This is a genomic window from Geodermatophilus sp. SYSU D00684, from assembly GCF_054050455.1.
The window spans coordinates 1-111417 of record NZ_JBJGZI010000018.1; the positions used below are offsets into that span (position 1 = coordinate 1).

General features: G+C 75.6%; 105 protein-coding genes and 1 pseudogene. 53 read left to right on the forward strand and 53 right to left on the reverse strand.

Annotated elements, in window-relative coordinates; genetic code table 11:
- Nucleotides 1–84: 84 nt before the first annotated feature.
- Nucleotides 85–591 (reverse strand): single-stranded DNA-binding protein, encoded by a 507-nt coding sequence (locus ACI79L_RS14255; protein WP_456937427.1) that lies wholly within the window; start codon nucleotides 589–591, stop codon nucleotides 85–87.
- Nucleotides 592–740: 149 nt separating this feature from the next.
- Here ACI79L_RS14255 and recD2 point away from each other — a divergent pair, with 149 nt between their 5' ends.
- The 4 genes from recD2 to ACI79L_RS14275 all read left to right on the forward strand — a co-directional run bounded on the left by recD2 (nucleotide 741) and on the right by ACI79L_RS14275 (nucleotide 6011).
- Nucleotides 741–2978, forward strand: a complete 2238-nt coding sequence (recD2, locus tag ACI79L_RS14260) for an SF1B family DNA helicase RecD2 (protein WP_456937428.1) — start codon at nucleotides 741–743, stop codon at nucleotides 2976–2978.
- A gap of 101 nt (nucleotides 2979–3079) precedes the next feature.
- Nucleotides 3080–4555, forward strand: coding sequence for a hypothetical protein (locus ACI79L_RS14265; RefSeq protein ID WP_456937429.1), 1476 nt, complete (start codon nucleotides 3080–3082; stop codon nucleotides 4553–4555).
- 66 nt (nucleotides 4556–4621) lie between these two features.
- Nucleotides 4622–5671: a PD-(D/E)XK nuclease family protein gene (locus ACI79L_RS14270; RefSeq protein ID WP_456937430.1), complete on the forward strand. Its 1050-nt coding sequence runs from the start codon at nucleotides 4622–4624 to the stop codon at nucleotides 5669–5671.
- Between the two features lie 73 nt (nucleotides 5672–5744).
- On the forward strand, nucleotides 5745–6011 hold the full coding sequence (locus ACI79L_RS14275; protein WP_456937431.1) for a hypothetical protein: 267 nt from the start codon (nucleotides 5745–5747) through the stop codon (nucleotides 6009–6011).
- A gap of 3 nt (nucleotides 6012–6014) precedes the next feature.
- On the opposite strand, the gene ACI79L_RS14280 is transcribed toward ACI79L_RS14275, so the two are convergent.
- The 5 genes from ACI79L_RS14280 to ACI79L_RS14300 all read right to left on the reverse strand — a co-directional run bounded on the left by ACI79L_RS14280 (nucleotide 6015) and on the right by ACI79L_RS14300 (nucleotide 10954).
- Nucleotides 6015–7295 (reverse strand): class I SAM-dependent methyltransferase, encoded by a 1281-nt coding sequence (locus tag ACI79L_RS14280; protein ID WP_456937432.1) that lies wholly within the window; start codon nucleotides 7293–7295, stop codon nucleotides 6015–6017.
- 120 nt (nucleotides 7296–7415) lie between these two features.
- Nucleotides 7416–8981: an adenylate/guanylate cyclase domain-containing protein gene (locus ACI79L_RS14285; RefSeq protein WP_456937433.1), complete on the reverse strand. Its 1566-nt coding sequence runs from the start codon at nucleotides 8979–8981 to the stop codon at nucleotides 7416–7418.
- 199 nt (nucleotides 8982–9180) lie between these two features.
- Entirely contained in the window at nucleotides 9181–9672 is a 492-nt protein-coding gene (locus ACI79L_RS14290; protein ID WP_456937434.1) for a DUF5313 family protein, read from the reverse strand.
- A 78-nt stretch (nucleotides 9673–9750) separates the two neighbouring features.
- The gene (locus ACI79L_RS14295; RefSeq protein ID WP_456937435.1) at nucleotides 9751–10263 is read right to left on the reverse strand and encodes a MarR family winged helix-turn-helix transcriptional regulator; all 513 of its coding nucleotides are present in this window, start codon (nucleotides 10261–10263) and stop codon (nucleotides 9751–9753) included.
- A 103-nt stretch (nucleotides 10264–10366) separates the two neighbouring features.
- Nucleotides 10367–10954: a hypothetical protein gene (locus ACI79L_RS14300; RefSeq protein WP_456937436.1), complete on the reverse strand. Its 588-nt coding sequence runs from the start codon at nucleotides 10952–10954 to the stop codon at nucleotides 10367–10369.
- A gap of 321 nt (nucleotides 10955–11275) precedes the next feature.
- Here ACI79L_RS14300 and ACI79L_RS14305 point away from each other — a divergent pair, with 321 nt between their 5' ends.
- Entirely contained in the window at nucleotides 11276–11668 is a 393-nt protein-coding gene (locus ACI79L_RS14305; RefSeq protein ID WP_456937437.1) for a nuclear transport factor 2 family protein, read from the forward strand.
- Nucleotides 11669–11733: 65 nt separating this feature from the next.
- On the forward strand, nucleotides 11734–13413 hold the full coding sequence (locus ACI79L_RS14310; protein ID WP_456937438.1) for a LuxR C-terminal-related transcriptional regulator: 1680 nt from the start codon (nucleotides 11734–11736) through the stop codon (nucleotides 13411–13413).
- A gap of 27 nt (nucleotides 13414–13440) precedes the next feature.
- Here ACI79L_RS14310 and ACI79L_RS14315 read toward each other — a convergent pair whose 3' ends face one another.
- Together ACI79L_RS14315 and ACI79L_RS14320 are read right to left on the reverse strand one after the other, a co-directional pair.
- On the reverse strand, nucleotides 13441–14451 hold the full coding sequence (locus ACI79L_RS14315) for an amidohydrolase family protein (protein ID WP_456937439.1): 1011 nt from the start codon (nucleotides 14449–14451) through the stop codon (nucleotides 13441–13443).
- A complete protein-coding gene (locus ACI79L_RS14320) occupies nucleotides 14448–14855 on the reverse strand; it encodes a metal-sulfur cluster assembly factor (protein WP_456937440.1) in 408 nt (135 codons plus the stop codon). The genes ACI79L_RS14315 and ACI79L_RS14320 overlap by 4 nt, the downstream gene beginning before the upstream one ends.
- Before the next feature lie 326 nt (nucleotides 14856–15181).
- Between ACI79L_RS14320 and ACI79L_RS14325 the strand changes: the two genes are divergently transcribed.
- The 3 genes from ACI79L_RS14325 (at nucleotide 15182) to ACI79L_RS14335 (ending at nucleotide 21578) form a co-directional block, all read left to right on the forward strand.
- Nucleotides 15182–17329, forward strand: coding sequence for a DEAD/DEAH box helicase (locus ACI79L_RS14325; RefSeq protein WP_456937441.1), 2148 nt, complete (start codon nucleotides 15182–15184; stop codon nucleotides 17327–17329).
- A 67-nt stretch (nucleotides 17330–17396) separates the two neighbouring features.
- Nucleotides 17397–19313 (forward strand): acyl-CoA dehydrogenase family protein, encoded by a 1917-nt coding sequence (locus ACI79L_RS14330; protein ID WP_456937442.1) that lies wholly within the window; start codon nucleotides 17397–17399, stop codon nucleotides 19311–19313.
- 60 nt (nucleotides 19314–19373) lie between these two features.
- The gene (locus tag ACI79L_RS14335) at nucleotides 19374–21578 is read left to right on the forward strand and encodes an FUSC family protein (RefSeq protein ID WP_456937443.1); all 2205 of its coding nucleotides are present in this window, start codon (nucleotides 19374–19376) and stop codon (nucleotides 21576–21578) included.
- Here ACI79L_RS14335 and ACI79L_RS14340 read toward each other — a convergent pair.
- A complete protein-coding gene (locus ACI79L_RS14340) occupies nucleotides 21560–22387 on the reverse strand; it encodes a class I SAM-dependent methyltransferase (protein ID WP_456937444.1) in 828 nt (275 codons plus the stop codon). The two genes, ACI79L_RS14335 and ACI79L_RS14340, sit on opposite strands and share 19 nt — an antisense overlap.
- A gap of 207 nt (nucleotides 22388–22594) precedes the next feature.
- Between ACI79L_RS14340 and ACI79L_RS14345 the strand changes: the two genes are divergently transcribed.
- Entirely contained in the window at nucleotides 22595–23638 is a 1044-nt protein-coding gene (locus tag ACI79L_RS14345) for a TolB family protein (RefSeq protein ID WP_456937445.1), read from the forward strand.
- Between the two features lie 463 nt (nucleotides 23639–24101).
- On the opposite strand, the gene ACI79L_RS14350 is transcribed toward ACI79L_RS14345, so the two are convergent.
- The 5 genes and pseudogenes from ACI79L_RS14350 to ACI79L_RS14370 all read right to left on the reverse strand — a co-directional run bounded on the left by ACI79L_RS14350 (nucleotide 24102) and on the right by ACI79L_RS14370 (nucleotide 27035).
- A complete protein-coding gene (locus tag ACI79L_RS14350) occupies nucleotides 24102–24299 on the reverse strand; it encodes a DUF6186 family protein (protein WP_456937446.1) in 198 nt (65 codons plus the stop codon).
- Nucleotides 24296–24685: a hypothetical protein gene (locus tag ACI79L_RS14355; RefSeq protein WP_456937447.1), complete on the reverse strand. Its 390-nt coding sequence runs from the start codon at nucleotides 24683–24685 to the stop codon at nucleotides 24296–24298. The genes ACI79L_RS14350 and ACI79L_RS14355 overlap by 4 nt, the downstream gene beginning before the upstream one ends.
- Nucleotides 24686–24850: 165 nt before the next feature.
- Nucleotides 24851–25015, reverse strand: a complete 165-nt coding sequence (locus ACI79L_RS14360; RefSeq protein ID WP_456937448.1) for a circularly permuted type 2 ATP-grasp protein — start codon at nucleotides 25013–25015, stop codon at nucleotides 24851–24853.
- A gap of 20 nt (nucleotides 25016–25035) precedes the next feature.
- A pseudogene (locus ACI79L_RS14365) lies at nucleotides 25036–25704 on the reverse strand (circularly permuted type 2 ATP-grasp protein); the annotation flags it as partial.
- 389 nt (nucleotides 25705–26093) lie between these two features.
- Complete coding sequence (locus ACI79L_RS14370) at nucleotides 26094–27035, reverse strand: PAS domain S-box protein (RefSeq protein ID WP_456937449.1); 942 nt, start codon at nucleotides 27033–27035, stop codon at nucleotides 26094–26096.
- A 275-nt stretch (nucleotides 27036–27310) separates the two neighbouring features.
- Here ACI79L_RS14370 and ACI79L_RS14375 point away from each other — a divergent pair, with 275 nt between their 5' ends.
- The 5 genes from ACI79L_RS14375 to ACI79L_RS14395 all read left to right on the forward strand — a co-directional run bounded on the left by ACI79L_RS14375 (nucleotide 27311) and on the right by ACI79L_RS14395 (nucleotide 31450).
- Nucleotides 27311–27712: a nuclear transport factor 2 family protein gene (locus ACI79L_RS14375; RefSeq protein ID WP_456937450.1), complete on the forward strand. Its 402-nt coding sequence runs from the start codon at nucleotides 27311–27313 to the stop codon at nucleotides 27710–27712.
- Between the two features lie 13 nt (nucleotides 27713–27725).
- Nucleotides 27726–28871 carry an iron-containing alcohol dehydrogenase gene (locus tag ACI79L_RS14380; RefSeq protein ID WP_456937451.1) on the forward strand — a complete coding sequence of 382 codons (1146 nt, stop codon included), beginning with the start codon at nucleotides 27726–27728 and terminating at the stop codon, nucleotides 28869–28871.
- A 103-nt stretch (nucleotides 28872–28974) separates the two neighbouring features.
- The gene (locus tag ACI79L_RS14385; RefSeq protein ID WP_456937452.1) at nucleotides 28975–29751 is read left to right on the forward strand and encodes a hypothetical protein; all 777 of its coding nucleotides are present in this window, start codon (nucleotides 28975–28977) and stop codon (nucleotides 29749–29751) included.
- Nucleotides 29748–30689 (forward strand): NAD(P)H-binding protein, encoded by a 942-nt coding sequence (locus ACI79L_RS14390; RefSeq protein WP_456937453.1) that lies wholly within the window; start codon nucleotides 29748–29750, stop codon nucleotides 30687–30689. Before ACI79L_RS14385 ends, ACI79L_RS14390 begins: the two co-directional genes overlap by 4 nt.
- The gene (locus ACI79L_RS14395; protein ID WP_456937454.1) at nucleotides 30686–31450 is read left to right on the forward strand and encodes a CPBP family intramembrane glutamic endopeptidase; all 765 of its coding nucleotides are present in this window, start codon (nucleotides 30686–30688) and stop codon (nucleotides 31448–31450) included. The genes ACI79L_RS14390 and ACI79L_RS14395 overlap by 4 nt, the downstream gene beginning before the upstream one ends.
- 66 nt (nucleotides 31451–31516) lie before the next feature.
- Here ACI79L_RS14395 and ACI79L_RS14400 read toward each other — a convergent pair whose 3' ends face one another.
- Entirely contained in the window at nucleotides 31517–31660 is a 144-nt protein-coding gene (locus tag ACI79L_RS14400) for a hypothetical protein (RefSeq protein WP_456929094.1), read from the reverse strand.
- Between the two features lie 102 nt (nucleotides 31661–31762).
- Nucleotides 31763–32092, reverse strand: a complete 330-nt coding sequence (locus ACI79L_RS14405; protein WP_456937455.1) for a hypothetical protein — start codon at nucleotides 32090–32092, stop codon at nucleotides 31763–31765.
- Nucleotides 32093–32410: 318 nt separating this feature from the next.
- Between ACI79L_RS14405 and ACI79L_RS14410 the strand changes: the two genes are divergently transcribed.
- Entirely contained in the window at nucleotides 32411–33208 is a 798-nt protein-coding gene (locus ACI79L_RS14410) for a hypothetical protein (RefSeq protein ID WP_456937456.1), read from the forward strand.
- Between the two features lie 46 nt (nucleotides 33209–33254).
- On the opposite strand, the gene ACI79L_RS14415 is transcribed toward ACI79L_RS14410, so the two are convergent.
- Nucleotides 33255–34292 carry an NAD(P)H-dependent flavin oxidoreductase gene (locus ACI79L_RS14415; protein ID WP_456937457.1) on the reverse strand — a complete coding sequence of 346 codons (1038 nt, stop codon included), beginning with the start codon at nucleotides 34290–34292 and terminating at the stop codon, nucleotides 33255–33257.
- 156 nt (nucleotides 34293–34448) lie between these two features.
- On the opposite strand from ACI79L_RS14415, the gene ACI79L_RS14420 reads away from it, so the two are divergent.
- The 3 genes from ACI79L_RS14420 to ACI79L_RS14430 all read left to right on the forward strand — a co-directional run bounded on the left by ACI79L_RS14420 (nucleotide 34449) and on the right by ACI79L_RS14430 (nucleotide 38470).
- Nucleotides 34449–35846 (forward strand): FAD-binding oxidoreductase, encoded by a 1398-nt coding sequence (locus tag ACI79L_RS14420; protein WP_456937458.1) that lies wholly within the window; start codon nucleotides 34449–34451, stop codon nucleotides 35844–35846.
- 112 nt (nucleotides 35847–35958) lie between these two features.
- Nucleotides 35959–37122 (forward strand): MFS transporter, encoded by a 1164-nt coding sequence (locus ACI79L_RS14425; protein ID WP_456937459.1) that lies wholly within the window; start codon nucleotides 35959–35961, stop codon nucleotides 37120–37122.
- 436 nt (nucleotides 37123–37558) lie between these two features.
- On the forward strand, nucleotides 37559–38470 hold the full coding sequence (locus ACI79L_RS14430) for an NAD-dependent epimerase/dehydratase family protein (protein ID WP_456937460.1): 912 nt from the start codon (nucleotides 37559–37561) through the stop codon (nucleotides 38468–38470).
- A 3-nt stretch (nucleotides 38471–38473) separates the two neighbouring features.
- Here ACI79L_RS14430 and ACI79L_RS14435 read toward each other — a convergent pair whose 3' ends face one another.
- The gene (locus ACI79L_RS14435) at nucleotides 38474–39271 is read right to left on the reverse strand and encodes a MerR family transcriptional regulator (protein ID WP_456937461.1); all 798 of its coding nucleotides are present in this window, start codon (nucleotides 39269–39271) and stop codon (nucleotides 38474–38476) included.
- 77 nt (nucleotides 39272–39348) lie between these two features.
- Here ACI79L_RS14435 and ACI79L_RS14440 point away from each other — a divergent pair, with 77 nt between their 5' ends.
- Nucleotides 39349–39702, forward strand: a complete 354-nt coding sequence (locus ACI79L_RS14440) for a nuclear transport factor 2 family protein (RefSeq protein WP_456937462.1) — start codon at nucleotides 39349–39351, stop codon at nucleotides 39700–39702.
- A gap of 17 nt (nucleotides 39703–39719) precedes the next feature.
- On the opposite strand, the gene ACI79L_RS14445 is transcribed toward ACI79L_RS14440, so the two are convergent.
- The gene (locus ACI79L_RS14445) at nucleotides 39720–40370 is read right to left on the reverse strand and encodes a GntR family transcriptional regulator (protein WP_456937463.1); all 651 of its coding nucleotides are present in this window, start codon (nucleotides 40368–40370) and stop codon (nucleotides 39720–39722) included.
- A 191-nt stretch (nucleotides 40371–40561) separates the two neighbouring features.
- On the opposite strand from ACI79L_RS14445, the gene ACI79L_RS14450 reads away from it, so the two are divergent.
- Entirely contained in the window at nucleotides 40562–41305 is a 744-nt protein-coding gene (locus ACI79L_RS14450) for an alpha/beta fold hydrolase (RefSeq protein ID WP_456937464.1), read from the forward strand.
- 95 nt (nucleotides 41306–41400) lie between these two features.
- On the opposite strand, the gene ACI79L_RS14455 is transcribed toward ACI79L_RS14450, so the two are convergent.
- Nucleotides 41401–42171: a transglycosylase domain-containing protein gene (locus ACI79L_RS14455; protein ID WP_456937465.1), complete on the reverse strand. Its 771-nt coding sequence runs from the start codon at nucleotides 42169–42171 to the stop codon at nucleotides 41401–41403.
- 546 nt (nucleotides 42172–42717) lie between these two features.
- A complete protein-coding gene (locus ACI79L_RS14460) occupies nucleotides 42718–42870 on the reverse strand; it encodes a hypothetical protein (RefSeq protein ID WP_456937530.1) in 153 nt (50 codons plus the stop codon).
- Between ACI79L_RS14460 and ACI79L_RS14465 the strand changes: the two genes are divergently transcribed.
- Nucleotides 42850–43467, forward strand: coding sequence for an NAD(P)-dependent oxidoreductase (locus ACI79L_RS14465; protein WP_456937529.1), 618 nt, complete (start codon nucleotides 42850–42852; stop codon nucleotides 43465–43467). The two genes, ACI79L_RS14460 and ACI79L_RS14465, sit on opposite strands and share 21 nt — an antisense overlap.
- Nucleotides 43468–43505: 38 nt before the next feature.
- On the opposite strand, the gene ACI79L_RS14470 is transcribed toward ACI79L_RS14465, so the two are convergent.
- The gene (locus ACI79L_RS14470; RefSeq protein ID WP_456937466.1) at nucleotides 43506–44303 is read right to left on the reverse strand and encodes a LuxR C-terminal-related transcriptional regulator; all 798 of its coding nucleotides are present in this window, start codon (nucleotides 44301–44303) and stop codon (nucleotides 43506–43508) included.
- Nucleotides 44304–44320: 17 nt separating this feature from the next.
- A complete protein-coding gene (locus ACI79L_RS14475; RefSeq protein ID WP_456937467.1) occupies nucleotides 44321–46549 on the reverse strand; it encodes a SpoIIE family protein phosphatase in 2229 nt (742 codons plus the stop codon).
- A 535-nt stretch (nucleotides 46550–47084) separates the two neighbouring features.
- Here ACI79L_RS14475 and ACI79L_RS14480 point away from each other — a divergent pair.
- From ACI79L_RS14480 to ACI79L_RS14515, 8 genes are all read left to right on the forward strand, one after another.
- Nucleotides 47085–50057 (forward strand): SpoIIE family protein phosphatase, encoded by a 2973-nt coding sequence (locus ACI79L_RS14480; protein WP_456937468.1) that lies wholly within the window; start codon nucleotides 47085–47087, stop codon nucleotides 50055–50057.
- 130 nt (nucleotides 50058–50187) lie between these two features.
- The gene (locus tag ACI79L_RS14485; RefSeq protein WP_456937469.1) at nucleotides 50188–51744 is read left to right on the forward strand and encodes a PP2C family protein-serine/threonine phosphatase; all 1557 of its coding nucleotides are present in this window, start codon (nucleotides 50188–50190) and stop codon (nucleotides 51742–51744) included.
- On the forward strand, nucleotides 51732–52061 hold the full coding sequence (locus ACI79L_RS14490; RefSeq protein WP_456937470.1) for an STAS domain-containing protein: 330 nt from the start codon (nucleotides 51732–51734) through the stop codon (nucleotides 52059–52061). Before ACI79L_RS14485 ends, ACI79L_RS14490 begins: the two co-directional genes overlap by 13 nt.
- Before the next feature lies 1 nt (nucleotide 52062).
- The gene (locus ACI79L_RS14495) at nucleotides 52063–52482 is read left to right on the forward strand and encodes an ATP-binding protein (RefSeq protein WP_456937471.1); all 420 of its coding nucleotides are present in this window, start codon (nucleotides 52063–52065) and stop codon (nucleotides 52480–52482) included.
- A 178-nt stretch (nucleotides 52483–52660) separates the two neighbouring features.
- Nucleotides 52661–53212, forward strand: coding sequence for a hypothetical protein (locus tag ACI79L_RS14500; protein WP_456937472.1), 552 nt, complete (start codon nucleotides 52661–52663; stop codon nucleotides 53210–53212).
- Nucleotides 53213–53359: 147 nt separating this feature from the next.
- On the forward strand, nucleotides 53360–54469 hold the full coding sequence (locus ACI79L_RS14505) for a PP2C family protein-serine/threonine phosphatase (protein ID WP_456937473.1): 1110 nt from the start codon (nucleotides 53360–53362) through the stop codon (nucleotides 54467–54469).
- A gap of 870 nt (nucleotides 54470–55339) precedes the next feature.
- On the forward strand, nucleotides 55340–56782 hold the full coding sequence (locus tag ACI79L_RS14510) for a hemolysin family protein (RefSeq protein ID WP_456937474.1): 1443 nt from the start codon (nucleotides 55340–55342) through the stop codon (nucleotides 56780–56782).
- On the forward strand, nucleotides 56779–57798 hold the full coding sequence (locus ACI79L_RS14515; protein ID WP_456937475.1) for a hemolysin family protein: 1020 nt from the start codon (nucleotides 56779–56781) through the stop codon (nucleotides 57796–57798). The genes ACI79L_RS14510 and ACI79L_RS14515 overlap by 4 nt, the downstream gene beginning before the upstream one ends.
- A 77-nt stretch (nucleotides 57799–57875) precedes the next feature.
- Here ACI79L_RS14515 and ACI79L_RS14520 read toward each other — a convergent pair whose 3' ends face one another.
- A complete protein-coding gene (locus ACI79L_RS14520) occupies nucleotides 57876–58142 on the reverse strand; it encodes a GlsB/YeaQ/YmgE family stress response membrane protein (protein ID WP_456937476.1) in 267 nt (88 codons plus the stop codon).
- Between the two features lie 92 nt (nucleotides 58143–58234).
- Between ACI79L_RS14520 and ACI79L_RS14525 the strand changes: the two genes are divergently transcribed.
- Nucleotides 58235–58405: a CsbD family protein gene (locus ACI79L_RS14525; protein ID WP_456937477.1), complete on the forward strand. Its 171-nt coding sequence runs from the start codon at nucleotides 58235–58237 to the stop codon at nucleotides 58403–58405.
- 370 nt (nucleotides 58406–58775) lie between these two features.
- Here the strand turns inward: ACI79L_RS14525 and nhaA are convergent, their stop codons facing one another.
- From nhaA to ACI79L_RS14555, 6 genes are all read right to left on the reverse strand, one after another.
- Complete coding sequence (gene nhaA, locus ACI79L_RS14530) at nucleotides 58776–60164, reverse strand: Na+/H+ antiporter NhaA (RefSeq protein WP_456937478.1); 1389 nt, start codon at nucleotides 60162–60164, stop codon at nucleotides 58776–58778.
- Nucleotides 60165–60294: 130 nt separating this feature from the next.
- Nucleotides 60295–61938, reverse strand: coding sequence for an ABC transporter permease (locus ACI79L_RS14535; RefSeq protein WP_456937479.1), 1644 nt, complete (start codon nucleotides 61936–61938; stop codon nucleotides 60295–60297).
- The gene (locus ACI79L_RS14540) at nucleotides 61935–62849 is read right to left on the reverse strand and encodes an ABC transporter ATP-binding protein (RefSeq protein ID WP_456937480.1); all 915 of its coding nucleotides are present in this window, start codon (nucleotides 62847–62849) and stop codon (nucleotides 61935–61937) included. The genes ACI79L_RS14535 and ACI79L_RS14540 overlap by 4 nt, the downstream gene beginning before the upstream one ends.
- Before the next feature lie 261 nt (nucleotides 62850–63110).
- Entirely contained in the window at nucleotides 63111–63689 is a 579-nt protein-coding gene (locus ACI79L_RS14545) for a hypothetical protein (RefSeq protein ID WP_456937481.1), read from the reverse strand.
- Between the two features lie 105 nt (nucleotides 63690–63794).
- Nucleotides 63795–64085, reverse strand: coding sequence for a GlsB/YeaQ/YmgE family stress response membrane protein (locus ACI79L_RS14550; protein ID WP_456937482.1), 291 nt, complete (start codon nucleotides 64083–64085; stop codon nucleotides 63795–63797).
- A gap of 616 nt (nucleotides 64086–64701) precedes the next feature.
- Nucleotides 64702–65952 (reverse strand): PucR family transcriptional regulator, encoded by a 1251-nt coding sequence (locus ACI79L_RS14555; RefSeq protein WP_456937483.1) that lies wholly within the window; start codon nucleotides 65950–65952, stop codon nucleotides 64702–64704.
- Nucleotides 65953–66196: 244 nt separating this feature from the next.
- Here ACI79L_RS14555 and ACI79L_RS14560 point away from each other — a divergent pair, with 244 nt between their 5' ends.
- Nucleotides 66197–66388 carry a hypothetical protein gene (locus ACI79L_RS14560; RefSeq protein ID WP_456937484.1) on the forward strand — a complete coding sequence of 64 codons (192 nt, stop codon included), beginning with the start codon at nucleotides 66197–66199 and terminating at the stop codon, nucleotides 66386–66388.
- 461 nt (nucleotides 66389–66849) lie between these two features.
- On the opposite strand, the gene ACI79L_RS14565 is transcribed toward ACI79L_RS14560, so the two are convergent.
- Nucleotides 66850–67473: a PadR family transcriptional regulator gene (locus tag ACI79L_RS14565; protein WP_456937485.1), complete on the reverse strand. Its 624-nt coding sequence runs from the start codon at nucleotides 67471–67473 to the stop codon at nucleotides 66850–66852.
- Nucleotides 67474–67534: 61 nt separating this feature from the next.
- On the opposite strand from ACI79L_RS14565, the gene ACI79L_RS14570 reads away from it, so the two are divergent.
- From ACI79L_RS14570 to ACI79L_RS14590, 5 genes are all read left to right on the forward strand, one after another.
- Nucleotides 67535–68410, forward strand: coding sequence for a class I SAM-dependent methyltransferase (locus ACI79L_RS14570; protein WP_456937486.1), 876 nt, complete (start codon nucleotides 67535–67537; stop codon nucleotides 68408–68410).
- Nucleotides 68411–68474: 64 nt separating this feature from the next.
- Nucleotides 68475–70043 carry an HD domain-containing phosphohydrolase gene (locus tag ACI79L_RS14575; protein WP_456937487.1) on the forward strand — a complete coding sequence of 523 codons (1569 nt, stop codon included), beginning with the start codon at nucleotides 68475–68477 and terminating at the stop codon, nucleotides 70041–70043.
- 51 nt (nucleotides 70044–70094) lie between these two features.
- Nucleotides 70095–71264, forward strand: a complete 1170-nt coding sequence (locus tag ACI79L_RS14580; RefSeq protein ID WP_456937488.1) for an alpha/beta fold hydrolase — start codon at nucleotides 70095–70097, stop codon at nucleotides 71262–71264.
- 100 nt (nucleotides 71265–71364) lie between these two features.
- Complete coding sequence (locus tag ACI79L_RS14585) at nucleotides 71365–74337, forward strand: ATP-binding protein (RefSeq protein ID WP_456937489.1); 2973 nt, start codon at nucleotides 71365–71367, stop codon at nucleotides 74335–74337.
- A 77-nt stretch (nucleotides 74338–74414) separates the two neighbouring features.
- On the forward strand, nucleotides 74415–75875 hold the full coding sequence (locus ACI79L_RS14590) for an FAD-binding oxidoreductase (RefSeq protein WP_456937490.1): 1461 nt from the start codon (nucleotides 74415–74417) through the stop codon (nucleotides 75873–75875).
- A gap of 23 nt (nucleotides 75876–75898) precedes the next feature.
- On the opposite strand, the gene ACI79L_RS14595 is transcribed toward ACI79L_RS14590, so the two are convergent.
- From ACI79L_RS14595 to ACI79L_RS14610, 4 genes are all read right to left on the reverse strand, one after another.
- Nucleotides 75899–76189 carry an STAS domain-containing protein gene (locus ACI79L_RS14595; protein WP_456937491.1) on the reverse strand — a complete coding sequence of 97 codons (291 nt, stop codon included), beginning with the start codon at nucleotides 76187–76189 and terminating at the stop codon, nucleotides 75899–75901.
- Nucleotides 76190–76297: 108 nt separating this feature from the next.
- The gene (locus ACI79L_RS14600) at nucleotides 76298–76912 is read right to left on the reverse strand and encodes a GerMN domain-containing protein (protein ID WP_456937492.1); all 615 of its coding nucleotides are present in this window, start codon (nucleotides 76910–76912) and stop codon (nucleotides 76298–76300) included.
- Nucleotides 76909–78285, reverse strand: coding sequence for an ATP-binding protein (locus ACI79L_RS14605; RefSeq protein ID WP_456937493.1), 1377 nt, complete (start codon nucleotides 78283–78285; stop codon nucleotides 76909–76911). The genes ACI79L_RS14600 and ACI79L_RS14605 overlap by 4 nt, the downstream gene beginning before the upstream one ends.
- The gene (locus ACI79L_RS14610) at nucleotides 78282–78983 is read right to left on the reverse strand and encodes a response regulator (protein WP_456937494.1); all 702 of its coding nucleotides are present in this window, start codon (nucleotides 78981–78983) and stop codon (nucleotides 78282–78284) included. Before ACI79L_RS14610 ends, ACI79L_RS14605 begins: the two co-directional genes overlap by 4 nt.
- Nucleotides 78984–79097: 114 nt before the next feature.
- Between ACI79L_RS14610 and ACI79L_RS14615 the strand changes: the two genes are divergently transcribed.
- On the forward strand, nucleotides 79098–79457 hold the full coding sequence (locus ACI79L_RS14615; protein ID WP_456937495.1) for an STAS domain-containing protein: 360 nt from the start codon (nucleotides 79098–79100) through the stop codon (nucleotides 79455–79457).
- Between the two features lie 712 nt (nucleotides 79458–80169).
- Here ACI79L_RS14615 and ACI79L_RS14620 read toward each other — a convergent pair.
- Nucleotides 80170–80925: a DUF2382 domain-containing protein gene (locus ACI79L_RS14620; RefSeq protein WP_456937496.1), complete on the reverse strand. Its 756-nt coding sequence runs from the start codon at nucleotides 80923–80925 to the stop codon at nucleotides 80170–80172.
- A 447-nt stretch (nucleotides 80926–81372) separates the two neighbouring features.
- Between ACI79L_RS14620 and ACI79L_RS14625 the strand changes: the two genes are divergently transcribed.
- The gene (locus ACI79L_RS14625) at nucleotides 81373–81636 is read left to right on the forward strand and encodes a hypothetical protein (RefSeq protein ID WP_456937497.1); all 264 of its coding nucleotides are present in this window, start codon (nucleotides 81373–81375) and stop codon (nucleotides 81634–81636) included.
- A 26-nt stretch (nucleotides 81637–81662) separates the two neighbouring features.
- On the opposite strand, the gene ACI79L_RS14630 is transcribed toward ACI79L_RS14625, so the two are convergent.
- Complete coding sequence (locus ACI79L_RS14630) at nucleotides 81663–82121, reverse strand: hypothetical protein (protein WP_456937498.1); 459 nt, start codon at nucleotides 82119–82121, stop codon at nucleotides 81663–81665.
- A 150-nt stretch (nucleotides 82122–82271) separates the two neighbouring features.
- On the opposite strand from ACI79L_RS14630, the gene ACI79L_RS14635 reads away from it, so the two are divergent.
- The 4 genes from ACI79L_RS14635 to ACI79L_RS14650 all read left to right on the forward strand — a co-directional run bounded on the left by ACI79L_RS14635 (nucleotide 82272) and on the right by ACI79L_RS14650 (nucleotide 87388).
- Nucleotides 82272–84536 (forward strand): MMPL family transporter, encoded by a 2265-nt coding sequence (locus tag ACI79L_RS14635; RefSeq protein ID WP_456937499.1) that lies wholly within the window; start codon nucleotides 82272–82274, stop codon nucleotides 84534–84536.
- Nucleotides 84533–85309: an LmeA family phospholipid-binding protein gene (locus ACI79L_RS14640; protein WP_456937500.1), complete on the forward strand. Its 777-nt coding sequence runs from the start codon at nucleotides 84533–84535 to the stop codon at nucleotides 85307–85309. Before ACI79L_RS14635 ends, ACI79L_RS14640 begins: the two co-directional genes overlap by 4 nt.
- A gap of 93 nt (nucleotides 85310–85402) precedes the next feature.
- Nucleotides 85403–85891 carry a hypothetical protein gene (locus tag ACI79L_RS14645; protein WP_456937501.1) on the forward strand — a complete coding sequence of 163 codons (489 nt, stop codon included), beginning with the start codon at nucleotides 85403–85405 and terminating at the stop codon, nucleotides 85889–85891.
- A 390-nt stretch (nucleotides 85892–86281) separates the two neighbouring features.
- The gene (locus ACI79L_RS14650) at nucleotides 86282–87388 is read left to right on the forward strand and encodes an MFS transporter (protein WP_456937502.1); all 1107 of its coding nucleotides are present in this window, start codon (nucleotides 86282–86284) and stop codon (nucleotides 87386–87388) included.
- Between the two features lie 50 nt (nucleotides 87389–87438).
- Here ACI79L_RS14650 and ACI79L_RS14655 read toward each other — a convergent pair whose 3' ends face one another.
- The 4 genes from ACI79L_RS14655 to ACI79L_RS14670 form a co-directional block, all read right to left on the reverse strand.
- Nucleotides 87439–87807: a hypothetical protein gene (locus tag ACI79L_RS14655; protein WP_456937503.1), complete on the reverse strand. Its 369-nt coding sequence runs from the start codon at nucleotides 87805–87807 to the stop codon at nucleotides 87439–87441.
- 104 nt (nucleotides 87808–87911) lie between these two features.
- Nucleotides 87912–88541, reverse strand: coding sequence for a hypothetical protein (locus tag ACI79L_RS14660; RefSeq protein ID WP_456937504.1), 630 nt, complete (start codon nucleotides 88539–88541; stop codon nucleotides 87912–87914).
- Between the two features lie 366 nt (nucleotides 88542–88907).
- A complete protein-coding gene (locus ACI79L_RS14665; protein WP_456937505.1) occupies nucleotides 88908–89444 on the reverse strand; it encodes a DUF4396 domain-containing protein in 537 nt (178 codons plus the stop codon).
- 165 nt (nucleotides 89445–89609) lie between these two features.
- Complete coding sequence (locus ACI79L_RS14670; protein ID WP_456937506.1) at nucleotides 89610–90044, reverse strand: hypothetical protein; 435 nt, start codon at nucleotides 90042–90044, stop codon at nucleotides 89610–89612.
- Nucleotides 90045–90438: 394 nt separating this feature from the next.
- On the opposite strand from ACI79L_RS14670, the gene ACI79L_RS14675 reads away from it, so the two are divergent.
- The gene (locus ACI79L_RS14675) at nucleotides 90439–90633 is read left to right on the forward strand and encodes a hypothetical protein (protein WP_456937507.1); all 195 of its coding nucleotides are present in this window, start codon (nucleotides 90439–90441) and stop codon (nucleotides 90631–90633) included.
- A gap of 67 nt (nucleotides 90634–90700) precedes the next feature.
- On the opposite strand, the gene ACI79L_RS14680 is transcribed toward ACI79L_RS14675, so the two are convergent.
- On the reverse strand, nucleotides 90701–91951 hold the full coding sequence (locus tag ACI79L_RS14680) for an extracellular solute-binding protein (protein WP_456937508.1): 1251 nt from the start codon (nucleotides 91949–91951) through the stop codon (nucleotides 90701–90703).
- A 565-nt stretch (nucleotides 91952–92516) separates the two neighbouring features.
- On the opposite strand from ACI79L_RS14680, the gene ACI79L_RS14685 reads away from it, so the two are divergent.
- Nucleotides 92517–93314, forward strand: a complete 798-nt coding sequence (locus ACI79L_RS14685; RefSeq protein ID WP_456937509.1) for a hypothetical protein — start codon at nucleotides 92517–92519, stop codon at nucleotides 93312–93314.
- A 73-nt stretch (nucleotides 93315–93387) separates the two neighbouring features.
- On the opposite strand, the gene ACI79L_RS14690 is transcribed toward ACI79L_RS14685, so the two are convergent.
- The 4 genes from ACI79L_RS14690 to ACI79L_RS14705 all read right to left on the reverse strand — a co-directional run bounded on the left by ACI79L_RS14690 (nucleotide 93388) and on the right by ACI79L_RS14705 (nucleotide 96982).
- A complete protein-coding gene (locus ACI79L_RS14690; RefSeq protein WP_456937510.1) occupies nucleotides 93388–93561 on the reverse strand; it encodes a hypothetical protein in 174 nt (57 codons plus the stop codon).
- A 666-nt stretch (nucleotides 93562–94227) separates the two neighbouring features.
- Nucleotides 94228–94752 (reverse strand): GerMN domain-containing protein, encoded by a 525-nt coding sequence (locus ACI79L_RS14695; protein ID WP_456937511.1) that lies wholly within the window; start codon nucleotides 94750–94752, stop codon nucleotides 94228–94230.
- A 92-nt stretch (nucleotides 94753–94844) separates the two neighbouring features.
- Complete coding sequence (locus ACI79L_RS14700) at nucleotides 94845–96308, reverse strand: ATP-binding protein (protein WP_456937512.1); 1464 nt, start codon at nucleotides 96306–96308, stop codon at nucleotides 94845–94847.
- The gene (locus tag ACI79L_RS14705) at nucleotides 96305–96982 is read right to left on the reverse strand and encodes a response regulator (RefSeq protein WP_456937513.1); all 678 of its coding nucleotides are present in this window, start codon (nucleotides 96980–96982) and stop codon (nucleotides 96305–96307) included. The genes ACI79L_RS14700 and ACI79L_RS14705 overlap by 4 nt, the downstream gene beginning before the upstream one ends.
- Nucleotides 96983–97350: 368 nt before the next feature.
- Between ACI79L_RS14705 and ACI79L_RS14710 the strand changes: the two genes are divergently transcribed.
- A complete protein-coding gene (locus tag ACI79L_RS14710; protein ID WP_456937514.1) occupies nucleotides 97351–97725 on the forward strand; it encodes a hypothetical protein in 375 nt (124 codons plus the stop codon).
- Between the two features lie 115 nt (nucleotides 97726–97840).
- Here ACI79L_RS14710 and ACI79L_RS14715 read toward each other — a convergent pair whose 3' ends face one another.
- Entirely contained in the window at nucleotides 97841–98248 is a 408-nt protein-coding gene (locus tag ACI79L_RS14715; protein WP_456937515.1) for a four-helix bundle copper-binding protein, read from the reverse strand.
- A 202-nt stretch (nucleotides 98249–98450) separates the two neighbouring features.
- Here ACI79L_RS14715 and ACI79L_RS14720 point away from each other — a divergent pair, with 202 nt between their 5' ends.
- The 6 genes from ACI79L_RS14720 to ACI79L_RS14745 are packed head-to-tail and all read left to right on the forward strand — an operon-like array spanning nucleotide 98451 to nucleotide 104855.
- Nucleotides 98451–100901, forward strand: coding sequence for a molybdopterin oxidoreductase family protein (locus tag ACI79L_RS14720; RefSeq protein WP_456937516.1), 2451 nt, complete (start codon nucleotides 98451–98453; stop codon nucleotides 100899–100901).
- Nucleotides 100898–101380 (forward strand): hypothetical protein, encoded by a 483-nt coding sequence (locus ACI79L_RS14725; protein ID WP_456937517.1) that lies wholly within the window; start codon nucleotides 100898–100900, stop codon nucleotides 101378–101380. The genes ACI79L_RS14720 and ACI79L_RS14725 overlap by 4 nt, the downstream gene beginning before the upstream one ends.
- Complete coding sequence (locus ACI79L_RS14730) at nucleotides 101380–102042, forward strand: hypothetical protein (protein WP_456937518.1); 663 nt, start codon at nucleotides 101380–101382, stop codon at nucleotides 102040–102042. Before ACI79L_RS14725 ends, ACI79L_RS14730 begins: the two co-directional genes overlap by 1 nt.
- A gap of 25 nt (nucleotides 102043–102067) precedes the next feature.
- A complete protein-coding gene (locus ACI79L_RS14735) occupies nucleotides 102068–103294 on the forward strand; it encodes a cation:proton antiporter domain-containing protein (protein WP_456937519.1) in 1227 nt (408 codons plus the stop codon).
- 13 nt (nucleotides 103295–103307) lie between these two features.
- Nucleotides 103308–103823: a DUF421 domain-containing protein gene (locus ACI79L_RS14740; protein WP_456937520.1), complete on the forward strand. Its 516-nt coding sequence runs from the start codon at nucleotides 103308–103310 to the stop codon at nucleotides 103821–103823.
- A 33-nt stretch (nucleotides 103824–103856) separates the two neighbouring features.
- Complete coding sequence (locus ACI79L_RS14745) at nucleotides 103857–104855, forward strand: hypothetical protein (protein ID WP_456937521.1); 999 nt, start codon at nucleotides 103857–103859, stop codon at nucleotides 104853–104855.
- Here the strand turns inward: ACI79L_RS14745 and ACI79L_RS14750 are convergent.
- A complete protein-coding gene (locus ACI79L_RS14750) occupies nucleotides 104850–105419 on the reverse strand; it encodes a DUF421 domain-containing protein (RefSeq protein WP_456937522.1) in 570 nt (189 codons plus the stop codon). The two genes, ACI79L_RS14745 and ACI79L_RS14750, sit on opposite strands and share 6 nt — an antisense overlap.
- A gap of 192 nt (nucleotides 105420–105611) precedes the next feature.
- Between ACI79L_RS14750 and ACI79L_RS14755 the strand changes: the two genes are divergently transcribed.
- Complete coding sequence (locus ACI79L_RS14755; protein WP_456937523.1) at nucleotides 105612–106121, forward strand: hypothetical protein; 510 nt, start codon at nucleotides 105612–105614, stop codon at nucleotides 106119–106121.
- Between the two features lie 781 nt (nucleotides 106122–106902).
- Here the strand turns inward: ACI79L_RS14755 and ACI79L_RS14760 are convergent.
- The 5 genes from ACI79L_RS14760 to ACI79L_RS14780 all read right to left on the reverse strand — a co-directional run.
- Nucleotides 106903–108255, reverse strand: coding sequence for a DUF2254 domain-containing protein (locus tag ACI79L_RS14760; RefSeq protein WP_456937524.1), 1353 nt, complete (start codon nucleotides 108253–108255; stop codon nucleotides 106903–106905).
- Nucleotides 108256–108683: 428 nt separating this feature from the next.
- On the reverse strand, nucleotides 108684–109094 hold the full coding sequence (locus ACI79L_RS14765) for a hypothetical protein (RefSeq protein ID WP_456937525.1): 411 nt from the start codon (nucleotides 109092–109094) through the stop codon (nucleotides 108684–108686).
- Between the two features lie 692 nt (nucleotides 109095–109786).
- Nucleotides 109787–110563: a sulfite exporter TauE/SafE family protein gene (locus tag ACI79L_RS14770; RefSeq protein WP_456937526.1), complete on the reverse strand. Its 777-nt coding sequence runs from the start codon at nucleotides 110561–110563 to the stop codon at nucleotides 109787–109789.
- Nucleotides 110560–111126, reverse strand: a complete 567-nt coding sequence (locus ACI79L_RS14775; protein ID WP_456937527.1) for a rhodanese-like domain-containing protein — start codon at nucleotides 111124–111126, stop codon at nucleotides 110560–110562. Before ACI79L_RS14775 ends, ACI79L_RS14770 begins: the two co-directional genes overlap by 4 nt.
- Before the next feature lie 97 nt (nucleotides 111127–111223).
- Nucleotides 111224–111417 (reverse strand): rhodanese-like domain-containing protein (locus ACI79L_RS14780; protein ID WP_456937528.1); only part of this gene is annotated, 194 nt, incomplete at its 5' end.

The following is a 111417-nucleotide window of genomic DNA, read 5'->3' on the forward strand; positions in this document are numbered from 1 at the left end:
CCGGCGCCCCCCCCGCCCCCCCCCCCCCCCCCCCCCCCCCCCCCCCCCCCCCCCCCCCCCGCCCCCCCCCCCCCCCGGTCCCGGTCAGAACGGCGGCTCCTCCTCGGCGAAGCCGCCGACCGGCGCCGCGGCCCAGGGGTCGGGCGAGCTGCCCCGGCCGGCACCGTTGCGGCCGTCGCGGGGCGTCTGTCCGCCACCGGAGCCCCCACCGGGACCGTCCCCGGAGCGGGCGACCTTGGCGACGGTCGCCGTCGCATACCGCAGGGACGGGCCGATCTCGTCGACCTCGAGCTCGATGACGGTGCGCTTCTCGCCCTCCTTGGTCTCGAAGGACCGCTGCTTGAGACGCCCCTGCGCCATGACCCGCGAGCCGCGGGTCAGCGACCCCGCGACGTTCTCGGCCATCTGGCGCCAGCAGCTGCAGCGCAGGAAGAGCGCGTCGCCGTCCTTCCACTCCTGGGTCTGGCGGTCCAGGGTGCGTGGGGTCGAGGCGATGGTGAAGTCGGCAACCGCCGCTCCCGAGGGCGTGAAACGCAGCTCGGGGTCGCTGGTCAGGTTGCCGATGACGGTGATGACAGTGTCGCCGGCCATGATCCGGTCCTCCGTGTTGTCAGTGCATCGCTCAGGTGAGCGTCCGGAGGTTACGAGCACCGTCCGACAGTTCCGTGCGCTCCGCGGATTTCGTCATCGGGCGGTGTGACGATCGAGGGGAGGACGGCGGAGCAGCGAGAGGACGGCAGGTGGCAGAGGCGCGGACGGGGGCGGTCCTGGAGGCGACGCTGGAGCGGATCACGTTCGCGAACGCCCAGACCGGCTACACCGTGGCCCGGGTCGACACCGGGCGCGGCGGGGACCTGGTCACCGTGGTGGGCTCGCTGCTCGGCGCCCAGCCGGGGGAGACGCTGCAGCTGCGCGGCCGGTGGGGCGCGCACCCCCAGTACGGCCGCCAGTTCCAGGTCGAGGACTACACGACCGTGCTGCCGGCCACGGTGCAGGGCATCCGGCGCTACCTCGGCTCGGGGCTGGTCAAGGGGATCGGCCCGCGGCTGGCCGCGCAGATCGTCGACCACTTCGGAGCCGATGCGCTGCGGGTGATCGAGGAGCAGCCGGCCCGGCTGGCCGAGGTGCCCAAGCTCGGCCCCAAGCGCACCCGGCTGATCACCGAGGCGTGGGAGGAGCAGCGGGCCATCAAGGAGGTGATGGTCTTCCTGCAGGGCGTCGGGGTCTCCACCTCGCTCGCCGTGCGCATCTACAAGCAGTACGGCGGCGCCGCGATCGGCGTCGTCCGCAGCGAGCCCTACCGCCTGGCCGCCGAGGTCTGGGGCATCGGCTTCAAGACCGCCGACACGATCGCCGTCGCCGTCGGCATCCCGCACGACAGCACCCAGCGGGTGGAGGCCGGGCTGCAGTTCGTGCTCTCCGAGGCCACCGGGCAGGGGCACTGCTTCCTGCCCGAGCACGACCTCATGGCCCGAGCGGTCGAGATGCTCCAGGTCCCCGCCGACCTGGTGCGCCACTGCCTGGCCCTGCTGGTCGCCGACCAGGGCCTGATCCGCGACGAGCTGCCCGGCGCCGGCGGCCCACCCACGGTGGCCTACTACCTCGTGCCGTTCCACCGCGCCGAGGTCTCGCTCGCCGCCGGGCTGCGGAGGCTGGCCGCCGCCGCCGAGGACCGCATGCCGGCCTTCGCCACCGTCGACTGGGACGCCGCGCTCGCCTGGCTGCACCGGCGCACCGGCGTCGAGCTCGCGCCCGGCCAGCGGGACGCCGTCCGGCTGGCGCTGACCGAGCGGCTCGCCGTCCTCACCGGCGGGCCCGGCTGCGGCAAGAGCTTCACGGTGCGCTCGATCGTCACCCTCGCCAAGGCCAAGGGCGCGCGGATCGTGCTCGCGGCGCCGACCGGCCGGGCGGCCAAGCGGCTCACCGAGCTGACCGGGGTCGAGGCGGTGACCGTGCACCGGCTGCTGGAGCTCCGCCCCGGCGGCGACGCCGCCTACGACCGGGACCGGCCGCTGGACGCCGACCTGGTCGTCGTCGACGAGTCCTCGATGCTGGACCTGCTGCTGGCGAACAAGCTGGTGCGGGCGGTCCCGCCGGGCGCGCACCTGCTCCTGGTCGGCGACGTCGACCAGCTGCCGTCGGTCGGCGCCGGCGAGGTGCTGCGCGACCTGCTCGCCGAGGGCACCCCGGTGCCGCACGTGCGCCTGACGCAGGTCTTCCGGCAGGCCAGCCGGTCGGGGGTGGTGACCAACGCCCACCGGATCAACGCCGGCACCCCGCCGCAGGTGCAGGGCCTCGACGACTTCTTCCTGTTCGCCACCGACGACGCCGAGGAGGCCGCCCGGCTCACCGTGGACGTCGTCACCCGGCGCATCCCGGCCCGGTTCGGCCTCGACCCGCGCCGCGACGTGCAGGTGCTCACCCCGGTGCACCGCGGGCCGGCCGGTGCCGCCGGGCTCAACGAGCTGCTGCAGGAGGCGCTCACCCCGGCCCGGCCCGAGCGCGCGGAGAAGCGGTTCGGCGGGCGGGTGTTCCGCGTCGGGGACAAGGTCACCCAGATCCGCAACGACTACGACAAGGGCCGCAACGGCGTCTTCAACGGCACCCAGGGCCTCGTCACCGCGATCGACCCGGTGGACCAGAAGGTCACCGTGGTCACCGACGAGGACGAGGCGATCGACTACGACTTCGCCGAGCTCGACGAGCTGGTGCACGCCTACGCGGTCACCGTGCACCGTTCCCAGGGCAGCGAGTACCCGTGCGTCGTCGTCCCGCTGACCACCAGCGCCTGGATGATGCTGCAGCGCAACCTGCTCTACACCGCGGTCACCCGGGCCAAGCAGCTCGTCGTGCTGGTCGGCTCGCCCCGGGCGCTGGCCCAGGCCGTGCGCGCCGCCGGGTCCGGGCGCCGGCACACCGCCCTGGCCCACCGGCTGCGCGGGCGGGTGTCCTCCGACGACGGGCCTGAGCAGGGCTGACGCGATCGCCGGCACGGGGTGTCAAGTCGACACGCCGTTTTGTCGGTACCCCTTCCTAGATTCGGGGTCGACATCTTCCCCGTGTCATCAAGGAGTCCGACATGGCCGTCCCTGGCCTCAAGACCCGCAAGCCCACCGGCCGCGTGCCGTGGCCGTGCATCCTCCTCGAGGGCGAGGAGAAGGCAGGCAAGAGCTGGGCGCTCGCCCAGTTCAGCAGCAGCGACCGGATCGGCGCGCTCTACTGGATCGACCTCAACGAGGGCGCCGGTGACGAGTACGGCGCGATCCCCGGCGCGAGGTACCAGCTCATCGAGCACGACGGCTCCTACGCCGCGGTGCTGGCCGCCGTCCAGGCGGTCAAGGCCGAGGCCCGCCGCGCCTCCGACGCCGGCGAGCCCCCGGTCGTGCTCGGCATCGACACCGGCTCGGCGATCTGGGACGGCCTGAAGGACTGGGCCAGCGAGCGCGCCGCGAAGTCCGCCCGCAACCGCGAGATGCTCAAGCGCGACCCCAACGCCGAGGTCACCATCAGCCAGAACCTGTGGAACGACGCGGGCGCCCGCTGGCGCAAGCTGCAGACCGAGCTGCTCACCTTCCCTGGGATCGTCGTCGTGACCGCCCGCGGCAAGGAGGTCACCGAGGTCGACTCGAACGGCCGCCCGATCGAGGGCCAGAAGACCTGGTCGGTGCAGACCCACCGGGAGTTCCCGTACGCCGCGTCCGTGTGGATGCGGCTGCGCCGCGGCCGCCGGCCGCTGATCGTCGGCGCGCGCAGCGTGCACGTGGGCATCAAGCCCAACGACGACCCGGCGCGCGAGGTCACCGACCCGAAGGCCACCGGCCGGCTGCTGGAGTGGCTGGTGTTCGACGCGCTCAAGTGCGACCCGGGCACCGCGCACGTGCGCGACCTCGTCTCCTTCCACGGCGGCGGGCTGCTCGAGCACGAGCGCACCGAGGAGGCACAGCAGCCCCGCCCGGCCGCCCGGGCCGGCGGCCGCGGCGAGCCCGACGCCGCCGACCTGGTCGCGCGGATCGACGACGCCCGCGACGACGACGAGCTGCGCGAGGTCTGGACCGTGGCCAACCGCAACGGCCTGCTGCAGGCCGACGTCCCCACCCCGGGCGGCTCGTACACGGTCGCGGAGCTGATCCGCGCCCGGCACGAGCAGCTGGTCGAGTCCTCGATGACGACCCACCCCGCCGGGCGGCGCCGGGTCGCGGCCGGCGACCCGTCGGTCCCGCAGACGCCGGCCTCGGTGCTGCAGGCAGCGCAGGCCGCGGCGGCGGCCGCGCAGGCCGCCGTCTCGGCTCCCCGGCCCGACGCCGAGGACGCCGCGCCGGCGAACCCGCTGCTGGAGTCCTCGCCGACCCCGGACGACCCGCGGGAGCGGCGCAACACCGCGGCCCGCCGCGGCGTGCTCGCCAGCCTGGAGAGCCTGGGCGTGACCGACGAGCAGATCGGCGCCCGGTTCGGCCGGTCCGTCGAGCACGTGGCGACCAAGCGGCTCACCGCGCTGGTGCGCGCGGTGATCGCCGAGCGCCGGGACGGCGACGACGGTCGTGCGGACGTCGCCTGAGCCGCGCGGCGGGGCGGGGCCGGACCTCCCGGCCCCGCCCCGCCGCCCCCGACCGGGAGCGGGACGGTGACCGCCGTCCTGCCCGCGCGGCCCAGCGCCGCCGAGCGCCGGGCCGCGCCCAGCCTGGCCGCGGCGGTCCGGGACCTCGACAGCCGCCGGGCCCGCTCCCGGCAGCGGATGATCGGCGCCTCGGAGGTCGGCGAGTGCCGGCGCCGGGCCGCCTACCGGATCGCCCGGCGCCGGCCGACCAACGCCCGCGCGGGACTGCAGGCCTTCATCGGCACCGAGTTGCACCGCGGGGTGCTGCGCGCGCTGCGCCGCCAGTACGGCGGGCTGACCGAGGTGGGCCTGCGCGGCGAGCAGGTCAAGGGCCGCTGCGACTGGTGGCACGAACCGGTGGTGGAGGACCTCAAGACGACGTCGCGGTTCGGCTTCGAGCGGGTCCTCACCCGCGGGGTGCCGGTCCGGCACTGGTTCCAGGTGGCCCTCTACGCGTGGCTGCTGCGCACCGGGCAGACCGCCGACCGGCGGCTGCCGTCGGGGGACGGGCAGGACGTCGAGGGCCTGCGGCTCCGCTACCTGTCCCGCGACTCCGGCGAGGACGTCGTCTTCGAGGCCGACCACGACCCGGCGCTGACCGCCGAGGCGCTCATGTGGCTGACCGACGTCTACGCCACCGTGGAGGAGGACGGCGTCGACGCCGTCCCGCGCGACGGGTTCGGGCCCGGCGTGGACGGGATGTGCGACTGGTGCCCGTTCCTCGACCTGTGCTGGGGCCCGCCGGTGGACCCCGGGACGGAGGGTGAGGTGTCCCGCCAGTCCCGGCTGACGGTCACCGACGCCGACTACGTCGAGGCCGTCCACGACTACGACGCCTGGCGAGCGGCGGAGAACGAGGCCCGGCGGCACAAGGAGTTCGCCCGCGAGCGGCTGCGGGGCCGGTCCGGGCCGGCCGGCGACCTGCACTGCGAGTGGACCGGCGGCGGGATGCGCACGCAGGTCGACAAGGACGCCGCGGTGGAGCGGCTGGCCGAGCTCGGCGAGGTCGTGCCCACCCGGCGGACCCGCAGCGCGTCCACGATCCGGGTCACGCGGAACGGGATCCGGCCCGACTGAGGACCCGGTGGCGCGACGTCACCCCTCGGGTGCACCATCGAACACACGTTCGAACACCCTCCCGGAGGCACTGATGACCACCGTCCCGACGTCCCACCTGTCCGCCGGGGAGCCGGTCCTGACCGGCGACGTCATCGGCACCGACTTCGGCCTCCCGCTGGTCCGGCCGGTCAAGACCGCCCGCGGGGGCCGGGTGCGGGTGGTGCGCTCGCGCTGCCGGGCGCACGGCGGCGTCGTCGTCTGGTTCACCGACGGCACCAAGACCCCGCCGCTGCACGGGCGCACCAGCTGGATCCTCGCCGAGCCGGGGCCGGGTGCGCCCGCGCAGGACGTCGCCTGACGCTCACACCCACGCGGTGCGCCGCAGCGGGGGCGGCGCGCCGCCGGGCCGCTGGACGAGCACCTGGTCCACGCCCATGGTGCCGGCCTCGAACGCGAGCGCGCACGCCGCCATGTACAGCCGCCACACCCGGGCGCGCCCCTCGCCGGCGGCGGCCACGGCCTCGTCCCAGTGCCGCTCCAGCCGGGCGACCCAGGCGCGCAGCGTGAGGCCGTAGTGCCGGCGCAGCGCCTCGACGTCGAGCACCTCCAGCCCGGCGTCCTCCAGCGCGCCGACGGTCTCCGCCAGGCCCAGCAGCTCCCCGTCGGGGAACACGTAGCGGGCGATGAACGAGTCCGGGTCCGGCCGCCACCGCCCGTCGCGCCAGGCGATGGCGTGGTTGAGCAGCCGGCCGCCGGGGCGCAGCAGGTCGCGCAGGTGCGCGGCGTACGAGGGCATCTGCTGCCGGCCGACGTGCTCGGCCATCCCGATCGAGGCGATCGCGTCGAAGGGACCGTCGGTGACCTCGCGGTAGTCCTGCACCCGGACGTCGACCCGATCGGTCAGGCCCGCCTCCGCGACCCGCTTGCGCGCCAGCGCGGCCTGCTCGGCGGAGAGCGTGACCCCGACGACGTCGACGCCGTACCGCCGGGCGGCGTGCAGCGCCAGCCCGGCCCACCCGCAGCCCACGTCGAGCAGGCGCATGCCGGGCCGGAGCCCGAGCTTGCGGCAGACCAGGTCGAGCTTGGCCTCCTGGGCGGCGTCGAGGCCGGTGCACTCGTCGGTCCAGACCGCGCACGAGTAGACCAGCGTGGGCCCGAGGACCAGGGCGTAGAAGTCGTTGCCGACGTCGTAGTGGTGGGCGATGGCGACGGCGTCCCGGCGGCGGGAGTGCCGGGGCCCGGCCCGGCCGACGCGGGCCTCCTCCGCCGGCGGGGGCGGCGGCGGGCCGACGGCGCCGAGCCGGGCGGCGGTGCGCAGCAGCGCCCAGCGCGCGGACGGGCGCAGCGGCGGGGCCGGTTCCCCCTGTCCCCACGTCGCGAGCACGCGCAGCGCGGTGAGGGTGGCGAACACGTCACCGGGGACGTCGACGTCGCCGGCGACGTAGGCGCGGGCCAGGCCGAGCTGGACCGGCGACCACAGGACCCGGCGGAACGCCCGCCGTGAGCGGAGGACGACCACCGGCCCCCCGGGCGGGCCGGTCTCGCTGCCGTCCCAGGCCCGCAGCCGGACGGGGAGCCCGCCGGTGCCGAGGACCGTCGTCAGCGCGCGCGCCGCCCGGGGCGCGACCTCCCTGGTGCCCATGTCGGCTCCTCTCGCCGCGGCCACACCTCCTGCGCCTCCCCTCGCGCAGGAGGCACCGTGCCAGGGACCGCCCGGTCCCGCACCGGGTTCGACCACGCGGGCCGGGCCCGTCCGGGCCGGTCAGCGCGGGGTCCGGGCCGAGGCGGCGCCGCGCGTGCCCCCGGACCGCGGTGTCGGGACGGGGGAGGTCCGCAGGGGGAGCTGCACGAGGTAGGCGTCGACGGCGGCGTCCCTGCCCTTGAGCCGCAGGCCGGTCACCGGCACGAGGTCGACCGCGGCCGGCAGCTGGTCGCGCGTCCCGGTGCCGATCAGTACGCCGCCGACCGGGGCGTGCTGCTGCAGCCGGGCCGCGACGTTCACGGTGTCCCCGACGGCGGGGTAGACCAGGTAGCCGCTGCCGCCCATCTCGCTGAACACGACGGGGCCGCTGTCGACGCCGATCCGCAGTCCCGGCCAGTCGGGGTGCGCGGCGCGGATCCGCGCCACCTCGGCCTGCAGCGCCGCGGCCGCCTCCACCGCGCGCAGGGCATGGTCGGGCTGGTCCCCGGCGCGGTTGAACGTCGCGAACACGCCGTCGCCGGCGAACTTCTCGACCTCGCCGCCGAACCGCCGGGAGATCAGCGGCGCGGCCCGCTCGTAGTAGGCCCGCAGCATGGCCGCGACCTCCACGGCGTCGTGCCGGGCGGTGAAGGCGGTGAAGCCCGCCAGGTCGCCGACCAGCACCGACACCTCGCCGCGGTGCTCGCGCGTCGTCGGCAGGTAGAGGGTGCGGAAGCGCTCGTCCCGCCACTCCCGCCGCGCGGCGGTGAAGACGAGGAGGTAGGCGATGACGATCAGCGCGTGCCACACCCACCAGGCGGGGTGCCACTTGCGCTCGCCGGCCAGTGCCACGCCGACCAGGGCCTCCGCGAGCAGGCCGTAGCAGGCCACGACGCTGAACAGGAGCAGCCCGAAGTGGCTCCGGTTGACCCACCAGAGGCGGACCGCGGCCAGCAGGTAGAGCAGCGCGCCGATCGCCGCGGCCACCGTGAGCGCGAGGTGCTCCCCGCCCTCGGCGGTCACCTGCTGCAGCGGTGGCCACTCGGCCACCGACCACAGCCCCCAGACGACGATCGCCCCGAACACCGCGCCCCGCAGCGCCTGCCGGTGGCGCGCCACCCACGCCTCGGTCGGCGGCCGCGCGTCCACCAGGGCCGACGCCGCGGCGAAGGGGGCGGCGACGAGCAGCCCGATCGTGATGGCGACGGTGAAGCCGGGCAGCGCGTCGTGGGTGAGCACGTGCTGGGTGCCGACGGCGTGCAGCGCCATGAAGCCACTGGTCGCGAGGAACGCCAGGGACAGGAGCAGGACGCGGGCGTCCCCGCGTCGGCGCGCCGCCTCCCCGGCGACCAGCGACAGGCTGGCCGCTACGCCCCCGACGGTCAGGAAGACGGAGAAGTGCAGCGCCGCCCCGCTCCAGTACAGCCCCTCGAAGTCGCTGCGCAGCAGGAACACCAGCCCGGCCAGGGGGACGGTCAGCGCGACCAGCACCATCGCCGCGACCGTCGGCCGGCGTCCGTGGACGGCGATCAGGTGGGTGAGGGTGCCCGGCGTGGTCCGGCCCGCCCCCGCGAGCGCCGGAGGGACGTCCTCCCGGCGGTGGCGGAGCGGCGACCCGGTCGCGGGGTCGCGGTGCCGGCCGGTCACCGTGCGTCCCCGGGACGGGCGCGCGGACGCCCGCGCCACGGGGGCTCCTCCCGGAGCCGGCGGCGTGCGCTCCCGGCCGTCATGGCCGGTGCCGGGGCCACGGAGGGCAGTCTGCTCCCGTGGAGGGGGCGGGCACCAGCACCGCACGGCACCCGCCCGCGGCCGATGCCGCTGGTCAGCGCGCCCGGCGGCCCGGCGCCTAGCGGCTCGTGCGGTCGCGGTAGCGGGCGGCGCGCCTGGCCGCAGCGGCCCGGCGGCGCTGCCGGTCGCGCTCCTCGCGCACCTCCCACCGGGCCTCGCGGTGCGCGGCGGCGGTGCCGACCGGGTAGCCGGCCTTGACCACGCGGTTCTCGGTCGCCTCCACCATGTAGGCCAGCGAGTAGACCAGCCCGAGGGCGATGCCGCCGCCGGCCACGGCGATGCGCAGCCCCCAGCCGGCCGGCAGGACCAGCATGACCACCGCGATCGGGACCGCCATCTGCACGAGGCTGCGCACGACGTGCCGCGCCCACCAGGTGCTGGTCGTCGTGTCGAACAGGACCCAGCCGCGGTTGCGCCGGGGGAGGCCGCCGCCGAGGGCGTACCAGAGCCACCGGTGCGGGGCGGGGCGGACGACGGGGTCTGCAGGGGCGCCGGACCCCGGGCTGTGCTCGGTCATGTCGGTGGTGTGCTCCTGCTCGGTGACGGCCACGTCCCCATGGTCCCCCCAAATGCATGGTGCACCAAGTATTGGAGGGCCATGTGTCGGACCGGACAGTGGGGAGGCGGGTCAGGCGGGGTCACGGGCCGCCAGCGCCTCCTGCGAGGCGGCGATCACCCGGGTGAGGGCCCCGTGGAGGCTCATCAGCTCCTCGACGGGCATCCCGAGCCGCTCGACGATGCCGGCCGGGATGGCCTCGGCCTTCGCGCGCAGGGCCAGTCCCTCCTCGGTCAGCGCGAGCGCCAGGTTGCGCTGGTCCGCGGGGTCGCGCTCGCGGCGCAGCAGGCCGGCCGCCTCGAGCCGCTTGAGCAGCGGGGAGAGGGTGCCGGGGTCGAGCTGCAGCAGTCCCGACAGCCGCTTCACCGACAGCGACCCGTGCTGCCACAGCGCGAGCATCACCAGGTACTGCGGGTGGGTCAGGCCGAGTGGCTCGAGGACGGGGCGGTAGACGGCGACGACGTTGCGCGCGGCCACCGAGAGCGCGAAGCAGACCTGGCGGTCGAGGGCGAGCACGTCCTCCGAGGCGAGGGCGAGCAGCTCCTCGGACCCGGCGGGGGCCTGCGGCGTCGGGCTCGTGGTCACCCCGCCAGGGTATGCCGTTGGGGCACCAACGGTTCGGCGGCCGACGGTCGCCCGCCGGCCCGGGGAAGCGCGTCGACCGGGTCCGGCGCGCCGCCCCACGACGTCAGTCGGCGCAGCGGGTGGTCACCTGGGCGGCTCCGACGAACGGTGCCTCCCAGCGCCTGCGGAACTCGGTGACGTGCTGCTCGGTGGGGAAGTACACGGCCACGGCGTGCTCGGCGCCGTCACGGCCGAGGGCCTCCGCCGCCCCCTCGTCGCACGCCAGCTCGGCGAGTCCGGCGCCCGGCCAGAGCTGCTGCACGTCGCCGAGCACCTGCTGGAGCGCGGGGTCGCCGGGTGCCCCCACGGCGACGTAGGCGGCCCAGTAGCGGCCGCCGTGCACCGGGGTGGACTCGATGGGCCAGCCGGGCAGACCCTCGGTCCCGTTGCCGGTGCCCCCGCCGCCGGTCCCGGCGTCGGTCGGTTCCTGGGCCCCGGGGCTGTCGTCACCGGTGCTGTTGTCATCCGTGCCGCCGGCGGTGGCGCCCTCGGCCGGGTCGGCCGGCGACGAGGGGGCGGGCGCGGAGGGCTCGGCCGAGGTGCTCGAGGGCCTGGCGGAGTCCGGAGCGGCCGATCCGGCCGGCCCGGCCGAGCAGCCGGCGAGCAGGACGGCGGTGGTGAGGAGCGACGACACGAGCGCGGAGCGGTGCACCGGGGCCTCCTGTGGTGGGGGAGGCACGAGGATCGGCAGGCGCGCCGGGAGGGCCAAGGGGTCCACCCGCCAGTTGTCGCCGAAGACGCCGACCCTCCTGCCCGACAGTTGCCGAGGAACCGGCGTGGACCGCGACGCGCGCTCGCCGGCATCACCCGGAGCAGGACGGCCCGCACGCTGTGTCGTCGGCACGGGGCGCGCCGTGCGCAGAAGTGCCGACCCGACCGACGGCCGCGCTCCGCGATCCTGCCGATGTGCCCGCGCCCCCCGTCTCCCTAGCGTGCCGGTGCACGGATGCGACGAGCAGCGCAGGAGGCGGACATGAGCCAGCACCCGCACGTTGCCACGGTCGACCGGATGACCGGCGCCGTCCTCGGGGGCGACCGGGAGGTGCTCGACGAGCTCCTCACGGACGACTTCACGTTCCACTACCGCGGGCCGTACCCGAAGCCCGGGGACTACGCCGGTGCGGCCGGGCTGATGGAGGTCATCGGCGCGGTCGTGGAGGCCACCGGCGGCGACGTCGACCTGCAGCAGCGGTTCTGCGTGCCCGCCGGCGAGTGGGTGTCCGAGTGGGAGCACGCGGTCCTGGGCCGCCGGGGCCGCCGCCTGGAGTCGGACAACGCCTTCGTCTACCGCTTCGCCGACGACCGGATCGCGGAGATGTGGATGTTCATCGGGGCGCCTCCGGGCAGTGAGGAGTTCTTCGCCTAGCGGGGCGGTGCCCGCGCCGGTCCGGGGTGCTGGTGCCGCGTCCGGGCCGGCGCGACACTGTGCCCATGCGACAGCCGGCCGGCTGGCGCACCGGTGGTCCGGCGGACTGGGAGAGCGCCTACCGCGACCTCTCGGCCGTCCTCACCGACGGCCAGCCGTCCCCCGACGACCTCGACGTGGTCGCCACGGCGGCGTACCTCACCGGCCGCGACGAGGAGGGCTTCGCCCTGTGGGCGCGGGCCCACCGCGCCTGCCTCGACGCCGGGCAGGTGCCGCGTGCCGCGCGCGTCGGGATCGGCCTGGCGCGGTGCCTGGCCTTCACGGGCGACCTCGCCCGCGCCCGCGGGTGGGTGGGCCGCGCGCGGCAGCTGCTCGACGACGCGGAGGCCGACTGCGTGGAACGGGGCCACCTGGACTACGTGGCGGCGATGTGCCGCATCGTCGAGACCGGCGACGCCGCCGGCGCCCACGCCGGCCTCGTCCGGGCCGTGGCGACGGCGGCCCGCTTCGGGGACCGGGAGCTGGACACCCTCGCCCGCATCGGGCTGGGCCGGTGCCGCATCTACCTCGGCGAGCCGGCCGAGGGCCTGCGCCTGCTGGACGAGGCGATGGTGGCGGTCGAGGGCCGCGAGATCCCGCCGGTCGCCGTCGGCGACTCCTACTGCACGGTCATCGACGCCTGCCACGAGCTGTTCGACGTGCCGCGCTTCGAGGGGTGGACCGAGTCCTTCACCCGGTGGCTCCGGTCGCAGGCCGGACTCACCGTCTACGACGGGCACTGCTCCCTCCACCGGGCCGAGCTCGCGCTCCTCCGGGGGACCTGGGCCGACGCCGCGGCCGAGGCGGACCGGGCGGTCGGCCGGCTGGGTCGGCCGCGGAACGTCCTGACCCTGGGCGGCGCCCACTACGTCCGGGCGGAGGTGTACCGCGTGCGCGGGGAGTTCGACGCCGCGGACGGGGACTACCGGAGGGCGCACGAGCTCGGGTGCGAGCCCCAGCCCGGGCTCGCGCTGCTGCGCCTGGGGCAGGGGCGCACCGACCTCGCCGAGGCGGCCGTCCGCCGGCTGGAGGCCGAGGTGACCGAGCCCGTCGCCCGGGCGCGCGTGCTCGGGGCGTTCGCCGAGATCGTGCTCGCGGCCGGGGACGGGGCCGCGGCCGGCGCGGCCGCCGACGAGCTGGCGGCGAGGGCGCGGGCCCAGGGGTCCCGCTACCTGGCCGCCGCGGCCGCCCACGCGCAGGCGGCGGTGCTGCTGGCGGCGGGGGAGGCCCGCGCGGCCCTGGTGCTCTCACGCCAGGCGTGGCGCCACTGGAGCGAGCTGCGCACGCCGTACGAGGGAGCGCGCACCCGCGTCCTGCTCGCCGGGGCCTGCCGGGCCCTGGGGGACGCGGAGTCCGCGGACCTCGAGCTGAGGGCGGCGCGGGCGACCTTCCTGGACCTGGGTGCCCGGCCGGACGCCGACCGGGTGGCACCCGCACCGGCTCCGGCCGGCGACCGGTCCGCCGGCCCGCTCTCGGCCCGGGAGGTCGAGGTCCTCGTGCGGGTCGCGTGCGGGGCCACCAACCGGGCCATCGCGCGCCAGCTCCGCATCAGCGAGCGCACGGTCGCCAGCCACGTCAGCCACATCTTCACCAAGATCGGGGTGGGCTCGCGCGCCGCGGCCACCGCCTACGCCTACGAGCACCGTCTCGTGGGGCGCGGCGCCCGGGACGCGCCCGGCAGCGACGCCGGACCGGTGCACCGGTGAGTGGTGCGCCGCCCGACCGGACCCGGATCAGTGCGCCGGGGGGCGGCCCAGCCGCGCCCTGGTCTCCTCCACGTCGAACCCGTGCAGGCGGAGCAGGTTCTCGCCGAGGATCTTCCGCTTGGCGACGTCGGTGAGCTGCGGGTAGCCGTAGCCCTCGCACAGGTCCTGCGGGATGGAGAAGTCCATGAACGCGCGCAGCGCCCACTGCGGGTGGAAGATCGGCGCCTCCGAGCCGTAGACGATCTTGTCCTCGCCGCACCAGAACAGCAGCTTGCCGAGGATCTCGGCGAACATGCGCGGCGCCCGCACGACGAAGTTGATCGTCGCCGCCAGCGAGGCGTACAGGTTGGGCCAGCGGATCAGCTGCCAGCACGTCTCGTCGAGGAACGGCAGCCCGACGTGGAAGATCACGAAGTTGATGTCGGGGAAGGCGGCCGCCGCGCCGTCCATGTCCCAGGTCTGGGTCGCCTCGACCGGCTGCGGGCCGAGCGGCACGCCCTTGTGCACGCCGATCAGGTTCACCCCGAGTTCCTGGGCCTTCTCGAACACCGGGAACGCGACCCGGGGGTCGTCCATCCGCCACGGGAACGGGGAGCCGTAGTCGTAGCGGACGTTGTAGAACTTGAACGCCCGCGCGCCGAACTCGCCGACCTGGCGCTCCATCAGGTCCAGCGCCCGGCGCCCCTCGAGCGGGTTGACCGATCCCCAGAACACCGTCCGGTCCGGGTCCCGCTGGGCGAGCTCCGCGCACGTCTCCCACGGGGAGAGCCCGTCGCGGAACAGGTCGGTCAGCGGCAGCGGCATCGCGGCCAGCATGTCGGTGTCGGACTGCTCGTAGACCATCTGCCGGATGTCGGCGGGCGTCCACTCCCGGAGGAACTCCTCCGCCGACAGCGTCGGCTCGCCGTCGGGGGTCAGCGTCGTGTGGAAGGCGTACAGGTGGTTGGCGAACATCTGTCCCGGCGACCCGAACGCGTTCTTGGCCGTGAAGTTGAAGGGGTGCGCGACCCCGTCGAACACGAAAGCGTCGCCGATCATGGTCGTCCTCCTGTGCTGGGGCCGAGCTGGGGGCGGTGGGCGGAGAGGAACGCGTCGCGGTCGGGGACCGCGACGGGGTCGGGGAGGGACCGCAGCCGGCGGGCGGCCGCGGGGGAGAGCCGGTCGGTCGTCCAGACCTCGTCCCAGACGACCTCCACCTCGCAGGTCTCGACGCCGGGCTGCCGGCGGATCGCCGTCTCGACGTCGGTGAGCACCCGGGCGGCGAACGGGCACCAGCCCGAGGTGAGCAGCAGCTCGACCCGGGCGTGGCCGTCGCGGACGTCGACCGACCGGAGCAGGCCCATGTCGACGACGGAGATGCCCTTCTCCCGGCAGCAGGGGTCGAACACCGTGGACAGCGCGCGGGCGGCCCACCCGGGCACCGCAGGGGACGGCTGCGTCATGCCGCCATGGTGTGACCTGCGCCACAGCCGGACCAGGGGTTCGGCCGCGACCGGCGCCGTCGGACCCGCGGGCGAGGGGGCGGGAACAGCGCGGCTCCCCGGGTGTTGACACCATGGAGGCCCCGCCCCCGGGACCGGAGCGGGCCGACCCACACCCGGCGTCCCGCCGGCCGGGGCGCCCGGCCGGCCGATCGTGGCCTCCGGCGACCCCGGAGGCGTCCGCCGGACCCGGGGGACCGGTCTCGTCCGGAGCGTCCCCGCTCCGGCCGCGGGTCCGTGCGCCGTGCTGCCGCGGCGACCGTGCCCGGCACTGCAGAGGAGGATCCTTGGCTCGACCAGGCCAGCGCCAGTCAGGCGCTCGCCGCAGCGCCCCGCGCGACCAGCGGCGGGGTCGCCGTGACGACGACGTCGTCGCGGTGCTCGCCCGCACCGTCCGGGACGTGGAGGCGGCCGCCCGGCGCGGGCGGGTCACGCCCGCCGTCCGCACGCGGTTCCAGGCCGTCGCGCTGCTGCTGCGCGACGAGCGCGCCCGCGTCCGCGCGGACACGGGTCTCAGCGACGGCCGCCGGACCGAGCAGCTCAAGCGCCTGGACGGCGTCGCGACCATCCTCGCGACGACGGCCGTCCGCGACGCCGCGCTGCTGGCGCTGCTCGGGGAGGACGCCGTCGTCTCCGACGCGGCCCGGTCGCTCGTGCGCGAGATGCAGAAGGCGGCCGGCATCGAGCCGGTGCTCGAGGAGGCCCCGCCGGCCGAGGAGCCGGACGCGCCCGCCGCGCCCCCGCGCCGCGCGGTGCCGCAGTCGGTGATCTCCCGGCAGCTGGCCAACCCCTTCCTGGCACCCGACTTCTCCGCCGCCCCCGTGCGCGCCCCGCGCCCGCAACGCCTGGCCGGCTGGGAGCTGCTCGGCCCGCTGCTGACCTCCTTCGAGCGCGCCGGCGGCGGCGCCCCGGCGTGCATGGACCTGCCCTTCCCGACCGACCGCTTCACCCCGCCCGGGCTGGAGCTGATGCCGCACCAGGGGCAGCTGGTCGCCGGGGCCGCGGCCGGGCACCGGACGTTCCTGCTCGCCGACGAGCCCGGCCTGGGCAAGACCGCGCAGGCGCTGCTCGCCGCGGAGGCGGCCGACGCCTACCCGCTGCTCGTCGTCGTGCCGAACGTCGTCAAGACCAACTGGGCGCGCGAGGCCGGCCGCTGGACGCCGCACCGCCCGGCCACCGTGGTCCAGGGCGACGGCGAGACGGTGGACGGCTTCGCCGACGTCGTCGTCGTCAACTACGAGGTGCTCGACCGCCACGTGGGCTGGCTCGGCGACTTCGGCTTCCGCGGGATGGTCGTCGACGAGGCGCACTTCATCAAGAACAAGACCTCGCAGCGGTCGCAGCACGTCCTCGCGCTGTCCGAGCGCATCCGGTCGCGCACCGTGCGGCCGCTGCTGATGGCCCTCACCGGCACCCCGCTGATCAACGACATCGAGGACTTCCGGGCCATCTGGCAGTTCCTCGGCTGGATCGACGACGCCAAGCCGCTGGGCGAGCTGATGGACGCCCTCGAGGACACCGGCCTGACGCCCGCCGACCGCGGCTTCTCCGCCGCCGCCCGGCAGTGCGTGATCGACCTGGGGATCGTGCGCCGCCGCAAGGTCGACGTCGCCGCCGACATCCCCGCCCGCCGCATCGCCGACCTCCCGGTCGAGCTGGACGGCGCGGCCGGCCGGTCGATCCGGGCGGCCGAGCAGGAGCTGGTCCGCCGGCTGGTGCGCCAGTACGAGACCGCGCTCGCGGCCCGGACCTCCGGCGTCGTCGAGGGGCTCGACGCCGACCTGGTGCGCCGGGTGGCCCGCTCCGAGCTCAAGGACGCGACCACCACGACCGGGGAGAACGTGTTCGGCATGATGCGGCGGATCGGCCGGGCGAAGGCCGGGCTGGCCGCCGACTACGCCGCCCAGCTGGCCCGCAGCGCCGGCAAGGTGGTCTTCTTCGCCAAGCACGTGGACGTCATGGACGCTGCCGAGGAGACCTTCGCCCGGGCGGGCGTGCGGTTCTCCTCCATCCGGGGCGACCAGACGCCGACGGCGCGCCAGCGCGAGGTCGACGCGTTCGTCACCGACCCCGACGTCCACGTCGCGGTGTGCTCGCTGACCGCGGCCGGTGTGGGGCTGAACCTGCAGGTCGCCTCGAACGTCGTGCTCGCCGAGCTGTCGTGGACCGACGCCGAGCAGACGCAGGCGATCGACCGCAGCCACCGCATCGGCCAGACCGAGCCGGTCACCGCGTGGCGGATCATCGCCGCGCAGACCCTCGACGCGCGGATCGCCGAGCTGATCGACACCAAGGCGGGCCTCGCCGCCCGGGCGCTCGACGGCTCCGACGAGGAGGTGTCCTCGTCGGCCGACGTGCAGCTCGAGGCGCTGGTCGCGCTGCTCACCGACGCGCTGCGGACGTCGTCCGGGGAGCAGGAGGCCCTCGGCGCCTGACCGCACCGCGCCGGTCCCCGTGCCGGGGACCGTTGTCCCGGCGTGGGGACCGGCGCGATGCTGCCCCATGGCGTCGAACCCCACGTACGAGCAGTCGAAGCAGGTCGCCGAGGCCAGCCGCGAGGCCTCCTGGGCCAAGCCGTCGTTCGGCCGGGAGCTGTTCCTCGGGAACCTCCGCCTGGACCTGATCCATCCCCAGCCGGAGCCCGACCCGGCCGCGGTCGAGAAGGGCGAGGCGTTCCTGGAGCGCCTCCGGGTCTTCCTCACCGAGCGCGTGGACCCGCGGCAGATCGAGCGGGACGCCCGGATCCCCGACGACGTCGTCCGGGGCCTGGAGGACCTCGGCGCCCTCGGGATGAAGATCCCCGAGGAGTACGGGGGCCTGGGACTGAGCCAGGTGTACTACAACCGGGCGCTGGCCCTGGCCGGCACCTGGCACTCGTCGATCTCGACGCTGCTGTCGGCGCACCAGTCGATCGGCCTCCCCGAGCCGCTGCGGCTGTTCGGCACGGAGGAGCAGAAGCGCGAGTGGCTGCCCCGGCTGGCCCGGGACCACCTCTCGGCGTTCCTGCTCACCGAGCCCGACGTCGGCTCCGACCCCGCGCGGATGAGCACCACGGCGGTCCCGACCGACGACGGCACCGCCTACCGCATCACCGGCACGAAGCTCTGGGCGACCAACGGCGTCATCGCCGACGTGGTGGTGGTCCTGGCCGTCGTCCCGCGGTCCGAGGGGCACCCGGGCGGCATCACCGCCTTCATCTGCCCCACCGACCGGGAGGGCGTGCAGGTCGAGCACCGCAACGCGTTCATGGGGCTGCGGGGCATCGAGAACTCGGTGACCCGCTTCGACGACGTCCTCGTCCCCGCGGGCGACGTCATCGGGGGCGAGGGGAAGGGGCTGCGGATCGCCCTCACCACGCTGAACACCGGCCGGCTGTCGCTGCCGGCGATCTGCGTGTCGACGGCCAAGTACGCCCTGAAGATCGCGCGCGAGTGGTCGGCCGAGCGCCGGCAGTGGGGGCGGCCGATCGGGGAGCACGACCCGGTGGCGCAGAAGATCGCCTGGCTGGCGGGCACGGCGTTCGGGCTGGAGGCGGTGCTCGAGATGTCCAGCCGCCTGGCCGACGACAAGCGCAACGACATCCGGATCGAGGCCGCGCTGGCGAAGCTCTACGCCTCGGAGCTCGCCTGGACCGCCGCCGACGAGGTGGTGCAGGTGCGCGGCGGGCGCGGGTTCGAGACCGCCGAGTCCCTCGCCCGGCGCGGGGAGAAGCCGGTGCCGGCCGAGCAGATGCTGCGCGACATGCGCATCAACCGGATCTTCGAGGGATCCACCGAGATCATGCACCTGTTCATCGCCCGCGAGGCCGTCGACCAGCACCTGCAGGTCGCGGGCGGCCTGCTCGGCGACTCCGGCCTGGCCGACAAGGCGCGGGCCGCGGGGAAGGCCGGTGCCTTCTACGCCCGGTGGTTCCCGACGCTGGCCACGGGACCGGGCCGGCGTCCCGGCGCCTTCGCCGAGTTCGGCGAGCTGGCCGGGCACCTGCGCTGGGCCGAGCGATCCGCGCGCAAGCTCGCCCGCTCGACCTTCTACGCGATGGCCCGCCACCAGGGGCGCCTGGAGCGCAAGGGCCGGCTGCTCGGGCGGATCGTCGACATCGGCGCCGAGGTGTACGCCGTCGCCTGCGCCTGCGTGTACGCCGACACCCTCGGGCGCGAGCGCCCCGAGCGGCGGCAGGAGGCGGTCGAGCTGGCCGGCCTGTTCTGCGGCCAGGCCCGCCGCCGGGCCGGCCGGCTGTTCCACGACCTGTGGGCCAACGACGACGACCGCCAGTACGCGGCCGCGCAGCGGGTGCTCGCCGGCCGCTACGCGTGGTTCGAGGAAGGCGTGCTCGACCCCGCCGGCGACGGCCCGATGATGCCGGCGCACGCCCGGCCGGACGGGACGTCGGTCCCCGTGCAGGCGGCGGCCGCGCCGTAGGGGCTGCCGGGTGGCGGCGCGCACCGGGCGACCGGACCGGTCCCCGGTGCCCGGCGGGACATGACCCCGGGGACCGGCTCCCGGCCGGCCGGAGCAGCAGCCGCCCGGGCCCTGGCACGGCTGCGGCGACGCGACCCGTCGCTGGCCGCCGTCCGGCGGGCCGGCCGGGTGACCGTCGCCTCCTGCGCCGCGTTCTACTCCTGCCGGTACCTGCTCGACGCCCCGGTCGCTGCCGTCTACGGGGTCTTCGCCGCGGTCGCGCTCGGCAGCCTCTCCGAGGTCACGGGACGGCCGGCGGAGCGCACCCGGGTCCACGCCGGCAGCCTCGTGGCCGGCGCCGTGCTGGTCACCCTCGGCACCCTGCTCGCGGTCACCACCTGGACGGCGGTCCTCGGCATGCTGGCGGTGGGGTTCCTCGTCGCCTTCGCCGGCGTCGGCGGGCCGCGGGTGGCCGGCGTGGTCAGCGGGCTGCAGCTGTTCTACGTGCTGCCGTGCTTCCCGCCGTACGCGCCCGGCACGCTCGGCCAGCGGTTGCTCGGGATCGGGCTGGGCATCGCGCTCCTCGCCGTCGCCGACCGGGTGCTGTGGCCGGCCCCGGCGCCGGCGGACCCCGCCGCCCGCCTGGCCGACGCCGCGGGGCGGGTGGCCGCGTACGCGCGGGTGCTCGCCCGCGAGCTGCGGGGCGGCGGCGGGGCGGGGTCGTCCGCGCCGCGGGCCGCCGCGGCGGACGCCGTGGCGGCCCTGCGGCTGAGCGCGCTGCCGGTCGCGGAACGGCCGCTCGGGCCCGGCGTGCGCGACCGGTGCCTGGTGCGGGCCGCGGCGGCGCTCCGCGTGGTCGCCGGCCGCCTGGGCGTGCTCGCGGACGCGTGGCCCGCCGGCGGGCGGCAGGCGCACCCCGCCACCGCGCAGCTGGTGGCGGCCGTCGGGGACGCCGTGGCCGCGGCGGGGGCGGCCCTGCGCGGCGCCGGGCCGCCGCCGTCGACCGGCCCGCTCGAGGCCGCGCTCGCCGCCCTCCGCGCGTGGCGCGGGCAGCAGCTGCCGGCGGTCGCCGTCGACCCCCCGGCGCTGCGGGCCGGCGTGGGCGCCGTCGCCGTCGCGGAGGCCGCCCGGAGCCTGGTGCTGACCGTCCGCGGCGTGGTCGGTGCCCCCGTCGCCGATCCGGGCGACGTCCCCGTCGACCTCTGGTTCCTCACCGCCTCCCGGGGCCGGCTGTGGTGGCAGCGGCTGCGCACGCACCTGACCCCGCGGTCGGTGTACCTGCAGAACGCGGTGCGGCTGGCGCTCGGCCTCGCCGCGGCCCGCGCCGTCGCCGGGGTCCTCGACCTCGCGCACGGCTTCTGGGTGCTGCTGGCGACGCTGAGCCTTATGCGGACCAGCGCGGTCGCCGACCGCTCGGTGCTGGCCCGCGCGGTGGCCGGCACCGCCGTGGGCGCGGTCGTCAGCGGGGTGGCGCTGTTCCTCGTCGGCGGGGACACGGCGGTCTACGCGTGGGCGCTGCCGGTCCTGATGGGGGTCTGCCTGGCGGCCGGCCCGCTGTTCGGGGTGGCGGCGGGGCAGGCCGGGTTCACCGTCGTCGTCGCCCTGCTGTTCGCCCAGGTGGGGCCGGCGAGCTGGCGCATCGCCGCGGTCCGCTTCGAGGACGTCCTCGTCGGCGGACTCGTCGGCATCCTCATCGGCACCGCGGTGTGGCCCCGCGGGGGGCGGGGGGAGCTGGTCCGGGCCGCCGGGGAGTGCCTGCGGGCGGGTGCGGCGGAGGTCGTGGCCGTCGTCGGCCAGCTGACCGGGGCGGGGCCGGCGCCCCCGACCGCGCTCGGCCGGCTGTCCGGGCTGCTCGACCACACCTACGCGCAGTACCGGTCCGAACCGGCCCGGCCGGGAGCCCGGGTGGACTGGCTGGCCGTGCTCGGCGTGGTGCACCGCCTCGACCACTACGCCCGGACCCTGCGGTCCCGGTACCCCGCGGCCGGGGCACCGCCCTGGCTGCGGCCCACCGCGCAGCTGCGGACCGCGGCCGCGGACGTCGCCGCCGGCTACCGGGGAGCGGCGGCCGCCCTCGACGCCGGCCGGGTGCCCTCGGGCCGGCCGGCCGTGCGGGTGGACCCGGTGCCCCCGGAGGAGCTCGCCGCGGCCCCGGACGACGCGCTGCGCCTGCTCGACACCTGGGGCTGGCTGCTGACGACGGCGGACGACCTGGCCGGCGTCGGCCGCGCCCTCACGCCCGCCACCCCGGCCGCGGCGGCGCCCCGTCAGCGCTCGAAGCGGTAGTGCAGGACGACCGTCCCCCGGCGGGACCAGGCCGTGCTGTGCGCCGCGAGCCGGTGGTACAGGCGCAGCAACGGCGGGAACAGGGCGACCTCGGGCTCCCGGCTGAGCAGGATCTCCCGGACCAGGTGCAGGCGCGGGGCCCAGCGTTCGAGCTCGTGCGGGTCGTCGAGGCCGGGGAACCGGAGGAGCCCGGAGACCGCCCTCGTGCCGGGCACGAGCCGGGTCGCCCGCAGAGCGAAGCGGGAGTAGCTGTTGAAGGCGATCTCCCCGGAGGGGAAGTGGCCGGTCAGCCGGTCGAGCAGGGAGGTCACCTCCTCCCGGTCGAGGAACCCGACCAGGCCGTCGGCGACGACCACCGCCGGCCGGCCGGACGGGACGGCGTCCAGCCAGTGCCCGTCCCGCACGTCCGCGGCGATCGTGCGGGTCCGCGCGCGGGCGGGCACCACGGCGTCCCGGGCGGCGACGACGGCGGGCAGGTCGACGTCGAACCAGTCCACGGTGGGCGGCGGGGCGATCCGCGCCCACCGGGTGTCCAGCCCGGCGCCCAGGTCGAGCCCGACGGCGTCCGGGTGGCGGTGCACGAAGTCGAGCGCTATCTCGTCCAGGCGCTTGGCGCGCAGCGCGCAGCTGGTGACCAGGTTGGCGTCGACCCGGCTCCCGGTGGCGTCCGGGTCGAGTTCCCGGACGATCTCGTCCGCCAGGGTGTCCCCGAGGATCGGGCGCGGCGAGCGGGCGTCCGCCGCCCGGGAGCGGAGCGTCACGAGGAGGCTCTCCTCCAGCGGCGTGAAGGCCGGGAGGGTGGTGACCATCGGATCGGCTCCTCGGGACGTCGTGCCCGCCGGTGGTCCACGGCCTGGGGCCCGTGCACCGGCATCCCCGCTCCGCGCGTCCCAGCCAAGCCCTCCGGGAGCGCGCCGCTCCAGGGCACTTCGTCCCGGGCACGCCCGGGGCCGAGCCCTCGGACCACCGGGAGCGCGGGCCTGTTCCGGCGGAGGTGCCGGTGGGAGCATCGCTGCGTGCCCGAACGGCGCGCCCGGTGCGCTGTCGCGCTCGTCGTGCTGGTCGCCGCGGCCGCGTGCGGGTCGGCCGACGAGGCCGCAGGAGGCGCGTCGCCGACCGGCGCGCCGCCGAGTGTGGGCCGGGACGAGCCGTGGATCGTGTTCCAGGGCGTCGAGCTCGGCCTCACGCTCGCGCGCCCCGGCGGATCCGGCGTGCACACCATCCTCGACGGGGAGACGCTGCACCCCGACTGGTCGCCCGACGGCGCCGAGATCGCCTACGTCGACGCCGAGGACGGCCCCGGCCAGGTCTGGGTGACCGACGTCGCGGGCGAGCAGCCCCGGCCGCTGCTCGAGTCCTCCCCGGCCGGCCTCGAGGACCTCTACTGGGAGAACCCGGCGTGGTCCCGCGACGGTGCGCGCATCGCGATGGTCGGCTACGACGGCGACCCGAACGAGACAGCACCCGCCCGGTCCGTCCTCGCGATCGTCGACGTCGCCACCGGCGAGCTCACCGTCGCCGGCGAACTCGCGCGCGCCGACGGCCGGCTGCACAGCTTCCCCCGCTGGTCGCCCGACGGGGACGCACTCGTCATGAACGTCGACCACTTCACCGGCGAGGTCTGGGACGGTTCCACCGTCGCGGTGAGCCGTTCCGGCGACGGCGGCTGGAGTCCGCCGGCGGCCATCACCGAGGTCGGCCCGTTCGCGAGGGTCGACTGGCACCCCGACGAGGACCTCATCGTGTTCGGCGACCACGACATCGGCGGCGAGCAGGACACCGACGAGCCGACGAACCTGTTCACCATCCGGCCGGACGGCACGGAGCGGCGCCCGGTCACGGACTTCGGTCCCGGCGAGGAGCGGGCCTCCCAGCCGACCTGGACGGCCGACGGCCGCATCCTCTTCACCTACGTGACCGGGGACGGCGACCTCGACCGGGCCGTCGCGCAGATCGACGCCGACGGGTCGGATCTGGAGGTCCTCCTCGAGCCCGAGCTCGTCGGCCCGGGGAACCGGCCGCACCCGCGCCTCCGCCCGGTCCCGGTCGGGGCGGAGTGAGCGCCGCCGGGCGCACCGGCGTCCGCGCGAGGCCGCTGGTCCGTCGGCTGCCCGCTACCGGGCCAGGCGCAGCGGCGGTGCGGCGGGGGCGGGGCCGTCGGCCGCCGCCGATCCTCCGGGGAGGAGGACGAGCGCGGGACGGGACGCGGTCGCCCGAGGTCCCCCGAGCCGGGCCCGGAGGGAGGCGTTCGGGTAGCCGGAGGGCAGCCGGTGGCACCGCTCGGGGGAGGGTGGTGGCGCCGGGGGAGTGCCGGGGTGCTGTGCCAGGTGGACGTAGCGGATGCCGTCCGCGGGGTCGTAGGTCCTCACCTCGTCCTCACCTCCTCCCGGATCCCGCCGACGCGGTGCCCGGGGTGTGCGGTGCTGACACCTGCGGTGTGATCCGGACAGGCACAGTGTCGTCCCGGGGTGTGACAGGACCGGACGTCGCTGCAACGGCTGCCCGGCCGCCCGGACGGCGCGGTCAGCGCGCCAGGAAGTGGACGCCGAGCCAGGCCCACGCCAGCAGCACCGTCAGCCGGCCGGGGGTGGTGCGCATCGCCGCACCGAGCGCCTGCGCCAGGGGAGCGGGGGAGCCCCTCCGGCGGGCGGAGGCCTCCAGGGACAGACCGGCGGCCAGGAGCAGCACGACCGCCGTGACGGATCCCGCGGTGCCGGTCACGACCGCTCCGGAGGGACCGCGGGCCGGGTCAGCAGCCAGGCACCGGCCGCCAGCCACCCCAGGGTCGCCGCCGCCCGTGCGGCCGGGTGCGCGAGCAGCGGGTCGGCGAGGTCGCTCAGGGCCGGCAGGTCGCCGTCGAGGAGGGCGGCCGCCTCCCACGCCAGGGCCGCGGCCAGCCAGGCGAGCCAGGGCAGGGCCCGGCGGCCGACCCGCGGGGCGGCCGCGCCGGCGCGCGCGGCCAGCCCGGCCGCCGTCGCCAGGAGGCCGGTGCCGCCGACGGCCAGCAGCGCGCCGGTGGACAGCTCCCCGGACACGGGAACGGCGGCGGTGCACCCGGCGGCCACGACCACGGCCGCGACCTGGCGGGTGCGGGAGGGGTATCCCACCGGTGCATGCTCGCCCATCCCGGCGCCGGGCAGCGCTCAGCCGACCACCCAGGTGTCCCTGGCGCCGCCGCCCTGCGAGGCGTTGACCACCAGCTCGCCCTCGGTCAGGGACACCCGGGTGAGGCCGCCCGGGAGCACGGTCGTCTCGTCGCCGGCGCAGAAGGTCTACGGCCGGTAGTCGGCGTGCCGCGGCACGAGCGCGCCGTCGACGACCGTGGGGTGGGTCGACAGCGCCACCGGCTCCTGGGCGATCCACTCCCCGGGGTCGGCCAGGACGGCGGCGCGGGCGTGCTCGAGCCGACCGGCGTCCGCGCGCGGGCCGATGACCACGGCGGGGGCACCAGGTTCCGCGCGGCCAGCGCGAAGGCCGGCAGCGACGGCGTGCGCACGTCGTCCTCCAGGACGACGAGCCGCCCGTCGGCGCCGCGGACCAGGTCGGGCCCGGCCATGCCGATCCAGCGCCGCGGCGGCGGCAGGCCCGGGGCCAGGTACCGGTTGCTGTCGAGCACCGCGGCCGGGACGACGCCGGCGCGCACCGCCTCGCGCGGACCGTGGGCGTCGGCGGCGAGGGCCTCCAGCGCGCGCAGCCGCTGGGTGGGGCCCGCGGACACCTCCTCCCCCTCGGACCGCTCGAGCACCCGCGGCACCGGGTCGACCGTGAAGAGGTGCGCCTCGCCGGCGGTTCGCCGCGAGGAGGTCACCGATGGCCTGACGCGGACCTCACGGCCCTGACCCACCTCGCCGGTCGGGCGGCCCCCGACGAGCTGCCCGGCCTCGGCGCCCGGCTGCGGCAGGCGCACGGGTACCTCGCTGCCGGCCGCCTGGAGGCGGGCACCGCGGACGACGCCCTCCCGGTGTGACGCGACGCCGGCCGATCGCGGGTTCGCGACGGTCGGTGGTGCCGTCCGGGGCGAGCGGGCGCCCTCGGGGCAGCGGGACGCCGGGCCCCGGGTCAGCCCGGCCAGGGTGGGTCGCGAGGGTCGGGGAGCCGAGCAGCTCGCAGGCGAGGCACCGGGCACCGGCGAGGACGGCCTCCCAGCGCAGGTGCAGCCGCTCGAGCTGCTGTGGGGGGAACGCGTCGCACAACGAGGCGCCGTCCCCGTCGACCAGGTGGAGGCGATCGCCCGGGAGCTCCGCCCGGATCGCCCGGGCCACCGGGAAGAGGGAGGGGTGGGGCCGGACGGCCGCGGCGACCTGCCGGTCGAGGAGGGCCGGGCTCGGGGTGGGGGTCAGCATCGCGCCATCCAGTCGACATCTGAACGACGTCGCCGTGGACCGGAGCGACCGGGCTCCGCCGGGGACCGGGGCGGAGGGCCACTGAGCGGCCGTCTCCGAGGCTAGCCACCCTCCCGGCGTCGTGCCACGCGACCGGCAGATGGCCGGGGGACGGGTCGGCGGACCGCCGGCGTCAGGGGGACAGCCCGAGCGTGACGACCGCGGCCGCGACGTCCTGCAGGGACGCGTTGTGGTCGCGGGCGTGCTTGCGCAGGACCGAGAACGCCTCCTCGACGGAGATCCTGCGCCGTTCCGCGAGCATGCCCTTGGCCTGCTCGATGACGACCCGGGAGGTCAGGGCGGTCTCCAGCTGCTCGTTGAGCTCGGCCAGCCGCTCCTGCGCCTGCCGCCGCTCGGTGACGTCCCGGATGTTGCAGATCCGGGCCCGGACCGCGGGGTCGTCGAGCAGGTCGGTCACGACCATCTCGACGTGCCGCCAGGAGCCGTCGGGGCAGCGGAGCCGGCACTCCAGCGTGCGGGGCTCCTCGTCCCGCTCCCGGGCGGGCGGCCGCACCGCGGCCGGCCGGTCGTCGGGGTGCACGAGGTCCCACAGGTGCATCCCGAGGACGCGGTCCTGGGGCCAGTCGAACAGCCGGGTGAAGGCCGGACTGGCGTACGAGACGGCACCGCTGCGGGACAGGACGAGGACCGCGTCGGACGAGCGGGCCAGCAGCGGGCGCAGGGCGTTGCCCACGTCCGTGGACACCCCCACGATCCCGACGAGGCGGCCGTCGTCGTCCCGCACGCCGACGTCGGTGACGAGCGCGGAGAGGGTCGAGCCGTCCTTGCGGACGACGGTGAAGCCGCCGGACCAGGGCCTGCCCTCGCGCAGGGACCGCATGATCTCCTGGCCCTGTTCCTGCCCGGACTCGGGAACCGTCACCTCCGCGATGTCGCGGCCCAGGATCTCCCGGGCGGTCCAGCCGTACAGCTGCTCGGCCGCGGGGTTCCAGTGGACGATGCGGCCGTCGAGGTCGGTGGCGATGACCGCGTGACCCAGGGCGCGCAGCAGGCGGTCGGCATCCGCCCAGTCGGTCGTCACCGCAGCGGCGGCGGAGTCCTCGTCGCGGGCCACACACCACCACCCGATCGGATCGGCGGGCCGGCTCTCCCGCCCGGGAGAATCGTGCTGCAGCCGTCCGTTCCCGGCAAACCGCCGATCCGTTCCGCGCGGCACCGCCGGCCGGCGCGGTGGCCGCCGCCTGCCGGGCCGCCGGCGTGCCGCGGGTGCCGCTGGCCGACCGGCACGGGCCGTCGCCCGCCACCCGGGGGCGGTGGCCGACTGGCTCGACCGGCACGGTCCCCGGCAGGCTCGGGAATACGGTCCGCTGACACGCCGAGGAGGCCCCCGTGATCGACGACGTCGTCGCCCGCTGGCACCGCTACATGGAGGACCATGCGCCGGGCGCCCTCGACGAACTCCTCGCCGACGACGTCGTCTTCTGGTCGCCGGTGGTGTTCACGCCGCAGGAGGGCCGGGCGATCACCACCCGCTACCTGGAGGCGGCGGCCGACGCGCTGGCCGGTGAGGGCCCCGGCGGCGCCTTCCGGTACACGAAGGAGGTCGTCGCGGGCGACACCGCGGTCCTCGAGTTCGAGACCACCGTGGCGGGCCGGTACGTCAACGGGGTGGACATCCTGCGCTGCGACGACGCCGGGCGGATCGTCGAGTTCCGCGTGATGATCCGCCCGCTGCAGGCGATCCAGGCCGTCCACGAGCAGATGGGCCGGCGTCTGGCCGCGGGCTCGTGACGGACGCCGGCCGGTGAGCGGCTTCGACCTCGCACTCCCGCGGCGGGTGCTGTTCGGCCCCGGGCGCGCGGGCGACCTCGCGGACGTGCTGCCCACCCTGGGACGGCGGGTGCTGCTCTGCACCGGGCGGGACCCCGCGCGCCACCGGTCGCTGCTCGGCGGGCTCGACCCGGTCACCGTCGTGCCGGTCCCGCACGAGCCGACGGTCGACGCGGTGCGCGCGGCGGCCCGGGCGGCGCGGGACGCCGGCGTCGACGTCGTCGTCGCGATCGGCGGCGGGAGCGTGCTGGACACCGGCAAGGCCGTCGCCGCCCTGCTCGGCAACGGCACCGACCCGCTCGACCACCTGGAGGTCGTCGGCCGCGGGCTGCCCGTGGAGCGGCCGGCCCTGCCCTCCGTCGCGGTCCCCACGACCGCGGGCACCGGTGCGGAGGTGACCGCCAACGCGGTGCTCGCCTCACCGGAGCACGGCGTCAAGGCGAGCATCCGCGGGCCGCACCTGCTCGCGACCGTCGCACTCGTCGACCCGCTGCTCACGCTGACCTGCCCGCCGGCGGTCACCGCCAGCAGCGGGCTCGACGCGCTCACCCAGTGCCTGGAGCCCTACGTCTCGCCGCAGGCCACCCCGGTGACCGACGCCGTCGCGGCCGCCGGGCTGCAGCGCGGTGCGCGGGCGCTGCGGACCGCCTACGAGGACGGCGGGGACCGGGCGGCCCGCGAGGAGATGGCGCTGTGCAGCCTGTTCGGCGGCATCGCGCTGGCCAACGCCAAGCTGGGGGCGGTGCACGGCGTCGCCGGCGTCGTCGGCGGCCTGGTCTCCGCACCGCACGGCGCGGTGTGCGCCGCCCTGCTGGCACCGGTGGTCGAGGTGAACGTCCGGGCACTGCGGGAGCGCGCGTCGGACTCGCCCGCGGTGGGCCGCTACGCCGAGGTCGCCCGGCTGCTGACCGGGCGGGACGACGCGACCGTCGAGGACGCGGTGGCCTGGCTGCGCGAGACGGTGGCCGCGCTCGGCGTGCCGCCCCTCGGGGCGCTCGGCCTCCGCCCCGCCGACCACGCCGAGGTCGCCGCGAAGGCCGCGCGCTCCAGCAGCATGCGCGGCAACCCCGTGGTGCTCACCGACGACGAGATCGGCACGGTGCTGCGCGCGGCGTCGTGACACACCGCCCCGGCCCGGATCGTCCGCCCCGGATGAGGTGGCGGCGGGCCGGCCGCGCTGGGGTCGGCACCTCGTCACGGATCCGCACCCCGGAGGAGCGCGGATGTCCCTCCCCAGCACGGACGTCGGCCGGACGGGCCGCGCGGCGGCGCGGCGCCGCCGCCCCGTCGTCCGGATCGAGCTGCCCCCGCGCCCGCCCCACCGGACCCCCGCGAGGGCCGCGGCCGACCTGGTCCCGCAGGTCCTGGCGGTGCTCGGTGACCTGCCCCGGTTCGTCGTCACCCCGCTGCTGCGCCCCTGGCACCGCAGGTGGGGGGCCACCGCGGGGGAGGTCGCCGCGCCGATGCCCGGCGACGACCTGCTGCCCCGTGCCCGGTACCGGTGCACCCGGGCCGTCAGCGTCGCCGCGCCACCCGAGGCGGTGTGGCCCTGGCTGGTCCAGGTCGGCTACCGCCGCGGCGGCTGGTACGCCGACGACCTGCTCGACAACCTCGGGTGGCCGAGTGCCCGGGAGGTCCGCCCGGAGCTGCAGGACCTCCACGTGGGCCAGCACCTGGCCTGGGGGCCCCGCGCCTCGGAGCGGTCGTCGTTCCGGGTCGAGAGCTTCGAGGCCCCGGAGTGGCTCTTGTGGCGGTCGCCCAACCGGACGTGGGCGTGGCGGCTGGTTCCGCTGGCCGGCGGCCGGACCCGGCTGGTCAGCCGGATGCGCGTCGTGTACGAGTGGTCGCGCCCCGGGTGGGTCCTGGGCACGGTGCTGCTGTGCGAGGTCGCCGACTACCCGATGATGCGGCGGATGCTGCTCGGGATCCGGGACCGGGCCGAGACCGTCCGGCGGGACGGGTCGCACCGACCGCCCGCGCGGGTCACCCTGGACCGGTGAAGGTACTGGTCACCGGTGCGTCGGGGTTCGTGGGCGGCCGGCTGGCCACCGCGCTGGAACGGGAGGGCCACGACGTCCGGGCCATGACCCGCCGGCCCGAGCGGTACGAGGGCGCCGGCAGCCCGGTCGCCGGGGACGTCGGCGACGAGGCGTCGCTCGAGGCGGCGCTCGGGGGGTGCGAGGTCGCCTACTACCTCGTGCACTCCCTGGGCGACCCCGACTTCGAGCGCAAGGACGCCGAGGCGGCACGCGCCTTCGCCCGGGCCGCCGCCGCGGCGGGCGTCGGCCGCATCGTCTACCTCGGGGGTCTGGGCCGGGACGCCGACCGGCTGTCGCGGCACCTGCGCAGCCGGCGCGAGGTCGAGCGGCTGCTGGGCGGCACCGGCGTGCCGGTCACCGTGCTGCGCGCGGGCATCGTCGTCGGCCACGGCGGGGTGTCCTGGGAGATGACCCGCCAGCTCGTGGCCCACCTGCCCGCCATGGTCACCCCCCGGTGGGTCAGCACGCGGACCCAGCCGATCGCGGTCGCCGACGTCGTCCGGTACCTGGTCGGCGTCCTCGACGCGCCGGAGGCGGAGGGCCGGGTGTTCGAGGTCGGGGGCCCGGAGGTGCTCACCTACCTGCAGATGCTCACCCGCGTCGCCGACGTCCAGAACCGGCACCTGTTCGTCGTCCCCGTGCCGCTGCTCAGCCCGCAGCTGTCCTCGCGTTGGCTGGCCCTCGTCACCGACGTCGACGTCGCCACCGGCCGGTCGCTCATCGACTCGATGAGCAACGAGGTGGTCGTCACCGACGACGCCGTCCGCTCGGTCGTCCCCTTCGAGCCGATGGACTACGACCACATGGTGCTCACCGCCCTGGTCGAGCGGGCGCGCGAACGCCGGCGACAGGTCGGGGAGCGGCGCGGCGGATGGCTGAGCCGCGGAGCCCGGCGGTGACGCGCCGCCGGGCCGTCCGGGCCCTGGAGGCCGGGATCCGGCGGGTGGCCGGGCCGCTGCTGCGGCAGGTGCCGCGGGACCACCGGGAGACCGACGCCGCGTTCCGGCGTCGCCGGCGGGTCACCGGCGCGGTCGCGGTGGCCGGCGCATCACTGCTGGGGGTGTCGCTGTCCACGCCGCCGGGCTCCCCGCGGTTCTACGGGCTGACCCTCGGGGTCGCGGGCACCTGGGTGGCCGGGGGGCTGGCGTCCGGGCCGCTGCACCTGGGCCGGATGTTCGGGCCCGGGGACCGGCTGCAGCGGCCGCTGCTCACGCCGGTCGTCTCGGGGGTCGCCGCCTTCGGCGCGTTCTACGCCGCGGCGCTGGTCGCCCGGCGGATCCCGGTGCTGGAGCGGGCGATCGGCTCGGTGCTCCGCTACGCCGACCAGGGGTCGGCCCCGCTCGTGGCGACCACCACGCTGGCCAACGGCGTGGCGGAGGAGGTGTTCTTCCGCGGCGCGCTCTACGCGGCGGCCGGCGCCGAGCGCCCGGTGCTGGTCTCGACGGCGGTCTACGGCCTGGCCACCGTCGCCACCCGCAACCCGGCGCTCGTGCTGGCCAGCCTGCCGATGGGGCTGCTGTTCGGGATCCAGCGCAGGATCACCGGGGGGATCCAGGCGCCGGTGCTCACACACGTGGTGTGGTCCAGCCTGATGCTGCGCTGGCTCCCGCCGCTGTTCGCCGACCGCCTCGCGGCGGAGGAGCGGCCACCGTCGGCCTGACGGCGACCGCCCGGGACGCCGCGTGCCGGACGGGCCGGGACGCGGGCGCACCGCGGGCGGGGCCGGTCAGCTCTTGGTCCTCCGCGGGTGCATGAGCCGCTCCATCTGGGCGGCGGCCCGCTGCTTCTCCTTGCGCTCGCTGCGCTTGGCCTTCACGGCCTTGCCCGACTTCTTCGTGGAGTGGTCGTCGTGGGGCGACTTGTCGGCCATCGGAGTGCTCCCTCGTCGACGGCGGGACGACTCTCTCTACCGCCGGTCGCCCGGCCGCGCCAGGGAGTCCGGCGCGTCCGCTCGAGTCGTTCCCGGCAGGGCTCAGCGCGGCCAGCGCACCTCGATCCGGGTGACGGAGACCTCGACCCACGACCCGGTGGGGCGTGTGGACAGCGCCTCCCGGGCCGCCTGCTCGAGCACGTGGCGTGCCGCCTCGGCGGCCCGGGCGGTGACGGCCGCCGCGACCGCGAACGCCGAGGCGGTGACCAGTGACCCGGCGGTCGTGCCGCGGGTCAGCGCCGGGAGCAGGGACCGCACCGCGGCCGGCAGCGGGCTCCGCGGTGCACGGCGACGGGGCACGCGGCTGCCGTCCGCCCGGTAGATCTCGCTCGGCTCGATCGGCTGCTGCCCGTCCACGGCGTCCCCTCTCATCACCGGCGCCCCATCCTCCCACCGGGCGCTCCCCGCGACGAGCGGTCCCGTGCGGGGAGCGGACGCCACGGCCGCGGGGCGGTGCGCTGACCCTGCGGCGCTGCCGGGATCTCGCGGGGACGAGAGAGGTCCCGAACGCGGAGCGGGTCCCTACGCTGGTGTCGTGGGCAACATCGGCAAGGAAGTCCGCCGCATCGAGGTCCTGCCCGTGCCCGAGCCGCCCCTCGAACCGGCCGCACCGGAGCGACCCGAGCCGCCCCGGACCCCGTCGCCCGTGAAGTAGCGGCGGTGGATCCCTACGGTGGCTTCGAGCCACGTGTGGGACAGATCAGAGCGCTGCGCACCTTCCGGATCGGTCCGGACGGTGCCCTCTACCCGCTGTTCTCCGACGAGCCGTGGCACGACGGCGCCAACCAGGCGCGCTGCCTGAGCAGGGACCGCCCGCCGCACCCCAGCCCGGCCCCGGACTGCACGTGCGGCTTCTACGCCTTCGGCGCGGAGCAGTGGACCGGTGACCAGCCGCGCAGCCGCCACGTCCTCGCCGTGGTCGCCTGCTGGGGTCACGTCATCGCGGGGACCCGTGGTCTGCGGGCCGAGTACTGCCGGATCGAGGCCCTGTGGCTGTCGGGTGCCGTGCCCGGGGACCTCACCCAGCGGGTCCGGCGGAAGCACCCCTCCGTGGCGGTCTACGAGAACCGGTCCCGGATGGTCGCGGAGCACCCGCCCACCGAGCTGGACTGCTACGAGCGGCCGGGCCGGGGGAGTGGCCGCCCCGCCGGACGGCTGTGGTGGTCGGCGGCGATCGCGGCAGCCGTGCTGGGTGTCCTCCCGGCGGACTGGCTCGGGGGAGCCGACAGCGCCGCACTCCTGACGGTCGTCCTGGGCGCGGCCTTCGGGGTGGGCGCGCTGCCCCTCGCCCGGCACGGCGTCGACGTCGACGGGTCCGGCCGGCACCTGCTGTGCCTGGCGACCTCGATGTGGCTCTTCGCCTCCTTCCTGGGTCCTCTCGGCGCGGTGTTCGTGCGGCTGCCCCTGCTGCAGGCGGCGTCGATCGTCGGGCTGCAGCACGTGTGCCTGCTCGTCGAGGGCCGCCGCATACCGGCGCAGATCCCCTGACCGCACGACCGCCGGCCGGGTCGGCGCCGCGCCGTCGCGCCGCCCGTCACGCCTGCTGGTCGGCGGGCTCGCGCGCGGCGGGAGGCTCCGGGGTCCGCGGCCGCGGCGCCGGCCCGGCCGTGACCGCCCGTCCCGCCGCCCGCAGGGCCTCCTCGGCCTCGGCGACGAGGCGGGCGACCAGCTCCCGGGCCGGGACGACGTCGTGGACGAGCTGGACCGACTGCCCGGCGAACGGGAGCAGGTCGTGGCCGCCGCCGGCCCGCACGCGGGCGCGCAGCTCGTGCCCCACGCGCTCGGGGTCGACCGTCTCCGGCGCCCGCTGCAGGCGGGAGACCAGCTCGGTCCGCAGCGCCCGCGGCGCGTACGGCTCCCCGATCTGCGGGAGGGTGAACCGGGGCATCACCCGCTCGCTGTGCGGGACCTTGACCGCGTCGGTGGCGTCCGCGGCCACGATCCGGTCCTTCCACTCCTGGTCGACGCCCATCTCGGGGGTGGCGAGGAAGCGGGTGCCCAGGCTCGCGCCCTGAGCGCCGAGCGCGAGCGCGGCGGCCAGGCCCCGGCCGTCGGCGATGCCGCCGGCGGCGACCACCGGCACGTCCCCGGCCAGGTCGACGACGGCCGGCACGAGGACCAGGGTGCTGACCCAGCCGGCGTTGCCGCCGGCCTCCGTGCCCTGGGCGACCAGCACGTCGGCACCGGCCTCCAGCGCGGCCTCCGCGGCCCGCACGTCGCCGACCGCCTGGATCCAGCGGATCCCGGCGTCGTGCGCGCGGGCGACGAGTTCGGCGGGGACGCCCATGTGGAAGCTGATCGCCGCGGGCGCGAACTCGAGCGTGGCCGCGAAGGCCTCCGGGTCGAACGGCCGCCCGGTGTGGTTGACCGCGAAGGGGCGGTCGGTGCCCTCCCGCACCCGCTGCCACTGCGCGCGCAGCTCCGACGGCCGGCGCAGCGCCGTGCCGAGGCTGCCGAGGGCGCCGGCCCGGCAGGCCTCCACCGCCAGCGCCGTCTCGTCCCAGGGGCCGAACGGCGCGACCACCACCGGCACGGAGACGTCGAGCAGGTCGCACAACCGGGTCCGCAGCATCGCGAGCTCCAGGACGAGGACGGGACACGGAGTGTGGCCCCCGGCGGTCGACGGGGCCAGGGTGCCGTGCGCGCCGCGGGCCGAGGTGTCCCGGGTGCCCGGCAGAGGGGAACCTTGGTCCCTGTCGCGCGCCCCCGTCGTCCCGACACTGGTCCCATGACCACCACAGCAGCTCCGGTCAGCGACGGGGCCGTCGCCGGACTCCGAGCCGCGCTGCACGGCGACGTCGTCACCGCCGCAGACGCCGGGTACGACGAGCACCGGAAGCTCTGGAACGGGTCGATCGACGGACGTCCCGCCGTCATCGCCCGGTGCACGGGCGCGGACGACGTGCGGGCCGCCATCCGGTTCGGCCGCGAGCAGCAGCTGCCGATCGCCGTCCGGAGCGGGGGGCACAGCTTCCCGGGGCTGTCCACCTGCGACGGCGGCCTGGTGATCGACCTCCGGCGGATGAACGGCGTCCGGGTGGACCCGTCCTCACGGGTGGCGGCCGTGCAGGCCGGGGTGCTGCTGGGAGCGCTGGACGAGCGGACCCAGGAACACGGGCTGGTCGTGCCGGCCGGCATCGTCTCCCACACCGGCCTGGCCGGGCTGACCCTCGGGGGTGGCATCGGCTGGGTCATGCGCCGCTACGGCCTCACCGTCGACTCCCTGCTGTCGGCGGACCTGGTGACCGCCGACGGCGAGGTCGTCCGGGCCGGCGAGGACGAGAACGCGGAGCTCTTCTGGGGGCTGCGCGGCGGCGGCGGCAACTTCGGGGTGGTCACCGACTTCCGCTTCCGCCTGCACCCCCTGGGGCCGCAGGTGCTGGCCGGGGCGACCTTCTGGTCCATGGACGACGCGGAGCGGGTCCTGCGCTCCTACCGCGACTGGGCGGCCGAGGGTCCCGACGAGCTGATGACGATCGTCGTCCAGCGGCTCGCCCCGCCCCTGCCCGTGGTCCCGCCGGAGCTGGTCGGCCGGCCGGTGGTGGCGGTGGCCGCCTGCTACGCCGGCGACGTCGAGGAGGGGCAGCGGGTCCTGGCGCCGATGCGGGGTCTCGGGTCGCCGGTGCTGGACGTCGTGGCGCCCAAGCCGTTCGTGGCGCACCAGCAGATGTTCGACCCCTCGTTCCGGCCCGGCTGCTGGTACTCCGTCCGCTCCTGCGACGTCGCGGCGCTGAGCGACGACGTGATCGACGTCGTCGTCGAGCACGGCCGCCGGATCTCGTCGCCGCTGAGCAGCGTGGCCCTGTGGCAGATGGGCGGGGCGGTCGCCCGGGTCCCGGACGACGCCACCGCCTTCAACGGCCGGTCCGCCGGCTTCACCTTCAACATCAACGGGAACACGGCGGGTCCGGACGGGTTCGAGGAGCAACGCCAGTGGGCGCGTGACTACTGGACGGCCCTGGCCCCGTTCCACACCGGCGTCTACGTCAACTTCCTCATGGAGGAGGGGCAGGCCCGCGTGCGGCAGGCCTACGGGGAGGCCAAGCTCCGGCGACTGACCGCGCTGAAGCGGGCGTACGACCCGACGAACGTCTTCCGGCGCAACCAGAACATCGACCCGGGATGACGTGGCGCCCTGGCCGGTGACGCCACGGCCGACGGCCCCGCCGGGACGCCGACGAGCGTGGACGGTGATCAGGCGACGGCCGTCGGTGAGGCGCCTCGTATCCTCCGCCGGCATGCGGACCCCGGCGGCGGTCGACTCGGTCTGGAGCTGGGTGATGGTCGCCGCGGCGTTCGCCGCGATGTTCGCCTCGTTCGGGATCGCCTACTCCTTCGGCGCGTTCCTCGAGCCGATGGCGGAGGAGTTCGGTGCGGGTCGCGGCGCCACGTCGGTCTTCTTCGCCCTCACGTCGCTCACGTACTTCGGCCTGGGCGCCCTCAGCGGCGTCGCGGTGGACCGCTACGGCCCCCGGCGGGTGCTGCTCGTGGGTGGGATCGCGCTCGGCGCCGGGCTGGCGGCGACCTCGCGAGCCGGTGAGCTGTGGATCGGACTGGTGACCTACGGCCTGGGGGTCGGGATCGGGGTGGCCTGCGCCTACGTCCCGATGGTGGCCGTCGTCGGCGGGTGGTTCGAGCGGCGCCGGACGCTCGCCATCGGGGTGGCGGTCACCGGGATCGGCCTGGGCACCCTCACCGTCGCGCCGCTGGCCGCCGCGCTGATCGACGAGCTGGGGTGGCGGCGGACCCACCTCGTGCTCGGGGCGGTCGGCGCGGCGGTGCTCCTGGTCTGCGCCGCGGTCGTCGCCCGCCCTCCGGTACAGGCCGGGCCGGCGGCGCTGACGCTGGCGGAGGCGGTGCGGAACCGCGACTACCGGCGGCTGTACCTGGCGTCGGGCCTCCTGTCCGTCGCGCTGTTCGTCCCGTTCGTGCACCTGCCCGGCTCCGCCGAACAGGGCGGGGCCGACCCGGTGGCGGCCGCGGCGCTGGTCGGGGTGATCGGTGCCGCGAGCACCGCCGGCCGGCTGGTGCTCGGGGCGGTCGCCGCGCGGACCGGTGCGTTGCGCGCGTTCCGGTGGTGCTTCCTGACGATGGGCGCGAGCTTCGCGCTGTGGGGCCTCGCAGGCGGGTACGGCGTGCTCGTCGCCTTCGCCGTCGTGCTGGGGATCGGCTACGGCGGCTTCGTCGCCCTCGGGCCCGCGGTGGTCGCCGAGCGGTTCGGCACCACCCGCCTGGGTGGGCTGCTCGGGGTGCTCTACACGAGCGCCGGGATCGGGTCCGCCGTGGGAGCGCCGCTCGCCGGGGCGGCCGTCGACGCCTCCGGGTCCTACGCGCCGGCCATCGCCGGGTGCCTCGTCCTCGGGCTCGCCGCCTGGCTGACCACGCTCAGCGTGGCTCGCTGACGAGCACCGCGGCGCGCCGTCCGTGCCCGCCGGGGGCGGGAGAGCCCTACCGTCCGGCGCATGGCCCGGCGGTCGGCGCTCGTGACGGTCGCCTCGGCCCAGCGGGTCGCCCAGCTGGCCGGGCACGGGTCGCCCTGCGGCGGCGGCGGCACGTCGACGTGCCGTTCCTGACGGGCAGTCCCGACCACCTCGTCTGACGCTGGGCTACCTGAGCGAGCGGTGCAGCCGCGTCCGGGTGAGCCCGGACGGCGTCGACCGGGTCGAGACACCGATCGTCGTCGCCGGGTGGGGCTGTGCGGCGGCGATGGCCGTCCTCGCCCGAGGGTGACCGTCCCCGGGGACACGGCGTGGGCCGTGGCTCCTCTCCAGCCCGCGACGCCGCGACGACGTGCCGTGCGACGAGCGCCGTCGCCGGCTCGCTGACAGGGTGGGCGACATGGCCAGCGTCCCTCCCGTCGTCGTGGTGACCGGTGCGAACGGTCTGGTGGGCGCCGCGGTGTGCCGGGCGCTGGCCGAGCGGTCGGCGCAGGTGCGCGCCGTGGTCCGCCGCGCCGGCGGCGTGCCCCCGCTCGACGGCGTCACCGAGCACGTCGGCGACTTCGCCGACGAGTCCCTCGCCCGCGCGGTGACCCGGGGCGCCGACGCGGTCGTCACGACGGTCCACCCGATGGGCTCGCCGCGGGAGGTCCAGCACCGGGTGGGCGTCGAGGGCACGGCGGTCGTCGCCCGGGCCGCCCGCGACGCCGGCGTCGCCCGGCTGGTGCACGTCTCCACCGCCGGGGTGTACGACCGCTCGGCCGGCGTCGGGGACGTCGCCGAGGACGGTCCCCTCCTGCCCGAGGGCAGCGGCGACTACCCCGACACCAAGAACGCCGCCGACGCCGCGCTGGCGCGGGTCGGCGGGCTCACGACGGTGCTGGTCCGCCCGCCGGCGATCACCGGCGCCGGCGAGACCTCGGTGTGGAACACGCTGCGCCCGCAGGCGATCCGCGACGGCGGTGCGCCCCGGGCCAACCCGTCGCAGACCTGGCCCTGGGTGCACGTCGAGGACCTGGCGGCCTTCGTCGCGGACGTCGCCACGGGTGCCGTCGCGACGTCCGAGGACCCGGAGCGGGGCCCCGTGGCCGGCGGCACGACCCCGGTGATCGTCGCGGGCGAGCCCGCGACGTGGCGGGACTACCTCGGCACGGTGACCGACGCGCTGGGCGTCGCCCCCGAGTGGACCGACGAGCCGGTGTGGACCGGGCGGCTGCGCACCGACCGCGCGCGGCGGTGGGGCTGGGTGCCCCGGGTCGGCCTCGCGCAGGCCCTGGACGAGCTGCGGCGGGGCCTGACGCCGCACGCGTGACCCTCAGCGCGGGGCGACGCGGAAGACCGGCCAGCCGATCTCGGTCCGCCAGGCCGACGGGTCGGGGGTGTCGCGCGGGCCCGTCAGGTAGGTCTCCCGCACCGGTCCGGCCACCGCGAGCGCGTTGGCCACCACCCAGGCGCCCAGCTCGCCGTACGTGACGTCGATGTCGTGGTGCTCGCCGACGTGGGTCGCGACGGCCAGCTCGACGGCCGGCAGGGTCACCGGGTGCACGCGGCCGCTGCGCGCGGGCCGCGCCGTCGGCCGGTACACGAGCACGTGCCCGCGGCCGGCCTCGAACAGCGCGTTGTCGTAGAGCCCGCCCCGCGGCCCGGCCGGTTCGCCGACCACCGCGTCCAGCTCGGCCACGGCGCCCGAGTACCAGCCGAGGACGTCGGCGTGGTCGACGTCGTCCTCGACCGCGGCCACCGTCGCCGCCGGGACCGCCCGCAGCTCGACGTCGAGCAGTGGCGGCTCCGGCCGCAGCAGCCGACGCAGGGAGACCACCGCGGCGCGGGTGCGGTCGAGCTCCGCCTCGAGCCGCCGCAGGTGGTCGGCGACGAGGCCGGCGCGGGCGCGGGGGTCGGGGGAGCGCAGGATGCGCTGGACGTCGGGCAGGGGGACGTCGAGCTCGCGCAGCCGGTGGATGACCTGGGCGGTCGGGATCTGGTCGGCGCCGTAGTAGCGGTAGCCGGTCGCCTCGTCCACGGTCGCCGGCTCCAGCAGGCCCGCGTCGTGGTAGCGGCGCAGGGTGCGCACGCTGAGGTGGGTCAGCCGGGAGAACTCGCCGATGGCCAGCACCGGAGCACTGTGCACCCTCCCCCGGGGGAGGGTCCAGCCGTTGACCCTCCCGCCCCGGGAGCACCCACCCTCGGGGCATGACCACCCCGACCAGCAGCCGGCCCGACCAGCTCCCGGGCCCGATCCGCGGGTACCTCGCCGCGCACGCGGCCCGCGATGCGGACGCCGCGCTGCGCGCCTTCACCCCGACCGCCGTGGTCGTCGACGACGGCACGACCTACCGCGGGACCGGCGAGATCCGCCGCTTCCTGACGCGGGCCGGCGCCCGGTTCAGCTACACCACCACGCTCGTCGCCACGGAACGCCCCGACGACACGCACTGGGTCGCCGTCCACCGCCTGGAGGGCGACTTCCCCGGCGGCGTCGTCGACCTCCGCTACCGCTTCGCGATGGACGGCGACCTCGTCGCGGAGCTGGTCATCGCCCCCTGATGACCGCCGTCCGGCGGTCACGCCCCGGCGCTCGGCAGGCTGTGCCAGGTGTCGTAGGCGACGGCGGCCGCGCCCTCGACGTCCCCGGCGGCGCAGAGCCGGATCAGCTCGTCGTGCCGGGTGACCGAGGCCCGGCCGCGGAGGGAGCCGAACCGCAACCGCTCCGCCCGGCGCACCGTGGGCGTGAACTGCTCGAGGACGGTCGCGAGCGCCCGGTTGCCGGTGATGCGCACCAGCACGCCGTGCAGCTCGTCGTCGACCCGGAGGGCGGCCTCGACGTCGCCGGAGTCGACGGCGGCGGCGAACCGGCGGTTGGCGTCGCGCATGGCGGCGAGGTCCGCCCCGGTGAGGACGGGGACGGCCTCGCGGACCGCGAGCCCGTGCATCGCCGCCACGACGTCGCGGGCGTCCCGGACCGCGCGGACGTCGAGCGGGCTCACGACCGTCGACCGGCCCGGCTGGGCCAGCACCAGCCCGCTGTGCGCGAGGCGCAGCAGGGCCTCGCGGACCGGCGTCCGGCTGACGCCGAGCCAGGCGGCGAGCTCCAGGTCCCGGAGCTGCTCGCCGGGGGCGAACGTGCCGTCGACGATCGCGTCGCGCAGGCGGCGGTAGACGTCGTCCCGCAGCAGCCTGCGGCCGACGCCGGGGTCGGTCGGGGGGATCGGCACGGGCGGACTCCCTGACGAGCCGGGCGCACCGGCGGGGAGCGGGACGGAACGAGGAAGCGCGGAAGGGGACCATCCTCGCCTCCACCAGTGAATGCAATATATCGAATACCGGTGGCGTTGACGGGGACGCGCACGGGATGTGCGACCGGAGGGGCGACGACGGAGCGCCCGCTGACCGAGAGGAAGCAGCCATGACCAGCAGCACGCTCGACACCCGCGCCGTCACGCCCACGGTGGTGCTCGTCCACGGGGCCTTCGCCGACTCGTCGAGCTGGAACGGCGTGATCGCCGAGCTCCGGCGGGACGGCTATCCGGTGATCGGGGTGGCCAACCCGCTCCGCTCGCTGGCCGGGGACGCCGCGCTCCTGCGCGACGTCCTGGAGAGCGTGGACGGGCCGATCGTCCTCGCCGGCCACTCCTACGGCGGCAGCGTGATGAGCGAGGCGGCCGAGGGGCACCCGCGGGTGAGGGCGCTGGTGTTCGTCGCCAGCTTCCTGCTCGACGAGGGCGAGAGCACCGGCGACCTGGCCGGGAGGTTCCCGGGCAACGAACTCGGGACGGCGCTGCGCCCGGTGCCCGTCCGCGGTCCCGACGGGCAGACCGCCGACGACCTCTCCATCGAGCAGGACGAGTTCCACGCGGTCTTCGCCGCGGACGTGCCGGCGGACGTCGCCGGGCTGATGGCCGTCACGCAGCGGCCGATCATCGGGGACGCCCTGGCGGACAAGGCGACGAAGGCGGCCTGGAAGACCATCCCGTCCTGGACCCTCGTCACGCGCCAGGACCTGGCCGTCCCGGCCGAGGCCCAGCGGTTCATGGCCGAGCGGGCGGCGTCGCGCACCGTCGAGGTCGACGCCTCCCACGCCGTGACCGTCTCCCGGCCCGACGTCGTCGCGCGGTTGATCGACGAGGCCGCCCGCGCGACCGCCGCCTGATCCCACGTCGACCGTCGCCGGGCCCGTTCCGCCGTCCGGTCGGAACGGGCCCGGCACCGGTCCGGCCCCGGCGGGACCGCGTCCGGGAGGGCGGCCTACCGACTGCCTTCCGCGGCGATGAGCTCGGCGACGTCGTCGGGCATCTGCGAGCAGTCGTCGTCGGTGCCCGGCTGGTCCTGGGCGAGCCCCTCGACGCCGGCGTCCTCGACCGGCTGGAAGCCCTTCTCGGCGATGTGCCGCGGCACCCGGTTCTGCGCGTTCATGACGTGCGAGCGCGACAGCCAGCCGAGGCCGTCGTCCACGCCGAAGTCGAGCCCGCCGCCCGGGGCTCGCTGGACGTGTCCCGGAGACGGCAGGAGCCCGACCAGCTGGACGGCCTGGTCCACGGACAGCGTGGACGGCGGGGTGTCGAAGTAGTACCAGCTGGCCGAGCAGATGCCGTAGACCTGCGGTCCGAGCTGGGCGTAGTTGACGTACAGCTCGAGCATGCGGCGGTCGTCGAGCACCAGCGCCAGCTCCGTCGACAGGCCGGCCTCGACCGCCTTGCGCCAGGCGCTCATCTCCTGGTTCAGGAAGAGGTTCTTGGCCACCTGTTGCGGGATCGTCGACCCGGACGGGTCCTCCTCCCCGCGCAGGTGCGCCTCGGCGCGGCCGAACAGCTCGTCCCAGGTGAAGGCACCGTCGCGGTAGGGGAGCGGCTGGTCCTCGTGCGCGATGACGGCGGCGAGGAAGTTGCGCGACACGTGCTCGACCGGCACCGACTGCTGGACGGCCCCCTGGTCGTTGGCCAGCATGAACGCCGTCGTCGGCGGGTCGATCCAGCGGAGCGACAGCAGGACCAGCGCCTGGAGCAGGAAGGCGATCACCAGGATGCGGCCGGTGCGGCGGCGCAGGCGACGACGCCGTTCGCGCTTCGGGTCGTCCTGGGGTGGGACCTCGTCCCCGCGCGGCCGGGTGCCCGGACGACGGCGCCGGTCCGGAGGCGTGGTCCCCGGACCGGGCGGCGGTGGCGGCGGCCATGATCGGGACCGGGGAGGCGGCGCGCCCCACGGGTCGGACGGCGGAGGTCCCGGCGAGGGACCGCCGTACTGCGCAGGCCGGCCGTGGTCGGCCACCGGCCGCGGCGTGCGCCGGGTGGGCACCCGGTCCGTCCGCCGCTGCTCACCCGGCACGTCACCAGCCGAGCGGCGGCGCGGCGCGAAGGGCATGAGGTGTCGTCCTCCTGGGACCCGCTGACCGGGTCCCCAGAGTACCGGGGGATCAGCGGCGGGCCGGTCGTCCGACGGGTGAGCGCGCGCGGGCGCCCGTCAGCGGCAGCCTCGGTCGGGGTCGCCGTCCGCCTCCTGCGGTCGGGCACGTCGTCGGGCGGAGCAGGGCACCCGCCACCTGGGGGACGTGGGTGGACCTGCCTGTCAGGCGCTGCTGCGGGGCGAGGGACGACGTCCGGGGTGAGCGGCGGTGAGGTCTCGGACCAGGGCGCGGCAGAGCTCGTCGTCGATGGGCTCGAAGGACAGCATCTGCCGGAAGGCGAGGGGGCCCATCAGCTGGGAGATGGCCAGGTCCACGTCCAGGTCCTCGGCCAGCGTGCCGTCCTCGACACCGGTAACGAGGTCACCGTGGCCCGGCGGCCGGAGGCGGTGCCCGAGCGTCCGGGGCTGACCGTGGTCGCCGGTGATGCGACCGATGCCGTGGCGCTGACCGCGGGGCTCAAGGGGGCGGAGGCGGTGGTCACCGCGGTGGGCGTGTCCGGCCTGCTCGCCGCCCGCAAGGGGACCACCGTCTACTCCGGGGGTGCCCGTGCGCTGCTCGAGGCCGTGGCCGGAGCCGAGGTGGACCGGGTGGTCGCGGTGACCAGCGGTGGCGTCGTCCCGCAGCCTGGCGACGGCTGGTTCTACCGCACCGTGCTCAAGCGCTTCTTCCTCGAGCCGCTCCACCGCGACGTGCGGGTGATGGAGCAGCTGCTGCGCGAGTCCTCCGTCGCCTGGACCGTCGTCCGGCCGTCGTTCCTCGTCGGTGACGCCCGGCGCACCGACTACCGGATCTCGGTCGACGAGCCGGTGCCCGACGACCGCACGCTGTCCCGGTGGAGCCTGGCGCACCTGTTGCTGGCCGAGGCCACGAGCCGCGAGCACGTCGGACGGATCGTCGCGGTGTCCTACTGAGCACCGCGCCGGTCGTGCGCACTCCTCGGAGCGGGCTGTCAGGACCGGCCGGCCGGTCGGCGGGTAGGAGGTGATCCGGATCCACTGGCGTCCGGTGCCGCCACGGCGCCGGACGCCCTTCCCGGCTGCGCGGTCCCGGTCGGCCGGCGCCCGCGTGGACGACGGCCTCCGGCGCCGCCGGCGTGCGGGGTCGCGGTGAGGCGGTCGCGCAGCTCGGTGGCGAGGACGGCGGCCTGGGTCCGCCGCTGCAGGCCGAGCTTGCCCAGCAGGTTGCTGGCGTAGTTCTTCACCGTCTTCTCGGTCAACCCCAGGCGCTCGCCGATCTGGCGGTTGGTCAGTCCCTCGCCGAGCAGGCGCAGCAGCTCGCGTTCCCGCGGGGTGAGCCGGTCCAGCGGGTCCGGCCGCCCGTCCGTGGGGTCGGAGACGGCCGCGGCCACCTCCGGATGGAACACGGTGCCGCCGGCGGCCACCCGGTGGACCGCGGCCACCAGGGCCGGGCCGCGGACGTGTTTGACCAGGTAGCCGGCCACCCCCAGGCGCACCGCGGCCTGCACCGTGGCGGGATCGCAGTAGGCGCTGAGCACCAGGCACCGCAGCCCGGGCACGCCGGCGCGCAGCCGGGCCCAGGCCTCGGCGCCGGAGCCGTCGGGCAGCCGCATGCCGACCACCGCCACGTCCGGGCGGACGGCCAGCCCGAGCGCCACCGCCTCGGCGACCGAGGTGGCCTCGGCGACCACCGTGAGCGCCGGGTCGTCGGTGAGCACCTGGCTGACGCCGCGGCGGACCACTTCCTGCTCGTCGAGAACGAGCACCCGCACGGCGTCGCCCGACCGCACGGCCACCTCCGAGCGCATCACGACCGCCCCCCGCGTGACGCGTCCGTCGCCCGAGGCCGATCGGGTCGGCTCACTGCTGGTCGCGGAGAGCCGGGGGCCGACCCGCGGGGGTTCGGCGCGGACTGCTGCGGGCGGCCCAGGACGGGTGTCTCGTGCAGCGGGGACGACGTCCTGCCGGCCGCCGGCGACACGGCTCGCGGGACGGCGGCGTCAGGTGTGGGCGGCTGCAGCCGCAGGCAGATGAGCACGACGTCGTCGTGCAGCCGCTGCCCGCCGGTGAGCTCGGCCATCACGGCGTCGCACCAGGCCCGGGGGTGGGCGCCGTCGAGCCGCGTGGCGACCGACGACAAGTGGCCCAGGCCGGCGTCGAGGTCGGCGTCGCGGCGTTCGACGAGACCGTCGGAGTACCAGAGCAGCATCGAACCGGGCGGGACGTCGACCGCGGCCTCGGGGCGGGGCTCGACTGCCGCGCCGAGCGGACGGGACCGCCCGCCGGTGAGGAACCGGGCGTGGTGGTCGGTGACGAGCAGCGGCGGCGGGTGGCCCGCGCAGGCGTAGCGCAGCCGGCAGGTGGCCGGGTCGTACTCGCCGTAGCCGATCGTGGTGAGCGCCGCGCCGGCGATGGTCGACGACGCCCGGTCCAGCGCGTCGAGGACCGCGGCCGGGCCGTCGTGCGGGACGGCGGCCAGGGCGCTCAGCGCCGCGTGCAGCTGCCCCATCGTGGCGGCGGCCCGCAGGTCGTGGCCGACGACGTCGCCGACGGCGAACCCGACCCGGCCGAACGGCAGCGCGAACGCGTCGTACCAGTCGCCGCCGACGTCGTGGTGCTGGTCGGCCGGGCGGTAGCAGCCGGCGAACTCCGCTCCGGACAGCTCGTCCGGCACGACGGGCAGGAAGGCCCGCTGCAGCTGGTGAGCGGCCTCCCGCTCCTCCTCGTACAGCCGCGCCCGGTGCAGTGCCGAGGTCATGAGCTCGGCCAGCGTGCCCGACGTCGCGGCGACGTCCTCGTCGATCGCGTGGTCGTCCGTGAACCGGAACTCCAGTGCCCCGAACGTGGTGCCGGCGGCCCGGGCCGGCACCGCCAGCGCCGCAGGCGACCAGGCCCGGACGGGGGCATGGCGCCGGACGGCGGTCGCCAGGGGGGAGGGGTCGCCCACCGGCAGGTCGGCCACGCCGTGCCCTTCCGTGGTCCAGACCCGCAGCCGGCCGCTCTCCCGGTCGACCACCGCCACGGCGCCGGAGTCGGCGAGCAGGCCGATGCCGGAGCGGACCAGCACCTCGGCGATGGCGTCGGTCGTGGCGGCGGTCCCCAGCCCTGCGGTCACCTCCTGGAGGGCCTCCACCCGGCGCCGCGCGGCGGTCTCCCGGCGGGACACCGACCGGGCCCGCTCCCGCTCGGCGATCTCCACGGCCAGCAGCCACGCACCGAGGACGGCCGCGGCGATGAACAGCTGCAGGAGGGCGGCCTCCATCCGCGGGGTGTCGCTCAGCGGTGCCCACGGGCCGCGCCCGACCACGGTCATGACGTTGGCGGTCACGGCGACCACCAGGCCGGCCTCAGTGACGACGGCGACCCCGTACCGGACGGCCAGCCAGAACAGCCAGGGGATCGTCAGGTACGCCAGCGGGAGGACGACCGGCCAGAACACGGCCACCGTCACCCCGGCGGTGCCCAGCAGGAGGAGTGCACGCCGGACCGGGCCGGGGGCGCCGGGGCGCCCCCGGTCCAGTTGCCAGGTCAGCACGGCGCCGCCCACGACCAGCACGCCGAGCCCGTCGCCGGCCCAGAACGGGAACAGACGGTCGAGCACGGCCGGCCCCTGCGACCACTGGATGGTCAGCGAGCCGATCACCCCGCCGACCAGTGGGCCGGCCAGCACGCAGCAGAGCAGGAACGCCGTCAGGTCGCGGCGCCGGCTCAGGTCGGGGTGCGGGGCGAACCGGCGCAGCAGGAGCGCGCCGACCAGGGGCTCGGCCGTGTTGGCCAGGGCGAACCCCCAGGCCGCGGCCGGCCCGATGTCCTGGGTCCGGTCGATGAGCACCTCGACGAGCGCGGCCGTGGCCAGGATCCAGGGCCACCGGCGCCGGTCGCTGAGCACCAGCGCGGACAGGGTGACCCCGGCCGGCAGGAACAGCACCGCCCCGGTGCCCGACGACTCGAACAGCAGAAACGAGGTGATCGACCCGACGGCATACCCCGCGGCTACGGCGAGGACCAGTCGCCAGGGCACTGACAGGCGCGTCATCCCGGCCTCCGGCACTGAAGGGCCCGCGCGCCTGTTCGACGAGATCAGCTCGGTACCAACCCCGCCAGGCGCCCACCCGAGGGTTGGAGGCCAGACGGAGCGCACGGAGGCGGGCTGAGCGGCCGGAACGCCGTGCACCGCACCGCGGTGCAGACCGGCTTCGCCGGCGCAGTTCCGGGAGGAGGGCGGCTCGCCTTTCCTGAACGGCGGCCCAGCGGCCCGCGTTTTCGACCGCTGAGCCGGGGTACGGTCGCGGTGCCATCCACGAGGACCCCGCACCGTTGCGCAGCCGACCGCCAGGTCGGGCGACGCACGGTGACCGCCCAGGACGACCACTGCTGACCGTGATCGCAGTCTAGGCGCGCTACTGGCGTGCCTACCAGGTTCGCGGGAGTTCTCCGCGGCGGCCGTCGGGCGACATCCCGCACGGGACCGTTCGCGGAGCCGTCAGGCAAGGGGCCCAGCGGTGGCGTCAACGCACGATCCCGGAGCGCACACGACCGGCGAGGTCGCTCCACCGGAGCCCGCCGGCGCCGTGGTCCGTGCCGAGATCGCCGACGTCCGCCAGGGAGCCGAGCGGGCCCGCCGGGACGCCGATTCCGCGCAGGCGGCCCGCCGGGCCGCCGAGGCGAGCGCGGCACGGATGCAGGCGATGGTCGCCGGCTTGCACGCGATCGTGTGGGAGCGCGATCCGGTGACGTGGCGCTTCCGGTTCGTCAACGCCCGGGCCGAGGAGGTGCTGGGCTATCCGGTCCGGCAGTGGCTGGACGAGCCCGGCCTGTGGCAGCGGATCCTCCACCCGGACGACGCCGAGCAGGTGCTGTCCACCGTGCGCGCCACGATCGCCGACGGCGAGGACCTGTCCCTCACGTACCGGGTGCGCGCGGTCGACGGCCGCTGGGTGTGGCTGCAGCACCTGGCCCACGTCGCCCGCGACGAGGCCGGGACGGCGACCGCCGTGCACTCGGTCCTCGTCGACGTCACGGACGCCAAGCGGCGGGAACGGGCCGCGGCGCTCCTGGCCGGCGCCGGTGGCGCGCTCGCCGGCCCGGGCAGCGTGGAGGAACGACTCGCGGCGGTCACCGGGCTGCTCGTGCCGGACCTGTGTGACTGGGCCGCGGTGTGGCTGCGCGGCGACGACGAGCAGTACCGCCCGGTGGCCGTCACCCCCGCCGGGCTGGCGGCCGGGGTGCGGGCGCTGGGATCGGTGCGGGTGCCCGACGAGTTCGCCGCGGAGTTCCGGGCCGGACGCGCGTTCGCCGTCCCCCAGGTCACCGAGCAGATGTTCCGCGCCGCCACCACGGGCGAGGCCCGGTCGGCAGCGCTCACCGCGATCGGCGGCGCCAGCTGGCTGGCCGCGCCGCTGACCATCGGCGACGCCGTGGTCGGCCTGCTCACCCTCACCGCGCAGGCCCCGCACCGGTACGACGAGGCCGACGTCGCACTGGCCGCCGATCTGGGGCAGCGCCTGACGACGATGGTGGCCGCCGAGCGGCTGGCCGCCCAGCGGAGGCAGCTGCACGAGATCACCGTGGCGCTGTCGGCGGCCGGCACGGTCGCCGAGGCAGCCGCCGCCCTCACTGCCGGGCTCCGCGACACGCTCGGCGCCTCCGTCGTCGCCGTCTGCATCCTCGGCGGCGACGGGCAGCTGCACACGATCGACGTCGTCGGCGCACCCGCCGGGCGCTGGGACGGCTCCGGCGCGATGCGGCTGACGCCCTCGCTGCCGGTGACCGACGCGGCGCTGACCCGCCGGCCGGTCTGGCTGCCCGACCGGGCGACCGTGGCCGAACGCTATCCCGCCGTCGTGGACGGCCTGCTGGAGCAGACGCAGGGCATCGCCGCGCTCCCGCTGCTCGTCGGCGACCGGTTGGTCGGTGCACTCGCGGTGACCTTCCGGACGCCCAGGCCCTTCGAGCGCGACGAGCGCGCGTTCCTGCTCACCGTCGCCGATCAGGCCGCGCTGGCCTTCGAGCGGGCCGCGCTGGCCGACGTGCGCCGGGAGATGGCCGACACCCTGCAGCGCAGCCTGCTGCCCGGCGACCTCCCGGCCGTGGACCGGCTGGCGGTCACCGCCCGCTACCTGCCGGCGGTACAGGGCACCTCCGCCGGTGGCGACTGGTACGACGTCCTGCCGCTGGCCGGCGGCGCCGTCGCGGTCGCCGTCGGCGACGTCGTCGGCAACGGCGCCCCCGCCGCCGCGGTGATGGGTCAGCTGCGCAGCGCGCTGGCCGGCCTGCTGCTGGGTGGCTTCTCACCCGGGCACGCGCTGGAGGTCCTGGACCGCTTCGCCGGCCACGTGTCGGGATCCCGGGTGAGCACCGTCTCCTGCCTGCGGCTGGAGCCGGACACCGGCCGGCTCAACTACAGCCACGCCGGGCACCCTCCGCCGCTGCTGGTCGACACCGCCGCCACCGGTGACGGCGACACCGGACGGCGCGACGGGTACCTCGACGACGGGCTGGGTCCGGCGCTGGGCCTGCACGCTCCCGGATCCCGCCCGGAGGGGGCCCTGACCCTCTCGCCGGGGGCCACGCTGGTGCTCTACACCGACGGGCTGGTCGAGCGTCGGGGCGCCACCCTCGACGACGGGCTCGAACGGCTGGCCGCCGCGGCCACTGCGCGGCGGTACGCCGCGCTGCCGGCCCTCGTCGACGGTGTCCTGGGCGAGCTCGTGGACGGGGACGGCGGCACCGACGACGTCGCGGTGGTCGCCGTCCGGCTGCTGCCCGCTCCGCTGCGGCTGGACCTGCCCGCGGAACCCGTACGGCTGCCCGTGGTGCGACGGGCGGTGCGGCGATGGGCTCCCACGGCGGGGCTGCAGCCCGATGCGATCGAGGACCTCCTGCTGGCGCTCGGCGAGGCCACCGGCAACGCCGTCGAGCACGCCTACCGCGACGCGGGTGTCCCCGGCCGGATGCTCGTCGGGCTGGACCTGGGCAGTGCCGGGGACGTCGCCGTCTCGGTCACGGACACCGGCACCTGGCGTCCGCCACCGTCCGATCCCGGCTTCCGTGGCCGCGGACTGCAGATCGTCGCCGCGCTCACCGGCGACGTCGACCTCTCTCCCGGGCCCGCCGGTACCACACTGCGGTTCGTGTTCACCCCCGTGGCCCCGGTACCGGTCGTCCCCGGGCCCCGGACCGCCGTGGAGCAGATGCCGGTGGCGCAGCGCCCCCATGAGCAGCCGGCCACCCTGGAGGTCACCGACGTCCAGGGCCGCCGATGCCTGGCGCTGATCGGGGACCTCGACCTCGCCGGGACCAGCGGGATCCGCGAGCTCCTCCTCCCGCACCTGACCGGTCACCGGCCGATCACCCTCGATCTCACCCGGCTCGGCTTCGTCAGCAGCGTCGGCGCCGGGCTGCTGCTCGAGGTGGCCGACCGCGCCGGACCCCGCGGCGAGCTGGCCGTCCTGCTCCCGACGACCGGACCGGTCCGCCGGATGCTGGACCTCACGGGACTCGCGTCGGCCCTCCAGGCCGACGCGGAGCCCCTCCCGAGCTGAGCGTGAGCCCGATGACCGTCGCTCGTGTGCCCGGTCGGCGTGACGTCCGCCGGACGCGCGCCGTCCGGCCGCTGAGCGCTACTCGGCCGCAGTTCCGGGGTCGCCGCCCCGGCGCTACGCCTCCGCCGCCATGATCGGCGGGGGGCTGCGCCGGCTGGGTGTCGCCGTCGCCGTCGTGATCCTCGCGGCCGCGGCGGTGCTCGCGTGGCTGGCGGCCGAGGTCAACGACCGCGCCGAGGCCGCGCTGCTGCAGCGGCAGGTGGCGCAGGCGGGGGCCGTGCTGACCACCCAGATCTCGGTCCTGCAGACCCAGCTGGCCGATGCCGGGCAGGTGGCCACCGCCGCGGACCCGGACCCGGACCCGTTCGGGCGGTTCGCCGAGGCGCGCGTCGCCGAGACGCCGGGCATGTCGCTGTCGCTGTGGCGGATCGGGGGCGGCGGCGCCGAACGGGTGGCGGCGCACGGTCCCGACCCGGTCGGCCCGCCGGATCCCGACACCTTCCTCGCCGGGGTGCCGGCCGACGGCACGCTGGCCGTCACCGAGGTCCTGCCCGGCGAGCCGGACCGGCTCGGCTACGCGCTGCGGCCGGCCGGCGACACCGCCGGGCTGGTGATCTACGCCGAGTCGGCGCTGCCGCCGAACCGGCGCGTCGAGGTGCCGCCGGACGAGGCGTTCGGCGGGCTGGACTTCGCCGTCTACCTCGGCGGGACCACCGCGACCGACCGGCTGCTGTACGCCACCGGGCCGGTGCCCATCGGCGGGGACACCGCGGCGACCAGCGTGCCGTTCGGCGACACCGGGATCACCGTCGTCGGCGCGTCCCCGACCGGGCTGACCGGCGGGCTGGCCCGCGCGCTGCCGTGGATCGTGCTCGGGGTGGGGGCGACGCTGGCCGCGGCGGCCGCCGCGGCCGTGGCCGCCATCGGCCGGCGGCGCGTCGAGGCCGAGCGGCTGGCCGCCGAGAACGAGCGCCTGTTCCACCAGCAGCGGGGCATCGCGGGGACGCTGCAGCACGCGCTGCTGCCCGAGCTGCCCCGCGTGGACGGCATCGAGGTCGCCGCCCGCTACGTCGCCGGCGTCGACGAGCTCGACGTCGGCGGCGACTGGTACGACGTCATCCCCCGCGGGCCGGGCTGCGCGGTGTTCGTCGTCGGCGACATCTCCGGGCGAGGACTGGACGCGGCGACCACGATGGCTGCGCTGCGCTTCGCCGTGCGGGCCCACCTCGCCGTGGGCGACGACATCGCCACCGTCGCCGCCAAGCTGCGCCCGCTGCTGCACGTCGACAGGGACCACCGGTTCGCCACCGTGCTCCTCGGCGAGCTCGATGCGGGCCGGCTGCGGGTGATCTGCGCAGGTCACTTCCCGCCGCTGCTGCTCGCCGACGGCGAGGCACGGCTGCTCGACGTCCCGGTCGACCCGCCCATCGGGGTGGACCCCGCCGCCCGGCTGGCGGCCGTCACCGTGCCGCTGCCCGCCTCCGGCACCCTGCTGGCGTTCACGGACGGGCTGGTGGAACGCCGCGGCGAGGTCATCGACGCCGGGGTGGACCGGCTGTGCGCCGCGGCCGCGGCCGCGGCCGACGGGCAGCCGCTGCCCGAACTGCTCGACACGCTGCTGCACACGCTGACCGGCGACGGCGGAAGCGACGACACGGTGCTGATGGGGATGCGATGGACGAGGTAGCACAGAAGCCGCGGGCCGAGCTGACGGTCGACGTGTCCGCGGACGGCAGGCCGCTGCGGATCGGCCTGGCCGGCGAGCTGGACCTGGCCGCCCTGCCCGACGTGCAGCCGGCCCTGAATCGGCTGCTGGCCCACGACCGGCAGCCGGCGTGCATCGACCTCGGCGCGCTGACGTTCCTGGACTCGACCGGCGTGGCGGTGCTCGTCCGGCTCGCCAACCACTTCGCCCCGGTCGAGGTGGTGCGCGCCACCCCGGCGGTGCGGCGGGTGGTGCAGGTGCTCGGCCTGGGCGCCCGCCTAGGCCTGGACGGGACCTGAGATGCCCAGTCAGGTCTTTCCCGCCGTGCCCGCCTCGGTGCCCGAGACGCGCGCCTACGTCATCGCGCTGCTCGCACGGCTCGCTCCCGACGTGTGCGAGACCGCCGCGCTGCTGGTCTCCGAGCTGGCCACCAACGCCGTCCGGCACGACGGTGGCCGACCCTTCGAGGTGACGGTCCGGCAGCTCACCGAGCCCGACCGGGTGTGGTGCGGGGTCACCGACACCGCCCCCGGCCTGCCGGTGCTCCGCTCGCCGTCGGTCACCGAGGAGCACGGCCGTGGCCTGCGCCTGGTCGCCGCGCTCGCCGACCGCTGGGGCGCCCACCGCCGCCGCGACACCGACGCCAAGACGGTGTGGTTCGAGTTGGCCACACCCGCCGCGACGCTGCGCCTGGACCGCGGCCGGCACAGCCCGGCGTGACCACGGACACGAGCAGCTGGGGGACACCCGGAGCAGGGACCGCGGCGCCCGTCGGTACGTGTCGGCTCCCGGCGGTCGCGAGGTCGGTGCCAGCGGCACGGCCCTGGTGGAGCGCCGTCGTGCCCCCCTGGGCTCACGGCGCCGAGGCGAGGCCGACCCGACCACCCGGCGAGCCGCCATGAGCCTCCCTCTGCTGGTCGCGGTCGACGACGACCCCGCCCTGCTCGCAGACGTCCACCGGGAGCTGCACAACCGCTTCTCGGTCGACTACCGCATCTCCTGCCCGACCTCCGCCCGCGAGGGGCGCACCACCCTCCAGGCGTGCGCGGCGGCGGGTGAGGACGTCGCCCTCGTGCTCGCGGCCGAGCAGCTCGAGGGAGCATCCGGCACGGACCTGCTCGCCGAGGTGCCGGCTCTGTTCCCGGACGCCGTCCGGGGCCTGCTCATCGGCTGGGACCACCTCGGTGACCCGGCCACCGGCGACGCGGTCTTCGAGGCGATCGCCCGCGGCCGCATGGACCAGTACCTGGTGCGGCTCCCGAGGCGTGGTCCATGCCGCACAGGACCCGCGCGTGCTGGTGGTGGCCACTCCGGGCAGCGCGGACCGGGACGCGGGCGAGTTCCGACGAGTCTGTCGCGCCTGTCCGCCCACGACGCTCGCCGGGCTGCGTTCCGGCGAACCGCTGAATGTCTCGCCCGCCGCGCAGCCGCGCTACCGCCGCAGCGCTGACCCCTAGGTTGGTACCGGGCCAAGTCGTCGGGCTCCGGAGCGGACGAGGAGCGGGCGGTGACTCGATCCCAACGCGTCGTTCACGCCCTGTCCCTGGGTGTCCTCGCCGTCGTCACGGCACTGGACCTGCTCCTCGGCCGCGGTCAGGTGGTCACCGGTCTGCTGGTCATCAGTCCGCTGGCGGCCGCGACCGCGCTGGGACGGCGGGCCACGATCGGCTACGGCGCGCTCGCGCTGCTGTTGGCGGTGCCCCTGGGGGTCTACAACGAGCAGTACACCGCCGAGACGGTGCTCGCCCAGTCGATCCGGCTGGGCGGGATCGCGGTCGGCACGGCCGTGGCCGTGGTCGCTGCCACCCTGCGGCTGCGCCGGGAGGACGACCTGGCCCGGATGAGTGCGCAAGCGGCCACTGCTGCGCTGGTCGTACGGACCGCAGAGACCCTGCAGCGCAACCTGCTGGGGGCCCCTGCGCATCCGGACGGGTGGGAGACGGCGGTGCGGTACCTGCCGGCGAGCCGTCACGCCCAGGTGGGCGGCGACTGGTACGACGCGTTCGTCCGGCCCGACGGCACGACGGTGCTGGTGATCGGAGACGTGGCCGGGCACGACGCCCCCGCGGCCGCGACGATGGCGCAGACCCGCGGGATGCTCCGGGGGGTGGCCTGTGCCACCGGCGCATCGCCGGCGGCGGTGCTCACGGCGCTCGACCGGGCGTTCGAGTCCCTGGCGATGGGCACGCTGGTGACCGTGGCGGTCGCCACGCTCGGCCACGATCACCGGGCAGGGCAGACGCTGCTGCGCTGGTCGAACGCGGGACACCCGGCACCGATCCTGATCCGCGCCGACGGCTCGGTGCAGCTGCTCGAGCGCACGCCCGAACGGCTCATCGGTGTCTCGCCGGGCGCCCCACGTCGCGACCACGAGCAGCTGCTGCATGCCGGCGACACGGTGCTCTTCTACACCGACGGGCTGATCGAGCGCGGCCACGTACCGCTCGACGAGGGAACCGCGTGGCTGCTCGGCGAGGTGCGGCGACTGGCCGGCGAACCGCTGGACCGGTTGTGCGATGAGCTGCTGCAGGCGATCGGTGGCCCGGTGGACGACGACGTCGCCCTGCTGACGGTGCGCCTTCCCCACCGCACGGCGTCCTCGCCGTCGGCGGTGACGACCTCCTCGAGCTGGGTCGGGTTCGGTGATCGCCCCGCTGCGCCGGCTGCAACGGTCGAGACGGCGGGCCGGTCGGCGCCGGCGGAGTGATCGCACCCGGCGCCGGCGCGCCATGGGTGGTCAGGGTCGATGGAGGCGCCCACGTCGCCGGTCGGCCGGACGGACCGGCGCGCCGCAACCGCTGAGCGGGGTGGCGGAAGCGGGCCTCGTCCTGCTGCGCCTCGAGCAGCGCCCGGGTGGCGGCGCGAGCGTGCAGCGGCGCAAGCGTGCAGCGGCGCAGGGTCACCGGCGGTGGTCACTGGCGGTGGTCAGGCCCAGCGGCTCGCGGCGGCCCAGCAGGTGGGTGTCACGAGGGCCGCGGAGGCCCGGACGCGAAACGCCCCGGTGTTCCTGCAGGAACACCGGGGCGGTGCTGTGTCCGAGGGGGGACTTCCGCCCTCAGATGTGGGAGCCGTCCCACCGGCGGCCTCCGCGGTGGGGAAGGGGCGCGGTGTGCGCGGCTTCGTGGACATGGTCGGAACGTAGCGCGCCCGCAGGACGGCGCTGAGATCGTGATCAGCGACGCAAGGCAATGCCCCGGTGCGGTGGACCGCGGCCGGGCCGGCCGGTGCCCGTTGCGGCATCGCTCCTCGCTGCGGCTGGACCGCGTTCTGGGGCTGTCTCAGCTGACCACGGTCTTCCGCCGACCCCTCGAACCGAGACGGTCCGGCCGCGCGGAACTGCGGTCTTCCGCTGGTGAGCCGCCGGCACGCTCGCCGCCGCGCTGGCCGGTGTCACGCTGCGGGGCGGCACAGTCGTGCGAGGACGCCGGGCCGGCTGCGATGGAACAGCGCGTCACGCTCGTCCGTTGATCAACGGGGCGGCGTCGTCCGCTCCTGCCATCCCGTCGAAGAGAGCCATGAGTCCCTATCACAGTCCCCAGGCCACGTCCCCCCATCTCGGTGAGGGGGTGCGTGGCCGGTGACCGAAGTGCTCTCCCTGCTGCTCGGTGTCGCGGTGGTCCTCGGGATCACCGTGCTCACCGGGTACTTCGTGGCGCAGGAGTTCGCCTACATGGCGGTCGACCGGTCCACGCTGGCCGCCCACGCCGAGGCCGGTGACGCCGCCGCCAGGCGCGCCCTGGCCGTCACCCGCCGCACCTCGTTCATGCTGTCGGGTGCGCAGCTGGGCATCACCGTCACCGGGCTGCTGGTCGGCTACGTCGCCGAGCCCCTGATCGGGCAGTCCCTCGGCGCGCTGCTCGGCGGAGTGGGCATCCCGACCGCGGTCAGCGTCGGGATCGGCGCGGTGCTCGCGCTGCTGTTCTCCACGATCGTGCAGATGCTGTTCGGCGAGCTGTTCCCGAAGAACCTCGCCATCGCCCGCCCCGAGCCGGTCGCCCGCTGGCTGGGCGCCTCCACCACCGGCTACCTGAAGGTGTTCGGGCCGCTGATCTGGGTGTTCGACCAGGCGTCGAACCTGCTGCTGCGGGCGCTGCGCATCGAGCCGGTGCACGACGTCGAGCACGCCGCGACCGCCCGCGACCTGGAGCACATCGTCGAGGAGTCCCGGGAGAGCGGTGACCTGCCGGCGGAGCTGTCGATGCTGGTCGACCGGATCCTGGACTTCCCCGCCCGGACCGTCGAGCACGCGATGATCCCCCGCCCGCGGGTGGGCACCGTCCCCACCACCGACACCGTGGGTCGGCTGCGCGCGCTGATGGCTGCAGGGCACTCCCGCTATCCGGTGCTCGACGCCGAGACCGGTGACGTGACCGGCGTGGTGCACCTGGCCGACCTGCTCACCACCGCCGAGCCGGACACCGCGCCGGTGACCGCCCTCGCCCGCGAGTGCCTGGTGGTGTCCACGTTCACCCCGCTGCCGGACGCGCTGCGCCAGCTCACCGACACCGGCAACCAGCTGGCCTGCGTCATCGACGAGTACGGCGGCTTCGCCGGCGTGATCACCCTGGAGGACCTCGCCGAGGAGCTGGTCGGGGAGATCACCGACGAGCACGACGCCGACGTCGATCCGGAGTACGTGCCGGTGGAGGGCGACGGCGTGTGGGAGATGGCCGGCGACGTGCACGTCGACGAGGTCGAGCGCGCGCTGGCCGTGGACCTGCCGCGAGGGCCCTACGAGACGATCGCCGGCCTGGTCATCGCCGCCGCCGGCACGCTGCCCGAGCCCGGCGCCGCGCTGATCGTCGAGCTGCCGCCGGACCCGGGCGACCTGGTGCACGACGACCATCCGCAGCCCCGCGCCCTGCACGTCGAGGTGCTCGCCGTGGACCGGCACGTGCCCTCCCGGGTGCGCCTCGAGCTCCCCGACCGCGCCGAGAGCTCCGTCGCGGGCCCCGAGCCCACTCCGGCCCCGGCCGACGCCGACCGCGCGGCCCGCGTCTCCGAGGAGTCCTCCCGATGAGCGACAACCCACTGGTGGTCGTCGCCGCCACCGTCGTCATCGTCGCGCTGAGCGCGTTCTTCGTCGCGGTGGAGTTCGCCGCGCTCGCGGCCAAGCGGCACCGGCTGGAGGAGGCCGCCTCGAGCAGCCGCTCGGCCCGCGCGGCGCTGCGCAACTCCTCCGAGCTGACCCTGCTGCTGGCCGGCTCGCAGCTGGGCATCACCGCCGCCACCCTGGCCCTGGGGGCGATCAGCAAGCCGGCGGTGCACCACTGGCTGACCCCGCTGTTCGAGACGTGGGGGCTGCCGCTGGTCGCCGCCGACGTCGCCGGGTTCGTCCTGGCGCTGCTGATCGTGACGTTCATCCACCTGGTGGTCGGTGAGATGGCCCCGAAGTCGTGGGCGATCGCCCACCCGGAGCGCTCCGCCACCCTGCTCGCCGGGCCGATGCGGGCGTTCATGGCGGTGTTCCGGCCGCTGCTGCGCGCGCTGAACGCCGCGGCCAACAGCCTGGTCCGCAGGGTCGGCGTGGAGCCGGCCAATGAGCTCGCCGTCGGGCACAGCCCCGACGCGCTGCGCCACCTGGTGGAGCACTCGGCCAACGTCGGCGCGCTCGACGCGAGCTTCTCCGCGCAGATCTCCGGCGCGCTGGAGCTGGAGCGGATGACCGTCCGCGAGCTGGTCACGCCGGACGCGCCGCTGGTCGCGGTGCCCGCGGGCGCGGGCGTGGGCGCGGTGCGCGAGGCCACGCGGCGCACCGGGCACTTGCGGATCCTGCTCGGCGACCGGGCGCGGCTGACCGGGGTGGTGCACGTGCGCGACACCCTCACCGCCCCCGACGAGGCGGACGCGGCGGGCTTCGCCCGGCCGGTGTTCGCCCTCACGGCCGACACCACCGTGCACGCCGCGCTCAAGGCGATGCGGGAGACCCGCCACCACCTGGCCGTGGTCACCGACGGCGCCACGGTGCTCGGCGTGATCACCCTGTCGGACGTGCTGCGCCGGCTGTTCCCGCAGCCGGAGGGCACCGCCGCCTGACCGCCGGCAGCCGCGACGGTGCGGCCGGGCCCCGTAGAGGACCCGGCCGCACCGGGGTCGTCAGCGAGCTCGGCCGGTCAGCGCACCGAGCGGTGGCGACGCAAGCCGACGACGCTCTCGGCGGCGCCGATGAGCAGCAGCGCGGCGATCACCGCGAGCACGAAGCCCAGGACGTTGAGCTCCCAGATGGAGCCGGTGCCCAGGGCCCAGGCGATCGTGCCGCCGATCAGCGAGCCGACCAGGCCCAGCAGCAGCGTGGCCAGGATGCTCAGGTTCTGCTTGCCCGGCTTGATCAGGCGGGCGAGCGCGCCGATGACGAGGCCGGCCACGAGGAAACCGATCATGCCGCGAGTGTGCCCCCGCGCCGCCGGGCCCGACACCGGCTGACGGCCTCGCGGCCGGCATGCCGAGGCACCGGGTGGGGTACCAGCGCCGCATGAGCGCTGAGGACAAGGCTGCGAACAAGGTCGACGCGCTGGCCGGCAAGGCGAAGGAGGCGGTCGGACGGGTCACCGGCAACCCCGACCTCGAGGAAGCCGGCAAGCGCCAGCAGGTCAAGAGCGACCTGAAGCAGGCCGGCGAGAAGGTCAAGGACGCCTTCAAGTAGGCCCTGTAGTACCCGGGAGGTACACAGGGACCGGTCCGGCGGGGACGCGCGCGACCGGCCGGTGTTCCTACCGTCAGGACCGGCGCGGACCTGAGCGACGACGCGCGCCGAGGCACCGGTCGTCCGCCCCTGCCGCTGGAGACCAGCCTCCCCGGGGTCCTCGCGGCCGGCGACGTGCGGTCCGGGTCGGTGAAGCGGGTGGCCTCCGCCGTGGGGGAGGGGTCCATCGCGATCCAGCAGGTCCACCGCCTGCTCGCCGTGTGACCTGCTCCCCGCCGTGGGCGGCCCGAACACCCCCCGGTGCCGTCGCGGTCGGGGAACGCGCCGCGCGGCGGCGCGGCCACCCGTCGAGCCGCGCGGTGGCCGGCGTCTACCTCGACGTGCCGGAGCCACCGCTGGGCTTCCGGCGGCGGGCGGCCGGGGCGACGTCGGTCCCGGCGGAGGCGCGGTCGCCCGGACCCTGGAACACGTCGGGGACGCCGTCGGCGTCGGCGTCGGCGGCCTCGGCGTCGCAGATGCGCCGGTAGCGGTGGTCTCGCAGGCGCAGCAGGACCCCGGCGAGGACCGCCGCCAGCAGCGTGCCAGTGAGGACGCCGACCTTGACGTGCTCGGTGCGCAGCGAGTCGGCGCCGAAGGCCAGTTCGCCGATCAGCAGCGAGACGGTGAACCCGATGCCGCCCAGCAGGGACAGCCCGATGACGTCGGGCCAGCCCAGGTCGCGGTCGAGCTCGGCGCGGGTGAACCGGGCGACCAGCCAGGTGGCCGCGGTGATGCCGACGGTCTTGCCGACGACCAGCCCGACCACGATGCCGACGGCGACGCTGTCGGTCAGGGCCGCGCCGAGCCCGGACAGGCCGCCGACGGTGACCCCGGCGGAGAAGAACGCGAACACCGGCACCGCCACCCCGGCCGAGAGCGGGCGGAACCGGTGCTCGAAGTGCTCGGCCAACCCGGGCCCGGCACTTGGTCCGCCGGCGGCCTGACGGCGTGCGACGGGAACGGTGAAGGCCAGCAGCACCCCGGCGACGGTGGCGTGCACCCCGGACTCGTGCACCAGCACCCAGGTGAGGACGGCCAGCGGCAACAGCAGCCACCACGACCGGACCCGGCGCTGCACCAGCATCGCGAACACCGCCAGCGGCACGAGGGCCAGCAGCAGCGGGGTGACCGACAGCGCGGCGGTGTAGAAGACGGCGATGATCGTGATCGCCAGCAGGTCGTCGACGACGGCGAGGGTGAGCAGGAAGGTGCGCAGCCCGGCGGGCAGGCGGGTGCTGATCACGGCCAGCACGGCCAGGGCGAAGGCGATGTCGGTGGCGGTGGGGATGGCCCAGCCGGCCAGGGCGCCGGCGCCGGCGCCGGCGTTGAGCGCGACGTAGAGCAGCGCCGGGACGGCCATGCCGCCGACGGCGGCGGCGACCGGCAGCGCCGCCCGCCGCGGGGCCCGGAGGTCGCCGGCGACGAACTCGCGCTTGAGCTCCAGGCCGGCGACGAAGAAGAAGATGGCCAGCAGCCCGTCGGCGGCCCAGGTGCCCAGGGTCAGGTCCAGGTGCAGCGACGCCGGGCCGACCCGGGTGTCGCGGAGCGTCTCGTAGGCCGCGGACCACGGGCTGTTGGCCCAGGCGAGTGCGGTGATGGCGCCGACGATGAGCAGGACGCCGCCGACGGTCTCCCGGCGCAGGATGCCGGCGATGCGGCTGACTTCCGGCCAGGAGCCGGGGGAGAACAGGTGGAACGTGCGGCGGGCGCGAGTGGTCACGGCGCCCCTGCTCCCAGGGGTGGCGGGGGTCGGCGGACCGCCGACCGGGGTGCTCGGCGCACCCCCGGGCGACCCGCGGCAGGGCGCAGGCAGTCCCCGTGGGAGGTGGCGATCCGTGGCGGCCGGTGGGTCATGGGCGCAGATCCCGCCGGGCGTAGCGCAGACACCCGGCAGCGGCCAGCGCCACCGCGACCGTGAGCATCCCGACGGCGCCCGGGACGTTCCACGGCTCAGCCGGAACGGCGTGGAGGTGGGCGAACGGGGACAGCCACCGGATCGTGCCCGGCCAGCCGAAGGTGTCGGCGAGCACCAGCAGCAGGTAGCCGCCGACGGCCGGCGTCGCCCCGACGGCGAGCACCGCCGTGGGTGCCCAGCCCAGGGCGGCCAGCGCTGACCCCAGGCACAGCAGCGCGACGGGGAGGACGGTGAGCGCGCCGGCCAGCGCATCGCCCAGGCCCAGGCCGGCGCCGACCCGGGAGGCCCCGGCCCATGCGGCCAGGCCCGCCGCGGCGGTGAGAACGGCGGCGGCGACGGCGATGGCGACGGCCTCGGTCGCCGCCCACCGAGCCCGGCCGACCGGCCGGGAGTACAGCAGGGCGAGCCGGCCGGCGGTCTCGTCGGCCGCGGTCGTGGCGACCTGGCCGGCGGCGAAGATGCCCACGGCGACGGCCAGCACCGTGTACAGCGCCGACACGTAACCCTCCACCGACTCGAGCCCGGCGAAGCCGGCCTGTGCGGCCAGATCGGCGAACAGCGGGTTGGCGCGGAGGAAGTCGGTCATCGCCGTCGCCAGCAGCCCGATGAGCAGGAAGTAGGCCATCGCGCCGGCGGCCCAGCCGGCCAGTGGGCGGCGCGTGCGGTGCACGGCGAGACCGGGTAGCGAGGTCAGCAACCGGCTGGGACGGGCGCGGCGGTCGCGACCGGTCACCCGGCCACGACCCACGTCCCGTCCCGACGCGAGTGCGACGGCGGAGGCGGCCAGCGCGGTGACGAGGACGGCCAGCACCAGCAGCGCCGACCAACGGGCCCCGGTGAACGGCGCCGCCCGCCCCAGCAGGCCGAACGGTGTCAGCCACGCCAGCCAGGCCAGGGCCGGCACCCCGTCGGCCACCATGCGGGCGAGCAGGCCACTGAGGAGGACCGCGACGGCCAGCCCGGACGCCGAGCGCCGGTCACCGAGCAGTTGCGCGGTGAGGATCCCGAGCGCGGCACCGACCATGCCCGTCCCGGCCAGACAGCCACCGAACAGCACCGCCCCTGGCAGTTCCGCCCCGGCGAGGACCAGACCGAGCCCGCCGGCGACACCGGGGAGCGCCGAGGAGGCCAGCACGACGCACAGGACCCGGGCCACGAGGGACGGCAGCTGTAGCCGCCCGGCCAGCAGCAGGTCCCACCGGCCGGCCTCCTCCTCCCCGCGGGTCAGCCGGGTGGCGGTCAGTGCCGCCCAGATCCCGACCAGCACGGCGAGGACGGTGCCGGTGCGCCAGACGGTGAAGCCGCCGACGGTGTCCAGCCCGACCGGCGGGCCGAACAGCGTGCGGATCGCCGGGCTCTCCGCCAGGGCGGCGAGGGAGTCGGCGCCGAGGGCGCCGTCCCACCCCCGGTACTGCACCGCCACGAGGGCCGTCAGGCCGCCGCAGCAGGCGGCGACGACCGCAGTGCCGCGGCGGGCCTGCCGGACGGTGGCCGCGGTCGCCGTGCGGCCCGCCGACCGGAGCGGAGTGGGCGGACGGGCGGCCTCTGGTGCGCGGCCGGGTACGGTGCGGGTGGTCATGCCGGCTCCGCGCCGTAGTAGTCCAGGAAGATCTCCTCCAGCGACGGGTGCCGAGCCTCCAGACGGGCGACGCCGGCGTCGCCCAGGGCTCCCAGCACCGCCCCGGGCGGACCGGTGAGCGACAGCTCCAGTCGCACCGGACTGGGCCACCGCAGGTCGCTGACCCCGGGCGGCTCGGCGAGGCGCTGCAGCTCGAGCGCCGGTGCGGCCAGATCGGCGACGACCACGGTTCGGCGCAGGCGCCGGAGGTCGGCCAGTCCGGCGAGCTCGACCAGCCGGCCGCCGCGCAGGATGCCCACCCGCGAGCAGATCGCCTCCACCTCGGCGAACTGGTGGGAGCTGAGGAACACCGTCTGGCCGTGTGCGGTGGCCCCGGCGATGCAGGCCCGGACCTCGTGCTCCATCAGCGGATCCAGGCCGCTGGTCGGCTCGTCCAGGACCAGCAGCGGCGCACGGGTGGCGAACGCGGCCACCAGGGCGATCTTCTGCCGGTTGCCCGTGGAGTAGGTGCGGGCCCGCCGGTCCGGATCCAGCGCGAACCGCTTCAGCAGCTCGTTCCGGTAGGCGGCGTCGGTTCCCGGGCCGACACCGGCCAGCAGCCGCAGGCACTCCCGGCCGGTCAGCGACGGCCACAGCGCGACGTCCGCCGGCACGTACGTCAGCTGCCGGTGCGCCCGTTCGACGTCACCGGCCGGGGCGCCGAACACCCAGGCCATGCCCGCGGTCGGCCGCAGCAGTCCGAGGAGCATCCGGATGGTGGTCGACTTGCCCGCGCCGTTGGGACCGAGGAAGCCGAAGACCTCCCCGGGCGGCACGGTCAGCGACAGGTCGACCACCCCCTCGGTGGCGCCGAACCGCTTGCCCAGCCCCTGGAGGCGCACCGCGGGGACGAGCGGTGACGGTGCGGACACGGTGCCCTCCAAGCAGTCGAGATGACGACCGCCGACCACGCTTCCCGACGCACCAGCGGCGAGGGGTGCGGTCGGCGCGTCCAGCGGTGGTCGTCGCGGTTCGCCGCGGGGCCGGCGACCGGCGGCGTCCGGCCCGGTCACCCCTGCGGAGCCGGCCGGCATGCGGCTGGCAGGTTCTGCTCAGGTGCACGTGCACGCCGAGGGCGGTCGTGTCGGCGCTGTCGAGGTCGTACCCGACCAGCACCCGGGACCCGGGCGGGTTCACGGGGGCGCACCGGAGTCCCCTCGCAGGTGCTGCTCGGGAGCCCCCTCGTCCCCGTCGCTCAACCACCGGGCCACTCCCGGCGGGTCCCGGCGGGTCAGCTCCTCGAGGAGCAGGGGGCGGACCAGGAGGGCTCTGGCGCGTAGGTCGGGGTCCGCGCCGGGCCGCAGGTGCTCGCCGGCCGCGCGCCACTCGGCGAGGAGCAACGGTGTCGAGACCACCTGGAGGAACGGCCGCAGCTCCGCGACGTCGAGGTCCAGGGCGGGTCCGACGGCGCGACCAGCGGACTCCGCGATCCACCCGACGACCGCGACGCAGCTCAGCCCGATCAGCACCATGGCGGCTACCGACCCGAAGGTGCCGAACTGCCGCAGGCCCGCGATGCAGGGCACGGCCAGCGCGGCGCCCGCTCCCGATGACACCGCTGCGCGGCGGACCGCGGGGCCCAGAGGAGACGCCGGGCTCGCCGTCAGCACCACGATCGCGACGAACACCCCGAAGGCGGGCGCCGCGACCAGCACGACGGACGGGGGAGCGGTGAGGGCACCGACGAGCGCGAAGGCGATCGCAGTCCCCAACAGAGCACGGCGACAGGCCCGGACGACCGGGCCGGACCGGCGCCCCGGAGGGACGTGGGCGCCATCCGTGCACCGGGACGAGTCGGCCACGACGGTGTCCGCTGGTCAGGCCGGGCCCGGACCGGTACCCCGCCGGAGCCGGTGGCGCGCGGCCAGCCGGTCGTACCCGACCAGCAGGATCACCGCGCCGACCACCGACCCGACGAGGCCCGCCGGACTGGATCCGCGGTCCTGCAGGCTTCCGGTGAGCAGGCCCAGGAGGCCACCGACGAGCGAACCGGCCACACCGAGCAGCGGGGTGGCCGGCCAGCCCATCGGGTCCTTGCCGGGCACGAGCGCGCGGGCGAGGAGCCCGGCGACGAGACCGATGAGCAGCAGCCAGAGGAGCGAGGACACCGTCGCCTCCGTCGGGTCAGGGAGTCGGGCCCGGAGGTCCGGACGAGATCGGGCACGGGCTCACGACGCGGTCGCCCGAGCCTCGGGGTGGCGACGCCGCGCCGGGGCGCGGAGGCCGGCCGCCGGCGGTGCCGCGGGTGCGCCGCCGCGTGCGTATGGCGGCGCAGGCGCCGGCGAGGGCCGCGTCGACCGGCGCCGACGTACCGGCGAGCGTCGCGCCGAACTCGAGGAGCGGTGTGACGCCTGACCGCTCGGCATGGGTGACGCCGCGGAGGTCCACGAGGACGGTCCCGTTCTCCCGGTCGCGCACGTACTCGAGCACCGCAGCCAGCAGGGCGCCGCCCGAGGGGCCCAGGGGACCGGCGACGGAGATGACGGTGCCCTGGCGATCCAGATCCGGTCGGAGCAGCACCTCGCACCGGCGGCCGGCGCCGTTGTCCGGCCCGGCAGGATCCGCCCGGGTGGACCCGGCGGGCGGCGAGATCCTGCCGGTGGCCACGACCGGGTCCGCGGGAACGGGCATGGCGCGAGGCTAGGAACGTCGATGGCTGCCGGCAGGGCCTGACCGCGGACAGCTCCGAGTCGGAGAACTGCCGGGATCCGGCAAGCCGCCGACCTAGTCGTCGCTCGCCAGGGGTTGCTGTGGCCAGTCGAGCAACCGGGCGCCGGTGACGGCGACGTGCAGGGTGAGCCCGTGCGCGGGATCACCGGGCGCGTGCCCGGTGAGCTCCTGAACGCGCTGCAGCCGGTAGCTGACGGCGCGGGTGCTCAGGTGCAGACGTCGGGCCGTCGCGGTCGTGTTGCCGCCGCTCGCGAAGTAGGCCTCCAGCGTGTCCAGCAGCAGCTCCGCGCCGCCGCGCGCGGCGGTCAGCGGGCCCAGCACCGCCGAGACCAGGTCCGCCATCGCGGCCTCGTCCCGCACCAGGACCCGGTACACCAACAGGTCCCGGGCGTGCACGACCGGGTGCGGCAGTCCCAGGCGGCGGGCCAGGTGCAACGCTTCCAGCGCCTCGCGGTAGGAGTGCCGCACCCCCATGGGCCCCGGATGCGGCCGGCCGACCCCCACGCGCCACCGGGGCCTGTGGGTGAGGTCGGCGGCGGCTCGGCCCGCCAGCTCCGCGAGCTCCTGGCCACCGGCAGCGGACCGGCCAGAGCCCGGAGCCGGCACCGACAGCACACAGACCAGACACCCGTCCTTCGCCGCGGCCAGCAGCCGCCGCTCTCCGAAGCGCGCGCGCACGGCGTCCGCCAGCCATCCGGTCACCCGCATACCGGAGTCGATCGGCCGGTCGGTGGCCGCGACGGTGACGACGTGTGTGCCGGTGAGCGTGAGCCCGAACGGCTCCGCGCGCTCGACGAGTGACCCCACGTCGGCCTGGCCGCTGAGCAGATCGTCGACGAACTCGCGTCGGAAGGCCTCCTCCCGACGGACGACCTCCCGCTGGGCCTCGAGGTAGCCGGCGGCCAGCGCGGCCAGGGCGGTGTCGGCGGCGCGCCACACCGCCTCGCCGGTGCCGACCAACTCGGCGGCCCGCAGCGGCCTGCCCCGGACCTCCGCCAGCAGCTCGGGCAGCCGCGGCCACAGCCGCCGGGAGGCCGTCATGTACAGGTCGACGAGAGCCGGCAGCCCCACCCCCGCCGTGGCCGCCCGGCCGCCCAGGCGGCGGCAGGACGCCTCCTCGTCGCCGCTCAGCCGGCGACCGGTCCGCGCCACCGTCCAGAGGGCCGTCAGGTACCCGTCCAGCAGCGCGGCCGCCATCCCGTGCTCGTCCGCCGACGCCGCGGTGACCTCCTCCACCACCGCGTCCGCGGCCGATCCCGGGGCCCGGGCCTCACCGGAGGCGGGCACCGTGACGTCCGGCAGCACGGAAGCGGCTCACCAGGCCACCGTGACCGTTGGCCCACCCCCGCCGCAACCACCGGTGACGTTGGCATCCCTTCACGGGCAGCAGTGGCTCGATGCGCGCCCAGGCCGCATCGGTGAGCCATGCCGGCCGACCATCGACCGGGCCTGACCCACACCAACGCACCATCACCAGGACAGGCCCTAGGCCCGTGGACGGACGGTGGATCACGGTGGGACAGTGCGAAGTGGATGACGAGGTGCCCTCATGACCGCTAGACAGCTGAGCATCGTGGCCACCCTGCTCGGTGTCGTCGCCGTGATCTTCTTCGTCCTCGGGCAGTCAACCCTCGGCGTGGTGTTCATCTTGCTGTCGGGTGGAGCGTGGGCGCTGACGCAGTACGGCAGGGGTCTCACCGGCCATGGCAGAGGTCCCGGCGGACGCGACGACGAGCCCTAGTTGCAGGGTCGCTCCACGGTCGGCCGCTGGGCCTGCCGCTCCCCCTGCCCTGTCATCGGCGAGAGGGCTTGCTCGAACGGGCCTCGATCACCGTCGTGAGCCGTTCAGGGGTCCGGCAAGGTGCAGTGCAGTTCCGGGCACCGGCCGAGCCGCAGACGGCTACAAGGGGCGTACGCGGACCCACGGCTGACGGGTGGCGCGGGCGGCCCGGGCTAGCGTGCGACTCCTGGCGGCCTGGAGGTCGTCGGCCAGCCCCTCGTATCCGGACTCGGACTCGCAGCGGACGGCGAGTGCTCAGCGCCATGCCCGAGTGGGGCGACGTCGCGCGTGGCGGTCCCCCTCGGCGACCGGTCAGGCGTGTCCTGGCGCAGGCCCTCGGGCGGGCCGAGCAGGGCACGGGAGGACAGCTGGACGACCCGGGGACAGGGGAGCGCCGTGCGCCCGTGTCCATCGGCGGATCCTCACCAGTCCGCCCGGCGCGCGACGGCGTCCATCTCGGCCGGGTCGGGCAGGGCCTCGGCGGGGTCGTCGGGCCACCCCGTGACCTGGACCGTGGCCCACTCCGCCCACCGGGCGACGAGCGCGGTGAAGTCGGTGATGAACGCGCCGGCGAGCAGGTTCTGCGCCGCCCGGTGCTGGAACGGGCCCTCCCCGGCCAGGTAGGCGCGCGCGGCTGCCTTGTTCTCCTCGTTGAGCGCGGCCGCCCAGGCCCGCGCGGCCGCCAGGGACGCCAGCGCGTCGGTTTTCCTGCCGTGATCGGAGAACCACACCTTCATCAGCTGCTCCCACTCGAGCACCGGGCCCTCACCGGGCTCGTGCAGCCACTCGGCGAGGGCGGTGCGGCCGGCCGGGGTGATCGCGTACACGGTCCGCGGGCGGCGCCCGACCATCTCGGTCACCGCGGTCGCCAACCCGGCCCGTGTCAGCTTCTTCGGTTCCTCGTACAGCTTGCTGTTCGCCCGCGGCCACACCCGGCCGAGGTTCCGGTTCATCTGCCGGACCAGCTCGTAGCTGCTCCACGGCCTGACGGCCAGCATCCCGAGGATCGCGAACGACGTCGTCGTCAGGGAGCGGGCGCTTGACACGTGCCCTCCTCCGGAGTAGGCCCCTTGATAGTCCCAAAGGGACTATACGAGGAGGCTCCCGATGACCACCACCTCCACGTTCCCCGTCCACCCGGGCAACCTCGCGCAGCTCCGTGCCTGGGACGGCGGGGAGGGCGCCTACTGGGCGGCTCACGCCGACGCCTTCGACCGGGCCGTCGCGGGCTTCGATGCGGCCCTCTTCGACGCCGCGGCGATCGGCCCGGCCGACCGGGTCCTCGACGTCGGCTGCGGCACCGGCGGCACCACGCGCGCAGCGGCCCGCCGCGCGCCCGCCGGGGCGGTCCTCGGTGTCGACCTGTCGGCGGCGATGCTCGCAGTGGCCCGCCGCCGGGCGGCGGAGGAGGGGCTGTCCCACGTCGACTTCGTGCAGGCTGACGCGCAGGTCCACCCCTTCCCGCCGCGGACCTTCGACGTGGCCATCAGCCGCACCGCGGCGATGTTCTTCGCCGACCGGGTCGCCGCGCTGGCCAACGTCGGCCGCGCCCTGGTGCCCGGCGGCCGGCTGTCGCTGCTGGTGTGGCAAGCGCCGGAGCGCAACGAGTGGTTTCTCGAGCTGACCGGCGCGCTGGCCGCCGGCCGGCAGCTGCCGACCCCGCCGCCGGACGCCCCGCACCCGTTCACCCTGGCCGACCCCGCCGTCGCCCGGGAGGTGGTGTCCGCGGCCGGCTACACCGACGTCACCGTGGAGGGGATCGACGGGGTGATGGACCTCGGCGGCGACCGCCCGGGCGCCCACGACTTCGTGCTCGGGCTGCTGGGCTGGATGCTGGAGGGGCTCGACCGCGACGCGCGGGACCGTGCGGTGGGCGTCCTGCGTCGGTCGGTCGACGCGCACAGCGGCCCGGACGGGGTCCGGTTCGGCGCCGCGGTCTGGCTGCTCGCCGCCCGCCGGACCGGGACGCCCGGGCGGTACTGATCCCGCGTGCGCGGGACGACGCGCGGCACGGTCGCCGTCCCGTGTTCCTGCGACACTGGGCGCCGTGGGCGGTCGCTCCACGGACGGCGACGGGCTCCGGCTGACCGAGTTGGTGGCGTCGATCTCCCTGGCCACGGACCTGGTGTCGGGCCAGCCGTTGGAGCATGCGCTGCGGACCTGTCGGCTGTCGGTGACCGTCGCCCGGTCCCTGGGCCTGGACGACGGCACGGTCGCGGACGTCCACTTCGTCGCCCTGCTGCGGTTCCTCGGGTGCACGGCCGACGCGCCGGAGCTGGCGCGGCTCGCCGGAGGGGACAACCTCGGGCTGATGGCCGCGATGGCACCGGTCTACATGGGCTCGGCCGTGGAGGGGGTCCGGACGCTGGTGCGCACCACGGGGCGGGACTCCCCGCTGCCCCGCCGGGCCGGCCTCGTGGCCGGGGCGCTGGCCTCCTCCCGCACCGAGGTGTCCCACTGCGAGGTGGGCGCGCGGCTGGCCGCCCGGCTCGGGCTCGGCCCGGGGGTCGTGGGGGCGCTGGCGCACGCCTACGAGCGGTGGGACGGCCGTGGGCTGCCGGACGGGCTGTCGGGGGCGGAGATCCCGATGGCGGTCCGGGTCGTCGTCGTCGCCCGCGACGCCGTGCTCTGGCACCGGACGGCCGGCGCGGCCGCGGCCACGGACGTCCTGGCCCGCCGCCGTGGCCGCGCCTACGACCCGGCGGTCGTGGACGCCGTGCGGGCCGTCGGGATCCCCGCGGCCGACGACCCGGCGGTGTGGGAGGAGGTCCTCGCGGGGGAGCCCGACCCGGTGCGGCGGGTGGGGTCCGCCGGGCTGGACCGGGCGATGGCAGCGGTCGGTGACTTCGCGGACCTGCGGTCGACGTGGACACGGGGGCGGTCGGCGCGGCTCGCCGCGACGGCGCGGGCGGCGGGTGCCGCCTGTGGGCTGCCCGCCCCGGACGTCATCACCCTGACCCGCGCCGCCGCGGTCGCCGACGTCGGCGCCGTCGGGGTCCCGAGCGGGATCTGGCAGCGCCGCGGGCCGCTCGGCGTGGACGACGCCGAGCGGGTGCGGCTGCACCCCTACCTGTCCGAGCGGGTCCTGGGGAGGTGTGCGCAGCTGCGGCCGGTCGCCGCGCTCGCCGGTGTCCACCACGAGCGGCTCGACGGGTCCGGTTACCACCGGGGCAGCGCGGCCGGGCAGCTCCCGGGCCCCGCACGTCTGCTCGCCGCCGCCGACGTGTGGACGGCGCTCCGGGAGGACCGGCCGCACCGTCCGGCGATCGCCGCGACGGCGGCCCGCGACGTGCTGTGGCGCGAGTCGGCCGAGGGCAGGCTCGACCGGACGGCGGTCGAGGCGGTCCTGTCGGTCGAGGGCGCGGCCGCCCGCCGCCCGCGGGCCCCGCGCCCGGCGGGTCTCTCCGAGCGGGAGGTGGAGGTGCTCCGGCTGATCGCGCGCGGACTCTCCAACCGCGAGGTGGCGCGCCGGCTGTGGATCTCGACGAAGACCGTCGGCCACCACGTCGAGCACGTCTACGCCAAGATCGGGGTCACCACACGCCCGGCCGCGGCCCTGTTCGCCATGGAGCACGACCTGCTCGGCGGATGGGGCGATCACCCGATGCCGTCCTGACGGCCCTGGCCCACCCTCGGGGCACCGATCCGACCGGTGGAGGGGATCATCATGGACGTCCGGACGGAGAGCCGGCTGACGACGACGTCGCGGGACGGCACCCGCATCGCCTGCTGGCGCACGGGGGAGGGGCCGGCGCTGGTCCTGGTGCACGGCGCCACCGCCGACCACACGCGGTGGGAGACGGTGCTGCCCCTGCTCGACCCGCACGTCACCGTGTACGCGATGGACCGGCGGGGCCGCGGGGGGAGCGGGGACGCCGCCTCCAGCCGGATCGAGGCCGAGGGCGCCGACGTGGCCGCCGTCGTCGAGGCGGTCGCCGACGCCACCGGGGGCCCGGTCGACGTGCTCGGCCACTCGTACGGCGGCCTGTGCGTGCTCGAGGCGCTGGTGCAGACCTCCCGGATCCGCCGGGCGGTGCTCTACGAGCCGGGCGCGGGTGTGCCCACCGCGCCCGGGTTCGCCGACGAGCTGGCGGCGCTGCTGAACGCGGGCCGGCGCGAGGAGGTCGTCGTCCGGCTGCTCACCGTGGCCGCCGGGGTGCCCGCCGACCAGCTCGCCCGCATGCGGGCGCTGCCGTCCTGGCCGCACCGGGTGGCCGCGGCGCACACCGTCGTCCGCGAGGTGCGCGTCCACGACGGCTACCGCCTCCGGCCGGAGCGGTTCGCCCACCTCGCCGTGCCCACCCTGCTGCTGGCCGGCTCGGACAGCCCGCCGGCGGAGGCCGCGTCGACGGCGACCGTGGCCGCGGCGCTGCCGGGCGCCCGCGTCGTCCCTCTGGTGGGCCAGGGACACGTCGCGATGCTCACCGCGCCGGACCTGTTCGCGACCGAGGTCCTCGCCTTCCTGCAGGACCCGGCCGTCCCGCCACCCGAGGCCGGACCGGCCCCGACGCTCCGGGCGGAGAGAGGGGAGGACGGATCCGAAGAGGTCTACACGCTGGGTGCTTGGCGGGTGGCCGACGGCAGGCAGGACGAGTTCGTGGAGGCGTGGGAGCGGCTCAGCCGCTTCTTCCGGGGCCTCCCCCGTCCGCCCGCCCAGGGAACCCTGCTGCAGGGCCTCGACGAGCCGCGGCAGTTCTACTCCTTCGGGCCGTGGCGGACGCTCGACGACGTCCGGGCGATGCGCGGCCGGCCCGACGCCCGGCGCCACCTGGACGAGCTGATGCAGCTCTGCGAGGAGGGCCGGCCGGGGACGTTCCGGGTCGTGGCCACCGGCTGACGACCGGGCCACCGGGGCCGCGCCCACCTGGCGGCGCGGGGCTCATGGCGGAGGTCTCCTCGCCCTCCGGGCGCCGCCCCGGCGCGGGACACTGGGCGCCGTGGCGCCGACGGCGTGCATCCGGTTGTTCGGGCGCGTGCAGGTGCAGCTCGACGAGGTGAGCAGCGGCACGCTGCGGTCAGGTCGCGCCGAGTCGTTGCTCGCCTGCCTCGTGCTGCGCCGGGGCGTGCCGGTGTCCCGGGAGCGCCTGGCCGCCGTGCTCTGGCCGGACTCCCAGGAGGGCCAGGCCCGCACCAACCTGCGCCACCTGGTGCACTCCCTGCGTCGCGACCTCCCGGCCGTCGACCGGTACCTCGAGACCACCGCACGGACGCTGTGCTGGCGCGCCGAGGAGCCGCTGTGGCTGGACGTCACCGCGTTCGAGCGGCTGCTCGACGGCAGCTGCGACGCCCCGCCGGCCAGGGTCACCGCGCTGCGCGAGGCGGTCGCGCTGTACCGCGGAGAGCTCGTCGACGGCTGCGACGACGAGTGGCTGCGCGAGGACCGGGAGCGGCTGCGCCGCCGGTACCGGCAGGCGCTGGGCGAGCTCGCTGCGCTCACCGAGGTCGGCGGCGACGCAACTGCGGCGGTCGCGCTCGCCGAGCGCATGGTCCGCGACGACCCGCTCGCCGAGGACGGCTACCGCCTGCTGATGCGGGTGCACAGCAGCCGCGGCGACCGGACGAGCGCGCTGCGCGCGTACCACCAGTGCGTGACCGCGCTGGAGAGCGAGCTGTCGGTCGAGCCGTCGGCGGAGACGCGGCGGGCCTACCAGGAGCTCGTCGCGGCCGAGTACCCCGCCGCGACCACGGTCCGCATGGCGGGGCCTCCGCTGGTCGGCCGCACGGCCGAGCGCGCGCACCTGGCAGAGGTGTGGCGGGCGGCCGAGGCCGGAGCCGCACGCTTCGTCCTGGTCACCGGCGAGGCCGGGATCGGCAAGACCCGCCTGGTCGAGGAGTACCGGGCGTGGTGCGCACGCCGCGGTGCCGCCGTCGCCGACGCCCGCTGCTACCTCGCCGAGGGACCGCTGGCCTACGGCCCCGTCGTGGACTGGCTGCGCCGCCCGGCTCTGCGGGCGTCGCTGCGCGCGCTCGAGGAGGCGCGGTTGACCGAGCTGTCGCGGCTGCTGCCCGAACTGCTCGACGAGGTCCCCGACCTGGTGGAGCCGCCGCCGCTGCCGGAGACCGAGCAGCGGTCCCGGCTGTTCGACGCCGTCGCGGCGGCCGTGCTCGGTCCCGGGCGGCCGGTGCTGCTCGTCGTCGACGACCTGCCGCACGCCGACCGGGAGACGTGCCGGCTCCTGCACCACCTGCTCCGGTCCCACCGACGGGCACGGCTGGTCGTCGCCGCCACGGCACGGACCGAGGACGTCGAGGTCACCCCCCACGTCCGCGCCCTGCTCACCGGGCTGCGCGACCAGGACCTGCTCACCGCGATCGAGCTCGCCCCGTTCACGCCCGAGGAGACCGCGACGCTCGCCGAGCGGCTCACGGGCGCGCGCCCGTCCGCCGAGGACACCCGCCGACTGCACCGGCAGACCGAGGGCAACCCCCTGTTCGTCGTCGAGGCGCTCTGCGCCGGAGAGCGCGGGGGTGACGCGCTGACCCCGCGGGTGCAGGCGCTCATCGAGGCGCGGCTCGCCCAGCTCGGCGACGCCGCCCGCGCGGTGCTCGCCTGCGCGGCGGCCATCGGGCGTGAGTTCCACCCCGACGTCCTCGCCGCCGCCTCCGGCGTGGACGAGGACACGCTGGTGACCGGCCTCGACGAGTTGTGGCGCCGCCGCGTCGTGCGCCAGCACGGCACGGACGGGCAGGCCCCGACCTACGACTTCGCCCACGACCGCATCCGCGAGGTCGCCTACCGCGGGATCGGCCCGGCCCGGCGGCGGCTGCTGCACGGACGCATCGCCGCCGCTCTGGAGCAACTGCACCGGACGGCGGCAGAACCCGTGAGCGCGCAGATCGCCGCCCACCACGAACGGGCAGGCGCCACGGCCGAGGCCGTCGCCTGGTACGGGCGGGCCGCCGCGGCGGCCCAGCTGCTCCACGCGAACGGCCGGGCGGTGCAGCTGCTGGACCGGGCGCTCGCGCTCGTCGGCTCGCTGCCCGCCTCGCCCGACCGCGACCGGGTCGAGCTGGAGCTGCGCACGGCGGCGCTCGCGCCCCTGGTCCCCCTGGTCGGGTACACCTCGCGCGGGATCACCACCACGCAGCGGCGGGCGACGGAGCTGGCGCGCTCGCTGGGCGTCGACCTGTCGCCCCAGTTGGTGCGCTCGCTGGCCCTGCACGCGCTCACCCGGGCGGACTTCGCGGCCGCCACCCGATGCGGGCGGCAGCTGCGCGCCGCGGGCGAGCGACGCGGGGACGACGTCCTGGTCGTCGAGGGCGACTACGTCCTCGGCGTGGCCGCGTTCTGGCAGGCGGACCTCTCCACGGCACGCCGCCACCTGGAGTCGGCGGTGCGGCGGTACCGGCCGGAGGACCGCACGACGCACCTCCTGCACTACGGGCAGGACCCGAAGGTCGTCTGCCTGGGCCGACTCGCCTGCACCTACTGGTTCCTCGGCCTGCCCGCCGACGCCCGCCGAGCGCACACCGCCGCGCTCGCCTGGTCGCGCGAGGTCGCGGACCCCTTCAGCCGCCTCGTCGCCCTCACCTTCGGCGCCCTGCTCGCCCTGGAGACCGGTGACGAGGCCGAGCTCCGCCGGCTCACCGCCGAACTGGCCGAGATGGGCTCCGACGGGATCAACGGCGACGTCACGCGGGCCTTCACCGGCTACCTGGCCGTGCTCGACGGCCAGGGACGGGCCGGGCTCGACTCGGTCCACACCGCACTGGCCCACGCAGCGGTCGCTGCTGCCGCGCCTGGCCAGCACGCCATGATCCAACGGGTACTGCTCGCGGCCCAGCTCGCGGCGGGCGACACCGCCGCTGCGCGCGCCGCCGCCGACCGGCTGCTGGCGATGGACGGCCCCGCCCGGCTCTGGGCGCCGCTCGCCGGGCGTGTGCACGCTGACCTGAGCGTCAGCACCTGATCCCGGCACCCGGCGGCGGAACGCCGGTGGAACGCCGGAAGCCCCATCCTCCCCGTGACGTCGGAGGGAGGACCGAGATGACCCAGGAACTGATGACCCAGGAACTGCGGCGGGCCGGGTTCGCCGGTGCGCTCGTCGAGCCAGGGGACCCGGACTACGACCGGGCCCGGGCGGTCTGGAACGGTGCCGTCGACGCGCGGCCGGCGCTGATCGCGCGCTGCACGAGCCCCACGGACGTGGCCACTGCCCTGGCCCACGCGCAGCGGGCGGGGCTCGAGGTCGGCGTGCGGTGTGGCGGGCACCACTACGGCGGAGCCGCGGTGCCCGACGGAGGCCTGACCATCGACCTGCGGGCGATGAACTCCGTCGCGGTCGACCCCGCCGCGCGGCGAGCCCGCTGCGGCGGAGGAGCGCTGCAGGCGGAACTGGACGCGGCCACCCAGGAGCACGGCCTGGCCGTCACCGGCGGGACGGTCAGCCACACCGGTGTGGGCGGGCTGACCCTCGGCGGCGGCATCGGCTGGCTGACGCACGCGTGCGGGCTGGCCGTGGACAACCTGGTCTCCGCACAGGTGGTGCTCGCCGACGGGCGGTGCGTCCGCGCGTCGGCCGACGAGCACCCGGACCTGTTCTGGGCGCTGACCGGGGGCGGCGGGAACTTCGGCGTCGTCACCGAGTTCCAGTTCCGGCTCCACCCCGTCGGCCCGCTGGTGCACTTCGGCATGCTGTTCTGGGAACTCGAACGCGCCGCCGCGGCGCTGCGCGCAGCGCGGGACGTCCTGAATGCCCTGCCGCGGGACGCCGGTGGACTGGCGTTCGTGGTGAACGCCCCGCCCGCGCCCTTCGTGCCCGGAGAGCACCACTTCCGTCCCGGGGTCGCGCTCGCCGTCGTCGGGCTGTCCGGCGCGGCGGCCCATGCCGCGCTCCTCGGCGCCGGCCGCGACGCGCTTCCCCCGCTGTTCGCGTTCACCACCGACATGCCCTACACCGTGCTGCAGAGCATGCTCGACGACGCGGCGGCGCCCGGCCTGCTCGCCTACAACAAGGCCGTCTACCTCGACGAGTTCTCCGACGCGGCGGTGGACGCGGTGACCGCGCTGCTCCCGAGGAGGAGCTCTCCACTGAGCCTGATGCCGATCTTCCCGCTGGGCGGAGCCTTCACCGACGTCGACGACGACGCCACCGCCTTCGGCGGGCGCCGCGCGGCCCGCTACGCGGTGAACATCGACGCGGTCGCCTCCGATCCGCAGGCCCTCGCCGCGGACCGGGAATGGGTCCGCTCGATCTGGTCGGCGCTGCGACCCTTCGCCCCGCACACCGGCAGCTACGTCAACTTCATGACCGAGTACGAGCAGGACCGGGTACGTGCGAGTTACGGCCCGGCCAAGTACGAGCGCCTGGCCCGCATCAAGGCGCGGTACGACCCCGGCAACCTGCTCCACCGGAACGCCAACATCAGGCCGGAGCCGCCGGTGTCAGCGCCGGGCCCGCGCCGGCACGACGAGCAGGACGTCGTCACGCCGCGCACCGATCGGTGATCGCGCGCCGGTCGCGGCGGGTGCTAGCGCTGGGAGGTTCCCGGCTCGTTCCGCAGCAGCAGGCGGGTGCCCCGTGTGGAGAGGCTGTCCCGGAGGAGGTGGAGGGCGTCCAGGCCGGCGTCGTCGGCGGTCCGGACGCCGGCCAGGTCCACCACCACGGCGGACGAGCCGGTGCGCCGCACGGTCTCCACCGTGCCGCGTACGAGATCCGCGCCCTGGGTGGTGAGGTGCCCGCTGACCTGGATCGCGCCGACCCGCAGGACGACCACCTCCGTGCGGGGGGCCTCGTGCCCTGACGGGCTGCCGGGGGTCATGCGGTCCTCCCGAGGGGGTGGCACGGCTGGAGTTCGACCTCACCCTCCCAGTCCGGGGCGGCGCCGCCGAGCCTGCACGGTGGGTCGTCACGAGGTCTTCACGGAGGATCAGTCCGGCGGCGCGGTGAGGAAGCCCGCGTAGTCCCCCGCGGTCAGCGGCGTTGACGTCAGCTCGCCTGATGGCAGCGGCGCCTCGACCGGTACGCCGTCGCTGGTCAGCCGTACGGCGGCGATGCCCGGCACGCTGGTCGCCGTCAGCACGATCTGGGCCACCGCTGTGCGGCTCTCCCGCCCCGACGGCGCCTCCGCGGTGCCCCCGAGGTCGACGGTGACCGTCACGTCCTCGTCCTCGTCCTCGTCCTCGACCTCGGCCGCGGACAGCGTGACGCCGGGCGGCAACGCGGTGGACAGGCCCTGCCGCCGCTCCTCCGCCGTGGGGCCCTCCGCCAGCTGGGCGAGCAGGGCGGCCAGTTGATCGGGGACGGAACCGGTGACCTCACGCCCGCGGGGGACCAGGACGTCGCCGGGCCCGACGAGGAGGATGCGCGGCTGGTCCGTGCGCGGCGTGGTGGTGGGTGCCGGCGGGGACGGGGTCGAGGGGGAGGCCAGGCCGTACGGGACGTCGGAGGGGGCGATGGTGGCCGGGGCCTGCCCGGTGGGCACGCCGCAGCCGGCGACGACCAGCAGTGCCGCCAGAACCGGCGGCGCGGACGCGCGCCTCACCGCCGCGCCCGGGGGAGGGAGAGCGTGAACCGGGCGCCGCCGCACGGCCCGTCGGTCACCCACGCGGTGCCGCCGGCCTGCGCCGCCGTCTCCGCCACGATGGCCAGCCCCAGTCCGGCCCCAGGTCGCGAGCCACGCGCCGACGCCGCGCCGCGGGTGAAGCGCTCGAACACCCGCTGGCGGTCGGCGGCGGGCACGCCCGGGCCGGCGTCGTCGACCGACAGCAGCACGATGTGGCCGCGAGCGGCCACCTCGACCCGCCGGGTGCCGCCGCCGTGCCGGTCGGCGTTGTCGAGCAGGTTGCGCAGCGCGCGCTCCAGGCGGCCCTTGTCCGCCGTGACCCGCGTGTCGGCCGGGTCGCCGTCGGTGGCCAGCAGCCCGGGGTCCCGGCCGGTGCGGGCGAGCACCTCGCGGGCGAGGTCGGCCAGGCCCACCGGCGGGACCGGCCCGTCCGGTGTCCCGCTGTCGAGCCGGGCGAGTTCGAGCAGGTCGTCGAGGGTCTGCCGGAACCGGCGCAGCTCCGTCTCCACCAATGCCAGCGCCTGCCGCGACCGCTCGGGGAGCTCCTCGCGCCGCGCGGCCATCACCGAGACGCTGGTGACCAGGGTGGTCAGCGGGCTGCGCAGTTCGTGGCTGACATCGCCGACGAAGCGGGCGTCGCGGTCGATGCGGGCGGCCAGCGCGTCGACCATGGCGTTGAAGCTGCCGACGATGGCGACCAGGTCGGGGTCGTCGGTGGTCGGCAGCCGGGTGCCGAGCTCGCCGCCGGCGATCCGCGTGGCCGCCCCGGCGACCTGCTCGAGCGGCTGCACCGCGCGCCGGCTGGCCCACAGGCCGAAGGCTGCCCCGGCCAGGGTGGCCGCGGTCGCGCCGGCGCCGAGCACCGCCGCGAGCGTGCGCAGCACCTGCTGCAGCTCGAGCAGCGGGGTCACCTCGTAGAACTCGAGGTCCGCGGCGGGCAGCGGGATGCCGACCACGAGCTGCGGGGCCTCCGTCCCGGGCGTGCGGACCGTGCCCGCCGCGCCGCCGGCGACCACCTCGCGCAGCGACGACGGCACGTCGCGCCGGCCGACCTCCAGGCTCGTCGAGTACCAGGCGTCGCCGCTGCGCACGACGACGGCCGAGGACCCCCGGGGTTCCAGCTCGGCCAGGACCGTGCCGACCTCGGTGCCGGCCGTGGCCAGTCGGCTGCGCACCACGTCGGCCTCGGCGAAGGCCTGGCGGGTCAGCGCCCGCTCGCGCTGGTCGAGCAGGTAGCCGCGGGCCAGCAGGAACGTGGTGACCACGAGGACGGCCGACACCAGCAGCGTGCCCGCGGCGAAACCCAGGACGATGCGCGCCCGCAGGCCCCGGGGCCCCGGCGCGCGCCTCACCGTGGGTCCAGCCGGTAGCCCAGCCCCCGGACCGTGACGACGACGCGCGGCGCGCCCGGCTCGCGCTCGACCTTGGTGCGCAGCCGCCGGATGTGGACGTCGACCAGCCGCTCGTCGCCGAAGAAGCCGTGCTCCCACACGCGGGCGAGCAGGTCCTGCCGGCTGAGCACCCGTCCCGGCACCGAGGCCAGCTCGCACAGCAGCCGGAACTCGGTGAGCGTGAGCGGCAGCAGCGTCGCGCCGCGGTGCACGGTGCCGGCCTCGACGTTGAGCACCAGCGGGGCGGCCGGGTCCTGCTCGAGCACCACGGGGCGGGGCTGGGGCGGCGCGGCGGCCCGGGCTCGGCGGCGCAGCGCCCGCAGCCGGGCGGTGATCTCCTTGACCTCGAACGGCTTGGTCACGTAGTCGTCGGCGCCGGCCTCCAGGGCCGCGACGACGTCGTGGGTGTCGGCGCGGGCGCTGACCACGATGATCGGCAGGTCGTGGTGCCGGCGGACCTCGCGGACGACGGCGAACCCGTCCATCCGGCCCAGCATCAGGTCGACGAGCATCAGGTCGGGGACGGCGACGCGCACCTGCCCGACGGCGTCCTCCCCGCTGACCGCCTCGGCGACGGCGTAGCCCTCGTCCTCCAGTGCCCACCGCAGCGCGGTGCGGATGGCGTCGTCGTCCTCGACGACGAGCAGCGAGGGCGGCACCGGCCCACTGTGCCACCGGCCTCCGGCCCGCCCCGGTGCGGGACCCGGGTTCGTCACGGGATCGCAAAGGTCTCGACCGGGCCGTCGCAATCACGGCTGGACAGGCTCGGCGTCATGACCGCAGCCGCGCCCACCGGGCCGTTCCCGTCTGTTGAGTACGACGGCGACGAGGTCGTCGTCGTACTCACGCCGGCGCTGGTGGCCGACGGCCTGGCCGACGTCCGCTGGCTGCTGTACGACGCGCTGCTGGGCGGCGCACGCACCGTGGTCGTCGACCTGGCCCGGGTGCCGCACCTGGACAGCCCGCTGCTGGCCACGCTCCTGGGAACGCACCGCGTGTGCCGGGCGCGGGGCGGCGCGGTGGTCCTGCGCGGGGCCGGGCGGCGCACCCGGGAGGTGCTCGCCCGGACGGGGCTGGGGCGCGTCCTGCAGCTGCAGCCGGGGCGCCGCCGCGGCCAGGACCTCCCCGGGTGACCGGCGAGGACGGGGCCGGCCCGCCGGTCGATGACGGTTCCTTGACGACTCGTCCCACCTCCGGGTCGCGGGCGCCCGGAGCCGGGCGGGCGGGCGAGCCTGGTCCTCCGTGTCGAGGAGGGAGTCGAGATGACGTGTGAGGACTGCGGCGTGGAGCGCCAGGGGGCGCGCTTCTGCACCGGCTGTGGCCGGCGGGTGGTCCGGCCGGTCACCCCGGGCAGGCAGAGGTCCGTCCTCCCGCGTCCGCATGCCACGGTGCTGCCCGGCCCGAGGACGTCGGCGGAGTCGGTGGTCGACCGGTTCCGTGGCGCGCCGGAGGTCGTGGGGCGACGGACGCGGTGACGAGGTCGAAGGGGAGCTCGGCGTGACGCGGGCGACCCGCCTCGCACGGTCGTCGGACCGTCGTGCGGCGCCGGCACCGACCGCCGATCAGATCGGGTGGTGAACGCGGCCGTCCGGGTCAGCTCGGGACGATGCGTGACCGGCCGGCCCGTGCCGGGCTGCTGAGCCGAGCGGAGGGTGACGCGCTCCTGCGCCGCTACGCGCGTGAACACCGTGCTGCCCTGCGCCCCCTCACCGAGGTCATCACGGCGGCCGGGCCCGGCCGCGAGGTCGACATCCCCCTGGTCCGGCTCCACCTGGCGTCCCGCTGAGAACCGACCCCCGGCGCCGGGCGCCAGGGGCGGGGCCGCGCGGCGGCCGGCGGCGGGGGTCAGAGGCGCCCGTCCGTGGTGGCGGGGCCCTCGACCTCGATCTCCTCCCTGCGCAGGTCCGCGCTGACCTGCTCCTCCTCCGTGACGGTCTCCGTGTCGAGGCTGACCCGCTCGACCGGCACGGCCTCCTTCGCCACGACCGGCCGCTCGGCGTGGAGGGTGACCTCCCGCTCCTCCTCGACGAAGGCGTGCCCGTCGGGGGCGTCGGCGTCGGTGACCGGCTCCCGTCGGACCCGGACCTCCTCATGGGAGACGGGCACCGTCTCGGTGACGTTCTCGGTGACGACGTACTTGCGCAGCCGCACCCGGCCGACCTCCTCCGCTCGGGTGCCCGTGACGAGGCGTTCCTCGGAGCGGGTGATCGCGTCGTCGGTGAGCGCCTCGTCGGTGAGCGTCTCGTCCCCGGCCATCCCGCTCGTGGGCGCCGGCCCGGCGGCCTCGCCGAGGTCCATCCCGTAGTAGCGGTAGAGATCCACCTCCTCCTGGCGGGACAGATAGCCCTTGGCGTCGATCCGAGGAGCGTCCTTCACGGTGCTCTTGCTCACCGACACCCGGATGCCGTCGCCGGTCAGGGCGGCATCACGGATCGGGACGAAGGACTCCCGGATGCCGAACAGACCGGTGCGGACGGTCAGCCACTCCGGCTGGTCGGTGTCGTTGTCGAGGTAGACCTCGGAAGCCTCGCCGATCTTCTCGCCGCTCGGGTCGTACACGTCCCGGCCGGAGACGCGGTCGATGCTCTCGGTGCCGATCATGGTCTTCTCCGCTCGTGGTGGTACAGGTCTGCCCTGTCCCCCCACTGTCGGGCGCTCCGGGAGGCGCTGCGGCGTGCCGGACCGAGTCGTCACAGAGGTGTCTCGCCCGTGTCATGCAGCCGTCGGGAACGCCGGTGACCGGCCCGACGCGGCGAGCGGTGGCTCGTCGTTCCGGCACCGGTCCCCTCGGATGTCATGGGATCGCAAGAGGGTGGCGTGTCGACCGCAACACCGGGCGGGCATCGTCGGAGGTGTCCGCATGGAATCGGCGGTCCTGCCGGAGGGACCCGGGCCCGGCGGCGTCCGCCGGGGGACGACGTCGTCGGCACCGGGAACGTCCGGCACCACACCGGACCCGGGCGGACGGTCCGACTCGAGCACGACCGCGACCGGCCGACGAGCCAGACCCGCCCGTGGCCGGCGGCCGTCGATCTCCCGGAGCCCAGCATGGTCGCAACCGTCCTCGCACTCCTCGCGTTGTTCCTCGGCGCCGCGCTGGTGGGCACGCTCGTCACCGGCCTCTTCTGGCTGACGCTCGTCGCCCTCGCCGGGATCCTCGGCACGGGCGCCGTGGGGGTGAGCAGGCTCGGCGTCCCGGACGACGACGCCCCGGCGAACGCCCGGAGGAGCCACTTGCGCCTGGTCCGCACGGGCTCCGGGGCCGCACGCGGCGACCGCACCGGGCATGGCGGCGTCGACTGGGCGGCGTAGTCCCGACGCCGCCCTGCCCCCGGCGGTCAGTCCGTAGGGGTCGGGGTGGCCGTCGCGGGCGGGCGAGACGAGGAGGCCGGCTCGCTGACCTCGCAGTCAGCGCTGTCCTCTCGTAGTCGCTGCTGCAGCGGCTGCAGCCTCCGGATGACCTCGTCGAGCCGGGCGGCGTCGAGGGCTGCGGCGGCTGCGGCGAGCTCGTCGACGGTCGCGGCGATGTCCTGCGCGGCGTTGATCGCCCGGAGGCACGCTGCGTTCACCCGGGTCTCGTCCACCCCGCCGGTCGTCTCCGCCGGCGGAGTCGCCGGTCCGGCCGTCGCCGGCCGGTCCGGCTGCGCTGCCGGGGCCGAGGGTGGGTCCTGCCCGAGCAGGCCCACCAGGAGCGCGCCGACGAGGAGCCCGACGACGAAGGTCCCGGCGGCCAGCCATCCCGACCAGGCACGGCCTGGTCGCTCGGCCCGCCGGCCCTCGGACGGGGTCTGGGCCATGGGGATCCCTCCACCAGACGGTCCCGGGGACGACGGTCGTACCCGGCCGGAACAGCGGTACGCGCCCGGCTCATGACGAGGCGGGAGGCGGGAGTGTCCCCACGGCAGCGGCCGCCGGTCCTCCGGTGGGCCCGGCGGGCGGTCCGCGCGGTGGCACACGCCCTCCGGGCGACCGTGGTGGCCGGGCGGTGGATCGTGGTCTCGGGCTGGGTCGCCGTCGCCGTGGCGGCGGTCGTGCTGCCGTCCTCGGGGAGCGGCGCCAGCGGTGACGACGTCGGCGCGCTGCTGCCCCCGGACAGTGAGGCGGTCGCCGTCCAGGAGCGCAGCCTGGAGCTCTTCCGCGTGCCGGTTCTCTCCGAGACCTCCGTCGTGGTCCACGACCCGGCCGGGCTCGACTCACTCACCCGCGCCGACGTCGCCCTGTGGGCGCTGGCGCACACGCAGGCCTCCCTCCAGGGGGGCGTGTCCCCGAGCGGCGAGCAGATCGTCGCGGCGGTGCCGATCCCGACGTCGACACCCGGCACCGTGGTGACCTACCTGTACGTGACCCGAGGGACGTCGCTGTCGGAGGCCACCGCCCTGGCGCGTCAGTACGCGAGCCACTTCCACAACCAGGCGTCGGTGCAGACCTCCGTCACCGGCTTCACCCCGGCCCGGGTGGCGCAGGCGGAGTACCTTGAGGCCCGGCTGCACGTGTTCGAGGTGGCCACCCTCCTCCTCATCGCCGTCGTCGTCGGGCTGACGTTCCGATCCGTCGTCGCGCCGGTGGTCGTCCTGCTCGTCGCCGGCCTGGCGTACGTCGTCGCGGTGCGCGTGCTGGCTGCCGCGGCCGGGGCGTTCGGCTTCGCGCTGCCCGACCAGCTGCGGCCCCTGACCGCGGCGCTGCTCATCGGGGTGGTCACCGACTACTGCGTGCTGTTCTTCTCCGGCTTCCGCCGGCACCTCGACCGGGGGCTGCACCGGCACGAGGCGGCCCGACGCGTCGTCCTCACCGAGGGCCCGATCGTGGCGGTCGCCGGCGTGACCGTGGCGGCCGGCACGGCGGCCCTGCTGGCCGCCGACTTCGACCTGTTCCGGGCCTTCGGCCCGGCGCTGTCGCTGACGGTGGTGGTGGGGCTGCTGGTGTCCCTGACCCTCGTCCCGGCCCTGCTGGCCGTTCTCGGCGCCGGGCTGTTCGCGCCCTCGCGGATCGCCGGTGGCCGGGCGCTCGAGCACAGCGGCGGCCGAGGGACGCGGTGGCTGGCCCGGCAGGTCGCCGGTCGAAGGGGTGCGCTGGTCGCGCTCGTCCTGGGGCTGGCCGTGCTCGTCCCCGCCGCGATACCCCTCTCCCACCTGCGCCTGGGGGTCTCCTTCACCAGCGGGCTGCCCGACGACGACCCGGTGGCGCGCGGAGCCGAGGTCCTCGACGAGGCGGGGGTCCGCGGCGTCGTGGCGCCGACGGAGGTGATCGTGGAGGGAGAGGGGGTGGCCGGGCAGCGCGAGGCGCTCGGCCGGTTCCAGGCGGGGTTGGCTGCCCTGCCGGGCGTCGCCGAAGTGCTCGGCCCGGCGCAGAACCCGCTGCCCGCCGAGTACGGCGTCGTGTTCTCGCAGGACGGCGCCGCCGCGCGCTTCGTGGTGGTCCTCGACAGCGACCCGCTGTCCGCCACCGCCATCGCCGACCTGCAACGGCTGCAGGACCGGGTGGACTCCCTGCTCACCGAGGCCGGTGTCGAGGGCGTCACCGTGGGGATCACCGGCCAGACCGCCATCGCCGCCGAGCTGGCGGCCGTCACCCGCGAGAACCTGGAGCGCACGGCGGTCGCCGTCCTGGCCGTGGAGCTGCTGGTCCTGGCGCTGTTCCTCCGCTCCCTGATCGCGCCGGTCGCGCTGCTGGCCCTGAGCGTGCTGGGGGTCGCCGCTGCGCTCGGCCTCACGGTCCTGGTCTTCCAGGTCCTGCTCGGCCAGCCCGGGCTCACCTTCTACGTCCCCTTCGCCACGGCCGTGCTGCTGCTGGCGCTGGGCTCGGACTACAACGTGTTCGCCGTCGGGGCCATCTGGGACCAGGCGGCACGCTGCCCACTCGCCCAGGCGATCGCGGTCGCCATGCCGGCCACGGCACGGGCGATCAGCGCCGCGGGGATGATCCTCGCCGCGACGTTCGCCATGGTCGCGATCATCCCGCTGAGCACCTTCCGCCAGGTGGCGTTCACGATGGCGGTGGGCCTGCTCATCGACACCTTCCTCATCCGCCCGGTGCTCACCCCCGCGGTCCTGACACTGCTCGGCCGCACCGCGGGGTGGCCCGGCCGGCGCATCCGCACCACGGCTGCCCGGACCGACGCACAGGCGCAGGCCGGGCTGCTGGAGGAGGAGGCCGCGCGTCGGCGCACCGACGAGCCCCCGGCACCGGTCGGGTCCCGCGGGCGGGCGGAGTGACCGGCGGCCCGCGGCGGGCCGGCGCCACCAGCCCGCACCCGGCGCCCTCGGGGACGGGAGGTCGCCGGCGGACCGCCGGGCTGGCAGTCACCGTCGTGCTGGGCACCTGCCTGTTGCTGTGGGCCGCCGACGGGCTGGCCCGCTGGGGAGCTGAGTCGGTGCTGGCCCGCGCGGTGCAGGAGCAGACCGGTGTCCTCGAGCGGCCGACCGTGCGCGTGCAGGGCGGCCCGGTCCTGCTCCAGGCGCTGCGCGGGCGCTACGACCACGTCGAGATCGGCGTCGGCGCGCTGTCGTCCGGGCCGCTGCGCGTGGAGGACTACACGGCCGACCTCGAGGGCGTGTACCTCTCCTTCCACGACCTCCTGGACGGCAACACCGCCCGGGTCCACGTGGCGCGGGCGTCCGAGGCGGCCTTGCTGACCCACGACGACCTGGCCCGCTATCTGGGCTTCACCGGGCGACGCCTCGATGTCGAGGCCGCGGAGGACGGTCGACTGCAGGTCAGCGGGACGGTCGACGTGCTCGGCGAGGACCGCACCGTGTCCGCGCTGGTCGACGTGGGGGCCGAGGGCGCTGCGCTGGTCCTGCGGCCGGTCCGGCTGGAGCCCGCCGAGCCGCTGGAGGGGCTGTCGGAGCTCCTCGTCACCCAGCGGTTCACCGTGCGCATCCCCCTGGATCCGTTGCCGTTGGCGCAGGTCCTCGAGGCGGTGGAGGTGGGGCCGGCGGGGCTGGCCGTCCGCACCTTCGGCGCCGCCGTCCGCCTCGGGTCGTGAACCGGACGTGGCGCTCGGGGCCGTGCGTTACAGAGCCATGACGCTTCCGCCGTCCGGGCGGGGCACCGCGGTCCCCGCTCCTACCGTCGGAGCATGGAGACCAGGACGACGCGACGCAGGCGGCTCTCCTCGGGGCTGCTCGCCGGTGCCCTGCTGCTGGTGCCGATGGCCGCCTGCGGGGACTCGTCGGGATCCGAGGACGCCGCCCCGACGCCTGACGCCACCGCGACGGAGAGCGCGCCCGCGGAGGAGACGGGCGGGAGCACCGAGACGGCCGGGCCGGAGGACACCGCCGGCGCCGACGGGCCGGAGGAGACCGCCGGGGCGACCGACGGGACCGACGCCGACGTGCAGTGCTCGGGGAGCTCGTGCTCGGTGAGCTTGTCCGGGGACGGCGCGTCGGCCCAGATCCTCGGGGTTCCTGTCGTGCTCGGCGGTGTCGAGAACGGGCAGGCGACCTTCCGGGTCGGGGAGCAGGAGCTCACGTGTGGTCAGGGCGAGAGCGTCTCGGCCGGGCCGCTGACCCTCGCCTGCGAGACGGTCACCGAGGACGCCGTCACCATGACCGCCTCGCTCGGCTGACGCGGAGGCCACGCTCGCTGAGGGGCCGGTCACCTCGCCTCCGGCGGGCGGGCGCTGCGGGCCCCTCCGTCCTCGGCCAGGAGGTGCTGACCGACCACGGGACGGGGCGGATCCCCGTGGTCGCCGTCCCGCTCCTGCGCGCTCACCGGCGATGGCCACGGCGGGGACACCTGGCGAGGGTGCTCCGGTCCGACCGGCCGTCCCACTGCCACTCGTGGGCAGCCCTCGATCGCCGACATGTCGAATCGTGGGAGCGACCGGGTCCGCCGGGCGACGCGTCGGCCCGTGCACCGGTGAAGGAGACTGTCACCGATGGTGCGGGGACATCCGGGCGTACGGATCGCGGCATCTCCCGGTCATCTGGCGGCGGCCGGTCTCACGGCGATCGCGGTGTCCTTCGCCTTCGCCCGGTACGGGTACGGACTCTTCCTGCCGCAGTTCCGAGAGACCTTCGGCCTGTCCACACACGCTGCGGGACTGCTCGCCGCCGGCGGGTATGCCGGCTACCTGCTGGCGTTGCTGGCCACCGGAGCGGTGGTCGCCCGGACAGGGCCGCGCCTGCCCGTCCTGATCGGCACGTCGGCGGCGACCCTGGGGACGGCCCTGGTCGCCGCGGCGCCGAACACGGTGGTGCTCGCGATCGGGGTCTGCGTCGCCGCGACGAGCCCGGGGTGGTGCTGGGCGCCCTTCTCCGACGCCGTCGCCCGGCGGGTGCCACGGGACCGGCGGCACCGCACGCTCTCGGTGATCACGTCTGGGACGACGTTCGGCGTGCTCGTCTCCGCCCCGACGGCCTGGCTGACCGACGAGGGTTCCGCCTGGCGCCTGGCGTGGGCCGGCTTCGCCGTCCTCGCCCTGGGATCGGCGGTCTGGAACGTGCTGCTGCTGCCCGGCGGACCCGACCCGCAACGCACGGACCCATCGGCGGGCACAGCGCCGTGGCGCTGGCTGTGGTGCGTCGGCAGCGCCCCCCTCCTCCTCGGCAGCGCTGGGTTCGGTCTCACCAGCACCGTGTACTGGACCTACGCCGTCGACCGCATCGCGAGTGCAGCGGACCTACCGGATGTCGCGGCACCGGTGTTCTGGGTGCTCGTCGGCGGCAGTGGGATCGTGGGCACCGCCACCGGCTACCTGGTGGCCACCGGCGGACTGCGGCGAACGCTCGTCACCACCTCGATCGCTCTCGGCCTGGCCTCCGCGCTGCTGGTCCTACCGCCGTCCTGGCCGCTGATGGCAACCTCCGCGGTGCTCTTCGGCTCGAGCTTCATGGTCCTCTCCGCACTGCTGGTGATCTGGTCCGGCGAGGTCTTCCCGGAACGACCCGCGACCGGTTTCAGCGCCGCGCTGTGCGCCCTGGCCCTCGGCGCGGTGGCCGGACTCCCTCTGCTCGGCGGCTACGCGGAAGCCCGCGGACTGCCCCTCATGTTCGCTGCCAACGCGGCGCTGGTCATCCCGATGGTGCTGCTGCGGCCCCGGTTCGCCCAGCCGGCTGCTTGACGGTCCCCGGACCGGGCGGCGCCGTGGGCGGGGCTGGGCGCTCCGAGAGGTCAGCCGTGCCGGTCGTCCCCGGAGTCCCGCAGGTCGACGGCGCTCATGTCCACCACTCCTGGCCGAGTGCCTGCGCAGCGCGGCAGCGGTGTCCGTCGGACATCCTGAACTGGTGTCCGCGCAGCACCGGAGCCAGTCCGGTCACCTTCCCGGACATCAGCACCTGCTCGTAGCCGCTCGTCGAGCAGGTCGTCCAGGCGGCGGCACCGGGCGTCGATCGTCGCGAGTAGTGCCGCCTCCATGTCGGCGAGCTCGGCCTGGCGACGTCGGACCTCGTCCAGTTCCGTCCGCGCGTCCTCCACGACTGAGTGGAGGGCGCGCAGGCGGTTGTCGATGTGCACGATGCGGTCGGACGGGGACTCGGACATCGGAGCCTCCTCCTGGGGTGTTGTGGACGGTCACCTGACCGGCGCAGGCCCGGTTGCGGCACCACACGGCGCGGCAGTTCGACGTCGAGCTCTTGCGGCGTCGGTCAGGACGCCTCGGCGGACGTGGTCGTTGCCGCGCCGTCCTCGGTGGGGTCCTGGTCGGACTCCTCGCTGGGGAAGTCGTAGGGGGGAGTCGGGTCCTGTTCCTCGGCGGACACCGGGACCTCGATGGTGACCTCGCCGGCCTCGGCAAAGGTGAAGGTGACGGGGATGGACTGTGATGAGCGGAGGGACCGGTCGAGGTCGAGCAGGGTCACGTCCGGGGGACCCTCGGCGCCGACGTAGAGGTTGTCGTTCGCGTCGATGCGGAACGGGAGACCGGACCCGCCGGTGCCTTCGACACGCACACCGCCGAAGTCCGGTCCGCTGACGTCGACCAGCGAGGCGGCCTGCCCCCCGGAGTTCGTGATCGCGAAGAACAGGCGGGCGTCCTCACCCTCCTCGTACAGGCCATCCAGCGGGTACTCGAGCTGCACCTGGGCGAGGGTCAGGTCCTCGCCGATCCGGAGGTCGGGCCCGATGGCGCCCCCCTCCACCTCCGGTCCCGGATCCTCGAGCGGCGCCTCGTCGTCGATGCCCCCGCACCCGGCGACGGCGAGCGCGGAGCCGGCGGCGAGGACCCATCCGCGGACACGGGTCGAGTGCCTGGTCCGGTCGGTCGCGGGATCCAGCACGGGCTCGTCCGGGGACCGCCACCGGGCAGTGCCGGTTCGGTGCTGTGGGTTCGTCCCGGAGCGGTCACCGCGGGTGGTCCGCTCGGGAAGGCGGTGTGCGGGCTGGGGCGCGGCAGGCGCCGGCATGACGACTCCTCTCGAGGGTCGGGACCGGTGGTCGGGTGGGTGCCGTCATCTGCTGCCCCGTCCGGACCGCCGGACGCGGGAAGCGGCGGGGATGTCACGCGACCGTCACCTCGGTGCAACTCGTCGGCTCCACGGCCGGGAGCTGGGGAGTTGCGGCCCCTCGACCTCCCGGTGGGCCGCCGAACGTACGGCGACCGAGTCCGGGCGCACGCCGCTTGCGGACACCGTGGGCCGGCGGGCTCAGTGGCGGTCGTGCCCGTGTACCTGCTCGCCGGTCGGCTGCTGCTCGGCAGACCCGTGCCCTCCGCCGTGGTACCGGTGCACGACGGCGTGTCCCTTCCCGCGGCCGATCAGCCAGCGGTTGACCGGCACGGTCACGACGAAGGCGACGGCGAGTGCGAAGGCCAGTGCGCCCCAGAACAGCGGGCTGTCCAGGCCGGCGTCCATCGCGCCGGGCACCAGCAGCATGACCGCGTTGTCGACGATCTCCATGACGGTGATGGAGACGGTGTCGGCGGCGAGCGCGACGGGGATCGCCGCGCGCAGTGCCAACCCCGAGCGCATCACCGGCCCGATGGTGAACGCGTAGCCGAACGCGAACGCCAGCGCGACGGCGAGCACGATCGTCTGCACGTCCGACCAACCCAACGCGGTCCCGACGACCATGCCGAGGACCTCGCCGATCGCGCAGCCGGTGAGGCAGTGCAGGGTGGCGGACACGGCCAGTCGGGTCAGGGCGGCGCCGGCCGGGCGCCCGTCGTGCAGGGAGTGGTCCATCGGTGCTCCTCGGTCGGTCACGTGCAGATCGGGCAGGTACCCGGCCGTGAGGCGGCGGACGTCCGGGCTCATCGGTGGCGGGGCCGGCCGGCTGGGTGCCGCGGGTGGTGACGGTTGCGACGACGAGGACGGCGGCGGCCAGTAGCAGTCCGGCCCCGGCGGGTCTCAGCCCTGGGCGTTTCCCGGGACCTCGACGCTGTCGGCGATCAGATAGGGCTCCTGCTCCCACTCCGCGAACAGAGCATCGTCCAGGTCAGCCCCGAGTTCCGCCTCCGCCTCGCGGACGGTGAAGGACTCCTGGACGGTGCCGGTGACCTCGACGGTCTTCTCGGGGGAGAGCGCGGTGTCCCCTGTGGCGCCCACGACCAGCAGCTCCTCGACGGTGGGGTCGTCGGCAGCGGCGATGGTGAACGCCTCCGGGGTGAGCACCTGGGCGACGTCGGCGGACAGGCTGACCACCTGACCGACGCGGGTGTCCATTTCGGCCGCGAAGGACGCGTCGTAGGGGCCGATGTAGGGCTCCTCGATGAGCGGCACGTCTGCGACGTCGGGGCCGGCTCCCGCGCCGGCAGTGTCGGTGCCGCAGGCGGCCAGTCCCACGGTGAGGGTGGTTGCCGCGACGGCCAGGGTGAGGCGGGTGGAACACGGTCCGCGGGATCGGACGGTGTGCATGGCGGGTCCTCTCAGCGCGCCGGGGGTCCCGGCTCGGGTGTGCACCCCGACACGTGTCCGCGCGCGCGGGGCCGCATCCGCAGGTGGTCGGGTTGTCACGGACCTGACACACGCCTCCCGGTGTCGTCGTGGGCACCAGCGGCGCACCGTCGCGAGCTTCTGCTGCCGCGTCGCGGACGGGCGGCGAGGTCGGAGGTGACGAAGCGATGTCGCCTGCGCCCGGCCCGGCATGACCACCTCGCTGCCGGGCAGAGCGCCCTCGTCGCTCAGTCGCAGAGAGGGAGGCGTGGACGTGCGCAGGACGCGGAGGATCCTGGCCGGAGTGGTGCTCGCGGTCGGACTGGGAGTGACGGGTTGCTCCGGGAGCTCGGCGGGGGACCCGCCCGGGGACGCGGTGCCGAGCGAGGAAGCCGACTCGTCGGCCGACCGGGATCCGGTGGACGGAGGCGAGGAGGACCCGGACGGCATCGATCCGGGCACCGGTGGCCTGGACGACGACGACGACACGGATGGCTGATCCGTGTCGGCCTGTGGCAGGCACGGGTGCGGCGGACGGCGCACCGTCCGTCGGAGCACCTCGGGCGTCAGAGCAACTGCTCCCCGGCCAGGACCGCCTGGATGAGCGCAGCCGCCTGCTCGCCGGTGACTCCGGGGACGATCGCCTCCGGCGGGTGGTAGGTGCGCTGGATGCCGAAGGAGACCTCGTTGTAGTAGGCGGTCTGGGGTCTCGGTGCCGCCTGCCGGAGCGACTCCCGGATCAGCGGCGCCTGCGGGAACGCCTCGATGACCTGGGGGTCGTCGTAGACCGCGATGGAGGAGGCCGGGTTGCCGTTGGTGGTGAAGTAGTAGGCCTGGTTCTGGTCGGAGACGATGCACTCGGCGGCGGCCAGGGCGAGCTCGGGATGGCGGCTGAAGGCGCTCACGCCCAGGTTGATGCCGCCGTACGGCGGGCGGGCGGGATCGTCGGCGTTCACCCGGGGATACAGCGTCCAGCCGTAGTCGGCGGGGACCGAGGGGTCGAGTCTGCTGGCGTCGACCGCGGACAGGGCGCGGGGCCAGACGAACGGCCAGTTGACCATGAAGCCGCCGTTCGGTCCCTCGAAGGCGCTCGCCGAGGCGTCCTCGTTCTCGTTGGAGAACGCCGGGCCGGCGACGCCGGAGGTGGCGACCGTCTTCATCACCTCGGCCGCCCGCACCGCCGCGTCGGAGGTCAGTCCCAGTTCGATGCCCCCGGGGTCGTCGGCGTGCTGCGTGATGATCGAGCCGCCGGCCGACTCGACGAGCGCGTTGAGCCACACAGTCAGGGACTCCGCGCGGGCGCCCTGGGCGCCGATGTCCGTGCCGGTGCGCTGAGCGGCATCGACGACCTGGTCCCAGGTCACCGGGCGGGACATGTCCAGGCCGGCGGCCTCGGCGACGGACTTCCGATACCACAGCAGCTGGGTGTTGGCCCAGAAGGGGACCGCGACCAGCTCACCGTCCCAGGTGGAGCCCTCGACGGCGCTCTCGACGACGCCCTCGGTGACCCGCTGCTCGACGTCGTCGGGGATGTCGGCGAGGAAACCGGCCTGGGCGAACTCCGGGATGTACGGAGGGTCGAGACTCATGAGGTCGATGGCGTCGTCCTCGGCGGCGAGGCGGCGGACCAGCTGCTCGCGCTGGGCGTTGGCGTCCCGCGGCAGCCGGGCGGTGCGGATCTCGTAGGCACCGTCGGCCGTTTCGGTGCACCGGCGTGCGATCTCGGCCTGCCCACCGGAATCCGGGTTGGTGTACCAGGCGAGGGACGGCACGCCGTCGTCGTCGCTGCCACCGCACGCCGCCAACGTCGACGCCACGAGCAGGCCGGCGAGGAGGCACCCGGCTCGCCGGCCGGGCGCGGGAGCGCGGGAACGGGATCCGGCGCGGCGGCCGGGATGAGGGCGGTTGACGGGCAGCACCACGATCGCCTCCGGTGGTCGTCCTGTGCGGGCCGGCCCGGTGACAGGGGGAACACCGGACCGGCGTCCCCACCGTGGCCCCCGGGTGGGGAGCGCAACCGCGGTCGTGGACGTCGTCAGCGGGATGTCACACGGCTGCGCTGCGCGGGCCCCGGATGTGACGGCTGCGTGACCACCGCCCGTGGCCTTGCGCACAGCCACCGGGTCTCCCCGGCACCGCCGGGGCGCGGGACGCGCGTCGCCGTGGCGGCCCGAGCAACCGGTCAGCGGCTTTGCGACCGTGTGACGAAGCGGCCGAGCCCGACACGGCCGGTCGTGTGGTGGGCAGTCCTCTCGCCGTCGACGACGCCTGTGACACGAGAGGGACCATGACCAGCGTCCGGTACCGCGGCGGGCGGGTCCCGACGCCCGCCGCCGCCCCGTCGCCCGGCGTGACGGCCTGTGACGCCGGTCAGGCACGGTGATGGACGTCGCGCTGACGACCACCCAGAGCGTCGTCGGGGCGCTCGTCCTGGCGGCCCTCCTGGCCGGGCTGCACCTGTCCGCACCGCACGTCAGACGGCTGCCGCTCGTCCCGGAGCGGGCGACCGCCTCGTTCGCCGGCGGGCTCGCCGTGGCCTACGTCTTCCTGCACCTGCTGCCGGAGATCGCCGAGGGGAACCAGGCGATCGGGGAGGCGCTCGACGACGTCGTCGCCCCGACGCCCCTGGTCGACCTGGGGATCTTCCTGGTGGCGCTCGGTGGCTTCGCGGCCTTCTACGGCCTGCAGCGGCTGGCCGACCGGCGGGCGCCCGCCCCGTCGCGCACGCCGAACGGGCAGCGGATGCGGACGGACGAGCCCGCCGGCGTCTACTGGCTGCACGTCGGGGCGTTCACCGTCTACAACGCCCTCATCACCTACACCATGGCGCTGCGGCTGCGGACGGGGCTGGTCTTCGCGCTCTTGTTCACCGTCGCGATGGGTCTGCACTTCGTCCTCACCGACCGCTCGCTCGAGGAGCACTACCCCCGGCGCTTTCCGCACACCGGCCGGCCGGTCCTCGCCGGCGCCCTCATCGCCGGGTGGCTCCTGGACGCCTTCTTCGCGCCCACGAGCACCCTGGTCGTCGCGGTGCTGACCGCGTTGCTCGGGGGCTCCATCCTGCTCAACGTCTTCAAGGAGGAACTGCCGGCGTCGGGACGGTCCAGTTACCCCTGGTTCCTCACCGGGCTGGTGCTGTACGCGGGGCTGCTCACGCTGGTCACCGCACTGGGGGAGTGACCCGCAATCGCTCCTGCGACGAACCTCCCTGTCACTCGCTCGGCCGGTCGACGTCTGAGTGAGGGACCTCTGCTCAGGTGGTCCCGTCCTCCGGCCCGCGGACGAAGTCGTCGGGCGGCACGTCCGGGTCCTCCGACAGCCACCGGCTGGTCCCGGCCGGGTCCCGCCGCTGCAACTCGGCGATGAGGACGCCCCGCCACCGGTCGCGGTCCCCGGGGTCCAGGCCGCCCGACAGGGGCGCCGTCACGTCGCGCCACTCACGAAAGAGGACGTCGACCGGGAGCGTGCGGAGGAAGTCGTGCGGGTCCTCCCGGCTGGGATCCGGGACCGCGGCCTGCCGGGAGGCGGGGGGGGGGGGGGGGGGGGGGGGGGGGGGGGGGGGGGGGGGGGGGGGTGTGGGCGACCCCCCCCCCCCCCCCCCCCCCACCACCATCCAACGGCCAGCGTCGGGGCGAGGCAGCCGGCGAGCATGCCGAAGGGGAGGAGGCCGACGGCCGCCGTCCCGGCCACGGCCGGCGGCAGCAGGGCGGCACACACGGCGGCCTTCGCGGGATGGGGCAGGGGCGGCAGGTCGGAGACCTCCGCACGGTGCAGCAGGCGGACCAAGCCCCCGGCGAGTGCCGCGAAGCCCGTCCCGACGAGCAGGGAGGGTGCGGGGTGGATCACCGCCCCCAGGACGACGAGCGGGCCGAGGGCGAGGGCCGCGACCGGTGGTAGTGCCCGGCGGGCAGCGGCCTTGAGGCCGGGGGTCGTCACGGGGAGCGCGCGGGCGGCCATGGGGTCCTCCGTCCGGATCACAGTGGTGCACCGTCGACCTCGGACCTGCTCGGCTCGACGCGCGACCTCACCTGTTCGGCCGGAATGTCATCTGTTCCTCACATGACCCGTGCCCGACCCTGCGCGATGCCCGCGGTCAGCCCGGTGTGGTCGTGGCGCTGGACGGGGTCCCGGCCTCGGCGGGGGAGGACGCGGCCGGCTCGGCAGGCGCGACGGACCGGTAGTCATCGCGGCCCACCGGCCGGTCGGTCAGACCGGCATCGGTCGGCACCTCGACGGGGGTCCCGTCCACGACGAAGCGGACGCCGGTGACCGCCGGCAGGTCGGTGAGCGTCCAGACGACCTGTGCCACCGCGAGCAGCTGGTTGCCACCGGTGATGCCGGCGAACCCGCGGGTCACCGCGACCGTCGCGACGCCGTCGGCGCCGACGTCCTCGACCCCGACGACCTCGGGAGGCAGCGCGGTGCGGATCCCCGTGCCGGCCTCGGTACGGGAGGGGCCCTCCACGAGTTGCTCGAGCGCCGCCTGGGCGGTGGCGGCGTCGGTCCGCCGCTCCACCGGAGTGAGGTCGGCGCCGCTCACGAGGAAGAGGGTCACCCGGGGGCCGCCGGCGGAGGAGCCGTCGGTGACCTGGGCGGACGGCTCGGCTGCGGCCGTCACGGGCTCGGGTGCGCTCTGCGGGCGGACTCCGCATCCGACGAGGAGCGCGGCGACCAGCAGCGCGACGGGACGTGCGGAACCGCGCGAGGTGCTCACGGGGCCGGCCGGACGGGGAGTTCGATCGCGAAGCGGGCTCCTCCGGACGGGCTCTGTCCCACGGTCACGGTGCCTCCCATCGCCTGGACGTGACGGGCCACGAGGGCGAGCCCCAGGCCGGCGCCTTCCGTGCGGGTGCGGAGCCCTCCGCTGCCGCGGGCGAACCGCTCGAAGATGCGGCTCCGCTCCTCTTCCGGGACACCGGGCCCGTCGTCGTCGACCAGGACGCAGGCGGTGCTGTCCCCGCGGGCGACCGTGACGCGGGACAGTCCTCCGCCGTGCTTGTCCGCGTTGTCCAGGAGGTTGCTCAGGACGCGTTCGAGGCGGCGCTTGTCGGCGTGGATCACGGCCTCGCCGGCGTCCGCGCGGACCTCCAGCCGGGCCGTCCCGAGCCCGGCCAGCCGGCGGCGGGTCAGGGCCTCCTCGACGAGGGCGGCGAGGCGGACCTCCTCCACCGCCAGGTCGGCGTTGCCCGCGTCGGCGCGGGAGATCTCCAGCAGGTCGGCGACCAGGCGTTCGAAGCGGAGCACCTCCGCCCGGAGCATGGCCAGTCCCTCCTGCCCGTCGGGTGGCAGCCGGTCGGCGCCGCTGTCGACGAGGTCGAGGGCGCCCAGCATCGCGGTCAGCGGGGTGCGCAGCTCGTGGCTGACGTCGGCGGCGAAGCGTGCGTCGGCGCGGACCCGGGCCTCCAGGGCGGCCGTGGTCCGGTTGAACGAGGAGGCGATGGGGGCGAGGGAGGGATCCCCGCGGGGGTCGATGCGGGCGGACAGGTCACCGCCGGCGACGGCCCGGGCGGCCCGCGCGACGCGGTCCAGGGGCCGCAGCGCGGGACCGGTGACCCACCAGCCCACCGCCAGCGACAGCGGCACCAGTCCGATCAGGGCCACGGTGAGACCCACGCCGAGGACACGGTAGGTCTTGTCGAGCTCGTCGAGCGGGAAGACCTCGAAGTACGCCTGGTCGAGATCGGCGAGCGGGATGCCGACCGCCATCATCGTGCGGCCCTCCACCTCGATCCGCTGCCGGGCCGCCGTGCCGCCCAGGACCGTCTCCGTCAGGACGGCGGGGACGGCGTCGCGTCCGATGAGCAGCGACGTCGTCACCCACTCGCCGTCGTCGACAAACAGCGAGACGGAACCGGTCTCGTGGGGGAGCTGGGCGAGCAGCTGGGGGATCGTCAGGCCCTCGGTGCCCAAGGCGCGCTGCACCTGGGCGGCGTTGGCCGCGGTCTGGACGAGGGTGGTCCGCTCGCGCTGCACGAGCAGGTACTGGGACACCGCGACCCAGACAGCCACGGCCAGCAGGGTGGAGATGACCACGGTGACCGCGGTGAAGGCCAGCGTGGCGCGCCCGCGCAGGGTGTGCCTGCGCCCCGCGCGACGTCCCGGCTCGGCAGGCGCCTCCTCGATGCGGGCGTCGGCGGTCCGGGTCGGGTCCGGAGGGGACCGGAGGATCGTCATCCGGGCACGCGGTAGCCCATGCCGCGCACGGTGGTCACCACGGTGGGGTTGCCCGGGTCCTCCTCGACCTTCTTCCGCAACCGCCGGACGTGCACGTCCACCAGCCGCGAGTCGCCGAAGTAGTCGTACCCCCACACGCGCTCGAGGAGCTCCTCCCGGCTCAGCACCCGCCCGGGATCGGCAGCCAGCTCGCACAACAGGCGGAACTCGGTGCGGGTGAGGTCGACCGGTCGCCCGTCGCGGGTGACGGTGCCGTCCTGCGGGGCGATCTCCAGGTTGCCGACCGTGATGCGGGCCCGCGGCTCCGGAGCCCGGGTGCGGCGGGCCAGTGCGCGGATCCGTGCGGACAGCTCCTTCGCCACGAAGGGCTTGGACACGTAGTCGTCGGCACCGGCCTCCAGGCCGGCGACGACGTCGTGGCTGTCCCCCCGGGCGGTGACCATGATGATCGGCACGTTGGACGTGCGGCGGATCTCCCGGCAGACCTCGAAGCCGTCCTTGCCAGGAAGCATGAGGTCGAGGAGGACGACGTCGAAGTCGCGCTCCCCGAGGCGCTCCAGTCCCGACTCGCCGCTGTCGGCCTCGGTGACGTCCAGCCCCTCCCGCTGCAGCGTCATCTGCACGATGCGGCGCACCCGGGGGTCGTCCTCGACGATCAGCACGGACCGCGGCACGTCACTGAGTCTGCTCACTCGGCTCCTGCTCGACCAGCCTCTCGGCGCTGACCGCCCGACGGTGGGCGGCCGGATCGACCGTGACCGGCGGGAGAGGCGGTCACCCTTCGGCCGCCCGTCTGTCACGGGATCGTCATGTCGGCGTCGACACCGGCCGGTCCTCGGTGGTGGAGCGGTGACGGCGTGGCGTCCCGGGACGGCGGCCCGCGGGCTCGGACGGGGACCTCGTCAGCACCTGGCTGCGCGACAGATCCATGACGAATGCACCTGACCCGTTGGGGCCGACGCGGGAACACGGGACCGTGGTCATCGGCTGTCGGCAACTGGGCCGTCGACCACCAGACCGCGGGGATGGGAGGGCACGCACGATGGGCAGCAGAGGCGAGAACGGTCGCGGCCTCCGAGGGGCTCCCGAGGGGCCGCAAGACGCGGCACCGCCGGCGGTCTCCTCCTTCACCGAGGCGATCGACCGCCGCACCGGTCGCATCCGTGCGAGCGGTCGCCTCGACACCAGGGCGGCGGACATGCTTCGCGGCACGGTGGACGCGCTGCGTCGGGAAGGCTGCACGTGGGTCGTCGTGGACCTGGACGGCGTGCAGGCCGACGACGCCGGAGCGGACGCCGTCCGCTCGCTGGAGAGGGGAGTGGTCGCCGACGGCGGTCACATGACCCTGGTGAACTGGCAGGACCGTGGGCCTGGTCGGCTCGACGGCCACACCGGCGATCCGGGCCGGACGGGCTGAGGCGCCCCACGGCGATCACGGTCCGCGTGGCGTCCACCTCGCCGTCGCGCTCTCGTCATCGCCGACGGCCCGTCGTGTGAGGGACGGACCGTCGGCGATCACGGTCGGCCCTCCGTCACTGCAGCCCGGCGACGAGCGAACGACAGGCCTCCTCGCAGCGCCGACATGCCTCCGCGCACACCCGGCAGTGCTCGTGCATCTCCGCGTGCGACCCACACTCGTCGCCGCAGGCCTTGCAGGCGGCAGCGCAGGCCTCGAGGACGGCCTGGGTGAGGTTCGCGTCGTAGCCGGTGTGCCGGGACAGCACCCGGCCCGTCGCCTCGCAGACGTCGGCGCAGTCCAGGTTGGTGCGGATGCACTTCCTCAGATCGGCGACCATCTCCTCCGACAGGCAGGCGTCGGCGCATGCGGTGCAGGCCTGCGCGCACTCGACGCAGGCCTCGATGCACTCCTGCAGCGCCTGGCGGTCGACCCCACCCAGGTCCTTCGGATACGTCTCCAGCATCTGCCCGGCAACGGTCACGGGTTCCTCCTCGTGCCGGTGGCGGACGTCCGCTGCACGTCCGCGGGGGACACCGACCCACCGCCCCCTACCCGCGCCGGCCGGTCAACGAGGCGATGTCACAGAACCGTCATGAGCGTGGCCGCGCCCTTCGTGCCTGCGCGGGTAGGCGGGACGAGGCCCCGCACGGGGGGCCGCCGGACACGTCGGGGAAGGAGCAGCGATGGCCCGCATCGACCGCATCGCCGAGCCGTGGGGGACCCGCACCCCGTACGGGCCGGGGGAGACCTGGCCGACCCGGGTGGACGCGTACCTGGCCGACGGGCTGACCGAGGACGACGTCGACCGCTGGGTGCAGTCCGCGACGATCCTGCACTCGAACGGCGACGGGCTGGACATCGCGGTCAAGGACGGCCGCATCGTCGGGGTCCGGGGGCGCGCGGTGGACCGGGTCAACCACGGCCGGCTGGGACCCAAGGACCTGTTCGGCTGGCAGGCCAACAACTCCCCGGACCGGCTGACCCGGCCGCTGGTCCGCCGCGACGGCGAGCTGGTCGAGACCGACTGGGACACCGCGATGGACGCCGTCGCCGGCCGCTGCCGGGAGCTGCTCGACGAGCAGGGGCCCAGCGCGATCGGCTTCTACACCACCGGCCAGCTGTTCCTGGAGGAGTACTACACCCTGGGCCTGATCGCCCACGGCGGCATCGGCACCAACCACGTCGACGGCAACACCCGGCTGTGCACCGCCACCGCCGCCGCGGCGCTCAAGGAGACCTTCGGCTCCGACGGCCAGCCCGGCAGCTACACCGACGTCGACTCCGCCGACGTCATCTGCCTGTACGGGCACAACATGGCCGAGACGCAGACGGTGCTGTGGACCCGGGTGCTGGACCGCCTGGCGGGCCCGAATCCGCCGGCGGTGGTCTGCGTGGACCCGCGCGAGACGCCGGTGGCGCGCGCCGCCAGCGTGCATCTGGCCCCGCGGCCGGGGACCAACGTCATGCTGATGAACGCGCTGTTGCACGAGATCGTCACCAACGACTGGGTCGACCCCGACTACGTCGATGCCCACACCGTCGGCTTCGACGAGCTGGCGGAGCGGGTCCGTGCCTATCCGCCGGAGGTCGCCGCCCAGGTCTGCGACGTGCCTGCGGCGGACATCCGGGAGGCCGCCCGGCTCATCGGGCACGCCGAGCGGCTGCTGTCCACGGTGCTGCAGGGCTTCTACCAGTCCCACCAGGCCACCGCCGCGGCCGTGCAGGTCAACAACGTGCACGTCCTGCGCGGCATGCTCGGGCGGCCCGGCTGCGGCCTGCTGCAGATGAACGGGCAGCCCACGGCGCAGAACACCCGCGAGGCCGGTGCCGACGGCGACCTGCCCGGCTTCCGGAACTGGTCCAACGACAGCCACATCGCTGACCTGGCGCGGGTGTGGAACGTCGATCCGCTGGACATCCCGCACTACTCGCCTCCCACCCACGCGATGCAGATGTTCCGATACGCCGAGGAGGGGTCGATCCGGTTCCTCTACGTCACCGCCACCAACCCGGCGGTGTCCCTGCCCGAGCTGGCCCGTATCCGGTCGATCCTCTCCCAGGAGCGGCTGTTCCTGGTCGTGCAGGACATCTTCCTGTCCGAGACGGCACAGCTGGCCGACGTCGTCCTGCCGGCGGCCACGTGGGGTGAGAAGACCGGCACCTTCACCAATGTCGACCGGACCGTGCACCTGTCGGAGAAGGCCGTGGACCCACCGGGGGAGGCGCGACCGGACCTCGACATCCTCGTCGACCTCGCCCACCGGCTGGACCTGCGGGACAAGGACGGCGCCCCGCTGGTGACGTGGACCGACCCCGAGGGCGCCTTCGAGGCGTGGAAGGAGTGCAGCCGCGGGCGGCCGTGCGACTACACCGGCCTGTCCTACGACAAGCTGCGCGGCGGCAGCGGCATCCAGTGGCCCTGCACCGACGAGCACCCCGACGGCACCGAGCGCCTCTACGCCGACGGGCGGTTCCGGGCCGCGCCGGACGACTGCGAGAGCTACGGCCGCGACCTGGTCACCGGGGCGCCCCTGGACGAGACCGAGTACCGGGCGCTCAACCCCACCGGTAAGGCCGTGCTCAAGGCCGCCGAGTACCTGCCCCCGCACGAGGTGGTCAGCGAGGAGTTCCCGTTCCAGCTGATCACCGGCCGCACGCTGTACCACTTCCACACCCGGACCAAGACCGGGCGGGCGCCGCAGCTGCAGGCCGCCGCTCCCGAGGTGTGGGTGGAGATGTCGGCCTCGGACGCCGCCGATCGCGGCTGGGGCGAGGGCGACCTGCTGGAGGTCAGCACCCCTCGTGGCCGCGTGCAGGCACGGCTGCGCGTCAGCGGCATCCGGCCCGGGGTGCTGTTCCTGCCGTTCCACTACGGCTACTGGGATCTCCCCGGCGGCGCCGCGCCGGACGGCGAGCCGCGACGTGCGGCGAACGAGCTGACCCCCACCGACTGGGACCCCTGCTCGAAGCAGCCGATCTTCAAGACGGCGGCAGCGGCGGTGACCCGGGTGGCCGTCGGTGACGGTCCCGCGCCGGCGCCCACGACCACCGGGTCGCGGCCGGTCACCGCGCACGTGCCACCAACCCGCGGCGGCGACGACGCGTTGGCGGTCGAGGAGGAGGACGCCCGGTGAAGCTCGGACTGGCGATCGAGGAGCTGCACCGGGCCGAGAACCACCTCGCCCGGGTCCTGTTCGCGGTCTCCGACCGGCACAAGGCCGACCACGAGGTCTTCCACGTCGCCCGCGACATCGCCCGCTGGTCCCAGCGGCACGTCACCGAGCTGGCCCGCGCCGGCGCCGCTTTCGGTGTCGACCTGGACCCCGAACCGCCCGGCGACCCCGGCATCCTCGAGACGGTGCGGCAGGCGGCGTCGGACCTGTTCGGCCGCCGCCCCGAGCCCGGCCTGCTGCTGCTCGCCGACCTCCGCCACGTGCACCGCGAGGCGGCCGGCGTCTCGCTGGACTGGGAGCTGCTGGCCCAGGCCGCGCAGGGGGCGCGCAAGCGGGAGCTACTGCAGCTGGCGGAGCGCTGCCACCCGGACACGCTGCGGCAGATGCGGTGGGCCAACGCCAAGCTCAAGGAGTCCGCGACCCAGGCGCTGGTGAGCTGATGGACGCACCGCAGACCCGCGTCGTCCTGCGGCCGGTCGCCACCCCCCTCCCGCTGGGCTTCCTCGCGCTGGCCCTGGCCACCACCGTCCTCGCCGCCGTCCAGCTGGGCTGGGTGCCGCCGGCCGAGGGCCGGGTCGCCGCGCTCACCGCCCTGGCGGCCACCGTGCCACTGCAGCTGCTGGCCGCGGTGGTCGGGTTCACCGCCCGGGACCCGGTGGCCGCCACCGGCATGGGCGTGCTGACCGGCACCTGGGGCGTGGTCGGGTTCACCACCCTCACCGCACCGCCGGGGGCGACCAGCGCGGGGCTCGGCGTCCTGCTGCTCACCGCCGCGGTGGCCATGCAGGTGCCGGCGATCTCTGCCGCGGCGAGCAAACTGGTCCCGGCGGCGGTCATGTGCCTGGCCGGGATCCGGTTCGCCGTCACCGGGGCGTACGAGCTCACCGGCTCGGCGGCCTGGAAGACGGCCGCGGGCTGGGTGGGTCTGGTGCTCGGCGTGCTGGCGCTGTACGCGGCGCTGGCCCTCGAGCTCGAGGGCAGCGAGCGGCGCACGGTCCTCCCGCTCGGCCGGCACGGCGCCGGGCGCTCCGCCGTCCGCGGGCAGGGGCCCCTCGACGCGGACGACCTGGCGGCGGAGGCCGGCGTCCGGCCGCAGCTGTGACCGAGGGACCGGGGGTGGCTGCTGCGTGACCGTCGACGTCGTCCTGCTCGCCGCGGGAGGCCTCGGGCTGGTCATCGCGGCCGTGTCGGGACGCCTGCGCCGGTGGCCGGTGTCCGAGCCGGTGCTGGCCCTCGCGCTGGGCGCCGTGCTCGGCCCGGCGGTGCTCGGGGCGGTCGACGTCCCCCCGCTGACCGAGGACACGACCTGGCTGCACACGGCCACCCGGCTGCTCCTGGCCATCTCGGTGATGGCGGTGGCCCTGCGGTACCCCGTGCGGGACGTGCGGGCGAACGTGCGTCCCGTGCTCCTGCTCCTGGCCGTCGCGATGCCCGTGATGGCGGTCGTGACCGCGGGCCTGGCGGTGGCCGTGCTGGGCGTGGGGCTGGGGATCGCGGCGCTGATCGGCGCCGCCCTGTGTCCGACGGACCCCGTCCTGGCCTCCAGCGTGGTCACCGGCGGGCCGGCCGAGCAGGACCTCCCGGCCCGTGACCGGCAGATCCTGTCCCTGGAGTCCGGCGCCAACGACGGTCTCGCGCTGCCGCTGGTCCTGATCGCGGTCGCCGTCGCGGGCGCGGACGGGATCGGGGCGGCCCTGGCCGAGTCGCTGTGGCAGGTCGCCGGCGCAGTTCTCCTCGGTGTCCTCCTCGGCTGGCTCGGTGCCCGGGCACTGCGGGCGGGGGAGGAGCACGGCTCCACCGATGCCGGTCCCCGGCTGCTGTTCACGGCCGTCCTCGCGTTCACCGTCCTCGGCGCGGCCGGTCTGCTCCACGTCGACGGGATCCTCGCGGTCTTCGTCGCCGGGCTCGCCTTCAACGCCGTGGCCACCGGACCGGACCGGACCGACGACGTCCCGATCGACGAGGCGGTCAATCGCTTTCTGGTGCTCCCGTTGTTCGTCGCCCTGGGCGTCGTCCTGCCGTGGTCGGCGTGGGCCGACCTGGGGTGGAGCGGTCCGGTCCTCGCTCTGGCGGTCTTGCTGCTGCGCCGCCTGCCGATCGTGTGGCTGTTGCGGCGGCCGCTGGGTCTGGGGCGCGCGGACGCCGCGTTCCTGGGCTGGTTCGGCCCCATCGGGGTGTCGGCGCTCTTCTACCTGGCGTTGGAGGCCGAGCGGCTGGCCGTGGACCCGGTGGTGCTGGCCGCCGGCAGCCTGGTGGTGGCGGCCAGCACGGTTGTCCATGGGGTCAGCTCCTCACCCGCCCGGGTGCTCTACCGGCGCGCCGGCGTGGTGACGGCCGACAGGCCCGGCGGCTGAGGAGGCGGCACACGTGTGGTTCGACGCGTGGTCCGACCTCGGACGCATCCTCGCCGTCGGTGCCAGCGCCTACGTGACGGTGGTGCTGGTCCTGCGCGTGTCGGGGAAGCGGACGCTCGCCAAGCTCAACGCCTTCGACCTGGTCGTCACCGTCGCCCTCGGCTCGACTCTGGCGACCATCCTGCTCAGCAGCGACGTCTCCTGGCCCGAGGGGGCGCTGGCCCTGGCGCTCCTGGCGCTGCTGCAGTCCCTGGTCGCCTGGGTGACCGTGCGCCGCCCCGCAGCCCGGCGGCTGATGACCGCCCGGCCGACGCTGCTCCTGCGGTCCGGCTGCGTCCTGCCGGCGGCGCTGCGGGACACCCGGATGACCGTGGACGAGGTGCGGCAGGCGGTGCGGGCCGCCGGCTCGGGAGACCTGTCCTCGATCGCGGCCGTGGTCCTGGAGAGCGACGGCTCGCTGAGCGTCATCTCCGACTCGAAGCTGGGGAACGGGTCGAGCCTGGTCGGGGTCCGCGGGACCGAGGCGTGACCGGGAACGCCGGCCTGGCGGGCTGCTGACGTGATGGCGGCTCTCGCCGTCGCGACCGGCGTGGCCTTGGTCCTCGTCGTCCTGTTCGACGTCCTGTCGACCACCCTCACCCTCGGACGCGGGGCCGGCCCGGTGACCCGGCGCCTCCTGGGCCCGCTGTGGCGTGCGGCGGTGCGGCTGCGGGGGAGAGGGAGCCGCTCGCGGGTCCTGTCGAACGCCGGCCCTGTGCTCCTGGTGCTGACAGTCGTCCTCTGGAGCCTGATCACCTGGATGGGCTGGTGGCTGGTGTTCCTGGGCAGCCGGTCGATCGTGTCGGCGGACACCGGGGCCCTCGCCGGCCCCTGGGACGTCGCCTACTACGCGGGGTTCGCCGTGTTCACCCTCGGCGTCGGGGACGTCGTGGCCGACTCCCCGGTGTGGCGGGTCGTCACCAACGTGGCCAGCTTCGGCGGCCTCGCGCTGGTCACACTGGCCATCACCTACCTGCTGTCGGTGATCTCCGCCGTGGTCACCCGGCGAGCGCTGGCCACCCAGATCAGGGCGCTCGGGTCCACGGCGGGGGAGGTGGTGGTCGCCGGGTGGACGGGAGGATCGTTCAGCCCGGCGTTCACCCAGTACCTCGTCGGCCTCGCGGCACCGCTCGCCACCGTGGCCCAGCAGCACGTCGCCTATCCGGTCCTGCACCTCTTCCGCAGCCGGTCCCCCGAGGAGTCGGCGCCCGTGGCGATCGCCGTCCTCGACGACGCGCTGCTCCTGCTGTTCGCCGCGGTCGAACCGGCGGTCGCACCGGACAGGTCCGCCTACGGACCCGTGCGGAAGGTCATCGACCAGTACGTGCGGACGCTCGGCAGCATCACCGCCACCCGTTCCGAGGGCCCGCCTCCGCCACCGTCCGTGGCGCCGCTCCTCGCTGCCGGCATCCCGCTGCAGCCGCCGGCTGTCCTCGCCGGGCGGCTGGCCGCCGAGACCGACCGGCGGGCTCGCCTCCTGCAGCTGGTGCACGAGGCCGCCTGGACGTGGCCACCGTCATGAGCGCGGGTCCGCGGCACCAGGAGGCGTCGGCTGCGGGCGGAAGCCAGCGGCGTCGGCGAGGCCGGCGCGGACCAGGGCTCCGTCGCGGTCACCCGTCTCGCGGACGACGGTCAGTTCGCCCTTGGTCTCGTACAGGACGTAGCGGAGGTCGCCGAGTTCCCGGACGCCGAGCTCGCGCAGCTTCGCCACCACGTCGTTCTCGGTGAGCCCGCACAGGCGCAGCTGGTCCCGGCGCAGCCTGCCGTGGTCGACGAGCACGCGTACCCGGTGGTCGACCGCCTTCGCGATCCACCGGTTGCCACGACCGAGCGTCACCAACGCGTGCGCCGCGAGGAAGGTCACCAGCGCCACCGCGCCGACCAGGAGGGACTGCCCCTCGGCCACGGCCGTGCGGCCCATCACCGCACCGATGGCGACTGCTGCGGCGAAGTCGATCGCCGTCCACTGGGAGAGCGTGCGGCGGTGTGCGATGCGCAGCCCCAGGACCGCGGTGCCGTACATCAGCAGCGCCTTCGCCCCGACCCCGACCAGGGTGTCCGCCTGTCCCACCAGCCACGTCGGCATGGCCTCTCCTCGTCGCGGTCACATCATCAGGTGCCGCGCCCGTACCCGGATGTCGGTTCCGTGTCAGAGAGGGTGCCCGGCGTCCTCCGGTCGTCGGTGCAGGGCAGTCCCCAGGAGACCGGACGCGTCGCTCGTTGGCGTCGCGCACACCCGATCCGGGCCGCTCGGCCCGGGAGCCACTGGGAGGACGGCATGTCTGTCTCCACTCGACGCGGAGCCCTCGTACTGCGGCTCGCGGCCGCGGTCCTCGTCACCGGACCGGTCGCCCTGTCGGCGTGCGGGGGCGACCCCGAACAGCCCGAGACGGGGAGCGATGCGCCGGACATCCGCGGGTCGGAGGACCTGGAGGACCCGTACGACGGTCCCTACACGTCGGACTTCCGGGAGGACGTCGAGGCCTACGTCGGCCAGGAGGTCACACTCGAGGCGGCCGTGGACCGTGTCGTCTCACCCGTCGCGTTCACGATCACCGGCCCCGACGGCGAGGACGTCGGCTCGTTGCTGGTACTCGCGAACGAGCCGCTCCCGAGCCTCAAGCCGGGCCAGGAGGTCGTCATCGCTGCGGTTCCGCAGGACGACTTCGACGTGTCGGTCCTGGACGACGACCGCTTGGCCGCGCCGACTGCGGAGTCCTACGAGACGTGGGAAGGCGACCCATACCTGAGCGCTGGTGTCGTGATCACCTCCACGGCTGAGGCGTAGGGCTGAGCCATCGTCACGGGCTTGCGAGACCGCGGTCGAGCCGACCGCCGTCCGAGTCGGCCGGACCCGTAGGTGCTCGGATGAGTGGACAGTGACCGATGGAGGGCAGGTGGCTGGCACCGGGCACGCGATGGTCGGCATCGAGATGGGGGATGGGGTCACCGTGCGACTCGACATCGCCGCCGTGCTCGACCGATGAGCTCACCTACGTGCTGTGGCTGTGGCACGACGCCCTGGCCCGCGTAGCCGCCCGCGGGCAGCGGCCTCGCGTGCACCACTCCCGATTCGTGTCCGCGGTCCTGGTGGTCTGGTTCGTCCGCGCGGTGCTGGACACCGCCGGCTCAGCCCGATCTGGCTCACGGTGGTCGCCCCCAGCGGCCTCTTGATCACTGGCGCGTCGCACCTGGGCCTGCAGCCCCGGCGCGCGGCCGACGCCCGATCGGTGGTCGATGCGGCGGAGGTACGGAATGTGCGGTCGAGCCGTTGCCTCGGGACTCCGGTGCCGGCGTCAGCTCCCGGGAGGGTAGAAGCATGCCCACGGCTCCCGTGATGCGTCAGCGCGCCTGCGCACGCGAGTCCCGGGGGCATGGTGGACCGCAGGTACAGCCCGGCCACGAGCAAGGCGGGGACGCGGGGAGCATGGATCTCTTCGGCGACCCGATACGGCAGCTCATCCCGCCCTCCGGTGACTGCGACAGCCCGGGACGACGAGCAGCACAAGCAGGTCGCCCGCTCGCGTGGTGGCGCGGTCGGGCTGTCGTCCGAGCATCTGCGACCGACGTCAGGCCGGGCGGGCGGCCGGCCACCTGCCGCTGAGGGCGAGGTCGAACCCCTCCTCCCAGGAGTGTCGTTCGTCGGCGGTGATCCGCGTCGAGTCGGCGGTGACGGTGACGACGTCCTGGAGCCGGTCGCGCAGGGCCTGGTCCAGCAGTCCCCGCGGGGCGCGCCAGGCCACCTCGCGGAGCAGGGCGGCGATCCGGCGCAGGACGGTCGGCTGCCCCGGCGCATACTGCAGGGGCTCCTCCAGGACGAGGTCGAGCAGCTGTTCGGGGGTCCACTGCGGCACGACCACGCGGACGACGCCGTCGTCGTCGGCCCGGCACAGGGGATCGAGGGGCCGGCAGAGGAGGTCACCGAGCAGCGCCGAGGCGTGTGACAGGGCGTGCACCGCGGTCGTGGGGTCGTTGATCCCCGGGGACAGCGCCCGGACGGCGATGTCGACCACCTTGCGTAGGCTGTAGGCGACGTCGCGGGTCGGCGACCGTTCGTAGCCGAGTCGCACCGATCGGCCGAGGTCCGCCTGCAGGGCGCCGGGGTCGACCTGCCGGTTCCCGCGCCGCGCCCAGGCGTGGGCCACCGGCGTGCCGGTCACCACCGAGTCGCCGATCCGGGCGGCGAGATGGAGGACGACATCCGCCTCCACGGCGACCGACAACAGCCGCCCGTCGTCTACGTCGACGACGAAGCCGCTGGACCACGAGGTGACCGGGACCCCGGGCCCCGGTGGCAGCCGGGGGGACGGCCGCTCGACGTCACGGGGTAGCTCTCGCTCGAGAGTGGCGCCGGCCTCCTCGTGAACGTCGCGGAGCATGGTCTCCACCCGTAGCGCGCGCGCCAGGTGCCCGAGGAAGAGGACCAGCGCCAGCACGCTGCCGAGCGTCAGGACGTAGGCCACGGTGATCGACAGGCGCGGGACGAACGCGGTCTCGAGCTCGGTCGCGCTCTCGGTCCGGACGGTCCGCAGCACGGTCAGTGCGTACACGAACGTCGCGGTCAGCTGGGCCAGGGTGAGTTGGACGACCCGGTCGGTGGCGAAGGTCTGCAGGAGCCGGGGTGAGTACTGGCTGCTGCCGAGCTGGAGGGCGACCACGGTCAGCGAGAAGGTCAGGCCCGTCACGGAGATGAGGGATGCTGCGATCGCGGCGAGCAGATCGCGGGCCGCGGACGGACCGCCGCCGAAGACGAACGCCAGCGGATGCCCCTCACCGCTTTCGAGCAGCTCGTCCACGGCCGGCAGCCCGATGCCGATCCCGACCGCCAGCAGGACGCCCAGGATCGGGATGGGCCAGAGCGCGCTGCGTAGCCGCGCGCTGACTACGCGGATCGCTCGGTTGCCGCCTCCTCGGCCGCCCACGGGGCAGTCCTTCCGACATGTCGGGCACGACGGTCTGAGGGTCCCGCAGTGTGACGTTCCTTGCCCGCGCACGCCGGTCGCGGAGTGCAGTGGCGCTGCTCCAGGCCACAACCGGCCGCCTCTGACCTCGTCCGCCAGGAGGGAGGCCCGGGCAGGATCGGCCGGATGCCTTCCGCGTCGTCAGGCACGAGACGTGGGTCGGAGTGCCATGCTCCGGTCGAGGCGACTTGGTGGGGCGCCAAGAGACTGCGGTGGGAGCTGTCAGTTCCGCGCTCAGGACGGTCAGCACCAAGCGACACATGGGCCAGGGCGCTGGTGGGCCAGTGAGGTGGCACCGCGCTGGCTCCTCGGCGTGGGAGGGGGCTGCTGCCCCTCTGCCTAGGCAGAGGGGCAGCAGCTGCGCGCCGACGGGGCGTCGAGGTCGACTGCTAGTCGTGGCTGAAGAGGGGGGCGTACTGCTCGGCGATGGCGTCGTCTCGACGCCAGTACTCCGCCATCTGGGCCTGGTGGATGGCACGCTCCTCGTCGTTCAGGTCGTCGACGAGGTCGCCGATCTCGCCGGCGAGGTGCTGGCGGTCGCGGTGGATGCGCAGGCCGGCGTACTCGGCCCGCATCATGCGGCGCATGTAGTCGGTGGAGCGCCGGAAGATGCCGGTGCTGATGCTGATGATGGGCTCGGTCTGCAGTTCGACGTAGAGCCAGTGGTCGGGTGCGACCTCGCAGGTGAAGAAGAAGATGGTCTCTGCGTCGTCGCAGAGCATCGTTCCGTCCTTGTGGTCGCGGGTCAGGCCGGCCTTGACCGCGGCGAGGGTGCCGAGGTCCATCTCGTTGAGCTTCATGTGTCCTCCGCTCAGGATTGGTTGACGAGAGGGGACGGTGCGCGGCTGTCGTGGATGCGCAATGAGCTGGTCGGTGGTCAGCCCCGTGGGGGACGGCCAGGACTGTGTGACAGAACCCGTCCAGCCACTGTGAGAGAACCCAGCAGATCAGAGGGCGGCCAAGACCGACCGGGGGTTCAAGTCCGAAACGAGGGTGGCGCGTGCCGGATCGGGGGGGCGCGGCGGCGCGCGACCGCACTCCTGGCGCGCGTCGGTGCGGCTGGGCAGGCCCATGCGACCCTGCGGCGGCGCGTCAGGGCAGGGATGACCGCGAAGGGTCGTCGCGGGGGAGGAGTGAGACGGCGCGGAGGTTGCTATGCGGTGTCGGGGGAGGGCGTCGGGCGCCGACAGCCGGTTCTGGATGGCCCGCGTCTGCTGGCGCCCGGGACTGAAAGGCGGCCCGCGGCCTTCGGCGCCCGGGAACGCTCGGCGCGGGCCGGTTCCGCGGCCGGTATTCGGCGTTCTCGCCGTTCGGAGCCAGGATGGGTCGAGGTGGAAGCGAGTGGCGGTGAGCGCCTGCCCGGACGCCGGACCGCTCCCTCGTCACGGTGGCCGTGTCGCAGGGGCAACCGCTGCCGGTCAGCGGACCCTGGGCGTCCCGGCTGCACTCCCCGCTGTGCGGGCGCAGTTCCGACGGGCAGGCGGTACGCGTGTCAGGCCGTGGCCAGGGCGGCGCCGATCTGCACGAGGATGCCGGCGGCGACGGTGAACACCAGGTAGGCGAACCAGCGGCGCAGTCGGGCGGTGTCCAGGCGGCTGCCGAGCCGGCCGGCGGCCAGCGCGGTGACGACGGCCGCTGCGGTGAACGCGACGGTGACCGGCACGTCCAGCGGTGTTTCGCCGGCGTGCGCGGCGAATCCGGCCGCGGAGTTGACCGCGACGATCAGCAGGGACGTGCCGATCGCGGTGGGCATCGGCAGCCCCAGCGCGAGGACCAGCACCGGGATGATGAGGAAGCCGCCACCGACGCCGAGCAGGCCGGTGAGGAACCCGACGACCAGCCCGCCGGCCAGGGTGCGGGGCAGGCAGCGACGCCAGTTCACCCGCTCGCCGTCGACCGCGCAGGCCGCGCCGGTGGTGGGTTTCTCGGCCAGCATCCGCACCCCAGCGCCGATCATCAGGGCGGCGAACAGGCCGAGAACGACGTCGTCGGGCAGCAGCCGGTTGACCGCGGCGCCGGCGAACGCGGTGGCCGCGCCGGCTGCGCCGAACAGCACCCCGATGCGCCAGGCGATCTGGCCGGCCCGGAGGCGGGGCAGCAGCGCGACCAGCGAGGTGATGCCGACGACCAGCAGGGAGGTGGCGACGGCCTGCGGCAGGTCCTGCCCGGCGGCGTAGACCAGGGCGGGGACGGCGAGGATCGAGCCGCCGCCGCCGAGCAGGCCGACGAGCGCGCCGATCACCAGCCCGGCGGCGACGGCGACGATCACGACCGCAGCGCATCCCGCGCGCCGTCGACGGTGACCGGGCGGCCACCGCGGTTGTACGGCAGCTTCGACAGGGCCGCGCCCATCGCGCAGGTGTCGGTGAGCGCGGCGGTGGCCAGGCCGGCGCCGATGCCACCGGCGAGGAACCGGGCGCGGGGGAAGCGCAGGCTGGCCAGGACGCTGGCAGCGACCAGGCCGCCGGCGACCAGGCGGACCTGGCGCTCCAGCGCCCAGCGGGTGCGGCCACGGCGGACCGGCTGCCCGGCGGCGGTGTGCGCGGCGATGCCGCCGTCGAGGACGGCCAGCTGCTGCGCACCGGCCGCGGTCAGTGCCGCGTGCGCGGTGCGGGCCCGGCCGCCGGCCTGGCAGACGAGCACGACCGGCCGGTCCAGGTCACCGGCCAGGTCGGTGGCGTAGTGCTGGACCAGTGGCAGCGGGATGTTGATCGAGCCGGGGATGTGCGCGGTCTCGTACTCGGCCGGGGTGCGCACGTCGATGAGGGTGGGGCCGGCCGACCGGGCGGCCAGCTCGGCGGGGGTGATCAGGTCGGTGGTGCGGGAGCTCACGGGGTGCGGTGTCCTCTGGGTCCGTTGCTGAGGGGTGTGGGCAGGCGGGGCCGGCGGCCACCGGGGCAGGGCGCCCGGGGCCGCCAAGTCCTGGGGGTCAGACGGTGGCGGGCTGGACGTGCAGGCCGACCGTGGCCGCGCCGGTGTCGGGGTCGCCGTAGCCGCCGTCGACCAGCACCGGCCGGCGGCCGGCGCGGGCGAGCAGGGAGGCGGCGATGGAGGCGCGGTAGCCGGAGCCGCAGTACACCCACACGTCCCCGGCGGGGACCTCCTCGAGGCGGTCGGCCAGGT

Excerpts from the sequence above, each read along its gene's own strand:
- ACI79L_RS14275 (WP_456937431.1), top strand. The coding sequence starts at position 5,745 with ATGACCACCGTCCCGACGTCCCACCTGTCCGCCGGGGAGCCGGTCCTG.
- ACI79L_RS14700 (WP_456937512.1), bottom strand. The coding sequence starts at position 96,308 with ATGACGATCCTCCGGTCCCCTCCGGACCCGACCCGGACCGCCGACGCC.
- ACI79L_RS14645 (WP_456937501.1), top strand. The coding sequence starts at position 85,403 with ATGGAGACCAGGACGACGCGACGCAGGCGGCTCTCCTCGGGGCTGCTC.
- ACI79L_RS14525 (WP_456937477.1), top strand. The coding sequence starts at position 58,235 with ATGAGCGCTGAGGACAAGGCTGCGAACAAGGTCGACGCGCTGGCCGGC.
- ACI79L_RS14630 (WP_456937498.1), bottom strand. The coding sequence starts at position 82,121 with ATGGCCCAGACCCCGTCCGAGGGCCGGCGGGCCGAGCGACCAGGCCGT.
- ACI79L_RS14615 (WP_456937495.1), top strand. The coding sequence starts at position 79,098 with ATGACCGCAGCCGCGCCCACCGGGCCGTTCCCGTCTGTTGAGTACGAC.
- ACI79L_RS14745 (WP_456937521.1), top strand. The coding sequence starts at position 103,857 with ATGGCGGCTCTCGCCGTCGCGACCGGCGTGGCCTTGGTCCTCGTCGTC.
- ACI79L_RS14590 (WP_456937490.1), top strand. The coding sequence starts at position 74,415 with ATGACCCAGGAACTGATGACCCAGGAACTGCGGCGGGCCGGGTTCGCC.
- ACI79L_RS14450 (WP_456937464.1), top strand. The coding sequence starts at position 40,562 with ATGACCAGCAGCACGCTCGACACCCGCGCCGTCACGCCCACGGTGGTG.
- ACI79L_RS14340 (WP_456937444.1), bottom strand. The coding sequence starts at position 22,387 with ATGGTCACCACCCTCCCGGCCTTCACGCCGCTGGAGGAGAGCCTCCTC.
- ACI79L_RS14655 (WP_456937503.1), bottom strand. The coding sequence starts at position 87,807 with ATGTCCGAGTCCCCGTCCGACCGCATCGTGCACATCGACAACCGCCTG.
- ACI79L_RS14255 (WP_456937427.1), bottom strand. The coding sequence starts at position 591 with ATGGCCGGCGACACTGTCATCACCGTCATCGGCAACCTGACCAGCGAC.
- ACI79L_RS14490 (WP_456937470.1), top strand. The coding sequence starts at position 51,732 with ATGGACGAGGTAGCACAGAAGCCGCGGGCCGAGCTGACGGTCGACGTG.
- ACI79L_RS14425 (WP_456937459.1), top strand. The coding sequence starts at position 35,959 with ATGCGGACCCCGGCGGCGGTCGACTCGGTCTGGAGCTGGGTGATGGTC.
- ACI79L_RS14330 (WP_456937442.1), top strand. The coding sequence starts at position 17,397 with ATGGCGTCGAACCCCACGTACGAGCAGTCGAAGCAGGTCGCCGAGGCC.
- ACI79L_RS14280 (WP_456937432.1), bottom strand. The coding sequence starts at position 7,295 with ATGGGCACCAGGGAGGTCGCGCCCCGGGCGGCGCGCGCGCTGACGACG.
- ACI79L_RS14620 (WP_456937496.1), bottom strand. The coding sequence starts at position 80,925 with ATGATCGGCACCGAGAGCATCGACCGCGTCTCCGGCCGGGACGTGTAC.
- ACI79L_RS14570 (WP_456937486.1), top strand. The coding sequence starts at position 67,535 with ATGACCACCACCTCCACGTTCCCCGTCCACCCGGGCAACCTCGCGCAG.
- ACI79L_RS14625 (WP_456937497.1), top strand. The coding sequence starts at position 81,373 with ATGGTCGCAACCGTCCTCGCACTCCTCGCGTTGTTCCTCGGCGCCGCG.
- ACI79L_RS14595 (WP_456937491.1), bottom strand. The coding sequence starts at position 76,189 with ATGACCCCCGGCAGCCCGTCAGGGCACGAGGCCCCCCGCACGGAGGTG.
- ACI79L_RS14710 (WP_456937514.1), top strand. The coding sequence starts at position 97,351 with ATGGGCAGCAGAGGCGAGAACGGTCGCGGCCTCCGAGGGGCTCCCGAG.
- ACI79L_RS14560 (WP_456937484.1), top strand. The coding sequence starts at position 66,197 with ATGACCGCTAGACAGCTGAGCATCGTGGCCACCCTGCTCGGTGTCGTC.
- ACI79L_RS14750 (WP_456937522.1), bottom strand. The coding sequence starts at position 105,419 with ATGCCGACGTGGCTGGTGGGACAGGCGGACACCCTGGTCGGGGTCGGG.
- ACI79L_RS14535 (WP_456937479.1), bottom strand. The coding sequence starts at position 61,938 with ATGACCACCCGCACCGTACCCGGCCGCGCACCAGAGGCCGCCCGTCCG.
- ACI79L_RS14580 (WP_456937488.1), top strand. The coding sequence starts at position 70,095 with ATGGACGTCCGGACGGAGAGCCGGCTGACGACGACGTCGCGGGACGGC.
- ACI79L_RS14485 (WP_456937469.1), top strand. The coding sequence starts at position 50,188 with ATGATCGGCGGGGGGCTGCGCCGGCTGGGTGTCGCCGTCGCCGTCGTG.
- ACI79L_RS14685 (WP_456937509.1), top strand. The coding sequence starts at position 92,517 with ATGGACGTCGCGCTGACGACCACCCAGAGCGTCGTCGGGGCGCTCGTC.
- ACI79L_RS14405 (WP_456937455.1), bottom strand. The coding sequence starts at position 32,092 with ATGAGAGGGGACGCCGTGGACGGGCAGCAGCCGATCGAGCCGAGCGAG.
- ACI79L_RS14400 (WP_456929094.1), bottom strand. The coding sequence starts at position 31,660 with ATGGCCGACAAGTCGCCCCACGACGACCACTCCACGAAGAAGTCGGGC.
- ACI79L_RS14520 (WP_456937476.1), bottom strand. The coding sequence starts at position 58,142 with ATGATCGGTTTCCTCGTGGCCGGCCTCGTCATCGGCGCGCTCGCCCGC.
- ACI79L_RS14385 (WP_456937452.1), top strand. The coding sequence starts at position 28,975 with ATGTCCCTCCCCAGCACGGACGTCGGCCGGACGGGCCGCGCGGCGGCG.
- ACI79L_RS14420 (WP_456937458.1), top strand. The coding sequence starts at position 34,449 with ATGACCACCACAGCAGCTCCGGTCAGCGACGGGGCCGTCGCCGGACTC.
- ACI79L_RS14720 (WP_456937516.1), top strand. The coding sequence starts at position 98,451 with ATGGCCCGCATCGACCGCATCGCCGAGCCGTGGGGGACCCGCACCCCG.
- ACI79L_RS14755 (WP_456937523.1), top strand. The coding sequence starts at position 105,612 with ATGTCTGTCTCCACTCGACGCGGAGCCCTCGTACTGCGGCTCGCGGCC.
- ACI79L_RS14730 (WP_456937518.1), top strand. The coding sequence starts at position 101,380 with ATGGACGCACCGCAGACCCGCGTCGTCCTGCGGCCGGTCGCCACCCCC.
- ACI79L_RS14500 (WP_456937472.1), top strand. The coding sequence starts at position 52,661 with ATGAGCCTCCCTCTGCTGGTCGCGGTCGACGACGACCCCGCCCTGCTC.
- ACI79L_RS14515 (WP_456937475.1), top strand. The coding sequence starts at position 56,779 with ATGAGCGACAACCCACTGGTGGTCGTCGCCGCCACCGTCGTCATCGTC.
- ACI79L_RS14320 (WP_456937440.1), bottom strand. The coding sequence starts at position 14,855 with ATGACGCAGCCGTCCCCTGCGGTGCCCGGGTGGGCCGCCCGCGCGCTG.
- ACI79L_RS14440 (WP_456937462.1), top strand. The coding sequence starts at position 39,349 with ATGACCACCCCGACCAGCAGCCGGCCCGACCAGCTCCCGGGCCCGATC.
- ACI79L_RS14305 (WP_456937437.1), top strand. The coding sequence starts at position 11,276 with ATGAGCCAGCACCCGCACGTTGCCACGGTCGACCGGATGACCGGCGCC.
- ACI79L_RS14315 (WP_456937439.1), bottom strand. The coding sequence starts at position 14,451 with ATGATCGGCGACGCTTTCGTGTTCGACGGGGTCGCGCACCCCTTCAAC.
- ACI79L_RS14335 (WP_456937443.1), top strand. The coding sequence starts at position 19,374 with ATGACCCCGGGGACCGGCTCCCGGCCGGCCGGAGCAGCAGCCGCCCGG.
- ACI79L_RS14665 (WP_456937505.1), bottom strand. The coding sequence starts at position 89,444 with ATGGACCACTCCCTGCACGACGGGCGCCCGGCCGGCGCCGCCCTGACC.
- ACI79L_RS14265 (WP_456937429.1), top strand. The coding sequence starts at position 3,080 with ATGGCCGTCCCTGGCCTCAAGACCCGCAAGCCCACCGGCCGCGTGCCG.
- ACI79L_RS14765 (WP_456937525.1), bottom strand. The coding sequence starts at position 109,094 with ATGAAGCTCAACGAGATGGACCTCGGCACCCTCGCCGCGGTCAAGGCC.
- ACI79L_RS14495 (WP_456937471.1), top strand. The coding sequence starts at position 52,063 with ATGCCCAGTCAGGTCTTTCCCGCCGTGCCCGCCTCGGTGCCCGAGACG.
- ACI79L_RS14310 (WP_456937438.1), top strand. The coding sequence starts at position 11,734 with ATGCGACAGCCGGCCGGCTGGCGCACCGGTGGTCCGGCGGACTGGGAG.
- ACI79L_RS14430 (WP_456937460.1), top strand. The coding sequence starts at position 37,559 with ATGGCCAGCGTCCCTCCCGTCGTCGTGGTGACCGGTGCGAACGGTCTG.
- ACI79L_RS14475 (WP_456937467.1), bottom strand. The coding sequence starts at position 46,549 with ATGACGCGCCTGTCAGTGCCCTGGCGACTGGTCCTCGCCGTAGCCGCG.
- ACI79L_RS14415 (WP_456937457.1), bottom strand. The coding sequence starts at position 34,292 with ATGCTGCGGACCCGGTTGTGCGACCTGCTCGACGTCTCCGTGCCGGTG.